This is a genomic window from Gemmatimonadota bacterium, assembly GCA_022560615.1.
Taxonomy (GTDB): domain Bacteria; phylum Gemmatimonadota; class Gemmatimonadetes; order Longimicrobiales; family Gaopeijiaceae; genus UBA1138.
On the sequence record JADFSR010000002.1, the window covers coordinates 1 to 113,765 of the forward strand.

Below are 113,765 nucleotides of genomic sequence, written 5' to 3' on the forward strand. Positions count from 1 at the left end.
GCACGATCTGATGCATGTACGCTTGTTTGACCGGACCCGCGACGCCCACGGCGCCGGTAACCACGAGTAACAACGCCAGGGCCACCCAAAAGGATCCAGCCAGACCGACTCCGATGGCCGCCACCGCCTGGGCCCCGGCCGCCCAGAGCATCAAGGTCGATCGCTTGCCGCAAAACCTGGTCAACCAGTCGGTGAGCGCGTTGCCGACGATCATCGAAGCCGACACGAGTGCGGCGACGACCCCGGCTATCCACACCTCGTCCCGCCCGAGCAGCTCGAGAAAGTACGGCTGCCAGGCGTAGAAGCCCCAACTGAGGAATCCCCCTTGGATGGCGGAGCACAGCATCAACAACCGCATGGACGGCCGCTGCCACCCGAAGGCAATGCTGGCGCGCGCCACGGCCCGCATTTCCCGCGGAAGGGCGGTCAGTTGCAGCGCGCGAGGCGTGAACCCGAGGTCGCGCATGACCATCGCGGCCACGATGAAGACCACAACCAGCATGCCGGCTCTGACCACATAAGGCAGCGCCAAGTCCACGCTGCCCAAGAAGCCGCCGCTCACCGTCCCGACGAGCATCGCCGCGCCCGTCACCATCGCTCCCCTCGCGAACACGCTGTCCAGTCCGCCTGTGAACCCAGTCTCGCGCAGCGCGTCGACCAGCCACGCCTCGACCGCGCCCGAGTAGAAGGTGAACCCGAGGCCCATCACCACGGAGGCGGCGACAAACGCCAGCAAGCTGCCGCCGGAGCGCGCCACCGCCACGTAGGCAACGGTGGTGAAGATCAGAATCCCAACGCTGAGCAAGAACGACACCCGACGGCCGCGAGTGTCGGCGAGCACGCCGGTGGGGATCTCGAAGACCACCATGCCCGCCGTGAACGCGCCGTTGGCCAAGAACACGCCGAAGATGTCGAGCCCCGCGTCCAGCAGGAACAGCGTATTGACGCCCCAGATCATGGACGCCGAGAGCGTGTACAGTCCCGCCACGGCGTAATAGCTGCCGATGACCCGGGCTGGCGTATCACGGCTTCCGCCCTTCACGCTACGGACAGCCTTCGGCCGGAGGCAAAGCGTGGCACCCGTGAAGTCATGAGTATTCCCGCGAACGAGTAGGGCGGAAAGAAGGCCGAGATCTGGTGGAGGCGTGAGGGGTGATCACCACGGAAACCACGCCAGTGTAATGAAATGCCTCCTTCGCCCACTCACTCGCAAGTAACGGAGCCCGGCTGATGGTCTGGCCGGATTTTCGAATCTCAAGAAACCTACTTGACGAGGATATAAAAATGAGCACGAGAGAACTGAAATTGGGCGCCTACGGCGGCTTCGCAGGCGGTTTGGTCTTCGGAGCGATGATGGGATTCACGGGCATGCTTCCGATGATCGGAAGTATGGTCGGCCAACCGACGGCCGGCGCCGGTTTCGTTGTGCACATGGTGAACAGCGTAATCATCGGAGCCGGCTTCGCCCTTGTACTCGGCCGGTTCGTGAGCGGGACCCACAGCGGTGTGGGGCTCGGCCTCGCGTACGGTGGGGCCTGGTGGATCCTTGGACCGCTCACCTTGATGCCGCTCTTCATGGGCATGGGCTTGGGCGTCAACTGGAACGCGGCCGCTGCTGCGGCCATGCTCCCAAGCTTGGTCGGTCACCTGATGTTCGGCGGCGTCCTGGGCCTGGTTTACGCCTGGCTCCGTCACCGCAATGTCGGCTTAGCCCTAGCGACCGCCGGCTGATGCAAAGACGCGGACGGCTTCCACGCGATTCGGGGGGCGCCCGCATTCGGACGTCCCGCGCCCGCGACGGGAGCACCCATGGAAAACCTTGATGCCTTCCTGGGTAGCTACGGCTACTGGGTGTTCTTCGCCGTGGGCTTCGTGGAGTTCGTCGGAGTGCCCATCGTCAGCGTACCGGTGCTCATCGGCGGAGGGGCGATGGTGGCCTCAGGGACACTCGGCTTTTGGCCGGTTGTCCTGTCCGTGGCGTCAGGCGGCTGGCTCGCGGACCTCGGATGGTACTGGGTAGGTCGTCGGCAAGGCTCTTGGTTGATCGATGTAGCCTGCCGTCTTTGGTCCAACCCGAGGGCCTGTGTCTCGACGGTCAAGGATCGCCTTTCCCGCATGGGCACTCCATACATCCTGCTTGCGAAGATGCTTCCCGGGTCAGGAAACCTCATCGCCGTGGCCGCAGGTCTAGCCGGCTTCGGGACCCTTCCCTTTATGCTCGCCGACGCCGCCTCGCTGATCCTGTGGGCGGCGATCTACACGGGTACCGGTTGGATCCTTTCTGATCAGGTGGCAGCAGCGATCGAGTGGGCACTGACGTACAGCTGGGCGGCGATGGTGGTCTTGATATTGCTCGTCCTTGGTGCGTTCTGGCGGCGACGTGAAGTGCAGAGGCCGTCGGTTCGCGACCGTCTCCTAGGCTAGACGGACCAGGTCGCTCTTTGCGAAGAGTGCACCCGGGTCGGGAAGGTCGATCTCGGCGTAGAGTCGCCGAGGAACGCCGATGTCTGCGAGATAGAGCTCACCGACGTGCGCATGCGCCCGGCCCGAAACCAACCCGGTCTTCGGAAGGGCCAACGTCAGCGTGGCCGTGGCCCGTACCGTGGACTCGCTTACGTCTCCGCTAGTGGCGTCCATCCCGGAAGGAACATCCAGAGCGAGGATCGGAGCTCCCCCCGACCCCGACCAGCGGATGAGAGCCTCGGCCCCGCCATGGGGAGCGCCGCGAAGGCTGTAGCCGATCACACCGTCGATGACCAGGTCTGGTGTAGGGCCTTCTAGGGTGGCCACCAGCTGTCCTGAAGAGACGACTTCGACACCGAGGCGGTGCAGGATGGCCAGCTGCTTGGCCGGTACCGGTGCGAAATGCTCCGGCTCCTGGGCCAGGACCGTCCGTATTGTCGCTCCCCATCCGTGAAGCCGGCGCGCCGCGACCAATGCACCGCCTCCGTTACCACCTGATCCGGCTAGAATCACCACGGTCTTTTCTTGGGGATCACCGTCCAGGAACCGATCGCGCGCCAAGGCCGCGAGGGCCCGCCCAGCGTTCTCCATCATCTGGATGAGATCGATCTCGTAGTTCTCAACCATGGCCTGATCCACGGCGGCCATCTCAACGCTGGTGACGGCCGGTACGAGACGCATGGGAATCTCGGGGATTTCTCTCATCCGTTCGGTTACTGTGATCGTTTCTCCGAATACACCCAGTCGGGCCGGCGGGACATGAGGGCTCGCAGATCCATGCGGATCTCTTCGGACGTGGGACGGCCGACGAACCACCAGCCGTTGTAGACCTTATAGATCGTTCGATCCCGATCCAGGATGAACGTGTAAGGGAGGTATACCTCGCCGTGGGCCGGGTCCGTTCGATCCGTCATCTCCAGCTCGTGGAGCAGGCGGCGGTCGGGGTCCATGAGAAACGGCCAATCTGCTGCGAGCGCCGTGCGCGTCTCGGTGGTGTTCACACGGTCATCGACCGAGACAGTGATCATTTTGCAGTAGTTGACTCGAAACTCGGGCTGCAGTTGCTGCACATAGGTCGTCAACTGACGACGATCCTTTGGTCAGTAATATCCGCGGCTGAAAATCAGGACGGTAGGGAAGCCGCGAATTAATTTGGACAACTTCTGCGACTTGCCATCTTGATCGGGGAGTTCGAAGTCGAGAAACGTGTTTCCCACCTTCAAGTCGGGGTGTATCGGATAATCCATGTCTCCTCGCTCGTTCCGCGCCGAGGCGCATCAATTAGATCGAAAGTACCCAGCCCGGAGCCCCGAGGGAGCAGCACCCCCGGGGCCTTCCAACATGCAGCGCAACTAAAACCTCAACCCAGCGGCGGGAAGTCTTCTAGGATCTTCTCCACCGCTTCGCTGACATACATCCGGAGCTTCTCAGGATCCGGATCAAGATCCAGCGATTTTCTGGCCGACCCTCGAAAGACGACTTCGTCCGTTCGCACATCGATTATGTCCAGAACCAAGGTTCCCCGCAGGTATTCGCGCACGCGGCCCGTGCCCGCGTATCCGTATCCGACACTCGGATAGCCGTAATAGCCGTTATACGGCCTAAGGTACCGGCCACCATAAAGCGAAAAGCCAAGGTACCCTCGATTATAGGACCGCGGGTACCAGTACGGCCCTCCAAAGCGGTAGGATCCAAAGCCGTAGGATCCAAAGCCGTAGGATCCATCGATCCTCGACTTCTCCTCTGCCGTCACGCGGTATGCAATCCGGAAGTCAGGAGTGCCAGACGTCGCCTTGCGATAACCCATCCTATCAAGTTCGCCCTCCACGGCATCTCGGATATGCCGTTTCAATAGTGGGCTATCTATGACCGGATCGCCGCTCGCGTCCGCCTCCTGGTCGACCCAGTCGTACGTGCTCAACTGCGTCAACGACACTTCCGGGTCGTAATCCGTCCGTACTTGCAGAGTCCCGGCGCAGCCCGCTAGGGCAAGGACCGCAAAGAAACTCAGGGTGGCATGAGAGGTTTTCATCGTCTGACCTCCTTCCTACAAAGACAAAGATGGGTGTGACGCGTTCGTCAGCGTCTAGCGCGGATCGGTTTGTTCTGCCGGAGGTTCGGGGTCGCGATCGCGCCCGTCCGCAATATTCACATCCGATGCATCCAGGCATCGCTCCAGGATCGAGCTCTGAAGCTGCTCGAAGCCTGCTTTGTCGGCCACGCCCAAGTCCCATCGGTCCCGTGCAGCGGCTCCGATGGCCCGAAGCTGGGCCGCGTAGCCTCTGCAATGGCGGCACATCAGGAGGTGGAGCCGGACAGGGGCCCGGGTCAACCATACGGCGTCGGCCAGCTCATCGCTGGCTATGAGGCGCACAACTTCTTTACAGTTCGGCATGTGACTATGGCTCGATCCCTTTGGCTTCCAGGCATTCGCGCAGGCGATTGCGCGCCCGATGCAGAAGGACTCCTAGGTTAGTGCGCGTGACCTCCAGAATCTTACAGATTTCTTGGGTATCCATTCCCTCGATTTCACGCAGGACAAAGGCCATCCGCTGGTTCGTTGGAACCCGGTCCAGGCAGCCGTCAATTCCCTGGCGCACCTCAGCATCGTAGACCTCCGCGTCCACCGGGAGCGGTGGCCGCGTCCAGCTCCCGGCGTCATCAAACCGCTGCTCGAAGACTTCCTCGATGTCGTCCATCTCGTTGTCTCGCCCCAGATTTCGCCGCGCTGCGGCAATCTTCTTGTACAGGATGCCGAACAGCCAGGTCCGGACATGGGAGCGGCCCTCAAATCGGGGCGCTGTCTCGATGAAGGTGACAAACGTGTCCTGCGCGACGTCCTCGGCGAGTTGAGGGGCGAAGCCGGCACCGCCGGCGGCGCGCAGGATCTGAGGGAGATAACGACGAACGACCTCTTCGAGCGCCTGGGCATCGCGCTCCCTGATCCGCGCCGCGAAGTCAGGATCTTCCACATACGTAGCGATCGCTGCGCCACTCGTTTTCGTGTCCGCCACTCAATCCTCGGCAATCGGGAGTGTACAAGATCGAGCCGCTAAGCGTGTCAACGCCACCGTTCGTCGACGCAAGGCATGGGCACCTCGCCGCGCTCTTGGTCGAGCGAGAGGTAGTCGGTGTAGCCTCTCGCACCGCCGCCGTAGTAGGTCGTCGCGTCATCAGCGTTCAGGTGAGCACCGAGTTGGATGCGCTGCGGTAGGTCGGGATTCGCCAAGAACTTCCGCCCGAACGCGATCAGATCCGCCTTGCCGTTTAATACCCATTCCTCTCCTTCGTCACCATCGAACCCTCCGGCTACTATCAGGGTGCCTTTGTACTTGCCCCGAATCAATTGCATCATCGATTGCGCTTCAGGATCGTCCCAGGATCCGCTCTCAGCTTCCTGGATGCCCGGCCTTACAACGTGGAGATAAGCGAGGTCATACTCGTTGAGCCTCTCGACGATGTAGCCAAACGTGGCTTCCGGATCATCGTCGGCCATGTCGTTAAAGGTGCCGAGGGGTGAAAGGCGGACGCCGACGCGGTCTGAATCCCAGACTTCGTTCACGGCTACGATGATGTCAAGCAGGAGCCTCGCGCGGTTCTCCACCGAGCCCCCATAGTCATCGGTGCGACGGTTATTGGCTGTCTGGAGAAACTGGTCGAGGAGGTACCCGTTCGCCCCGTGGACCTCGACGCCGTCGAAGCCGGCGTCCAAGGCGTTTTTCGCCCCCCGGACGAACTGCCCGACGACGTACGGCATCTCCTCGAGCTGCAAGGCGCGCGGCGTCACAAAGCGTGCGAGCTCGCCTTCGCCGGCCGCCGGCCTTGTTGTACCGCATAGCAGGCATTGAGGGAGGATGGAATGTTGCCCGGCTGCCGCGCGCGTGAGCGCGTGAGCGGCGCCATGACGATTCGGTGGGCCAGCTCGTAGCGTCCAACCTGAACGGGCTGAAACATGACCTCGGTCGTCGCGACCGGTGTGGATGACGACATAACGACCTCCTTCCGTTCGAATGGCCTGCGCCAGAAAGTGCGGAGTGGTACCGACCGTTTCAACTCGAGATCCACTGTTCAAAATGGAACCACGCACAGACCGGACAGGGACGTGACCATGAGGACCATGAAAGCCGCGGTCATTCGTGAACCAGGCGCTCCAGAAGTGCTGAGGATCGAGGAGCTCCCCGTTCCGCGGCCCGCACCCGGGTGGGTCCTAATCCGGGTGAAAGCATTCGGCCTCAATCGCTCGGAGCTCTTCACTCGACAGGGACACTCGCCCGGCGTCGAGTTTCCCCGCGTGCTCGGCATTGAGGCGGTGGGCACGGTCGAGAAGGCACCCGGCGGGGAGTTCCCACGGGGGCAAACCGTGGCAACCGCGATGGGCGGCATGGGCCGGGCATTCGACGGTGGCTACGCCGAATACACCTGTGTGCCCGCCAGCCAAGTGCAGGCGCTCGATACCACGCTCGATTGGCAAACCCTAGCTGCTCTGCCCGAGATGATTCAAACCGCTTGGGGTTCGCTCAACAGCTCACTGAGGTTGGAGAGAGGCCAATCATTGCTGATTCGGGGCGGGACCACTTCTGTGGGCCTGGCGGCTGCCGCTCTCGCCAAGAAACAAGGCGCCACCGTGGCCGCCACGACTCGCAAGAGCGATCGTGAAGCCATGCTGAGAGACAACGGCGCGGATCACGTCTTCATCGACGGCGGTGAGATCGTGGAAGATGTCCGCCGCGTGTTTCCCTCGGGCGTCGACAAGGTGCTCGAGCTCGTTGGGACCACCACGCTGCTCGACTCGCTGCAATGCGCCGCGCGCTTCGGCTCGGTGTGCATGACCGGCATGGTGGGAAACGCATGGGAGCTCGATCGCTTCACTCCAATGGGCGCAATACCGTCGACGGTCAATCTCACGACCTACGCCGGTGAGTCCATCGACTTCATGGAGACACCGCTCCAGATGGTGCTGAAAGAAGTGGAAGAGGGACACATGAAGCTGAAGATCGGGCGCGTCTTCGAGCTGGACGCGATCGTCGAAGCACACCGCTGCATGGAAGACAACGCAGCCGGTGGCAAGATCGTCGTGCTCACCTGACCTCATGACCTGTCGCGAAACTCCGGGTGTTGACAATCGATTCCGTTAGTTGTATATACAACACTATGAATACGATGCCTCCAAAGAACACGCAACCGGTTGACCTCGCCGCCGACCTGATCGCCAAGGATTGCCTCGCGGTCCGGGTTCGCATGCTCAACCGTACGATCACCGCCATCTACGACGAGGCGCTGCGCCCTCTCGGCCTGACCACCGGCCAGCTGAACATTCTAGTGATCGTCACCAAACGTGGGCCGATGTCCCCCGGGGACGTCGCCCGGCGGTTCAACATGGAGAAGTCCACGGTCAGCAGGAACGTGCAACGGATGCGTAAGAATGGCTGGTTGACCGTGACGGAGTCCGGATCGGGTCGCAAGCAGGAGCTGACGCTGACCCGGCAGGGCCAGACGCTGCTCGAGAAGTCGGTCCCCGTGTGGGAAAAGGCGCAGACCCGTGCCAAGGCCGTGCTGGGCCGTGGCGGAGCCGCCTCGATCCACAGTGTGGCCAACACCGTGTGGAGCCGTAACGGGCAAGAGTGATTTTTTTGCTGTACTGAGTTGCATATACAACTAACGGCCTCCAAGAGGAGCTCGATGATGTCGACAAAACCGAGGATTCTAGTAACCTCCGCCGCTGGACGCACCGGAGCCGCGGCCGTTAGCGAACTGCTCGCGCAGGGCTTCCCCGTCCGTGCCTTCGTGCGTCGAGAAGACGCCCGCTCCGACAAATTGAAACAGGCCGGGGCTGAGATCTTCACGGGCGATCTGTTCGACATGCGCGATCTGCGGGAGGCGCTGGTCGACGTGCAGCGGGCCTACCACGTGCCGCCGTTCGCGCCAAACCTGCTGCAGGGGACCATGCTGTTTGCGCTGGCCGCCGAAGAGGCTCGGCTCGAGACGCTGGCGCTCATGAGCGGTTGGAACGGGCACCCCTCCCACCCCTCCGCGCTGACTCGGGAGCACTGGATCACCAACAACATCGTGCAGTGGATGCCGACGGTGGACGTGACCTACATCAACCCGGGCATCTTTGCGTTCTTTTACCTGACGGGCCTGCCTGCGATCAAGCATCTGGGCATGTTGGCGTTGCCCTTCGGTGACGGACTAAACGCACCGCCATCCAATGAGGACATCGGTGCAGTGGCGGCGGGCGTTCTTGCGGATCCGGTGCCCCACATCGGCAAGACCTACCGGCCCACCGGCCCGGAATTGCTGTCGGGGCATGACGTAGCGGAGATTCTCAGCCGCGTGGTCGACCGCAAGGTCAGCCATCGGGACGTGTCCACCAACATGTTCATCAAGGCGGCGACCGCGCTGGGCATGAGTCCATTCGAAGTGTCGCAGATCCGCACGTACGCGGAAGACCTGCGGCGTGGCGCCTTCGCTGTAGGCGCCCCGACGAACCATGTACAGGAGGTCACCGGGCGCCCCCCGGAGGACTTCGAGACGATCGCGCGGCGCTATATCGCCAACCCGAGCCTCATCCTGCCCGGCTTCTCCGCCGGCTCCAAGCTAGGAGCGGTGGCCGGTATGGTGAAGATGATGCTCACCCGGCTGACCGACTTCGATCGCTGGGAAGCCGACCGTGGCCACGCGATGCTGAAGGGTCCACAGTTTGCGACCGACAGCAACGAATGGAAGGTAGCTGCGGAGCAGCAAACGCTTGCCCTGCTCGACTCGAGTGCCACGGCCGCGGCACCGCGGACCCCAGCCGTGGGACGCGGACCCCGTGACAGAGCAAGAACGCGCCCCTCCGGCATCATTTTCGAAACATAAGTTGTATATACAACTCTTTTGGAGGAAGTACTCATGAAGACGAACAAGAACACTCTGATTCTCGTTACGGGCGCCGCCGGCAAGACTGGCGCCGCGGTCGTCGAACAGATGCTCGATCACGGATTCCCCGTTCGAGCTCTCGTCCGTCGACTCGACAACCGCTCGGCGCGACTCGAATCGCTGGGCGCCGAGGTGGTGGTGGGAGACCTTCACGATCTGAAGTCCATGCGCGCGGCGATGAACAAGGTCAAGCGCGTCTACTTCGTGTACCCGCCGCAAGGTGAGCTGCTCGTAGAGGCCACCACCATCGTCGCGGTGGCCGCCAGGGATGTGGGTGTCGAGGCGCTGGTCAACATGTCGCAGATCTCCGCGCGACAAGACGCCAAGAGCCCGCTGGCACGCCAGCACTGGCTGTCCGAGAACATCCTCGACTGGGCCGACATCGGGGCGGTGCACGTGCGGCCGACCTTCTTCGCGGAGAACCTCGTGATGATGGGCGCGCGCACGATCGCCGCCGAGGGCAAGCTCTATCTGCCCTACGGCGCCGAGAAGCACGCCCCCGTGGCGGCCGCCGACATCGCGCGCGTGGTAACGGGCATCCTCGCCGACCCGGTGCTACATGTGGGTGAGCGCTACGTGGTGACGGGCCCCCGGAACCTCACGGTCACCGAGATGGCCGACCTGTTGTCGGAGGAACTGGGCAAGCCGGTCGAGTACGTCGACCTGCCCGTGGACGTCTGGGGTGACGTGCTCGCCGGAGTGGACGGCATGAGCGATTCGCTGGTGATCCACCTCAAGGCGGTCGCTGTCGACCACCAGAACGGGATCTTCCGTGGCGAGAGCGATGTCGTCGAGCGCATCGGCGGTCAGCGGCCGCAGGCTCTGGACGCGTTCATTCGCGAGCACCGGGCGGCTTTCGGTGCCGCCGAGGCGGCCGCGTCATGAAGCAGTACGGTCGATCTCGCGGCGGCCTCCCCGACGGCCACCCGAGAAGTGTAATGAATTCCGCCCTTCGCTCACTCACCAATAAGTGGTAGGAAACGGGTACCGCCAATGAACCGGCGGTTGACCATAGATCTGGTGAGGAGATGACTGCAATGACCAAGCGCACGCTTTACACCGCGATACTAGCGCTATTCGTCGGAGGTTTGGCGGGGGTGCCATTACAGGCACAGACCCAGAAAGAGGGCAGTCCAGTCGGCCAGAACGAACGGGCCCCTGACCGAGTCGGCGAGCCGGTCACCGTCCGCGTGACGAACAACAACTGGTTGGACATGCGGATCTACGTAGTGGAGACCACGACAGGGCGTCGTCGTTGGCCCCTCGGCACTGTCACGTCACTGAGCACGGCCCGCTTCGAGATTCCCGACCACCTGGGGGCTGAGCTAGGTAGCGTGATTCTGGTCGCGGAGGCCATCGGGTCCCGCCAGCGGCTGTTCACCGATCGTCTTCTGACGTGGCCGGGAGCTCACGTGGCTTGGAGTATCGAAGGTAGGTTGGGTCTTTCGTTCGCGACGGTCTTCTAGGCCCGCACGACTCGGTGCTGGTGGCCCGCCGCGCTAAGACGCGGGAGCGGGCTGCCGCACCCTGTGCGCACCTCCAAGGCGAGTTCACGTCCCTCCCTCGCCCTTCTGTATCCAAGCGGCCCTCACCCCGTCCTGTTCCAAAACTCAGCCCAAGCGGAAGGCCTGAGGTGCCAACGTCGGAAGTGGACATCGAAGAAGCCACTCAGGTACCGCCTCGTAATCGCCAGCCCCGTTCGCGGCTTCACACCACCGAGCCCGCTCATCCTTGCGAGCACCGACCGAAGAATCCGGCTCTGCGTCAGCGCCTGATCTCCGAAGCTGAAGTGGTGCGCCCCGAGAACAACCACGATCAGGTTGTTATCGGGGTCAGGCGCTACGGCCGCACGGACCTCGGCAGCGAAGTCAGCGGAATCAGATCTGCGGTTTATGGCGGACAGGGAAGGCACGATGGCAATGGGCAAACTCGTGGGTGTGGGACTCGTGATGGTGGCGGTCGGGATCTTCTGGGGGACCCGGACGGGCGGCCCCGCCGCTCGATGAAACCGGCGGATGGACTCTGGAGGATGTGCTGGCCATATCGCGTGACGAGATCATCGAGTTATGGAGTGTGTCGCCAGCGCCAGAGTTCACCGAGTTCAAAGGGCACTACATGGGGCTCGTACCCAACGCCGGAGACCCGGAGCGCCGCGCGAGCACCAACGCCACCATGTTCGATGAGGGGTCGGAGCGGGGCTACTGGCTGGGGAAGGCCTACATGCCGACGACCGCGACCACGGGGGAGGGATACAATCGTTTAGCGTTTCCCGGGCGGCAAGATCGTGCGCAACTTGCGGTTTGGCACCGAGGCGGGGACTTCGCTCATCGACGGCAAGCCCGCGCTGCTCATGTATTACGGCGCCTACAACGAGGGTAACACGCTCATAGACGAGATCCGCCAGTTGAGCCACGACATCTTTCTCGGGATGGGCACGCGTGAAACCGAAGATGGTGGGTACATTCACACCCGTATGTGGTCCTGGCTCAGACGCGCACCCTCGTCACTGGCTCGACCGTCCGTGAAAACGAGATACTGAGGTTGCCAGCGGCCCGGGAAGAGGGGTCGGAGGGATAAGCGGCGGTGCACGCCCCTCTCGATCAGCCCATACCCGACCGGGACCATCACCCCCCACCCCCCCCTTTAAGGGCACCCTAGTTACCTGGTAGACGTGCTGGGCGCTGGCCCAGCCGGGTGCACGCTTCGTGGTGTGTCGGTATCGAGGAAGCTGCTGCGCCGGGGTCGCCATCGCGGAGCTTGCCCCCAAACTCGGGGCGCTGCATGACACACTCGGTGGGAACGCGCACCGTTTTCAGGTGGCGTCCATCCAGACTGGTGATCCGAAGAGGGGGCCTGCTTTGCCCTGACGTCGATGGATTTTCATGCCCACAGGATAATGGACGCGGCTTCTTGGCGCGAAATCACCACCACCCCGCGGACATCACGGTCTCATTCCGGCGAGTCGATCAGGCCCGGGTGATCCGCTGGCCGTGGCCCCTGCGGCCAGTGATAGCGTCGGTCCGAGGCCTCTATCGGCACGTCGTTGATGCTCGCCTCACGCCGTCGCATCCGCCCCTCCGCATCGAATTCCCACAACTCGTTTCCGTAGGCTCGAAACCACTCGTTCGCTTCGTTGTGCCACTCATATTGAAACCGGACCGCAATCCGGTCGTCGCTGAAGGCCCACATCTCCTTGATGAGCCGGTAATCGAGTTCCTTCTCCCATTTTCCGGTGAGGAAGTCTCGAATCTGATCTCGACCCTCTACAAACTCCGCACGATTCCTCCAATGACTATCCAGGCTGTAGGCCATCGACACACGCTCGGGGTCCCGACTATTCCATGCATCTTCAGCAGCGCGGACCTTCTTGGTGGCTGTTTCTTTCGTGAACGGGGGCACCAGCGCCGTGTTCGACATGCTCATCTCCAGTGGTCAGTGTGTGTGGCCACCTACATGACAAGCCTCATGCCACCGTGGGTTCCGTCGCTCATCCGCCGCAACTCCCTATGCACCTGGGACTTAGGTCGGCGTGCCCAGTAAGGGCCGCTGGCCTGGCGCTGCGAGATGTCAGGAGGGTACGAAATATCGTGGCGTGGCGTGGCCCCGGCGCCATGCGAGGAAGAAATCGTTGTGGAGCCTCGCAGCCAAGTCTAGCTTGGTCCCGAAGTTCAATCGCCCGAGTCCGTATCGATGATCTATCAGATCCTCCAACACGACGAGCACGCTCTAAAGTGACCCATGACGACGGTTGCGGTCCCGAGGAGACCCAACGCGCCCTGGCTGAAATGCAGCGGCGCAACCAATCCATCCTCGATTCGGCGGGGGAAGGGATATACGGGTTGGACACGGAGGGGAACACGACGTTCGTAAACCCTGCCGCCGCGGAGATTCTCGGTTGGACGGTGGAGGAACTGATCGGTAAACCGCAACACGCCATTATCCACCACACTCACGCCAACGGGGATCCCTACACAAGGGAGGAGTGCCCGATTTATGCGGCGTTTACGGACGGCGAGGTCCACCGCAAGGACGACGAAGTGTTCTGGAGACGGGACGGAACCTCACTGCCCGTCGAATACGTGAGCACACCGATCCGCGACGAAGACGGTGAGTTGGCGGGCGCCGTGGTGAGTTTCATCGACATCACCCGCAGGAAGCAGCAGCAGGAGGCCCTGGAGCGTGCGCTCGAGGAGGTCAAGGCCCTGAAGGACAGGCTGGAGCATGAGAACCAGTATCTCCAGGAGGAGATCCGCGTCGAGCACAATTTCGAAGAGATCATCGGCAACAGCGGCGCACTGAAGCGGGTGCTTTCTCGCCTGGAAAAGGTCGCGGATACCGATGCCACCGTTATGGTCACGGGAGAAACCGGTGTCGGCAAGGAGCTCTTCGCCCGGGCCGTGCATCAGTCCAGCCGACGTAGCGAGCGTGCCTTCGTGAAGGTGAACTGCGCTGCACTCCCCCAGAACCTGATCGAGAGCGAGCTGTTCGGACACGAGCGTGGCTCCTTCACCGGGGCCACCGCCAAACGGATCGGTCGGTTCGAGTTGGCGGACGGTGGCACACTCTTTCTCGACGAGATCGGCGAACTCCCTCTCGAACTCCAGGCCAAGCTCCTTCGCGTGCTGCAGGAGGGCGAACTGGAGCGAGTGGGTGGCAACCGCACCATCTCGGTAGACGTGCGGATCATTGCCGCAACGAACCGGGATCTCATGAAGGCTATGGAGGGTGGCACCTTCCGCGACGACCTCTACTACAGGTTGAGCGTCTTCCCCGTGGAGGTCCCGGCCCTGCGGGACCGGCGGGAGGATATTCCTTTGCTCGTTTCATACTTCGTGAAGAAATACGCGACGGCGATGGGCAAGCGCATCGACCACGTGCCCGACGACGCGCAACGGTCGCTCCAGGGTTACGATTGGCCGGGAAATGTGCGCGAACTCGAGAACATCATCGAGCGCGGGGTTATCCTGTCCACGCGAGGTGTTCTCTGTGTCGACGAGGCGATTTCGATACACCCTCCCCAGGAGGTCTCCACCCGCGCGCGACGTACCTTGGAGTCAGTCGAACGGGAGCACATCGTCGAGGTTCTCGACCTGTGCGAATGGATGGTCCAGGGACCCAAGGGCGCAGCCCGAATCCTGGATATGCATCCCAACACGCTGAGGTCCCGGATGAAAAAGCTGGGGATCGAAAAGAAGGTCGGGCTGGCGTAGGCGCGGACCTCCAACGCCCTGAGGCTCACCCGGAGCCATAGCGCCTGCCGTCACGTCGACTCTGGCGCCCACCTTGCGGCGTACCGCGACAGTGATACCGATCCTGGCGCCCACCGTCCTTCGGAGCACTACGATATTTCGGAGTTTCCCTCCTCGGCAGGCTCCTTCGCCGCCGTAGCACGCAACGATTCAAGTTGTTTTCCTCCAACAGGTTACCGGCCTGGTGTCTCTTTCATCGGGTTTGGCACGGGCCTTGTCTCAGCTACCGGGCAAATCACCCCTGATCATATCCGGAAAGGAAGGGAAACAATGTTCGACTCAATCAAGTCATGGTCCCCCGCACCACTCCGAGCCGTACTCGGATTCGGTTTCGTCTACCATGGCGTTCCCAAGCTGTTCAGCGTAGGCGGCCACGACATGTTCGTGGGTATGCTCTCAGCCATTGGCGTGCCTGCTCCCGGCATCACGGCCTACTTCGTAGGTGGCGTGGAACTCGTCGGCGGGCTGGCCCTGATCGCTGGAGCCTTCACTGCGGTGGCCTCTGCAGTGCTGATCGTGAACATGCTGGTTGCGATGTTCACCGTGCATCTCCCGCAGGGCTTCAACTTCATCCACATCACTGGGATGACGGACGCCGGCCCCCAGTTCGGCATGCCTGGCTACGAAGTCACGCTGCTCTACATCGCTGGCCTCGCTTCGATTCTCATTTCTGGCGGTGGCGCCGCCTCTGTCGGGCGAACCACGACCGGCTTCAAGCCCAGCACTGCCGTAGCGGAAATCGTCAACCAGACGGCGGCCTGACAGCCCTGATCTCCAACCCAACCCAAAGAGGAGGAGCATCATGACCCGCCGTTACCCGGAAATCGCGTTCGGCGACAGCGTGAAGGCCGTCCAGGAAGAGAACGGGAGCCGCGGATTCGGCCAGCGTCTCGAGAACATGGAGTGGGATGATCGCGCGCTGGGGGACCGAGAGCGCGAGCACATCGAACGTCTCGATCACTTCTACATGGCGACGGTGAACGAAGCCGGCTGGCCGTACGTGCAGTTCCGTGGTGGACCCAAGGGTTTTCTCAAAGTACTGGGTCCTCACACCCTCGCCTTCGCCGATTTCCGGGGGAACATGCAGTACATCAGTACCGGCAACGTCCGGGCCGACGATCGAGTGGCGCTCTTCCTGCTCGATCAGGCTCGCCGCAAACGACTCAAGATCTACGCTAGGGCCGAAGTCCGAGAGGTGGATGACGCCTTGAGATCAAAGCTGGTGGATCCGGCTTACGACGCCGTGATCGAGCGCGCCTACCTGTTCTACGTCGAGGCGTTCGACTGGAACTGCCAGCAACACATTACTCCCCGCTTCAGCCTCGAAGAAATCAGGGAGGCAGGCCCGGAGGTGTGGGCGGAGATCAGGGGAGACACCTCCCTCGGCCACCCATCAGGCGACTCCCCCGACAACACCACAGGAAACCCAAGAGATACGACCACCACAGTAACCAACACAACCAAAAGGACTCCATCATGAAACGTATAATCTTCACTACCGCCTGGGTCGCAGCCGCATTCTCACTGTCCTTCGGAGCAACCGAAGCGCAGCTCCCCGACCCGGGGATGACAATCGACAGCCGCACAGCACTCGTGATCACAGATCCACAAAACGACTTCCTGTCCCCGGAAGGTGTGACCTGGGGAGTCGTGGGTCAGAGCGTCACGGAGAACAACACCGTCCAAAACCTGGAGACACTCCTGCAGACCGCGAAGTCCGTGGGGATGGAGGTATTCATTTCGCCGCACTACTACTACCCGACCGACCACGGTTGGCAGTTCGAGGGAGCCCTGGAAGCGCTCATGCACAAGATCGGCATGTTCGACCGCGCCGGGCCGACGGACCTGCACGGCTTTGTGGGATCGGGTGCCGATTGGCTTGCCCGCTACAAGCCCTACATCGAGGACGGTGAGACCATCGTCACAAGCCCGCACAAGGTCTTCGGGCCGGAGCAGAACGATCTGGCGTTGCAGCTTCGCAAACGCGGTATCGACCGGGTCATCCTTGCCGGCATGTCCGGAAACCTGTGCGTGGAGTCGCACATGCGCGAGCTGCTGGAGATGGGATTCGAAGTCGCGGTCGTGACGGACGCGACAGCCTCTGCGATTCTTCCCGGGCTCGATGGCAATGCAGCCGCACAGACGAACTTCCGGTTCATCGCGAACGCGACGTGGACGACGGCGGAAGCAGTAGAAAAGATGGGGGCGTACTCGGAGGCTCAGTAGCGACTGCTGTCTACAAGCACTGATTGCTGGGAATGACGAAGCCCCGCTGGAGGAGGTCCTCCGGCGGGGCTTCGGCTCGCGGCTCGCCCACTTTCTTCAACAGGCTCCTACACCTAATCCACCTTGCCCATCAGCTAGCGTAGCTGATGTACGCAGCAGTAACTCCATTGAGCACGGCGTCCCAGGTGTTCTGATCGTCCCCGTCGAAGGGCGGATCACCTGCCCGAGACGCGACGCGCGTCGGTACTCCGCGGCTCGCGCGATGCGCCGGCCGGTCTTGCCGGTCCCGCCGAGAACCAGCGTGAGTCCTTCGGATCGGAAACTGGCCGCCGTGGGGGGGGCTGAGCGCTTCCTCGCGGAGATCAAGACGACTGCTCTACAGCTCCTCTGAACGAATGACCACCAGCTTCCTGATCTGCATGTCCTCCATCGTATAGGGAATCCCGCCGACGCCCATGCCCGACTCCCTCAGGCCCGCGAACGGCATCCAATCCACGCGGAAGGCGGGGTGATCGTTGATCATCACCGCGGAGGCGTCGAGCCGGCGCGAAGCCCGTAGCGCCGTATCGATGTCGCGTGTGAATACCGACGCCTGGAAGGCGTAGGGAAGCGAGTTCGATCGGGCGATCGCGTCATCGATGTCGTCGTACGGATACACACAGACGACCGGGCCAAATATTTCCGAGGTCGAGACCCGGGCGTCGCCGGGCGGGTCGTACAGTACGGTCGGGGCGTAGCACGTCTCGGAAAGGGCTTCGCCTCCGGCGAGCAACTCGGCACCGCGATCGACGGCTTCGCTCACCCACTCGGCTACGCGTTCCACTTCGGCTGGACGGATCAGGGGGCCCACTTCGGTGTCCGGACGGGTCGGGTCTCCGACCTCGAGAGCCGTCGCCGCTTCGGCGAGGCGCTCGGCCAAATCGTGAGCGATGCTCCGGTGGGCAAAGACACGCTGAACCGAAACGCAGACCTGGCCCGCGTGGTAGAATCCCCCCTTGCTGATCAGGGGAAGCGCGCGCTCGAGGTCGGCGTCCTCCGCTACGAGGACCGGTGCCGCGCCTCCGTGTTCCAGGGCGCAGCGGGTGCCGGGCGCGAGCTTGGAGCGCAACATCCAACCTACACGAGCGCTGCCAATGAAGCTGAAGAAGCCCACCCTTTGGTCCGTGGCCAGAGATCCTGCGACGTCCAGGTCGGTGGTCACGAGGCCCTGGCACCACTCCTCCGGTAGACCTGCCTCGCGGAGAATCGCCACGAAACGCATCCCCGACAGGGGCGTTGCCTCGGCCGGTTTGACGATGCACGGACACCCGGTAGCGACAGCCGGTCCTACCTGGTGAACGATCAGGTTCAACGGGTGGTTGAAGGCGCTGAACGCGACGACGACGCCAATGGGCTCGTGGCGGGTGAACGCCAATCGGTTCGCCGACGCGGCATTGAGTCCCATCGGGATTTCCTCGCCGTGCTGAGTGCGCAGAAATTCTACACACTCGTGCACGCCGTCGACGGCCCGGTCCACCTCGACCCGCGAATCGATGAGTGGCTTTCCTCCCTCCCGCGCGGCTTCGACCGCTAGCTCCTCTCGTCGCTCCTGCATGATGGCGGCGGCGCGCCTCAGAATCTCGATCCGGCGGGCCGGGCTGAGCCACGCGTCCCTGTCGCGGAAGAGTCGGTAGGCCGTGTCCAGCGCCTTCTCAACGACCTGGGGTCCCGCGCGCTCTACGGTGGCGATCACGCTCCGATCGTAGGGCGCGTGTACCTCCATGAGCTCTGTGTCCGGCCTAGCGCCCGGAACCATGAGTCGCAAATGCTCAGGCATACTCTTATCTCCGGTTGTTCGGCCAACCCCACCGCTCTACATGGCACAGACCAGATTACCCAGCTTCTCCGTCAGTTTCATGTTCTCTGAGTAGTCCACAGGGCAGTCGATGATCACTACCGTGTCGTCGGCGATGGCCTGTTTCAGCGTGGGCACCAACTCGTCGGCGGCTTCCACCCGATAGCCCTTGGCCCCGAAACTCTCGGCGAACATCACGAAGTCGGGATTGTTGAAGTCGATGTGGCTGGCGCGTCCGAAGTGGCGGAGTTGATGCCAGCGGATCAGACCGTACTCGCTGTCGTTCCAGATGAGGATGATGATGGCGGTCCCAATACGCAGCGCGGTCTCGATCTCCTGGCAGTTCATCAGGAAGCCGGCGTCGCCGGTGATCGTTACCGCTGTGCGCTCCGGATGGGCCAGCTTCGCTGCGATGGCCCCAGGCACGCCGATCCCCATCGAAGCGAAACCGTTCGAGATGATGCAGGTGTTGGGGCGCTCAGCCTGGTAGAGCCGGGCGGTCCACATCTTGTGCGCGCCCACGTCGCTGATGACGATGTCCTCCGGCGCGAGGACCTGCCGGAGGTCCGAGAGGATGCGCTGGGGCACCATGGGGAACGCCGGGTTCTCCGCATGCTCGGAGTGCTCATGGAGGATGAGGTCCCGCAACGCCCCGAGCTTCGGCTCCTCCTGAGGCCGCGCCACCTCGCCGATCCGCTGCAGGGATTCACCGATATCGCCGATGACTCCGGCGGCCAGGATGTAGTGCTCATCCACTTCGGCCGGCGTCTCGTCTATGTGTAGGAGCTGCGCGTGTTTCTCGGGATGCCACAGATAGGGATGGTACTCGATCATGTCGTAGCCTACGCAAATGATCACGTCCGCACGGTCGAATCCGCAGCTGACGTAGTCGTGGGCTTGCAAGCCCACGGTCCCGAGGCTTAGGGCGTGAGAGAACGGTATCGCGCCCTTGGCCATGAAGGTGGTCGCGACCGAGATCTGGAGCTTCTCCGCGAACGCCTGTAGCTGCTCCGTGGCTCCGGAGCGGATGACGCCGTTCCCTGCCATGATGACCGGATGCTCCGCGGTCGAGATGATCTCAGCGGCCTGCTCGATCTTGGCCTCCCGTGCCTCGGGAGCCGTGGCCGCCTGCACCTTGAGCGGCTCCTTTCCTTCTACGTCGGAGCCGGCAACGTTTTCGGGAAACGCTATGAAGCTGGCGCCGGGTTTCTCCGCGATCGCCTGCTTGAACGCCTTGCGAATCACCTCCGGAATGGTCTCCGCCTCCTTGATCTCCGTGCTGTACTTGCATATGGGAGCGAAGAGCCTGACCAGATCGAGGTACTGGTGGCTCTCCTTGTGCATCCGCGTCGTAGCGGCCTGGCCCGCGATGGCCACGAGTGGAGCCCGGTCCATGTTCGCGTCCGCGACACCGGTCACCAGATTCGTAGCACCCGGACCGAGGGTCGACAGGCACACTCCCGCTCTGCCCGTCAGCCGTCCGTAAACGTCGGCCATGAAGGCCGCGCCCTGCTCATGTCGCGTAGTGATGAAACGGATCGGGCTATCGAGCAGAACGTCCATCATGTCGATGTTCTCCTCGCCCGGGATGCCGAAGATGTAGTCTACATCTTCGTTCTCGAGACACCGGACAAGAAGCTCAGCAGCTTTCATGTGTCGCTCCCTTCCTTATGTACTCGTGGTCCACGGAATATAATCCAGGGGCACGCGCGCTCCGCAGGAGGTCCAGATGATCCGAGTTGCTCTCGATTTCGCACGTACGATGCTCCGCTTCCCTGCTGGCTGGCTCATATGGATCGCTGCGCTCATCCTCGTCAATGGCGTCGCGCCGATCGTGTTCCTCCCGGCGCCCGAGGCCGTCATCACGCTGGCGACCTTCATGTTGGCTGCGATGCTGCAGATGGCGCTCTTCGGTCGGCTCGGTTTCGTTCGTCTCCTCGGGATCGGCCACGTTCCGTGGTTGGCCCTCGTCCCCTGGGCCTGGCTACGTAGCGGAGTCCTGCCCGTCGGGTCTCCGATGCGGATCTGGCTGATCGCCCTCGTCCTGCTCAACACCGGCTCGCTCCTCATCGACGCGGCAGACGTCGTACGCTACCTGCGCGGAGAGCGGGAGCCGGTTTTGAGACTAGATGTGGGCCCCGACCTCATGCCATGAACTCGAGGACAAGAACGAGCATTCCCACGCCCCTGAATACGTGGGATACTCGTAGACCAAACCATCACGGGCTCGGACCACCGCGGTTGGTCTCGTTGTGCACATCGTGAACAGTACGATCATCGGCGTGAAACCTGGGATGCCGGCCCAGGGGAGGGCCCACCCCGATCGACCCGTTATGATTGGCTCGTCCCCTCAGACCCGAGGATGAATGAGCGTATCGACGGAACAGCTTCGCGATTGGACCGAGGATGCCCGAGCTCGGACGTTCTCGATGGTGGACGATCTCGACGACGACCAGATGCAGGTGCCGTATCTGCCCACGGTGAACCCGTTCCTCTGGGAGCTCGGGCACGGGATCTGGTTCCAGGAATATTGGGTGTTGCGTCACGCGCTCGGCGGGACGCCGTTGATCGACGACCCGGATCACCTGTTCGACTCGACATACGTCGGACACGAGATGCGTTGGCATATGAAGATGCCCGATCGAGCCGAAGTGATGCGGTATGGGCAGCGAGTGCGGGACGCCGTTCTCGAGAAGCTCGCCGGCGGGGAACCCAGTCCCGAGCTGCGCTATTTTGTCCTTCTGTCCGTGTTCCACGAGGACATGCACCAGGAAGCGTTCTGCTACATGCGGCAGACGCTCGGCTACTCGCGGCCCAGGTGGCTCGGCCCGCCGCCCCCTCCGGCGGAGCACGCCTCGGCTGATGGGGACGTCGAGATCCCCGGTGGCCAGGTCGAAATCGGAGCGAGCAGGGACGAGCCGTTCGTCTTCGATAACGAAAAGTGGGCGCATCCGGTCGACATCGAGCCGTTCCGCATCGCACGCGCGGGGGTGACGCAGGCTCAGTTCGTCCAGTTCGTGGAGGACGGCGGCTACCGGCGGTCCGAGTTGTGGAGCGATCGCGGTTGGCGCTGGAGGCAGGCCTCTGGCGCCGAGTCCCCGGTCTATTGGCAACGCGCAGACGATACCTGGCAACGTCGCGTGTTCGACTCGTGGCGCGATCTCGAGCCGGACCTCGCGGTCAGTCACGTCAACTGGTACGAAGCGGACGCCTGGTGCCGCTGGGCGGGGCGGCGCCTGCCGACCGAGTCCGAGTGGGAAGTCGCCGCGACGGCCGAGGTTGCGTCCGACGCCTTCACTGGCTCCCGACGCGAGTACCCCTGGGGCGACGCGCCCGAGCCGGGCGTCGAGAGGGCGAACCTCGACGGAAGCGGTGGCGGGCCTTGGCCGGTCGCGGCGGCGGCGGCCGGCGATACGCCCGCTGGCTGTCGCCAGATGCTGGGCAACGTCTGGGAGTGGACAGCCAGCGACTTCCTTCCGTACCCGGGCTTCGTGGTCGACCCCTACGAGCAGTACTCGAAGCCCTGGTTCGGATGTCGCAAAGTTCTGCGGGGAGGCTGCTGGATGACACGCACCCGCATGCTGCGCCCGACCTGGCGCAACTACTTCACGCCGAATCGGCGCGACGTGTTCGCGGGCTTCCGCACCTGCGCGATGTCGCGTTGAACGTCACCCTAGTCAGCCCCGCCGGGCCGACATCGCTGGGCGGGAATAAAACGACAGCGGTGCGCTGGCAACGGCTGCTGGAACAGCTCGGTCACACGACGGTCGTGCTTCGGAGTTGGCAGGGCGAGGACGCCGATGTCCTGATCGCGCTGCACGCGCGAAAGAGCTTCGATTCGATTCGCAGGTACCATGAGGAACGACCGGGAGCGCCGCTTGTCGTCGCCCTCACCGGCACCGATCTGTATCGCGACCTGGACCGGGGCGACGAAGTGCCTCGCGCTCTGGAGATGGCGACCCGCGTTGTGGTTCTGCAGCCGGCCGCGCTCGAACGCCTACCGCCGGCTCTGCACGGCAAGGTTCACGTAATCCTACAGTCAGCCGAGCTCAAACGCTCAATCACGAGGACCGCGTCGGACCGGTTCGAAGTCTCGGTGCTGTCGCACCTCCGCGAGATCAAGGATCCACTCCTTGCCGCGGCGGCGACCCGGCACCTACCGGAGACCTCGCGTATCGTCGTCCGGCACGCCGGCGCGGCGCTCAACGAGGAGCTCGGCAGGCAGGCGCGCGCCGAGACCGACGCCAACCTGCGCTATGAATGGCTTGGCCCGCTCCCGTTCGACCGGGCCCGAGAGCTGCTCGCGAGCTCCCGACTGCTGGTACTCAGCTCGCGCGACGAGGGCGGAGCCAACGTGGTCTCGGAAGCGATCGTCGCAGGGGTGCCGGTACTCTCAACCGACATCCCCGGGTCCAGAGGGTTGCTCGGTGACCACTACCCCGGTTACTACGCGGTCGGGGACGATAGAGGCCTCGGGAGCCTCTTGTTGCGAGCCGAGTCGGAGCCCGCGTACCTGGCGGAGCTCAAGGAACACTGTAGGCGGTTGCGGCGGCGTTTCGCTCCAGAGGGCGAGCGGGCTGCGTGGCGTGAGCTCCTCACAGGCGTTCTCTCCACGCGATAGCGATAGATTCTGTCTGGCGCACGCAGGGGGCACGATGAGACACGACCAGCACGCAGGGCCCGGGGCAGGTGACGGCCCGATTCCGGCTGTGGTGTTCCTTTCGGGCAGTCGACGGGGTGAGACGCTGCGTCTCAGGGGTGACACGCTACGAGTGGGGACGGACCCTGACTGCGAGATCCGGATTCCGGCCGACACCGAGCCGATGCCCCTCCCTCACCACGCGACCCTCGAGCGTCGCGGTCATTCCTACGAGATCAGCAGCATGCCTGGAGCTAGGATCTGGATCAACGGGGAGCTCCTGGAGCGCCTCGTTCTGGCCTCGGGCGACGTCCTGGAGATTGGTCGCGACGGGGCGGTTCTTCGGTTCCGGTTGTACGACAGTGACACGCTACCGTACAAGTCTCTCACAGACGTCTTCTCGGACTGCGCGGAATGCGTCCGTGCCGAGCGAGGCGCCCTTCGGAAGGCGGGCGTCCTCGTTACGGTGGTTCCCAGGGAACTGGCAACGCGCACGACGCGCCGTTTTAGGGCCTTGACGGTCCTGGCGCTCGCGGCGATCGCTATCACGACCACCATCACCGCGCGGCGCAGCACGCTGATCGAGGCTCAGCTCCTCAGCCAGATCGAACGCTTCGAGGATATCTCCTCTCTCGCAACGCAGGCTTCGGCGGTGAGCACGGAGGAGTTGGGCGAGGTGCTGGCGGAGCTGCGCACGACCGGCGAGCGGGTCGAGGCTCTCGAGGCACGGAACAGCGCGACCGCCCGCGTGATCGAGAGTGCGGCCGGCGCAACACTCTTCATCCAGGGCAGCTACCGGTTCATCCAGCCCGAGAGCGGCCGGCCGCTGAGAATGATCGCCGGGCCTGATGGACACCCACTGAGGAATGCCCTGGGTCACCCGGCTCTTACCGTGGACGGGGACGGCCCGCCCTTCGAGATCTTTCTGACCGGAACAGGATTCGTCGTATCGTCGGACGGGCTCGCGCTGACGAACCGGCACGTAGTTCTGCCCTGGGAGTTCGATGCGGCCGCCCGCGCGCTCCTCGAGTCCGGTTTCGTCGCTGAGTGGAGCCGCATGGTCGGATTCCTCGCAGACGGATCTGAGGCCCACGACCTCCAGCTACGTGTAGCGTCTGACGACGCCGACCTCGCCGTGGTGCAGGTACTCGGCGTCGAGGGACGCGTGCCCTTCATCGAGCTTGCCTCCGAGCCGCCATCGGCCGGCGACCCGGTGATCGTCATGGGTTATCCGCTCGGGCTCAAAGCGCTCATGGCGCGTAGCGACGCCGACTTCATCGACCGTCTTCGTCGGGAGGGGATCGCGGACTTCTTCGAGCAGGCTCAGCGAATCGCCGCGGCTGGGTTCATGAAACCCTTGGCGACGCGGGGCATCGTCGGACAAGTCACGGCCGCCAGCGTCGTCTACGATGCGGAGACCACGAGCGGTGGCAGCGGTGGGCCGGTGCTGTCACTGGACGGTCGCGTCGTCGCGGTCAACTCGGCGATTCTGCCCGAGTTCGGCGGGTCCAACCTCGGTGTACCTGTCGCCAAAGCCCGGGCCTTGATCGAGCGATTGACGGGCGGCTGACACCGGCCCATGTCGCCATCCAACCGCCCGGTCATCCAGTCCACGTTCTAGGGCCACGCACTCGGAGGGATCGCCCTGACGGATCCCTTGGAGGGGGTTGCGTATATACAAATACATATACGATCTTGGAAATCGAATGGGATCCGGAGAAGAGCGATCGGAACGTGCGGCTGCGCCGCTTCGATTTCGCCTTCGCGTCTCAGATCTTCGAAGGGGAACACCTGAAAGAGGTTGACACCCGCCGGGAGTATGGGGAACGCCGCGTGCGAGCCATCGGGCTCGCTGACGGGCTTCTGCTCACCGTCGTGTACACCGATCGGGACAGCAGCGACGGGGGGACCGTACGGAGAATCATCTCAGCACGACGGAGCAACAAGCGTGAGCGAGAAGAGTTTCGCCGGGCGCGCGGCTAAGAGACGCCCTACTCGGGGCTACGCGGACCTGGACTACCTCGACGCCATGAGCGAAGAGGAAATCATGGCGACCTCCCCACCCGAACTGGCGGACCTCCCCGACGACTTCTGGGACGGCGCGGTACTGGTATCTGCGAAGGAACCGATCTCGCTACGTGTCGACCAGGACGTACTCGCATGGTTTCGCAGCGAGGGGCCGGGCTACCAGACCCGAATGAACGCGGTGCTTCGCAGCTACATGGACCGGATCAAGACCCGCTGAACTCATGATGGGTCACAGCAGGAGCGCAGATCGGGAGCGCCCGTCCTCAAGCTGACGTTCAAACCGGCTCGAGCGTGTCCAGTATCCAGGGCATGAGCTCGGATATGGTCGGGTGGACAAGAACTGATTTCCGGTAGCTCGTGCACGGCAGTCCACTGTACATGTACGCGGCGAACATATTGATGATCTCGTCGCCACCAGGCCCCAAGATCGCCGCCCCAAGAATCCGATCCGTATCGCCGTCGACCAGGAGCTTGGCGAAGCCGAGCGTCTCGCCCATCTCCTTGGCGCGGTTGATTCGAGACATCGGCCGCGTGGCCTTCAGGACGTTGTGCCCCTGCGCTATGGCCTCCTTCTCAGTCATTCCGACTCGACCGAGCGCAGGGTCGATGAACAGTCCGTAGACGGGGATCCGGTCCGACAATCTCCTGTTGCCGCCGCGCATCTGGTCGAGCACGATTTCGGCGTCGTTGACCGAAGTGTGTGTGAACGCACCGTGGCCGTTGATGTCGCCGACAGCGAACACGCCCTCCGCGCTCGTCTGGCAATAGTCGTCGACCACGATGAAGCCCCGGTCGTCGAGCTCGATCCCGGCCGCTTCGGCGTTGAGCAGGTCCGAGTTGGGAACCCGCCCCACCGCCACGAGCAAGTGAGACCCCCTCAGCAAACGCTCCTCGCCACCCTGGATGATCGCGACCGAAACTCCATCACCGTCGGTGGCAACGTTCTCCGCGCTCGAGTCCAGGCAAACTTCGATGCCCTCGAGTTCCAGAATGTCCTTGATGGACGCCGCAACATCGGCATCTTCTCGAAACACGAGTTGAGATCCCCGCTCGATGATGGTCACCTGCGCTCCGAACCGTCGAAAGATCTGACTGAACTCGAGTGCGACGTAACTCCCGCCCAGGATCACCAGATGCTCCGGCACCTCAGTCAATTCCAGGATTCGACCGTTGTCCAGCCAAGGCACGGCATCGAGCCCAGGGATCTCGGGCACGAGCGGGCGGGCTCCGGCATTGATATAGATTCGATCGGCCGTGATGCTCTCATCGCCGACACGAATCTGCCGCGGACCCTCGAATCGACCCCAGTCCTCGAAGAGCGAAACGCTCTCTGCCGAGGAGATCCACGAAACCATCCCTGTGTTGTCCCGAATGGCGTTCATGCGAGCCCGAACGGCAGTGTAGTCGATCTCGACTCCACTCGTCTTGACGCCGTATTCCGATCCTCGTCGCGCCATATGCGCTACCTTGGCGCTGGCCACGAGAGCCTTCGTCGGCGTGCATCCGGTGTTCACGCAGGTGCCGCCAATCCGGTCTCCTTCGATGACGGCGATCGAGTCTCCGGTTGGCAGAAGGTCGCCCAGTAGGGTGCCCGTTGCCTGGCCGGTCCCTAGGAGGACGTGTTGGAAATGGCGCATGACTGAGACTCCAGTGTCGTGGGTTCGTCACGATACCCAACGGCCACGTACGGAGCAAAGGATGAACATCCCGCCGCATGCGCCCGTAGGGCAGACATGATCGATCCCGTCATCCAAGTCACGAACCTTAAGAAACGGTACGGCTCCACCATCGCTGTGGCGGGCGTCTCTCTGGAGGTCCGCCGGGGGGAGATCTTCGGCCTGATCGGGCCCAACGGCGCCGGCAAGACCACGACAATGGAGTGCGTCGAGGGCCTCAGGAAGTGGGACGAAGGCAGCGTTTCAGTGCTCGGTCTGGATCCGCGCAGGGACGCCCGCGCACTCCAGGAGCGCATCGGCGTGCAACATCAGGAGGCGCAACTCCAGAAGCGGATCAAGGTCTGGGAAGCGATCGACCTCTGGTCCACTCTCTATACAAGTGTGGTCGACACGGAGGCCCTCCTGGATCAGCTCGGTCTGACCGAGAAGCGCAACGCGTGGTTCATGACACTCTCGGGTGGACAGAAGCAGCGACTCTTCGTCGCGCTCGCTCTGATCCACGATCCGGAGGTCGTCTTCCTCGACGAGTTGACCACCGGACTCGACCCTCAGGCCCGACGCACCATCTGGGATCTCATCAACGGAATGCGCGATCGTGGCAAGACTGTCTTCCTGACGACCCACCTGATGGAGGAGGCCGAGCGCCTCTGTGATCGCGTGGCGATCATCGAGCACGGCAAGTTGATCGAGATGGGCACGCCTGAGGAGTTGGTGCAGCGGCATTGCCCCCAACTTGGAGTCGTATTCTCCAGCGAGGGCGACGGGGTGCGGGACCGGCTGGAGAGGATCGCCGGAATCGACAACGTTGCCCGTGACGGGGAGACCTACACCCTCCTGGGCACCGGCGACGATTTCGTAACCGACGTCATCCACGCGATCGCGACGGAAGGGATACACGTCACTGGATTCCGCACGGAGCTCCCCAACCTGGAAGACGTGTTCTTGAAGCTCACCGGCCACCGGATTCGAGACTGACCGCCATGCTGACCGGACTCTGGAAGCTGACCTGGGTGGAGATCAAGGTCTTCATGCGCGAGCCGATGGGGGTGATTGGGACGCTGGGGCTCCCCGTCTTCGTCTTCCTGTTCGTCAGCAGAGGGCTCGGCGACTCCCAAGCCTCGAACGCAGCCGAAGCACTGCCCTTCAACGTCGCGATCCTGGCCGCGCTCGTCATCGCGGTCGGAGCCGCGCTCTCGCTCGTCGCGATCATCACGATCTATAGGGAAGGCGGCATCCTGAAGCGGCTGCGCGCCACGCCGTTGTCACCGCTGACGATCCTGGGGGCCCACGTCTTCGTGAAGCTGATCTTCACGGTGGTCGGAATGGGCCTGTTGGTGCTCGCGGGTCGCCAGTTTTTCCCCGGCGCCCTCGACGTGAACCTGTGGAGCTTCACCGTGGCGCTCCTGCTGGGAACGCTGAGCATCCTGTCAGTGGGCTTCGTGATCTCGAGCATCGTGCCGACCGCTCGCTTCGCACAGCCTATTGGCAGCATTCTGCTCTATCCGATGATCGCCCTTTCCGGTCTGTTCTTTTCCATCGACGCGCTCCCGACCGGCTGGCGTGTGTTCGCGAATATACTCCCCACGACACACGCGGTGGCACTGATGCAGGGGATTTGGGATGGCGCGGGTTGGGGGGCGCACTGGGTCAACGTGTTGGGATTAGTAGCCGTCTTCGTGGTGTGCAGCGCGGTGTCGACAAAAACGTTTCGCTGGGAGTGACGCTCGCCAGTGCGTTCCTCGCTAGCCCCCAGACGAAATCGTCAGCAGGAACCCGTCTGGATCCACCAAGTCGAACGTGCGTGCACCCCAGGGCATGTCGGCAGGCTCGCTCGCGATCTCACCACCCCGCGACTTGATCGCCGCGGCCACATCGTCCACGTCCTGGGTGGTGCTCAAGTAGAGCCGTAGCCCCTGCCCCTTCACGCGGTCCCGACCCTTTGCCCAGTCGTCCTGCGAGAGCATCAATCGCGCAACACCCGCAACGAGCGCCGCACCCCGCACCTCCCCCTCGTGCTCGAACTTCTCCGCGATCGTGAAGCCGAGGACGTCGCAGTACCAGGACAAGCTCGCCTGGAGGTCGTTCACGGTAATCCCGGGAGCGATGGAGCTGAGTCGGAGAGTTTCGGGTTGCTGGCGTTCCGGGGCAGAAAGCTGTGTTTCGTCGCTCATGTTCTCTCCAAGCGGTCAGGGTCGTTCTCGACTGGATAGGTGTACCGATCAAGATAGGTCGACCCGACCATCGCCTGCCAGGCTGCGGCACGGCCGTTGTGATGGGACGCAGAGCCCGGAGAGCTGTCTGGAGTCGGGCGCAACTAGCGCGGCATCCGCCCTCGAGCCATGCGGTCGAGCAACCGCTGAGGCAGAAGTCTCAGAACCGCCGCCAGCACGCGTATCAGCGGTGGCGCATAGAGAACCGTCGCTCCGGGGCGGCCCACCGCGCGGGCTACGCGCGCAGCGATCACGTCCGGAGTGCTCGCCAGCGGAGCGGGCGCCATGCCCTCGGTCATGCGCGTGTGCACGAAGCCGAGCCTCACGGTGAGCACACCGACTCCGCGTTCCTCGAGTGCACCCCCGAGTCCGCGAGCGAAGGCGTCGAGGCCCGCCTTACCCGCACCGTACGTGAAGTTGTCTCGGCGGGGCCGGAGCGCGGCAATCGTGGATAGCACTACCAGCGTGCCCTGCCCTCTCTCGGCCATCTGATTGGCGAGCGGGACCATGGCGGAAACGGTGCCCGTCAGGTTGGTCTGAAGCGATCGAGCGGCCTCAGCGCCGGACCGCTCGGACGCGAGCTGGTCCGGCAGAACGCCGTGCGCGAGTATCACGACGTCGAATGGTCCGTGCTCATCGTGAAGCGCCGCCGCCCACGCGTCATGGCTGTCGGTCTCCAGGGCATCGAAGTCGACGACGGAGACGTTCGCCACGTGATCCGAGAGATCACGCGCCGCCTGGTCACGGCTGCCCCCGGGCCTGCCTGCGAGCACCACACCGCTCAGCTCCGGATGTCGGCCCCGGAGCGCGCGCACGATCGCCCGCCCGATCTCGGATCCGCCACCTACGACCAGTACACGCTCGACGGCACCTCGATTCGCCATCTCGGCTACCAGCTCAATCCGAGTCGACGACCCAGGTCCGTGGACAGCCGACCGTCCGGGTCGAGCCGATCGCGCACCGCCCTCCATTCTTCCAATCGCGGATACATCTCGGTGAACACCTCTCTCGGTAGTCGCGCATCCTTTGCCAGGTAGACGCGGCCACCCGCCCTCAGCACCTCCCGATCGCACTCGCCGAGCAGATCGTCCAGCGCACGGCCCACACAGGGCAGGTCGACGGCCAGAGTCCACCCCTCCAAGGGAAAAGACAAGGGCCCCAGGCTCGACGGGCCCATCTTCTTGAGCACCGCCAGGAACGCAGGCACCGGAGACCTCCGGAGCTGCTGGACAACGGTCGCCAACGCCTCTTCGGCTCCCAGCGGGACCACGAACTGGTACTGTTGAAAGCCTCGACTTCCATACAGTCGGTTCCAATTCCGAACGCCATCCAGCGGAAAGAAGTAGCTCTCGAGGGACTCGATGCCTTCTCCGGCCTGCGCGACGGCCCGGCGGTACCACAGCTCGTTGAAGAGCGACCCTGTCAGGCGCGTCAACAGCCCGTCGGGTACGGTCTCAGGGACATCGAAGCCGGCGCGACTCGCGAGCCCGTAGACGGCCCCGTCACGGACGTCTGCGGGCTCAGCGTGTCGGCCCTCCATCAGGATGCCGCGAAGCGGAGCGCGCGGCCGAACGAGCAGGTCCACCCAGGCGACCGAGTACGGGAAACCCGCGCTCGGATCGGCAAGCTGACTCAGGAGCGAGTCCAGGCCACTCGTCGGCGTCCGTTTCACCACGATCGCACCCGTCGACACCCGCACGAGCTGCAACTCGATCTCGGTGAGCAGTCCCGTGAGACCCATCCCCCCTGCTGACGCCCAGAAGTACTCGGGCTCTTGCTCTGGTGTTATCCACCCTTGCCAAGCCGGCGCCACTAGACGCGCGCCCGTGACGTGCGCGGAAAGCGTGCCCACCTCGTGATGGTTCTTCCCATGAATGTCCGCGGCTAAGGCGCCCCCAACCGTGACAGAGGCGGTCCCCGGAACGACGGGACAAAACCAGTCGTCGCTCAACACGGTGGCGAGCAGCGCACGGAGCTCGATGCCCGCGCCCACCCGGATTCGCCCTGTCGAGCAGTCGAAGTCGAAGACGGTGTCGAGTGCCGTGAGATCGATCACGCCGCCACCTTCGTTCCCGGCGGCATCTCCGTACGAACGCCCGAGTCCTCGCGCAGCGACCGTGCCGACCGAGTCGTCGCGGAGTAGCTCGGCGACCTCTTCGGAGGACCTTGGTATTGCCCTGCGGGCCCTGCCGTACGAGTCCCGACCCCATCCACTCAGCCGGACGGGGCGACTCCACGCATCAGCCACCGGAAAAGACGTACACGCCGAGCGTGAACACGACGACCCACGAGATCACGAAGCTCAGCAGCAGGCCGTCCTGCCGTAGGATCTTGTCCGGCTGCTCGCCGGATCCGGACGCTGCCACCTGGGAATAACGGAAGAGGCAAAGCGCGAACGGGATCGCGGACAGGAGCGCCCACGGCTCCGACGCGACTCGTGAATCGCCGGTGAAGGTCCAGAGCAGGTATCCGATCAACGCCACGGAGAGCGTCGACGAACGAATGAGGTCGAGCAGCTCCTTGCTGTACTCGCTCAATACCGGGCGGGAGTGACCCTCACCCGAGTGAGAGAGCTCAGCGGCCCGCTTGGTCGCGACCACGTGGAGCGACACGGTGCTGATCACGATCAAGAACCAGGGGGAGGCCGGCACGCTCGCGGCCTCGGCACCCGCGAGCGCGCGCAGCACGTAACCCGACGACACGCTGAACAGCTCGAAGAGCACGACGTGCTTGAGCGCGAGGCTGTACGCGGCGTTGATCGTCAGATAGGCGGTGATCACGAGTGCGAGGTCGTCGAGCCCGGTCGCGAGCGGCAAAGCGACCGCCCCTGCCAGCAGTAGCGCTGCGACAACCAGGGCCGGCCCGACCCCCAGGGCGCCACTGGCCACCGGGCGGCCGCTCTTCTCTTCATGCTGGCGGTCGCTCTCCCGGTCCCGAACGTCGTTGAACAGGTAGCCGCACGACGATGCGAGCACGAACGCCACCAGCGCGATAAGCGAATCCCGCCAGCCCGAGCCACTCGACAACACTCCCGCGGCACCGGGCGCCGCGAACACCAGCAGGTTACGCGGCCACAGCGACGGGCGAGCGGAGCGAAGCAGAGGTCCAACGAGTCCGTTCTCGCTCATGGAGCTCCGGGCGTTCGGTCAGTCCAGCAGTCCGTGCGTGACCTTGAAAGCTCTCACTCCTCCAACGAGTTGGCCAACGCCCGGATGTCTCCACGGCGTTGTCGTGCCGGACGTCATCGCCCCCGGCGGGCCTCGCGCGCCTGCTCGAGAGCGAGCTCGATCTTCCATCGCCGTCCCTCCTTCCAGATGCCGACAACCTTCCTGGTGTCGTGGATATCGGTCGTCGGATCGCCCTCCACCAGTACGACGTCGGCACGAAGTCCTTGGGCGACGCGGCCTCGTCCACTCAATCGGAACGCGTCGGCAGTAGCCGAGGTCCTGCCTCATGCACGGCACGCACACCGGCAAACGCGTTCGCCATCGACAGCATCGTCCCTTCTCGCACTGGAAAGCCGAGGACCAGGTTGTCGATCTCATGGCGCGCGAGCCGTGGGCCCAACACCGAGTCCGCGATGATCGCCGCTCCCCCCTTGATACCCACCACTCCTTCGAGAACCGTGAGGGTCGGCACCAGAAAGACACCCGCGTCGGCAACGAGCGCGCCGAAGTCCGGGTCGGGCATGCGATCCAGGAACGTGTGCACGAGACCGTCGGCGCCGGCCTCGACCGCCAGCCGTGCGAACTCGTAGTGGCCGACGTGCACGACTGCCAAAACCCCGCGGGCATGGGCAGCATCGATCGCGGCTCGAAGAGTAGCCTCGTCGAGTGTGGGCAGCGGCGTGCCAAACGTGCTGCCGTCCTCGAGCACGAGCTTGATGTAGTCCGCCCCCTCCGCGATCCGCGCGTCGATGAAATCTTGTGCGTCGGCGGGATCGGAGAGCGTCGGGATGGGGACCTCGTATTGGGTCCCGTGCCCGCCCGGCGCGGTCACCAGGATGCCGGCCGAGAACAGATCAGGGCGGTCCGCCGAGCGGCCCGTGGGGCGATCTGCGCCACCAAGCCACTTTCGAGTACGACGGTCGCACTCGGGATGACCTCGTCTCCGTCGAAGAGCCGCACGTTCTCGAAGATCGTCGGTGCCCAGATCTCGAGCGTGTCGGCCGGTTGTGTCTGTTGTCCCGTGCCGGGCGCCACACCGAGCCAGCCACAAAGGACCAAGCGACTAGGGCCGCCCCCTGCATCACTCTCGGCACTCGCGCGCCGCGTCGTCTCACCGCTCCACGGATTGTGCGGACGTGGGCTGCTGGAGCGGTCCTAAGAACGACACGCGGGCGACGGGACATTGGCGAATCACTCTCGGCTGGGGAGGCTAGAAGTAGGTCGCAAACCCCACCTGGAAGCCGGCCGTTCTCACCGTCGCGTTCCCCACGAAGTCGTGAGCCCAGTGATAGCGGTAGTTCGCCCGGAACACAGTGCCCGGCGTGGGCCGGAAGCTTACGCCCGGAACCACGGCGGTCACGTCGTCACGAATCGACAGTCCGGTCGAGCTGAAGGTGCCCCTGTTGTAGTCGACGCGTTCGAGCCTCAGGCCCAGACTCACGGTCGCGTTGTCGTACCCACTCAGAGTCGGCTTCCACACCGGCGCGACGATGTCCAGGTACCCGCCCCACTGGCGGTCCCCAAAGATCTCCGCCATCCCATTGGGCACGTCGATCGTAGCGTACACGAGCTCGCCACGGATGTCGACTTTGCCGACCGAGGCGCCGAAGTCGAACGCGGTGATACCGAGCCAGCGACGCTCGTCGACCTCAACCCCCTCGAAGAGGTACGAGTTGTAGTAACCGCCGTAGTAGGACAGTCCGACCTCGCCGACCCCCGGCCGACGCAGCGCGAAACGTCCTGAGATCGCGGGAGAGCCGTTGTTGTCCTCCTCGAACTGTTCCTCGCTCTTCCCGGACGGGATGTCGGTGCGACCCAGGTCGTTGCCTACAACCGCGTCGGCGATGCCGTTCGTCAGATACAAGTCGTACGAGAGCATCACCCCGCCGGACACGCCCTTCCCATACAGCCCCGCCCCGACCTCCGAGAGCGTCGACGGGATCACGTCGGTCGTGACGAGCGGCCGGTCCACGAAGTCCCACTTGGGACTGTCGTGGTTCTGATTCAGGTATCCGATCGGAGGTAGAATGATGCCCGCCCGCAGGACGAGCGCCGGCGAGATCTGGAAGTCGATGAGCGCGGTCTCGAGCGCGATCTCCTCCGTCCCGTGCTCGAATTCCAGCTCGCTCAGGAAGCGCACGCGCTGAGAGATCGCGGAGTACAAGAAAATGTTGAACCGCCGCAGCTCCATGCTGAAGCCCTCGGTGATCCCGTCCTCGACGAAGTAGTTGGTATTGCCTTCGATGTAGCCGCCGATCGCCGTGTTCGAGACCGAAGCGATGAAGGGCCGGTTGTAGATGCCCTCTTGGGCCAGCGTGCTGTCGACCTGAGCCGCGGCCGGGATCGCGAACGCGGATACCGCGAACGACAAGACCACCACACGCCACCGTCGACTCATCGCCCCTCTCCCTGTAACGTGACCACCACGTCTTCCCCTTCCCGCGCGACGCGATACCGCAGCAAGGACCTCTCCGCCGGTCCCCGAAGCACCGCGCCCTCCAGGTCGAACTCACTGCCGTGGCAAGGGCAGACGAAGCGGTCCCCAACGGGATCCGGCTGGCATCCCCGGTGGGTGCATCGGACCAGAAGCGCGGTGTACCCTCCCTGCTCGGTCGCATGAACAAAGACAGGGTGCTCCATGCCCGGGCGTTGCAGAAGAACACCCGCCTCCGGCACGCGCGCCGCGCTGACGACGAGGCGATTCCCCGACCCACGCGGTGCGAGGTACGGCATGCCGCCGCACGCCGAGAGCGTAAGCGCCGAGGCACCGAGCAAAAGCCCCGCCGGGACGACGGGCAACGACTTAACGAAATCGCGACGGTTCATGCTCATCACAGAGACCGGAGGAAGCGGACGAGCCGCGCCTTGTCCGCATCGGAGAGCGCCTGGAATGCACTCCGGGATGCCGCGCCCTCGCCACCGTGCAAGCCGATCGTCTCTTCGAAGGTCTGCGCGCGACCGTCGTGCAGATAGAAGGCCTGCCCGCCCTGGAAATTTTGCTGGATGCCGATGCCCCAGAGCGGAGGGGTCCTCCACTCGGAGGTGAGCGCGCGTCCCTCGGTATAGCCGTCGTCCAGCTCGGGACCCATGTCGTGAAGCAGAAGGTCGGTGTACGCGTGGAACTCGACCTGGTCGAGGACCGCGATTTCGGAACGGCCCGTGCGCATGGTGGGCGTATGGCACGACGCACACCCGATCGCGTCGAAGAGCTGCTCACCCGCCACGACCTCGGCAACGCCCGCATCCCGACGGGACGGCGCGCGCAACGTCTTCAGATAGAAGACCACGTTGGCGACCGTGCTGCTCGAGACCTCAGGATCCGGCGCCTCGTCCGAGGCCCGGTTTCCAGCCTGCGGATTGAAGAGGTCCTCCACGAGCAGGTCGCTCGTGATGCCCATGTCGTTTAGGTACGCGCCGACCGTCTGGTGCAGCAGGTTCACCGTCAGCGCCTTCTTGCCGAAGCGGCCGATATACTGACCGTCGACGAGCGTGCCGTGGGTGAAAGGCACAGCCGACTGGGCCTCGAGCGCGAGCGCCGCCTCGATGAGCTCCGAGGGCGGATGGAGTTGCAGCCGGCCACTGATGCCGTCCCCGTCGGCGTCGTCAGGGTCGGCGAGCGCGATCAGCGTCGCGTCATCGACCGCATCGAGGAACCCGAGACCGGTCACCGCCGGCGCCGTGAACTCCGTGACCCCCGTGGCCTCCGGGGGAACGACCTCGGGCGGGTAGCCAGGAATGGACCGGTGCTGGAGCTGCGGTCCGCCGAGCCGTGTCAACGGATCGAAGCCGTTCGGGCCGAGGGTGCCGAACCGCGTAAGGTTGAAGACTGGGTGCCCCTTCCCGTCTCCGACGTGACATTGCTCACACGACGTCGCGACGAAAATCGGACCAAGCCCGTCCTCCACGGTGAAACGACGCGCGAAGTCCTCGTCCCCCACGAGGTGCTGCCGCAGCTGGCTGCCAGGCATGCCTTCGATCGTGCCGTCGAGTAGCTGTTCCTCAGGCGGCCCGTCCGGCGCGAAAGTATCGCACGCGGTGGCTGCCAGGAGACAGAAGAGTCCGAGCAGTCGAGCGGTTGGTACAGCCATCGTCATCACTCACTTTTAGTCTCGCCTAAAAATCTACTTTAGCCGAACCTAAACGACGGGCGAAGCGCTGTCAACACCGGCCCCGCAGCGCCGAAAGACGTTGCGGGGCCTCGCTTCACAGAACGAGACAGCTCAGTTGCGGCGGCGGCGCCTCCGGCGCTTGTCCTCCGGGATGTCAACCGTGCCGCGGACGTCGCTGTGGCTGATGCCACCGCTACCGTCGCGCAGCACCACGAAGTCGCCCCCGACACCACGCACCCGGATCGAGCCGGATCCGTCGCCCTCGACGATGACGTCCTGCTCCACCTCCGCGACGTCGATGCCACCGGAACCGTCGCTCAGACGGACGGTGCCCTGCACGTCACGAATGTCGATTTCGCCCGAGCCGTCACGGACGTCGACGTCACCAGACACATCCTCGATCTCGATGCCGCCCGACGAGTCGACGACGTAGACCGAACCGTTGGCGCCGGAGATCTGGATGGAACCAGAGGAATCTTCGACCCGCAGGTTGCCCGAGCCGAACACCTCAATGGAGCCCGACGAGTCGTCGATATCCACGTCCATGCCCAGCGGCATCAAGACCGTCAGATCGATCTTGGCAGTGTTGTCGCCGCGCCAGTTGTTGCGGTTGGGATAGTGCGCCGAGAGGATGACCTCAGAACCGACCGTCTCGACCGATAGCGTGAGCTCCTCGACCCACTCCTCCCGCGAGGCACAGACGCGGCCGACGACCTCGATCTGACCCAAGCCGGGGCGACCCTCCACACTCAGCTCACCAGAGCCCGCGTTGATCACGAGTCGGGTCACGCCGGACACCGGGATTGTGAAAGTGCGATCGAGCTCGTAGGAGCACGAGCCGCCGCGGCGGACCTGGACGTCGACCTGAACCGGGTCGAAGTCGACGTCCACGTCCACGTCCACCTCGACCATCACGTCGGCCACTTCCACCTCGACTACCACCTCTGCCACATCGACCTCGACCGCTAGGTCGTAGTCATACTGGTACTCGTGGACCGCATCGATGTCCTGAGCCAACAGGCCCACCGCGTAGTCGCCGCCAAAGCCGATCAGGCTATAACCTAGAAACAGCGACAGTACTCTAATTCCGCTCATCATCATCCCCCTCCTCGGTGGACTCCTCGTCTTCACGCTCGGTATCGTTTGGACACCGCCAATGCGACGTTGGTTGGACTGCTCGGTGGAGCGATTGCGTTGCTCGAAGTGATGTGCGACTTCGAGCATCGGATTCGTCCTGTCAGCGAGCGGATCCACAGGGACCGTACGACTAGCCGACGCGTGTTCGGGCCTCGACAAGGGAGTCAGGAGAGTTCATGACAACGACGTTCAGCAAGCTCTCGAGCAAGTGGCTGGTGGTTGGCCTGCTCACGTTTATCACACCGCTCGCGACCGAAGGTCAGCGCCGTGGTCCGCGGCAGCCGGCCGCTGCCGCGTGGCCGTCGGTCACCATCGGGGCGAAGGCTGGGTACGACAGCAAAGCGAGGGGGGAAGTGCTCGGCGCACAGCTTCGCATCCCGCTCCTTCGTAACGGCACGGTGGAGCTGATGCCGACCGCCGACGTGACCTTCCTGACCGGCCTCAAGGAATACCAGTATGCGGTCGAGGCGCTCTACCTACTGAGCGGGCGACGCGGCGGACTATACGTCGGAGGCGGACTGGCCTTCCGAAACACGATTTACGCGGTCGACCCCAACCTCCCGGCCGACCCCAACCTCCCGAGGGAGACTCGCCAGGGGTACAGCGTCGTCGTCGGCACCAAGTTCGGTGGATCAGGCGGCTTTGGAGCCCAACTCGAAATCCGATGGGTTTTCATAAAGCAGTCGCCCATCGATCCACAAGTCGTGACGTTCGGGGTCAACATCCCACTGACCGGACGCGGCTCTCGCCGGGGAGGGCCCGTCTCCTGAGCACGCTTCGGGCGTTGGGGATCGTCGGGTCCGTGGCGCTCGCGGCTTGCACCTCGACGATATTCCCGGAACCCAAGGGGACCGATTCCTCGCAGCTCGCGATCAGTTTGGTCGAGCTCGCGAACGGACTCGAGTCACCCGTCTACGCAACGTCGCCGGTCGCCGACCCACGGCTCTTCGTGGTGGAACAGCCCGGGCGGATCCGGATCTTGCGCGGCGGCAGCCTGCTACCGGAACCGTTTCTCGATATCACCGACCGCGTGTCCTTCGACGACGAACGAGGGCTTCTGGGCCTCGCCTTCGACCCGGACTTCAGGGCGAGCGGCCGCTTCTTCGTGAACTATACGGACGTCGACGGCAACACACGTATCGAGGCGTACCTGGACAAAGATGGTGGTGACCGGGCGGACCCGAACAGCGCCATGCTCTTTCTGGAGGTCGAGCAGCCGTTCCCGACCCACAACGGAGGGCAGATCGAGTTCGGCCCGGACAACATGCTCTACATCGCCCTCGGTGACGGCGGGAGCGATGGCGACCCACACGGACACGGCCAGGACGCCACGACACTGCTGGGCACGATCCTGCGTGTCGATGTGCTCGATCAGGTCGGCCCCCCGTACCGGATCCCCGCGGACAACCCCTTCGTCGAGCACCCGACCTGGCGTCCCGAGATCTGGCACTACGGTTTCCGGAACCCGTGGCGGTTTTCGTTCGATGTGAACGGCGGATTCATGTTCATCGCCGACAGGGGGGAGGCCCGTTGGGAGGAGATCAACGCCGTCCCCATCGAGAGAGGAGGGGAGAACTTTGGTTGGAGCGTGCTCGAGGGGACCGAGTGCTTCGGTACCAGTTCGTGTGAAGCGGAAGGCACGCGCTTCCCGGTCGCGGTCTATGGTCGCAGCGACGGATGCTCGGTTGCGGGCGGATACGTGTACCGCGGGGCCGCGGTCCCCGCGCTTCAGGGCCGGTATATCTACTCGGACTACTGCAGTGGATGGCTGCGCACGTTCCAACTTCAACCGAACGGCACTGCCGGGGACCCTGTCGAGCTCCCCGTCGAGCCGCCCGGCAACGTGACGTCTCTGGGCCAGGACTCCGACGGCGAGCTCTACGTACTCACCGACGGTGGGCGTGTTCTACGCATCGCGGCGGCAAACTAGCTCGCAGCGAGACGTCAGTTTCCGCTGCCGTCGGTCCCCGCCTCGGGCTGTCTGGTGTAGACCACGAAGTCGCCGAGCCCCTCGTGTTCTTTCTCGTCCCATGCCGTGATGTCGTCGACCGACACCATGACGATGCTCAGGACTCGAGTGCCCGGACCATAGTCCTCGATGCGCTCTGGGATCCCGGTGCCGCGCTGCACGTGGAAGGACCCCGCCATGTGGATGACGAGCGAGCCCGGGTTGGCGCCGAGTGCCGACGTGACAGCGTGGCCCATGGCGGCATCCCACAGCGCCTGCGAGTAGATGACGTTCGGGCTCATGGTGTCGTGCTCGTCGGCATCCGCATCGGCGGCAGACGAATCCGTCTGCGTATCCGGCACCGCCATGGCTTCGGCCATCAACGCCTCCCACTGGGCCCGGTATTCGATCGAGGGCCCCGGGTACGGCAGCGGCGGCAAGAAGCTCTTGGCGGTCGCAGACAGCGCATCCAACGACTCGGGCCCTTCTCTCGAGACACGGTTCACGTATCTGCGTGGGGCGTTCGCCGCGATCACCGTGAGGCCGTGCGCTTTGGAGAACTCGACCAGCGGACGGTATCGGTCTTCGTAGTCGTCCCAAGGACGGGAGCTGTTGAGGAAGTGAGTCTCCGAAATCGTGCCGTCGAGGTATTCGGCCAAGATGTACTGGACGTCGCGCTCGAACATCTCCAACGACAGGATCACTTCCCGACCGTCCTCCGCATGGAGCCGGCGATAAGCGGCCCCGAGCAACTCCACCTCGAAGCGGTGTCCGACCACGTCGTCGTGCTCCTCTCCGACCAAGACCACGTCGGTGGCTGAAAGCGCGCTCAACACCGCCGCGAAAGACGACGAGTGGCCGCCGATGTCGTAGACCTGGAAGTCCTCGCCCTCCACGGGACGGGAAGACTCGTCGGGATCCTGCCCGTGCACGGGTGAAACGAGCAGCGTCGCGAGCCCGAAAGCGGAAAGCAGAACGGTGGCGGCAAGCCGTCCGATCATGAACGGAGTCGTTGTAGGAGTGGACATTGGTCGGAAAGCTAACAGTCGCTCGGTGCGCACCAACGTACTGCCTGGTACAATTCTCCGCGTCCCGCCCACGACTCGCCACCCGAAGGCTGCTGCCTTCCAGGAGAGGCCACTTGATGACGGAGCTCTGGATCGCGCTCATCGGTCTGCTGTTGGTCGTCGTCCTGTACGACCTACTTCAGACCAAGCACGCCATCCTCAGGAACTTCCCCGTAATTGGACACTTCCGATACCTGCTGGAGTCGATCGGCCCCGAGCTACGCCAGTACATCGTCACGTCGAACGATGAGGAGCTGCCGTTCTCCCGTGACCAGAGGCGCTGGGTGTACGCGTCCGCCAAGAAGGAGAACAATTACTCCGGTTTCGGCACCGACAACGACCTCGAGCGTTCGAACAACTATCTGATCATCAAGCACCACACGCTGGGCCCCTCCCAGGAGCCGCGGCACGACGAGATGTATGCGCTTCCGTGCGCGAAGGTCTTGGGCGGTCCGCGCGGTCGGCGCAACGCGTTCCGGCCCCAGTCGGTCGTGAACATCAGCGGCATGAGCTTCGGCTCGCTCTCGTCCGCGGCGGTTGAGGCGATGAACCGCGGCGCAGCGATCGCGGGCTGCCTGCACAATACAGGTGAGGGCGGCGTCTCCCCGCACCATCTGCACGGGGGCGACCTCATCTGGCAGCTAGGTACCGGCTATTTCGGTGCGCGAGCACCGGACGGGTCCTTCGACCGCGACGCGTGCGTACGGATCGTTCAGGACCACCCCGTGCGGGCGATCGAGATCAAGCTGAGTCAGGGCGCGAAGCCGGGGCTCGGTGGCGTGCTGCCCGGAGAGAAGGTGTCGGGTGAGATCTCCAGGATTCGTGGCGTGCCGATTGGGCAGACCGTGATCAGTCCGCCGGGGCATCGATCGTTCGCCACGGTCGACGAGATGCTGGACTTCGTGGAAGACCTCGCCGACGCGACCGGCGTTCCGGTCGGCATCAAATCCGCAGTGGGTGAGCTCGCTTTTTGGACCGAGTTGGCGGACCGGATGGCGAATGAAGAGCGCGGCATCGACTACATCGCGATCGACGGGGGTGAAGGCGGCACGGGCGCGGCCCCCTTCGCGTTCTCGGACCACGTGGCGCTGCCGTTCAAGGTCGGCTTCAGCCGCGTGTATCGGATCTTCGCCGAGCGCGGCGTCCACCACGACGTGGTGTGGGTCGGGTCGGGCAAGCTCGGCTTCCCCGAAACGGGCCTGCTCGCGTTCTGTCTCGGTGTGGACATGATCGCGGTCGGCCGCGAGGCGATGATGGCGGTCGGGTGCATCCAGGCACAGCGGTGCCACACGGGCCACTGCCCCACCGGCGTGGCGACGCAAAACAAGTGGCTCGTGCGCGGTCTCGACCCGACCCACAAGGCCGCGCGGCTCGCGAACTACCTGGTGACGATGCGAAAGGAGCTGACGCGGCTCAGTAACGCGTGCGGTTGCGTGCACCCCGCCCTGCTCACGGCCGAACACATGGAGATCCTGGATGGCAACTTCGGCAGCCGGCCGCTCAGCGAAGTGTTCCATTATCAGCCCGGATGGGAGCTGGCCTCGGACGCGGACCTGGCGGAGGTGGAGCGGTTGATGGGGGTGGAGTAGTCGACCAAGGGACAGCCGAAACAAAAGCCCTGTGACGGGTCGCGATGACCTGAAGGAGAGGACCAGACCGGCCGACATGAGGTCTCACGCCAGCGCTAGACGATCAAGCGTGCACTGAGACATCGCCATGCTCGAATGGGAAGAGCGCATGCGTAGATGGGCGGCGGTAGGCGAGCGGGATGGAGCCTCAAACCAGAGGGACAAAGGCATGGGGGTATGCTCTCAGTCAGTCAGCGACTGATCGAACTCGAGGGCACCGCGCGAGCGGGAGACAGTGGAGGGGGTCGGGTGGGGAGATCGAGATAGGAGCCGTGACGGTGAATGCGTGGCGGGTGAATGAGCAGAGCGAGCCGCTCGAGGAACTCGAGAGGAGTGAGCGAGAGAGCCGTGGTACCACCCGGTGCGGGATGGGCAAGACGATAGATGATGTGCTCGCCTCCAGACGCACCGTCCCCGGTAGCCTCGAGCCGTTCGAGGGCGAAGGGAGGACGGGCACAGTAACGCAAGAGTCGTTCGAGCCCACCAGCACGGTCACGGGCCGGGATGTGGACCGAGGCATCGATGCTGAACCCGCCGGAGGCCTGCCAGTTGAGCATGTCGTCGGTGACGTGGCGTTCGAGCAGACCGTGGCAGTGGAAGTAACGGAGCACGCGGTGTCGAACGGTCTGCTGTAGCTCGTCCCAGTCGGAGGCCGTGAGGTGGGTGGCCTCGTGGAACTGGACTGAGCCCTCGGGATCCTCGCTGAACACGCCGTCGATGACACAGACGTGGAAATGGAAGTGAGCGTTTAAAGATGAGCCGAAGCGATGAAGGAACGAGATCGCGCCTATCTGGGCACCGGGACCGGCTCCCGGGCTCGCGTGTCGGAGCGTGGTCCGAATGGCGCGTAGAAAGATGCGCAGCACAGCGCCGGCGATCGCGGGGTTGTGGTGCAGGAAGGGCCGGAGGCGCTTCGGAACGGAGAGCACCCATTGCCGCACCGGAAGCGGCGGCAGGACATGATCGACGAGATGGGCTGCGGTCTCGACCATACGGCGGGCATTACACGACGGACATGCTCCCCGACTTCTGCAGGAAAACGCCACCAGAAAGTCGTAGCCACAACCGGCACACCGTGCTCGCGCGAATCCGTGAGCGAGAATGCCGCAACGCAGGGGGCACCGCGCGAAGCGTGGTCCCGGAAGTCGCGCTCGACCCACGAGGGGACGCCGCCGCCCATGGGGTCCGCCTCGGCGGCCTTTGTGAGGAAAGTCTCGATGTGGTGCTGGACCAGCGGATAGAGCGGCGTCTGAGTGGGACGGCGCCGGCGGTAGACGAGCCCACAGTTTGGTGCGATGGGCCGAAGGGCCGGCCCTGATCGAAAGTTGACCCGTGTACGCCGCGAAGTGGGGTGCATCCCGGACAGTGAGCAGAGTCCCGTGGCGGGAACATGGCTCGGCACGCCTAATGCCGTCCTGTTCCAAATCCCAACCTAGGCCTTGGTCGCTAGAGCTTCGCGGTTGTCGGCCCGCTCGCCCTGCTCGACGATGCCTCCTATCCGATTCCTGTTCGTCGGCTCGCGGATGCGCTAGCCCCTTCTTTCAGGTTTTTCACCTGTTTGCGTCCGCGCATCTTAACCGACGAGCTGGAGACGGGTCTCGTGTAGGGCGTAGATCCTGAGGCGGAAGAAGTCTGGATCGCGGAGGCCGTGGGACTGTCTCTGGAGGGGCTTGATCTTGCTGTTCGTGCCCTCCAGAGGTCCGGTGCTGATCGGCACGTCATAGTAAGCCTGAATGCCGGTTCGGTAGAGGCGCAGGGTGTTGGCCATCTGCTGAAGCTGCCGAAGTCCGGTGGCGCGGGCTCGCTCGATCCAGCCGTCGAGGAAGCTGGTGGCGCTCTCCCTGTCGGGCTGACTCCAGAGCTGACGGAGATCCTCCTTCAAGTAGTAAGCCGCAGCCAAGGGTGCGTTCAACTCGACGGCCGCCCGGAGGCGTTGAGCCTCGTCCCTCGTATCGTCCAGCTTCTTGGGGCTCTTCAGCAGGAGCCAGCGGGTGCCCTTGAGTACCTCCTTGTCCTTCTCTTGCGCGTGGCGCTGCAGCTCCCGCCGCAGATCGGAGAGCTTGTCGTTTATCAACTTCACCACGTGGAAGTGGTCGAAGACCAAAGTGGCCTCGGGCAGGTGCGTCCCGACGGCCAAGATGTAGGCCTGCGACGTGTCGATGGCCACGGCCCCGCTTACCCCTCTCGAGTCGTTCTACGCACCGGCCCCTTTTGTTGATACCTGTAACGTGATGGGTTACACTAAGGCGTGATCAGGAGCTTTCGTCATAAGGGGCTGAAACGTCTCTACGAAAAGGGCAGTGCGCGCGGGCTACCACCGCAGATGCTGCCCCGGCTGCGCCTCATCCTCGCCGATCTCGATGCGGCAGAAGACCTGGATGGCTTGTCCCTTCCGGGTTACCAGCTTCATCCGCTGAAGGGCGAGCTGAGGGGCCTCTGGTCCCTGAGGGTCAACGGAAACTTCCGCGTGATCTTCCGCTTTGAGAAAAACGAGCCGTGGGACGTCGATTTGGTCGACTACCACTAGCTAGAAGGAGAGAGAACGATGCCGATGCATCATCCACCCCATCCTGGCGAGCACATCCGCCATCTTTGTTTGGAGCCGCTTGACCTGACCGTAACCGCCGGAGCAAAGGCACTTGGCGTGTCCCGCAAGGCACTTTCGGAGCTTCTGAATGGTCACACCGGGGTTTCCCCGGAGATGGCTGTGCGGCTCAGCAAGGCGTTCGGCTCGACCACCCGCCACTGGATGCAGCTCCAGATGAACTACGATCTATGGCACGCGGAGCAGCGTAGCGCCGACCTCAAGATCAAGCGATTGGTGTCTGCGTAAAGCTACCGCACATCAAGGGCGTGCCCATCCTGTCCTGTTCCAATATTCGATCGACCGATCAAGCGGCTTTTCGATAGTAATGGCTGAGGATCCCTCCCAGCCGTTCTACTGTTCAATATTCCTCAACTCGTCGGTTCCAAAATGCGCCATGTCGACCGAGAATGGCGTGGAGGGGGCAACCTAATCCCGTGCACGCTCACCGATTAACGATCGGCTGGGTTTTGGAATAGGACGGCTTCGCCTCCCTGACGATTGGTATGACCGGGCATCGGTTTGGTCACCTGATGAGGGTGGAACCTCCCCGACCGGCGGTGGCGTTGTGCCGAGGACCGACAACGGTGAACCGAACTCTTGTTTCACCGAGCAGCACGAACAGCATCAGGGCGTCCACCCTCCAGCATCTCCTTCGCGATCTTCTCGAAGAGAGGCGCCTCGAGCTTGCGGTACCCGGCGATCGCCTCCGAGAGGTGAACGCCTCTTCACTTTCGGGCTGCTTTGCTGCTGATCCGAACCGGTAGCGGACGCCACACCCCCATGATGCCTATCCTTTTCAGTCAGCGCCCCTCCCACTCCGCCCGAAGGCGCGCGATTACCTCGCGGGTCTCGGCGATGCGATCCTCAAACCCTGCTCGGTATCTCCAGGCTAGCTGATTGAGCGACATTCGCCATCAGCATCGTCAATGTAGCTACCTACAGCTACATTGCATCATGTGGAGAACCGTGGGAATTCGAGAGCTGAAGAACAAGCTCAGCCAATACCTGCGCTACGTGCAGCAGGGGGACGACGTGGTCGTGACGGATCGTGGCCGCATCGTCGCCGAGATCCGCGCGCCCGGCAGTCCGCGAAACCTGCCGGACTATCCACGGCTGGTTGAGCGAGCCGAGCGCGGAGACGCTCGAATGGGCCAACCCAACCGGCCCGATCTTTACACCTTGATGGGCCCGGTGGCGGGCCCGCCGGGCTTGGCGGCTCGTCTCCTCGCTGAAGAGCGAGGAGAACGCTGAACGTCTACGCGGAGCCGAGCGCGGTCCTGTCTTGGTTGCTCGGCGAAGCTGATGGAGCGAAGACGGCCTCGATACTGGAGCGGGCGGAGCTCGTTTTGACGTCCGATCTCACGCTCATCGAATGTGAGCGAGTGCTCATTCGGACAACCTCTTCCAAGGCGCTCTCGGAGGCGGATGCGGTCGACCGCAGGGCCGCGCTCAGACGCGCCGCAGAGCACTGGGTGCTCTTGCGGCTCGACGACGAGATCAGAAACCGAAGCAAGCTGCCGTTCCCTGCCGAGCCAGTGCGTACGCTGGACGCGATCCATTTAGCGAGTGCGTTGATCGGACGCGGCATGGTACCGGGGCTGCTGATGCTCTCCCTGGACCGCCGAGTGCGCGAGAACGCTGCCGCCCTCGGCTTCGACGTACTTCCCGACTGACGCTTCCGCACTCCCCTTCCTTGCCGCCCGGACGCACCGAGCGGACATTGCCCTCGCGCTGAGTGGGAGTTCGCACTAAGGAGTCCGACAATGCCCGTGCTCAACCAACTCGTCGACGCGCTGCTCGACGGATCGGTCCGCGTCGTGGATCTCACTCAGCCTCTCAGCCCGGACACGCCAGTCATCGACCTGCCAGACATCTTTGCACAGTCCCCCGGCCTAACGGTCGACGTGATCAGCCGCTACAACGACGCTGGGCCGGCGTGGTACTGGAACACGCTCAACCTCGGCGAGCACACGGGCACGCACTTCGACGCGCCGGTACACTGGGTGACGGGCAAGGACCTCCCGAACAACACGACCGACACGATCCCTGTCCACCGCTATGTGGGTCCGGCATGTGTGCTGGACTGCAGCGCCGATGCAGCGGCGGACCCGGACTTCTTGCTCACCCCCTCATGGATTGAGCGATGGGAGTCCGACAACGGTCGGATCCCGGCGCACTCCTGGGTACTCCTGCGCACGGACTGGAGCAAGCGCGAGGGCGCGGAGGCGATCCTGAACGTGGACGAGTCCGGACCTCACTCCCCCGGGTTCCGCGTGGACGCGTCCGAGCTGCTCGCGATCGACCGTGACGTGCTCGGAGTCGGCGTCGAGACGATCGGCACGGACGCGGGTCAGGCTGGCGGCTTCGAACCGCCATTCCCGAACCACACGACGATGCACGGTGCCGGCAAGTTCGGGCTGGCGAGCCTGTGCAATCTCGACCTGCTGCCATCCACGGGAGCGATCGTGATCGCGGCGCCACTCAAGATCGTGGGCGGTAGCGGGAGCCCCCTGAGGGTGTTGGCGCTAGCGCCAGCGTAGCCGCGTGCCCGCTAGCCGTCCGCCTCGTCGGGAAGCTACAGCTCCTTCAGCTCCTTTCGCGCTCGCTCGAGGATGTCACGGATCTTCTCCGTATTCTCGAAGTCGGACTTCGCCGCGGCGGTAAACGCCGCCTTCGTCAGGCGACCCCAACTGCCCCAGATCTCCGCAGACTCGGGGCCCATGTGCACACCCCAGTCCTTCCACCCGTGCGCCCGCTCCCAAATCCTCGCCACGTCCTCTTGGCGCAGTTGCAACTCTTCCCGCCCGGTCTCGGTCACGTGGTACACCTTCTTGCCGTCTTCCTCCTGAACCTTGATCAGGCCCTCGTCCTCCAACTGTTGCAGCACCGGGTACACTGTACCTGCGCTCGCTTTGTACATGCCGCCCGAACGCTCTTCCAGCCGCTTCATCAGCTCATAGCCGTGGGCAGGCTCCTCGTCGATGAGCGAGAGAAGCGCCATGCGCACTTCCCCCTGACGGAAGAACCGACGACGCGGGCCGCCTTTGCGGTGGCGGCCGCGTCTGCGAGGTCCCATTCCCATGTCCCAATCGAAAATCCAGTCCATGTCCATCAACGGACCCCCCACGCAGTATGCTCGTGCCCTCATTCCCCCACTCCTATCTAACGTTGTATCGTTCGATCGTTAGTACAATAGATCGGACTGTGTATCGTACGATATAGCGTCCATACGATTCCGTCAATGGACATGCCTCCTCACCTACCGGCTTTTCAGCTCTTCCAGCTCTTCCAACGTGCGCGGCCAATCGTCCCCCAGCAGGCGCGACATGCCCCGGTCAGCGAGCACCTTCCCTCCCGTTTGGCACGTCGCACAGTAGTTCGTCTCGCGATTGGCGTACTTGATGCGCTGGATCAGTGACCCGCACACCGGGCACGGTTCACCGTACTTGCCGTGCGCGGCCATCGCGGGGTGGAACGCGGTGATCTTCTTCGGGAAGTCGTCTCCGAACTCAGCCCGTAGGCGCTCGGTCCACTCGGTGAGCGAGCTGCGCGTGACCTCGTAGAGCCGCTTCACTTCGGCGTCTGAGAGGTTTCTCGACAGCTGGAGCGGTGAGAGCTTCGCGAAGAGCAGAATCTCGTCCGAGTGCGCGTTGCCGATGCCGCTGAAGACGCGCGGATCGGTGAGCGCACCCTTGAGCGTCCGGTTCTCACGCGTCAGCGCCTCGTGGAAGTCGGGCAACGACACCTGGAGCGCCTCGATTCCCCCCGGGTCGAGCTCGGCCAGCGCGTCCTCGCCCCTCACCACGTGCAGTGACGCGCGCTTCTTGCTCGCCTGTTCCGTGAACAGCACCGTGCCCTTCGGGAAGTCGAAAGCCCCGTGAGCTCGCTTCTTGGGTACCGACGCTCCAGGCTTGGCCCACTTGAAGCGACCGCTGATCATCAGGTGGAAGACGAGGAAGACCTCATCTTCCATTTGCCAGACGACGCGCTTCCCGATACGGCGGAGACCGGTGACCCGCATGCCCTCCGCAGCCGACAGGGGCGGGTCCCACGTGCGCAGAAGCGACGGGGAGCGTATGCGGATCCTCTCCAGCGGCTCGCCGAGGATCACGCGCTCCAGTCCTTCGATGTACGCGTTGATTTCGGGGAGTTCGGGCATACGACGCTCTCGCCGGCGTGAGGCTGCTACCCTGCGACTCTCAGCTCGAGCACCCCCCGGGTGACAGCGTCCCAGTAACTGGTGAAGCCTCCCCCGAGAAGGGTTGCGGCCGGCTGCAACGTCTGCGTGCTGTAGTAGCCGGGCACCATCGAGGGATGCCGGCCTCCCGCGTTCGGGAAATAGCTCCGGATGATCACCGCATCGTCCGCCACCGGCATCGACGCGAAGTTCGCTTCCCACTCGTCGAAAGTGCGGGCGCGCCACAGATAGAACTCGACGTTGGATGTGTAGAACGTCTCGAGCTCGACGCCCATCTCCCGCATGACGACACCCATCTCGCGCAAGGCGTGCGCACCGGCCAGGTCCCCCACGACGGGGATGATCTTGTTCGCGAGCTGAAGCTGGCGAATAACCTCATAGGCCTCGAGGCTCGAGAGATACGAAGCCTGGTCACCGTCGATGTCGGTCTCGAGAACCAACTGACGGTACGTCGGATAGTACGGTTGTGACGCTCTCCCGTAGCTCGTGAAACGCAGTCCGAGACCCGCGCGAACGAAGCTCGCATGGAAGCGCTCGATCGCTGCCAGGTCCTCAGCCGTCAGCGGTACGCCGAACGAGCGGACAGCGGCGGCGATCTCCTGGTACAACGCATCGAGCCCGGCGTCGTCCGCACGCAGCCCGTCGATGTAGTCGACGATCTCGTCGATGCTTCGGTCCCGCCACGACGCAGCGTCGTCGGGCACGAAGCGCCCGTGCAGCCCGGCCAAAAACTCGACCCGCGTTGGAGCGCGCTCGATGAGCGCCTTCAACAGCAGATGGTGCAACATGTTGTCGCGCCGCACGTCCGTGATGAAGACGATATCCGGTCGCGCCTGCGCGATGTATGAGAAGTTCTGATCCGGCCCCACGCCGACGTAGGCGCCACCCTCGATCCCCGTTTGGGCGAGCGCGTCGATCACCTTGAGATACCCAGACTCGTTGGAGATGAGGTTGTCGGTGTCGAAGTAGCCGCCGGGCTCCGAGATCCGCTCGATGAGGGCTGCGAAGTCCGCGTCGGAGAGTGCCTGCTGGGGACGAATCGCAGCGCTGCTCGCCGGCTTCGCATCGCAGCCAGCTAGAGCGAGCGTCAGCAGCAGCAACGGCACTCGCCTGGCGCATGCGACCCGCCGGCGCCCGCCGTGCAGCCGAATAACGGCGGACCCGGTCGTTCGACCCTGTTCGCTCACCTCGTCCCCCTGATCGTCTCAGCGCCCCCCAGGCAGCCGGCGCGTAACGGTGATGTCGTCCTCGGTCCCCTGCTCGCCGTCGCCCGCCGCCGAGCCTACAGTATAGTCGCGCCGTCCGACCTCGAGGTAGTAGACGTTGCCCCAGGGATCTTCGGGCACACCCGTATAGTCACGGCGCAACCAGCCCTCGAAATTCGCGGGGAATCCCTCGGCCTGGCCCAGTCGCACATCGAGTTGGTCGGCCATGGCGTTCAACCGACCCGGAACCAGACGCGCGATGACATTGTCTATGATGGGCTTGTAGACGTCCTGCCGCAGCTTTGCGCGCGAGCTCGGCACAGCCATGGCAATTACCAGAGCGATGAACGCGAGAAGTAACACCTTCTTGATCATGTCAGCTCCGAGTCGGCGATTGCGGCGGCTCGATCGTGCGTGGTGCGAAGCGGGAGCTCAGGGATCCTCATGGCCAGTCCTCCACCGATAGCGATCATGATCGCGGTCAACCAATAGATGCGCTGAGTCGCTTCGCCGAAGGCGTCGCGTACCGACGCCCCGACCCGGACCGCAACGACCTCTCCCTCGGCTCTAATGGCGCGGGCTTCCCGCTCGGACTCAGATGAGGCGGCCCTGGCTTCGAAGCTTGCGAGAATGAGTGCGGGCAGCTCCGCGCCTCCCGTGGAGACGTACTCCCCAACCACGACAGCCCCGTTCGTCAATGGCCCAACCTCGTCTCCGATCTCGGCGAACGAGGAAGCGAGCGTCACACTGAGCACCGTTCCCATGATCGCAGCACCCACGGTCGCTCCCGTCTGCCGGAAGAACTGAGACGCGCTCGTCGCCTGTCCGATAAGGCGGACGTCGGCGGCGTTTTGGATCGCGAGCGTGAAGAGAGGCATGCCGGGTCCCACACCTACACCGCACATCACCATGTACAGAGTAATCTGCCAGTACGCGATGTCGGATTCCATGCCCGCGAGCAGAAGAGCTGCCACAAAGAACAGAACGGCACCGAGCACGATCTGCCTTCGGTACCCGACCTTGGCGACGATCTGACCAGCGAGCGTCGCGCTGAAGACGAGCCCCAACGAGAACGGGATCAGCGCCGCACCGGCCCGCGTGGCGGAGACACCCAGCACGTTCACGAGAAACAGCGGGAGGAAGATCGTCACGGAGATGAACGATGCGCCAAAGAAGAAGGTGGACGCGTTCGCACGGCGAAAGACGGGGTCCTGGAAAAGACGCAGGTCGAGAATGGGCCCTGGCGAAGTCCGCGAGCGCCTGATGAAAAGCGCGAGCAGAACGCAGCCTCCGACGAACAGAGCGAGCGTGACCCACGACGCAAGAGCCGTCGGATCGGCACCGGGACTCACTCCCGGAAGCCAAGGGTAGCTGCGCTTGTCGATCTGCAGCGACAGGACGAGCGGAATAAGTCCACCCAACAGCAGCGCTGCCCCGAGCAGGTCGGGACGCGCCTGTGCCACCGGCGGGTCGAGTCTGGGCATGCGTCTGATGATGAACCATGCGGCGACGCCTCCGAATGGCACGTTCACATAGAAGACCCAGCGCCATCCCTCGATGCCCGGTATCCAGCCACCCGCGTGGTCGGTGAGTAACCCGCCGATCAGAGGTCCGAGCACAGACGCGACGCCGAACACCGCGCCGACGAAGCCTTGGTACTTGCCGCGCTCGGCTGGGGTGAACAGGTCGGCGATCACGATGAACGTCATCGCGAAGATGCCGCCGCCCCCTGCGCCCTGGATCCCCCGGAAGATGACGAGCTGGGTCATTCCGTTGCCGAGCAGCGGAAGGTCCCCGAACTCGCCGGCGAGGCCGCACAGGACCGAACCGAAGAGGAAGAGGCCTACCGCTCCGAGCGTGACGAACTTGCGCGGGTACGTGTCGGCGAGCTTGCCGTAGACGAGCGCGAGGGCGGTCGACATGAGCAGGTATGCGGTCGCGACCCAGGCGTACCGCTCCACACCCTCGAGATCCTCGACCATGCGCGGCAGCGCGGTCGCAACGATGGTCTGATCGAGCGCCGCCAGGAATAGCGCCAGGAGAATCGACAGATAGATCACCGTACGGTCGCGGTCCGAGACCGGCGCCTGCACGGGAGCTGGAGGAGCTATCGTCATGGGCCGGTAAGTCTAGCGCACCCGTCGACCCGAGGCTGGACGCGAGCCATGTTGAGCATCCATGCCGTAACCGAAAGGAGAAATGCGGTGATCGTCGAGAACAGAACCATCGAATGCCGCACTCGCGGCGACGACCACATCGTCGATCTCACGGGTCAGGTCCAGGCCGCCGTGGGCGAAACCGGCGTCAGCCGGGGACAGGCGGCCCTACTCGTGGAAGGCTCTACGGCGTCGCTTACCACGCTCGAGTTCGAACCCGGCCTGGTGAACCACGACATCCGTGCGGCGCTCGAGGGCGTCGCACCGCGGAACGCACGGTACGAGCACGAGGAGACGTGGCATGACGACAACGGACACAGCCACGTCCGTGCGTCGCTGGTAGGACCCTCCTTGGCGCTGCCGATCGTGGACGGCAGAGTGCCACTGGGGACCTGGCAGCAGATCGTGCTCATCGATTCGGACACGCGTCCCAGAAGCCGGACCGTTCACCTGAGCATCGTGGGCGTGGAGGACTGAACGAGCTGCACGCCCACAGCCGTAGACGCCGCTCACGTGAGGGACCCCGGCGTTACCGAGTGAGAGTCAGCGCGCGAGCAGGAAGCCCGTCACCGCCTCGAGCCAGGCGTCCGGTCGCTCGAGATGCACTGCGTGCCCCGCGCCCGCGACCACCAACAAGCGCGCGTCCGGGAGTGCCGCGGCCATGCGCTCGCCCGTCGACACGAACTTGCGGTCGAGCGTACCGACGAGGACCAGCGTCGGCACGTGGATGCCGGGCAGAGCGTCCCACAGTGAAGGAAGCGCGCCGGTGCCCAAACCGCGGAGCGCGCCCGCGAGGCCCTCCACCGAGTTTTGGAGCCGTTCCGCACGCAGGCGCGAGCGCACGGCCTCGTCCACGCCGCTCTGTGTCTCGAAGAGCGGCAAGCGTTCCCAACGATCGATGAACGCCTCGACACCGTCGAGCTCGATCGAGCGCGCGAGATCGTCGTCCGACTCCCGGCGCAGGCGACGCTCGACCTGGGTCTCGAGTCCGGGTGACGCGGACTCGAGCACGAGGCGCCGCACAGCGTCAGGGCGCCGCGCGGCAAAGTGCAACGCGAGCCGCCCTCCCATCGAGTAGCCGACGAGGCCTGCCGGCCAATGTCCCGCGTCCTCCACCGCGGACAGCGCGGAGTCGAGCGAGAAGTGCCTCGCATGCCGAGCCGCCACGTTGCGACCATGACCCGGCAGATCGAGCAAGACCGGTGGACAACCCGCCGACGCGAGCCCGTCCACCAGGTGCTCGCCCCAGGAGTAAGACGACCCTGTGAAGCCGTGCACAAGTACCGGGTAGCACGTCGCCATCACCGCCCCCTCAACAGTGCTCGAATCGGTGGCCACGCTCGAGCAGAGCGAACTCGATCTCGCGGAGGCCCGCGGGCAGACCGTCACGAACAGCCGAGAGAACCGCGGGATCGGCGGTAACGACGAGGCAGCTCCCTCCGCCTCCGGCACCCAGGGGGAAAGCTTCCCCACCAGCTACCCGCACGAAGTCGGCGAGCGCGTCGGCCCCGGCCATGTACGCCGGCACGAGTCGCTCTCGGATCTCCCGAAAGCCGCGTAGGCTCTCGCAAACCCGCGCCCAATCGGTGGTGCGCAGCCCCTCGCGGTATTCGTACGTCCAGCCGGGCAGGCGCGTCAGCGCGGGGAACGCATCCTCGCGTCGGAGCGTGTCCGCCCACTCCTGGTTCACGGTCGCGCTGAAGCGAGTCATGCCGGTGTGCACGATCATCATGTGCGCGCGGACATCCTGGTAGGCTTCGGGGCCCAAGAGCTCGTACTGCAGCGAGGTTCCGAGTCCCTGTCGTGGCTCGCCGGGCATGCCCCACGGCAACCAGACGTAGTCGCGCACGCCACCCCAGACGACGTTGGACTGTTCTTGAGTGCCCGTGAGGGAATTGCCCAGGTCGTTCTCGAGACGCGCCGCGAGAGCGACGACCTGATACCCGTCCATGGGGTCGCCCGCGAGTCGGTTCGCGAGCAGACAGACCGCGGTCATTGCGGTCGCCGACCCGCCCAATCCCGCCGAGAGCAACCCCGGCCTCAGGCTCTCCAGTTCGAACGCGGCACCGCTCAGGCCGAAGGCGTCGAGCGCCTTCAGAAGCCAGTTGTCCTTGTGGGCCGCGATCAGTCCGGCGTCACCGCTGACCTCGGTCGCATGCTCGGCGGACCGGACACAGAGGCGGCCGGGTTCGAAGGCTCGAGCGACCACCCGAGTCCCGGTGTCGATGGTGAGGCAGACGGTACGAGGAAGTCTTCGGGTCCAAGCCGCGCTCTCGTCCACGTACGGATCGCCGGGCCAATCGGGAGCGGACCAGAGCGCCTGTTGGAACTCGCGCATGTCCAGCGTCGCGCCCGGTCCGTCAATACGGTGGTGCGCAACGATGGCCGGCACTTCGCCGGCCACTTCGGCGGCGCGCAGCCGCTCTGATACGTCGATGGACATGACTCGCGCCCTAGCGCATCACCCCGCGCATGGATACTCCTTCGATCTTCTCAGCAACCCTCTCAAGGAGGACTCCGGCATGGCCACCGTATTCATCCGTCACCCCGTGGCCGACTTCGATACTTGGCGACCGCATTACGATGCGGACGCTCACCGCCGTGACGAAGCGGGGCTCACCGAAATAGGCGTCTTCCAGGACGCGTCGGATCCGAATTCGGTACTGCTCGTGTGGAGCACGGACAACGTCGACGGGGTCGAGGCCATGCTAGCCGACGAGGGCCTGAAGCAGAAGATGCAGGACGCAGGTGTGTTGGCACCGCCGGAGGTCTGGATCGCCGACTAGAAGGGTGATCGGAAAGGGGGGCGGGCCGCGTTGGAGTGCCACGGCCCCATATCCTAGGCGGAGGGGCGAAGGCGTAGCCGTAGCTCCTCCGAGGCGCTCCAACGACGGAGATGGGGCCGTGCCACCCCAACCCACAGAGGTGTAAGATCATATCAACCATGATGTTGGGCACATGGCGGTTGCGCGGTTGATCCTGCGTCTCTCCTCGTCGCCGTAGCTCGGCTACGACTCCTCGTCGTTCCTTGCCTGAACGCGCGCAAGCACCATGTGCGCGGCCCACCCCCCTTTCCGATCACCCTTCTAGGCGCCGGCGGAGGCGTGTCTGCAAACGGACCGAGCAGGCCCGGCGAGGCTGAACGATTCCCGCCGGGCCTGGTCGTATCTGGGTCAGCAGCCCGTGGCAGAAGTACAGTGGGCTGCTAGATGCGCTGGTGGTCCGCGCGCCAGTTCTTCACGGCCTGCTTGATCGCCTTCCGGTTCGAGATGCCCTCGTCGAGTACGCGGCGCGCGAGGTCCGGCAGCTCTTCGTCCGGAGCAAACCGCAACCCGACGAGCTGATCGGTCGTGAAATCACCCACGCGGTTCTGCAGCTCTTCAGGAAGCAGCCGCTGCAGGCGCATGCGCTCCTCGAGGCGGATCACCCGGTCCTGAACCCCGAGCGGGAATAGTCTCGCGAAGAATGCCACGACCACCACGCCGAACGCGAAGACCACGAGCATGAGCGCGTTCACGCTGAAGTCCGTCACGGCTTGGTAGGCGAACCACAGCGTGGGGACCATGAGCATCCCGAAGGCGGCGCCGTGGTACGCGGGTACCATTTTGCCGTGGTTCTCGAAGTTCTGCGCAGGTTCGCTCATTGGATCCTCAACCGTAGTTGTTCTTGAAGCAATCCAGGCACCACGCCTCGAGATTCCAAAGCGCGGCCCCAGCCGATTCCGTCCTGTAGTAGATCTTCCACTGCCTCGCGCGCAAGCCGCGCGGGCACCGAGCTCCCTCGCGGTGATGGCGGCACTGCCCACTCACGCACTCGCACCGGCGCCGTGCCCTCTCGAGAATCTCGGCGCGCATCTTATCGGTGATTTCCATTTTCGACCCATTGGGGGGGATCGCTCGTTCGGCAGGCTAATCGGGCACGCGGAAACTGTTTTTGCAAGATCTAATGATCCGGTTCTCGTCTACCGCGCGATAGTGAAGAGGCGCCGCCGTGCCATGGGCGAACTGTTCGAGCAGGTGCTCACCGAGGTGCGGGCGTGTCTAGTCGACGAGGCGCTGCCCGCCGGAGACGACCCGGTAGGCTAATCTTGCGCGCGTCCCATCTTCGGTGTTTATTCGGTGCCCCTGATCGATTCCGATGAAGACTCACACAAGAACGGAAGAGGACAACGATGGTGAACGGTTCCACGCTGCTGCCCGAGTTCGATGCCGAGGTGGCCAACACGCGCCGCATGTTCGCAGCAATCCCCGACGAAAAACTCGACTTCCAGCCGCACGAGAAGTCGTACACGCTACTCAAGCTCGCTGCGCACGTCGCGAACCTGCCCAGCTGGATCAGCCTGACGTTGGCCACGGACGAGCTGGACCTCGCCGCCGGCTTCGATCAGCCGGATCCCAAGAACATGGCGGACATCGTCGCGATCTTCGACGGCGCGGTTGCGGAAGGCCGGACCGCGCTCGAGGGCGCGAGCGCGGACGCGATGACGGCCGACTGGACGCTCAGGACCGGAGACGAGGTGCACTTTCAGATGCCGAAGGGTGTGGTGCTCCGTTCGTTCGTGTTCAACCACCTCGTTCACCACCGCGCGCAAATCTGCGTGTATCTGCGGTTGCTCGACATCCCCGTGCCCGGCATGTACGGACCGTCCGCAGACGAAACGATGTAGCGGCCCTTTCGCGGAGAGGAACTCGTTCCCCCACGGGCTGCTACCTCTCCCGAAGAGCCTCGAGGAAGGCGTTGCCGTACCGATCGAGCTTGGTCGGCCCGACTCCGGATACATCCAGCAATTCACCGGCGGTGCGGGGGCGGCGAGCGACCATCTCGCGTAGAACCTTGTCGCTGAAGACGACGTAGGCGGGGACGCCCTGCCGATCCGCGAGATCCCTCCTCAAGTCGCGCAGCGTCTGGAAGAGCTCTTCCTCTTCAGCCGTGGCCGGACCCGCCGTCGAGTGAACGTGCATGGCGCGCTTGCGGCCAGGCTTTAAGCGGCCACTAGGCATGAACGCCGCGGCCAACTCCTCTACGGAGACTCCGGAGCAGACGTCGCACGAGCTTTCACACGGCGCCATCACCTCGTCGAAGTGCGCGAGGATCGCTTGATGGCGGCACCGCCTTCCCTCCACGAGGCGGAAGAGATCGACCGTAGCTTGCCGTTTGATGCGCCACAGTTCCGGATCGTCGATGTCGTTCAGGAAACGCTCGTGCAGCTTGACGTCGGCCCAGGAATAGAAAAGCACACAGTCGCTCTCGAGCCCGTCCCGCCCGGCGCGCCCGATCTCCTGGTACCACGACTCGACGTCCTTCGGCATATCGCGGTGGATCACGTAGCGCACGTTCGACTTGTCGATGCCCATCCCGAACGCCACGGTCGCGACGATGACGTCAACGTCGTCGTGCTGGAACGCATCCTGGTTGGTCTGGCGCACGTCGGTCGGCAGTCCGGCGTGGTACGGACGCGCGCGCACGCCCTGCTCGCGGAGGAACGCTGCGGTCTGCTCCACGCCCCGTCGGCTGAGGCAGTACACGATGCCGCTCTCACCCTCCCGGCGCCGGATAAGAGCGAGGATCTCTTTGCGCGTATTCCCGATCCCCTTCTTGCGACACCGGACCAGCAGATTGGGTCGGAAGAACGAGCCCTTGAAGCCCGCGGGGTTGGTCATGCCGAGTTGGCGAAGGATGTCTCGAGCCACGGCCTTCGTAGCGGTCGCGGTGAGCGCCAGGACCGGTACGTCGAGGCTGTCCTTCAAGCGTTGCAGCCGCCGATAGGACGGCCGGAAGTCGTGTCCCCATTGGCTGATACAGTGCGCCTCATCGACTACCAAGAGCGAGATCGGACAGCCTTGGATGAAGTCTCGTAGGGTCCCGTCGAGAGCCTCCGGCGCCAGATACACCAGCTCGAATTCCCCACGCCGAAGAGCCGATAAGCGACGTTGCCTCTCATCGAAACCGAGAGTCGAGTTGATCTCGGCGGCGCGGAAGCCCAACGACCGCAACGCGTCGACTTGGTCCTTCATCAGACTGATGAGCGGCGACAGCACGAGCACCGTCCCGTCGAGAATTCGGGCCGGGAGCTGGAAGGTCAGCGACTTACCTGCACCGGTGGGCATCACGGCAATGCAGTCACGGCCGGCGAGTACCGCTTCGACGACCTCGCGCTGGCCGGGTCGGAAGTCCTCGAAGCCGAAGGTGTCTCGAAGGACGGTGAGCGGGTCGAGTCGGGTCACGGACATGGCGTCGAGAGGAGCGCGAACGGCGACCGAAGACTAATCCTGGACCCCGGCCTCGCGTATGGTCGGATGCGAAGTCATGCGCCCCCACCGGCGCGGGCCGTCACCGCCACGACCACCGAGTCGGTCACTGCACCTGACGCCCCGAGTACATGTGGAGCGGTGCCACCAAGGCATCGGCAACCGGCCCTTAGATATTGTATATCCCGTTGACATATCCCACACCCCGAATAGCGTTGATCAACAGCCTGAGTACAGGAGAGTCCAATGTCCACAGCGAGAACCAAGGTCTTCATGAGCAATAGGAGTCAAGCCGTCAGGCTGCCGAAGAGTGTTGCGCTCCCAGAAGGGGTCAAAGACGTGGTGATCGTCGCCATCGACAATAGACGCATCATTACTCCAGTGGGTGAGTCCTGGGACGATTGGTTCGACCAAGGCGGCGTCTCCGACGACTTCATGCGTGTACGTGAACAGCCTCAAGACCAAAACCGAGAACCCATCGAGTGATGAAGTTCATGCTCGACACGAACACTTTAATTTACACGATCAACAACCGACCAGCGAACGTGCGAAAGCGCTTTAGTCGCCATGAGGGTCAACTCTGCATCTCCACGGTCAGTTGGGGAGAGCTCGTGTACGCCTGCGAAAAATCGTCGCGACCGGAGGAAAACTTGGCAGACATAGAGTCGATGGCGAACCGCCTTGAGATCGCCGTATTCGACACGACAGCCGCCGCCCATTTCGGCCAGATTCGGGCTGACCTGGCTCGACTGGGTAAGCCGATCGGTCCCTACGACATGATGATCGCCGGCCATGCACGTTCTTTAGGGTTGGTGCTGATCACCAATAACGTGAAGGAGTTCCGTCGCGTTTCCGGACTTCGTGTTGAGAATTGGACCTGATTTAGGAAAATCACCAAGGACAACAGCGACCCCACCACGTCCATGGTGATCGCGGAGGTAAGACGATGCCGTTCGGCGACCTCTACGTCCCTGTCAACCTCGCTGTAGCGTTCGCCGAGCGTGGCCCTCGTATCACAACGCTGCTCGGATGGATCGTGGGGTGACCCGGGAGCCACGCCCGCCGGTCGACGACACGTCGGCCGGCGGGCTATACTGCAGTCCCCGTCCCGGACCAAAGAGCACATCGGAGCTCGTACACAATGTTGAAGGCCTTCGCGCTCGTCGCGCTGATCCAGGTACCCGCGCCCACTCAGGAACTGTCTCCGGGCACACGGTACGACGCGTCGATCCCCACGCTCGAGCAGGTCGCGGGCCACGACTTCCGCGAGGAGATCACGCCGCCCGATCAGGTGGTCGCATACCTGAAGGCTTTGGCCGAGGCGGCGCCGGACCGCGCTGAGCTGATGTGGACGGGCGAGACGTGGGAAGGGCGACCGACCGTCATGCTGGTGATCGGGTCCGCGGAACGAATGGCCAGCCTCGAGGCGGTCAAGACCGACCTGCGCCGCCTCGCTGACCCGCGCACGCTCGAGGGCGGAGATGCCGAGCGTCTGATCGCGGAGCTGCCGGTCGTCACCGCGCTCGTGCACGGCGTACATGGAAACGAGATCAGTTCGAGCGGAGCGGCGATGGCCGAGGCGTACCACCTGCTCGCGGCCGAGGGCGACGCGACCGTGGAGTTGATCCTGCGTGAATCGCTCGTGCTCATCGACCCGATGCAAAACCCCGACGGCCGCGCGCGCTTCGTCTTCCAGAATACGATGGCGCGCGCGCGCTGGGAGGATGCGGAGCCGGCGTCGGCTGAGCACGACGAGCCGTGGCCGGGCGGACGCGTGAACCACTACTTGTTCGATCTGAACCGGGACTGGTTCGCCCAGACCCAGCCGGAGACGCGCGGCCGCGTGGCCGCACTGCTCGAGTTCATGCCACATGTGGTCGTCGACCTGCACGAGATGGGCGGCAACTCGACGTACTATTTTCCGCCCAATGCCATCCCTGGGAACACGTGGACGACCGACGAGCAGAGGGCGCTCAACGATGTCTTCGGTGCCGCGAATGCCGCCTCGTTCGACGAGCGTGGCTTCGCCTATTTCAACCGCGACACCTACGACGCCTTCTATCCCGGATACGGCGTCTCGTGGCCGATGGCGCAGGGAGCGATCGGCGCCACGTACGAGCAGGCCTCGGCGCGTGGGCTCGTATTCCTGCGCAGTGACGGCGACCGACTGACATACGGCGACGGAGTGCTGCACCACTTCACCGCCGCGATCCAGACCGCCGCGACGGCCGCGACCCACCGGGAGCGCATTCTGCGCACCTTCCTGGAGTTCCGGGCGAGCGCGGTCGCGTTGGGCCGTTCGGGAGCGAGGGAGTACGTGCTCACGTCCGAGCATGACCCGGGAATGGCGCGCCGCCTCGCCGAGACGCTCGTGCGCTCCGGCATCGAGGTGAACAAGGCGCTCGAGCCAGTCTCGGTGGATGGACGCACGCTGCCCGCCGAGGGCACCTACATCGTGCCGATGGATCAGCCGACGCACAGACTCATCCGCAACCTGCTCGATCCGCACACGCCGATGGATGCCGACTTCGTCGCTCGGCAGGTCGAGCGGCGCGCGAACCGGCTACCGGATCAGATCTACGACGTCACGGCGTGGAGCATGCCCTCACTCTGGGACGTCGAGTTGATCATGGCGGACCGCCCGACCGGCGCCGCGACCGTATCGCTCAACTACACGCGCCAGATGCGCGACGTCGCGTCACTCCGGGACGCCGCTGTCGGTTACCTCATGCCGTGGGGCACAAGCGCGGCGGCAGCGGTCGCCGAAGCGTTGAGAGAAGGCATTCGCGTCCGGTCCGCCGGTGGCGAGTTCACCCTCGGCGGGCGGGAATACGCGGTCGGGACGGCGATCATCCGTAACTCGGACAACGGAAGCGATCTCCCGCAGAGGCTGGCGCGCATCGCAACGAAGCACGGCGCCGAAGTCGTGCCGATCGACGACTCGTATGTGAGCGAGGGCATGTCGCTCGGCAGCGGCCGGGTCCGTCACCTCACCGAGCCACGCGTGCTGCTCGTATATGACCGGCCCGGCCAGACATACTCGGTCGGGTGGGCCCGCTATGTGCTGGAGCAGCGATACGGGCAGCGCACGACCGCTGTACGTGCCTCGAGCCTCGGCCGCGTCGACTTCTCGGACTTCGACGTCATCGTCTTCCCGAGTGGCAACTACGCGAGCGCCGTAGGCGACGGAATGCAGGACGAGCTGCGCGCGTGGATGCGCGCCGGCGGCACGATGATCACAATGGCGGAGTCGACGCGCTGGGCGGCAGATACGGGGCTGCTCGCGACGACCGCCGAGCGACGCGGCGGACGCGAGGAGGGAGACGAGCCGCCAGAGTCGGGGACCGCGGACCAGCCGATCGATTTCCTGGAAGCGATCGCCCCGACCGATGAGGCGCCCGAACAGACTCCCGGCGCGATCGTGCGCGGGATCCTGGACACCGGGCACTGGCTCGCGAGTGGCACCGACGGTGAGATCGGCGTGCTGGTCGAAGGCACGCGCATCTTCAGCCCGATCACGCTCGACCGCGGCACCAACGTCGGCCGGTACGCCGGAGTCGACGACCTGGTCATGGGGGGCATCGTCTGGGAGGACGCCAAGCCCCAGCTCGCGAGCAAGCCGTTCCTCATTCATCAGCCGATGGGTGGCGGGCAACTGATCGCCTTTGCGGAGGATCCGAACTACCGCGCGTACGCCGAAGCGACGCAGTTGCTCTTCATCAACGCCGTACTGCTCGGGCCCGGTCGCTAGTCGTCGCGGAGACTTCCCAGCGCCTGCTGCTCGACCTCGATGATTTCAGCCAAGACCTCGCCCAAACGGCCGAACACGTCGGCTGCCTCGACTGGAGTCAGGTCGCAGTTGGCGACCAGGTCCCGTTGCTCGGCGTGGAGCATGGCCATCTGCTCGGCCACCGGCTGTCCATCCATCTGGGCACTGCGGAGATCGGCGAGCTCGGCGTAACGAGTGAGGTCGTCGCTGGCTGCGATCGCGGTTGTGGCCAGTCGAGACCACAACTCGCCACTCCGCCGGAAAGCCGACGCCGCCTCCGAGGTGCGTTCGCCGCCGAGGATCCCCGCGGCCTCCTCCAGGAAGTCCGCGTACAGAAAGCGACCGGCCCCGGGCGCCGTGTAGGCGTGCGTCACGCAATCGTACAGTCGCGTGAGCCCGATGGCGGCGCGGGAGCCGTCCGCGAAGATGCGGTGCCAGCTCTTCTTTTCGCTGGGCCTCGTGAGCAGTCGATGCCACTTCTTCAGCCCAGCCATACCGACATTTGCTGCAAACTGAGGAACAGGCGGCGTGTCGTAACCGCGCACGCCCGCACGCAGCGCGGTGTTCACCGCTCCGACCCAGTCGTGCTCGCCTGGCACCGCCGTGACCGAGATCACTCGGTGCTTGGCCGGGCGGTATGCCGCGCGCGCAGCCGCAAAGGTGTCGGCATCCACCGAAAGCGCCTGGGGCGCACGATCATCGAGCAGCAAGGTCCCGTCCGTGCGACCGATCACGCCGACCACATGCGGGCTCATGGCGGACTCGTCACGCGGCAGACCAAGGTAGTCCAGCCACCCCGCGCCCACCGTGCAAATCGCGGGGGTCTCCTCATCCAGAAGTGCATCCAACTCCCGGCGGCCCTTGGCTGCACTCCCCGTGGTCGAAATTCGAACCTTCGCGCCCGCCCGCTCGAATAGCGGTTCGAGGAAGGAGTCCGGCGTGGAGCTGTTCCGACCCACAATCGTCATCGTCGGCGTGCCCTCGTACTCGAAGACCCCGTACAGGAATCCCACGCCGCCTGCCAAACCAAAGGCCATGGCCTCGGTGAGAGGGGCACCGTCGTGACCCACGACGCCCGCATTGGCCAGCAGGTTGCGTGCAGCGGCCACGTCCGCCTGCTGACCTCCGACCGCATGAACGGAGGGGAAGAGAGGTAGCGTGATCGGGGCCTCCGCTCGGGGTTGGTCAGGACGGGCGGCCAGGATCTGGGCGCGGGCGACAGCATACCGCTCGCCGGTTGAACGTACCCGCTCCTTCGCTCTCAACCCAAACCCCTGTAGATTCGCCGCCTATGAAAAGCTACCAGTTTCGAGACTACGGTCAGCCGCTCGAGGCCATCGAGGCCCCGACACCCGAGCCCGTCGGCACCGAGCTGTTGATGCGCGTCGTCGCGTGCGGTGCGTGCCACAGCGACGTGCACGTCTGGGAGGGCCAATACGACATGGGTGGTGGGCGGAAGCTGGACGTGCGCGTGGGCCGCGACCTGCCCTTCACGCTCGGCCACGAAATCGTCGGTGAGGTCGTCGCGATGGGACCGGAGACGGAAGGCGCGGCCATCGGAGACCGGAGGGTCGTCTTTCCGTGGATCGGATGCGGGACGTGCGAGACCTGCGAGCGGGACGAGGAGCATCTGTGCCTCAAGACGCGGGCGCTCGGCACGTTCGTCCAGGGCGGTTACAGCGACTACGTAATCGTCCCACATGCGCGATACCTCTTCGACTACGGTGACGTGGGTCCCGAGCTTGCGTGCACGTACGCTTGCTCGGGTGTCACCGCCTTCAGCGCGGTCAGAAAGGTCATCGACCAGCGGGGGCGACACATCGTCATCCTCGGAGCCGGCGGCGTCGGCCTGTCAGCGTTGCGCATGGCCAAGGCGCTCACGGACTTCGAAGTGATCGTCGTCGATCTGCGGCAGGACGCGCTCGACGCGGCGACAGAGGGCGGGGCGGACCACGTCGTCGATGCCTCGGACAAGAACGCGCACCGGCAGATCAAGAGCCTGAGCAACGGCGGTACTTGCGCGGCGCTCGACTGCGTGGGCGCGGCGGCCACCGCCAAGCTCGGCATGCGATGCCTCGCCATGAGTGGCATGCTCGTGGTCGTTGGCCTGTTCGGCGGCTCGCTCGAGGTCTCGCTTCCGCTGCTCCCCCTGAAAAACTTGAGCATTCGAGGATCGTTCCTCGGCAGCCTCGCCGAGATGCGTGAGCTCATGACCTTGGTGCGTGCGGGCAGTATCGGCGCGATACCCGTAGAGACCCGCGCGCTCGCCGAGGCGCAACGAACGCTGGACGACCTGGCGGCGGGGAACCTCGTCGGCCGTGTCGTTCTCACTCCTTGACGGACCGAAGTCACATATCACGAACCACTACCTTCGCGATCGGTCTACTCCTGGTCGCGGCCGGGCCCCGTACGCCCCAACTGCCCCTTGGGCGAACCCCTTACTTTGGGGGGGGCAGGGTCAGCTGGTCGGATTTCGCGCCATAAGACGAGCAGGGAAACCGCGTCGAGTTCCGACAGCCCCTCCAACCCCGCCGCAATTCACGGCTAGTACCGACCGCGGAAACGGACGGAGACTGGGAACTACTTCGACCCCGGAACGGGTACGGCGACGACATCGAGCCCATCGATCCCCGTGAAGTCGTCAGGATTACACGTATAGACTGGTAGCTGATGAGCGAGAGCTGTCGCCGCAATCATCGCGTCGTACGCTCGCGCCTGCGTCTTCCGGCCCGAACGCCGCAGCGCAGCGGCCACGCGACCGAACGCGCGCGCGGCGCGGGCGTCGAATGGGAGAGGATCGAAATCCGCCTCGGCCTGCTGCAAGTGTGCCTGGCGAGCGACCCGCTCTTCGTCCGTGGCCGCCACCAAGGGTCCCACGGACAGCTCCGCGAGCGTGACGGCGGTGATGAGGGGTTCCGTCGGCAAGAGCTCGGGGTCCTCGAGCCTGGGTAGCAGGATGACGGCACTCGTGTCCAGCACGCCGCGTTGGTGCCGGACACCGGTGCTCACACCGACGAGTCCAGCACTCCGTCCAGGTCCGCCCGCAGCCTCGAGACGTCGATAGCCGGCAGGCCCCTCCAGCGACGGAGCAGCACGTCAGCGGGAAGCGCACGTGCCGCCAAGGGCCGCAACTCTGCCATCGGATGCCCCGAGCGCGTCACAGTCACTGTCTCACCCCGCGCCACCCGCTCGAGTACTCGCCCGCCGTGGTTGCGCAACTCCCTGATGGTCACTTTACTCATGACTGAATGTATCACGCGTGATACATCCACGCTACCTGGCTCATGTCGCTAACGGCTGGTCGCCACCTTCCGGCGGGCACCCAACGCGATCCGAACCCGTTCCGTCGCCCAGAGGGGTCAGGCGATGACGCAGCCCTCCGGCCGATCGCAGTCGGGATCGAGCGGCATCATCTCCAGCCGCACCAGCTCCGCGTTGACGGCGGCGAGGTCGGTCGCCCAGACCTCCTCGAGCCGGTCCGTGTAGCCCCGCAGCTCGTTCACGAGGATGTCGAAAATCTCGGACATGTTGTTCCCGGGCCTGCCGTCCCCACGCTCCGCCATCGACATCAGGTTCGCGAGTCGGTTGTTGACCTTGATGGGGAAATTGAGCGGGTCCTGGTTGCTCTGATTGCGGACCTGGTAGATGTTCTCCTCCACGGCCGACGCGTTGCTCGTGAGGCTTTGCGCAGCCTCGGCGAGCCCGAGGTCGTCGGACTGCTCCAGCCGGTCTTCCAACTGGGCCTTCACACGGCGAATCGCGATGACTGCCTGGTTGGCCTCTGTCACCTTGTCCCGCACCTGTCGCGAGAACTGATACTGGGCACGTAGATCCGCATCGGTGACCTCGGGAATCCACGGATTCCGCTCGACCATGAGCGGGACGCTCTCGGTCCGCCCGTCGACCGTGAGGCGCACGGTGTACTCCCCGGGAGGTACCGCGGGCCCCATGCGGCGGGCGCCCCAGAAGATCAGGCCCGGGAAGTCGGTCCACGGGTCGGCTCGCAGGTCCCACGTGAGGTGGTTGAGACCCGGGTCGGTCGAGAATCGAGGACCACCGCCGCCGCGACCTCCTCTACCGCCCTCGCTCTCGTCCTGCTCCTCCTCCTCCTCCGGCGAAGCGCGCTCAAAGGTTCGCAACAGCTCGCCATCCGAATCCAGGATATCGAGCTTCGCTTCGTTGGGCGTGTCCCGGAGCCACCACGCGAGCGTGACGCCAGGGGCCGAACGTACCGCGAGCGGCGGATTGAAGAGCTCGACCGCCTGTGCGGTCATGTCCGGCGTCGCCTGACGGAGCGGCCCGAAGTTGTCGAGAATCCAGAAGCCCCGGCCGTGCGTGCCGATGACCAGCTCGTTGTCCTCGACGATCAGGTCGATCACGGGGATGTCCGGAAGACTCGGGTTCAGCTCCTGCCACAACCCGCCGTCGTCGTAGGAGATGTATACCCCGTGCTGCGTTGCCGCGTACAGAAGGCCCTCCCGGTCGGGGTCTTCGCGCACCGCATGCACGTAGGCGTCCTCACGGATACCCTTCACGATCGTGGTCCAGCTCTGGCCGTAGTCGTCGGTCTTGAAGATGTACGGTGAGAAGTCGTCCAGAAGCGGCAGGCGTACAGAGACGTAGGCGCCCCCCCGCTCGAACGCCGAGGCGTCGATCTGGCTCACCCGACCGAAATCGGGCATGTCTGGCGGAGTGACGTTCGACCATGTGGATCCGCCGTCCTGAGTGACGTGCACGAGGCCGTCATCGGATCCCGTCCAAATCACGTTCACGTCCGTCTTGCCGGGTCCGACCGAGAAGATCGTCGCGTAGACCTCGGGGCCGTTCATGTCGCCGGTGATCGGGCCACCCGAATGCTGAAGCGTCGCCGGGTCAGCCCGCGTCAGGTCGCCGCTCAGCGCCGTCCAGCTCGCGCCCGCGTCGAGCGTCATCCACAGTCTCTGCGACGACACATACAGGCGGTCGGGATCGATCGGCGAGAAGATGATCGGGAACGTCCACTGCCAGCGCTCGACGAGATCGATCGCTGGCTCGCCCGAATAGAACCACGGATACGGGTTCACCTCGCGCGAGGTGCCATGCCGCCGATTGAACTTGTCGACGTAGCGGCCGTTGTTCGTGCCCGAGTAGAAGACGTCGACGTCTTTGGGGTCCGGCGCGATGTAGCCGGGCTCACCGCCGCCCGCGCGATAGGCGACATCCATCGAACCCTCGGTGACGCTTCCGCTGTCACCACCGCCGCGCCCGCCGCCGAACCCGCGCCCGCCACCTCCGAATCCGAAGCGCGACGCGTTCCAGTTGAAGGGGAGACAGAGCGTGCTGTTGTCCTGCTGCGAGCCACACACGTGGTAAGGAACGTGCGCCGTCGTCACCACATGGTAGAACTGGGCGGTCGAGTAGTCCTGCTCGGTCCAGCTCCCGCCCGTGTTCGTGGAAACCGCCCCACCCCCGTCGTTCCCGACGACCAGGTGCGTCGGGTCGTCCGGGTCGATCCACAGGTCGTGGAAGTCGCCGTGCGTCCCGTTGTTGATCGTTTCGTACGTTTCTCCGCCGTCGCTCGAGCGGAAGAACGACGTGTTCTGCATGTACACGACGTCTTCGTCCATCGGGTCCGCGAAGACGTGCGTGTAGTAGAAGGCACGCTGGCGTATGGCACGAGCGTCGTTGACCAGAGTCCACGTCTCGCCTGCGTCGTCGCTCGAAAAGAGCCCGCCGTCGTCGTTCTCGAAAAGTGCGTAGACGCGGTCGGAGTTGGCCGGGGACACCGCCAGACCGATCCGGCCCACGAGGCCCTCTTGCGGCATGCCCGGATTGCGGGTCATCTCGGTCCAGGTCTCACCGCCGTCCGTGCTCTTGAACATGCCGCTGCCCGGGCCACCGCTCGACATCTGGTACTCCTTGCGGTACGCCTCCCACAGAGATGCATACAGCACGTCCGGGTTGTTCTGGTCGATCACGATGTCGATCGCGCCGGTCTCGTCATTGCGGTAGAGGACCCGCTCCCACGTGTCTCCCCCGTCGGTGCTCTTGAAGACGCCGCGCTCTTCGCTCGGGGCACCGTATTTGCCGAACGACGCCACGAAGACGATGTCCGGGTTGAGGGGATGGATCCTGATCTTCGAGATCCCATGGGACTGGCTGAATCCGACGTGCTGCCAGGTCTCTCCTCCGTCGCGGCTCCGGTACACGCCGTCGCCGGGGAGGATATTGCCTCGGATGCATGTCTCACCCGTGCCGATGAAGACCAGGTCCGGGTCGGTGTCGCTGACCGCCACCGCACCGACCGACGCCGAGTTGATCTGGAAATCCGTGACCGGCGCCCAGTTCTCACCGGAGTCGGTCGTCTTCCACAGGCCACCACCGACCGCTCCGAAGTACGCCTCGCTCGGGCGCCCCTTCACGCCGGCCACGGCGATCGATCGTCCACCTCGGTCCGGGCCGATGTTGCGCCACCGGTATCCGGCCAGAAACGCCGAATCGAGGACAACCGCGCCGGCGGACGACTGCTGCGCCACGGTTGCGGGAGCTGAGAGTAGAAGCGGCACCAAAGCGATCAGTGGTGCGGAGGCGGAGAGCAGAAGACGGTTCGGGGTCATGGCTCGATACGGAGAGAGGCGCAGTGTGGATGGAGACGGGCAAGGTAGGCCGGGACCAGCGATCTGGCATGGGGCAGCAGCAGCGGACGACCCCTCCCACCCCACCCCCTATCCCCCTACCTTGTTTTTTCCCACAGCCAACGACCCACCGCCGAGACAAAACGCCGCATGGACCTGAAGATCACCGGAATCGTCAAGAAGTTGTTGGAGGAGCAGTCCGGCGAAAGCCAGAAGGGTCCCTGGCGCAAGCAGGAGTTCATCCTCGAGACCGAGGGTAACTATCCGAAGCAAATCTGCATCGTGCAGTGGGGGGACAATATCGATTCGTTCGGAGTGCAGATCGACGAGCGCGTCACGGTATCGATCGATATCGCCAGCCGCGAGTACAACGAGCGCTGGTACACGGACGTCAAGGCCTGGAAGGTCGAGCGGGACGACTCCGGAGGCGCCCCGCCGATGCCCGACGACGAGCCCTTCCCGGACCCGCCGGACTCTGGCGACGGGGACGGGGACGGGGACGGGGACGACGGGCTACCGTTCTGACGCTGGCGCGGTCCGCCGGAACTGTCGGCCAGGCTCGGCTTCCGGAGGCGGCGATTCTCCTCAGCCCGGCACCCTGACGTCGGTTCCCTTGGGGTAACACATCAGCGCACCGGACGGGAAACGCGACAAGTCGAAGGGGATTGTCCGTGATCCGCTGGCCGCGCTTGACCGCCGCGTGAGCGTTCGCATGCGTATGAAGATGGCGTCAGCGCCAGCAGCCCGCGGCTAATCCCCGCTCAGCAGCAGCCGTCCGGTCCGCACACATCGCCCGCGGCCTCGGTCGTGACGTCGTACTCGAGCCCTTTGGTCTCCCGTGCGTGCCGCGGGGCCGTCCTCGCGCAATCGAACGGCTCTGCGTCCACGAGCGCGATGGGCTCGAGCGGCTCGACGAACTCGAAGTGGCTCGCGTACGGCTCGCTTCGATAGATCTGGAAGGTCTTGTCACAGACCGCCGCACGTTCACCCCGACGCAGACGGTGCCCGTCGTCGTCGAGCACTTCCTTGAACGGACCCCGGTAGATCACTGCCTGCTTCCGCTCGAGGCAGGCTCCTTCTTTGCCCTTGAACGCCTCCACGGTAACCGAACGAAACTCGACGCCGAGAACGGTCCGCCACGGCCTCTCCTGGCGCGCGCGAATCTGGATGCCGTAGAAGCCGGCGTCCTCGAAGGCCCTCAGGAAGTCCCCTTCGGTGAACGCGCCAGCCACACATCCGCTCCACAACTCGGGGTCGTTTCGCATTGGCTCTGGCAGGACCTCGTCCGAAACGATGTCGGATATCACGGCGCGGCCACCGCGCCGCAGAACGCGGAAGATCTCGCGGAAGAGCTGCGCCTTGTCCCGCCCCTCGACGAGGTTGAGCACGCAGTTCGAGACGACGACGTCCACGGATTCGTCCTCGACCATCGGCTCGGTGCGGCGAAGGTCGTCCGCAACCGCCTGGGCGGCGAAAAGGCCGTCGACATCGGACACCGGGTCGTTCTCGAGCACGCGTTCGAGCGCATCCAGGTCCAGCGCGAGATCCTGGATGCGTCCCCGTCGGAACTCGACGTTCGAGTACCCGACGCGACTCGCCACTTCCGGGAGATTCCGCCGCGCGATGTCTAGCATCTCCGGCGTCATGTCCACGCCGATCACGCGCCCCTCGCTTCCCACGACTTGCGAGGCGATGAAGCAGATCTTGCCCGTGCCGCTTCCGAGGTCCAGTACGGTCTCGCCCTCTCGCAGGTAGCGGCTCGGGTCTCCGCATCCGTAGTCGCGTTCGACGACCTCGTCGGGAATCGCCTCGAGATAGCGGGGATCGTAGTCGACGGGACAGCAAAGGTCCTCGACGCGATGCTCTGCGCCGACGGCATAGGCGTCCCGTACCGCTGCTTCAACTGACGTACTCGGCATGGTTCTCTCAGGGCTGATGGAGCGCGAGAATGCTGCTCACCAAAGACCTCCCCGGCTGGGGTGGTTCCCGGCATCTCCGAGAATAGGGTCGGTCGGCGGCCGCGGCTAGGAAGCCGCCCGCCGAAGCCGGGCGCCACTCCCCGGGAGGCGCCCAACCCCGCAAACGATCAGTGCAATCCTTCATCTGTGTATTTCTCCTTGAATCCGGCGGCTCATTTCGGGAGATTGTGGACTGACTTCACGCAAGCGAGCCGGTCACGATATGTCCAAGCCGAAAGACGGAAGCTCCACGGCCGAGGCCACCGAAGCGGCCAGACGACCGACGAGTCGCCTCCCTATGGAAGACAGCGCGGTCGATGCGCCGCCCGCGGTCCCGAGCGCGATGGAGTACGACTATACCAACTTCTATTTCGGCTCCGGGAGCGACGCGTTCGCCCTCTTGGAACCGTTCGACGACTGGTGGCGTGAGGTCAAGCCGTCCGGCTACTACCTCTACGAGTTGCCGCTGCACTCCCAGCCGGGGACTCGGGTCGACGTCGAGGACACGCATACGGGCGAAATCCGCCGCGGCCTCGTCAACTTCGCCTCCTACAACTACCTCGGGCTATCGTATCGTCCGGAGGTCAAGCAGGCGATCAAGGACGCCGTGGATATCTACGGCGGTGGCTCGTCGGGCTCGCCCATTCTGAGCGGGACGACCGTCCTACACCAACAGCTCGCCGAGGAAGTCGCCGCGTTCAAAGGCAAGGAGGCGGCCTTGATCTTCCCCACGGGCTACAGCGCCAACGTGGGAACGATCGCCGGGCTGATGCGCTCCGGTGACCTGATCGTGGCTGACCAGTTCGCACACGCCAGCGTGGTCGACGGGATGATCCTGTCAAAGGCAAAGTCGCGCTTCTTCCGCCACAACCGCGTCGACGACCTCGAGAGCAAGCTGAAGGGCTTCGATGGCAAGAAGCTGGTGATCGTCGAAGGTGTGTATTCGATGGACGGTGACGTGCCGCCGCTCGCCGAGATCGTCGAGGTGTGCAGGAAGTACGGTGCCCGCATCATGATCGACGAGGCGCACTCTGCGTTCATCTACGGAGAGACCGGCAAGGGTGTCGTCGAGGACCAAGGCTTCGACGACGAGATCGACATCCATCTCGGCACGTTCTCGAAGAGCCTCGGCGGCCAGGGCGGCTACACCGCCGGCTCGCACAAGCTGATCAACTACCTGCGCGGCTTCTCACGCTCCCGCGTCTTCTCCTGTGCGCTTTCGCCCGTCGTGGTTGCAGGCGTCCTGAAGGCGCTGGAGTTGGCACGTACCGAGCCCGAGCTGCGCGCCAAGCTGTGGGAAAACGTCGCCTACATGCAGAAGCTTCTCGCGGACGCAGAGGTCCCGATCGGGGACTCCACTTCGCAGGTCATCCCGATCATGGTCCGGGACGACGCGCGTGTCCTCCAGATGGGTGAGGACATCTTCCGCGAAGGTGTCTACATCAACCCCGTGAGGTACCCGGCGGTCGGCAAGCACAAGTCGCGCTTCCGCATGTCGATCTCGGCGGCGCACTCGAAGGAAGAATTGGAGGAAGGCGTAGCCGCCATGGTGCGGGTCCTCCGCAGGTACGACGTATGTCCGTAGGAATCTATCGCTTTCGCTCAGGCGTCAGCGCGTTCTTCGAGATGGCGACGGCGGACGCGCGCGCGGTGCTGCCAGAGCACCTCGAACCGATCGAGGTGACCCACCAGCGAAGCGTGCTCTCAGTCACAGCCTTCCTCTTCGACGACAGCGTGGTGGGCCCTTATACCGAGTTGATGTTCTCGGTGATCGTGCCGCCGTTGGTCGCGGAGTGGGGCCAGCACGCGAAAGCGGCCTTCTTCCCGTTCCTCGCCGCCACGAGCTCCGCGGAGGCGCGCCGCATCAAGTCCGAGCGCTTCCACTTCCCGTACCACCCCGAGAACATTGATGCGCAGTTCATCGAGACCAGCGATAAGCTGCGGGTTCGTATCTTCGGCGGCGGTGATCCGATCATGGACCTCAGCGTTACCCAGGGCGCGTGGGAGACCACGACGCATCTACTGCAGGGCTTCATGATGAACGGGGACCAACGGCTCCGCACCACGCTGCAGATCAGCGGGGACTACACCGTGCACGAGAACGAGCAAGGGGAGATGAAGCTCTTCCCTCACTCGATGACCGCGGACCACTTCCTAGGCGACGTCTCCGAGTCTCCGTTCCGCGAGCACTGGTTCAAGAACGGAACCGAGGTCTTCCACAAGCTCGAAGCATTTTAGAACGTCGCGAAGGCCCTCATACCCGGAGCTCCTCATGGCCCACCTCCTGACCCGCCTCGGCGTCATTGCCGTAGCACTGACACTCATCGCGCTTCCGCTAGCCGCGCAAGACGTCGACGTCACAGGCAACTGGGAGCTCTCCTTCCAGGACCCGCAGGGAGGCGGAGCGGTGACCCTCTATTTGGCCCTGGTGCAGGAAGGCACTACGGTGACGGGGACGGTAGAACTGAGCGCGGTGCCAGACGCCCGAATATCCAACGGCATGGTCGACGGGTCGACGCTGTCTTTCGGACTCGATGTACTCTACGAGGGCCAGTGGTACACGCTGGGGGTGGGCGGCGCCGTGGATGGCGACTCCGTCACCGGGTACATCGAGCTGCCCGAAGGCGCCGGCTCCATACCGTTCACAGGGGCGCGGGCGGAAGGGATCGGGTAGGGAGGGCTCGGGCGCTGTAGGACAGGCCGGTCCGCCACCCTATTCTGGTCGGGATGATTCTGCCCGACCTCGACACCCGTCACCGCCGACCGGAGCTCATGGATGCTCCGAGTCTCGCACCCGCGCGACGAGCCAGCGCCCTGCGCGCGCTCGCTCGCGTGAACGCGCTATCGCGCGTGGCTCACAGGATCTGGGCCGAGATCCATGGACTGCACAACGCCGGGGCCCCTCGGACGATCCGCGTTCTGGACATCGCCTGCGGAGGTGGGGACGTCGTGGTCTCGCTCGCCCGCCGGGCGGCTCGCTCCGGTCTCGACCTCGAGGTGCACGGCTGCGACGTGAGCATGGCGGCGCTGGAAGTCGCACGCGAGAACTCTGAGCGTGCCGGCGTCCGGGCGCACTTCTTCGAGCTGGATGCGCTGCAAGGAGGAATTCCCGACAGCTACGACGTCGTGTGCTCGTCGCTCTTTCTCCACCACCTGGACGAGCACGAGGCTGTCGCCCTGCTCAAGGCGATGGCCGAAGGGACACGTCGCACCCTGTTGGTTCAGGACCTGCGGCGAACCGTCGCGGGATACCTTCTCGCCTTCGGCGTGCTCAGGGTGATCTCACGGTCGGAGGTAGCCCACACGGACGGACCCCGCTCGGTGGAGGGGGCCTTCTCGTTGGAGGAGGCGCGCGATCTCGCGCGCCGCGCAGGACTCGACGGTGCGCGCGTCGAGGCGTGCTGGCCCCAGCGCTTCCAGCTGACGTGGCGGCGCGGCGCGTGAGCGCGATCGACACTTCGACCGACGTCGTGTATGACGCCGTTTACGACGCCGTCGTGGTAGGCGCCGGTCCCGCAGGCACGATGACCGCCCTCGAGCTCGCCCGGCGTGATCTCTCGGTGCTGGTGGTCGAACGTCAGCCGATGCCACGCTGGAAGGTTTGCGGTGCCTGTTTGAGCCCGGGGACCCTGGAGCTACTCGGCGAGGCGGGCCTCCCCGAGCCACCGGACGGCGTACCGCTCCGGCGCCTTCGCCTCGCCGCGTGGTCCACTCAGGCGTGCGTGCCGTTGAGCGGCTCGATGGCCGTATCGAGGCGCTCCTTCGACCAAATGCTGCTGAGCGCCGCCCGGAAAGCCGGCGTCGTGGCGATGACACCGGCGCGCGCCCGCCTCGGGCCGATCGACGGCAGCACGCGCATCGTCCGGATAGAGCGGGCGGAGGGCGATCTAGAGGTTGCGGCGCGCGTGGTCATCGATGCAGGTGGACTCGGTGGCGGGCTGTCTGCGGCAAAAGGCGGCGGCGGCGACAGGCTCACGCCCGGCTCGCGCATCGGTGTTGGTGCGGTGTTCGCACCGGACACCGCGGCGTACGCACGCGGCGAGATTCACATGGTCGTGGGTGAAGGCGGATACGTCGGACTCGTCCGGGTCGCGGACGGCAGCCTGACCGTCGCAGCCGCGCTCGATCCCTCATGGCTGAGGGAGCATGCCTCACCCGGTGACGCGGTCGCGGCACTGCTGCGCACCGCAGGCTCTCCCACGTTGCCGGAGCGTCCGTCGGTGGGATGGAAAGGCACGCGCGCGCTGACGAGATCCCCACGGACGCGGGGCCGAGAGCGCGTCTTCGCGGTAGGCGACGCCGCCGGCTACGTGGAGCCGTTCACCGGAGAGGGTATCTCCTGGGCACTCGCGGGAGCCCGCGCGCTCGCCCCACTCGCGGCGCGAGCGGCCCGAGGGTGGGATCCCGCGCTGCTCGTGGCGTGGGATCGAGCCCACTCGCAGTCGATGGCGCGGGCGCAGAGGCTCTGCCGCGCGGTGGCGTGGACGTCCCGCCGGCCACGGCTCGTGCTTTCCACGTTACGCCTCCTGGCGCGTCTGCCGGCCGTGGCGGGTCCGTTCGTACGCCGCGCCGGCGCGGCGCCGGTCGTACGCCTGTCGGTGTCATGAGCCTGCTCCTTACCGGGTTCGGCACTTCGGTACCCGAGCACGCGATCGCGCAGACGGACGCTGCCGAGATCGGTGCCCGCTTCGCCGCGCTGGACCCGAAGCGCGCAGGGACGATCCGAGCGCTCTACCGGAAGACCGGCGTGCGCAAGCGTCACAGCGTACTACTCGAAAGAGCCGAAGGCCCGCCGATGGACCGACAGTCGTTCTACGAGGAGGCTGTCGACAAGGACGACCTCGGCCCGTCCACAGAGCTCCGGATGAGGCGCTACGAGGCCGACGCGCCGGCGCTCGCGGAGGCCGCCGCGCGCGCGGCACTTCGGGACGCCGCACTCGAAGCGAAGGAGCTCACCCACGTCGTGACGGTCTCGTGCACGGGCTTCTTTTCTCCGGGGCTCGACGCGGTGCTCATCGACCGGCTGGGGCTCTCGCCTGGCGTCGAACGCACGCACATCGGCTTCATGGGGTGCCACGGCGCGCTCAACGGGCTGCGTGTGGCGGCATCGTTCACGGGCGCGAACCCGGACGCCCGGGTGCTCGTGTCGGCGGTGGAGTTGTGCACGCTGCACTTCGCCTACGGTCGGGACCCCCAACTCGTGGTGGCCAACGCGCTCTTCGCCGACGGTGCCGCCGCGGTGGTGGGCGTCTCCGACGACGGCGAGAACACGGGCGCGTGGCGGGTGCTCGCAAACGGCACGCTGCTCATGCCCGATTCCGCGGACGCGATGTCGTGGCGCATCGGCGACCACGGCTTCCGCATGACGCTTTCGGCCACTGTACCCGACCTCATCGGGGCACACCTGTCGGGATGGCTCGAGCAGTGGCTCGGTCAGCACGGGCTCGGGTTCGACGACGTGGCATCCTGGGCCGTGCACCCGGGGGGGCCGCGCGTGCTGAGCGCGGTGGTCGACGCCGTCGGGCTGACGAACGGCGCGATGGAGGTCTCACGCGACGTGCTCGCCGAATACGGCAACATGTCCTCGGCCACCGTGCTCTTCATCCTCGACAGACTGCGTCGGCGCGATGCCCCGCGTCCCTGCGTGGCGCTCGCCTTCGGGCCGGGCCTCGTGGTCGAAGCGGTCCTGTTCGGCTGAGCCTCAGCGCCGCATCTTGGCGGCATGATCCAGCGGACTGAAATCCATCGCCTGACGCTGTCGCTCATCGCCCTCTTCTGGGCGGCCCCCATCCTTGCGCAGGACGGTGCGAGGAACGGCGAGTGGCCTGCGTACGCCGCCGACGGCGGGAGCACCAAGTATTCGGCTCTCTCTCAGGTCGATCGCGACAACGTGGGGAGCCTCGAGATCGCCTGGCGCTGGCAGGCCGAGAACTTCGGCCCCGAGCCCGAGTTCAACTACCGCGTCACGCCGATCATGGTCGACGGCGTGCTCTACACCACGGCCGGGTACCGGCGGGCTGTCGTCGCGATCGATGCCGCGAGCGGCGAAACGCTCTGGATGTATCGCATGGACGAGGGCGTCCGCACGGACTATGCGCCCCGGGTCAGTTCGGGGCGGGGCGTGTCGTACTGGAAGGATGGGCCCGACGAGCGGATCTTCGTGATCACCCCCGGCTACCATCTGGTCGCACTGGATGCCAGGACAGGACGCCCTGTGCCAGCGTTCGGGCAGTCCGGCGTGGTCGACTTGAAGAGCGGCCTGGACCGACCGGTGGATCCCATCGAGGCAACGATCGGATCGAGCTCCCCTCCCGTCGTCTCGAACGGCGTGGTCGTGGTCGGTGCGGCGATGCTCACGGGGCTCAACCCGGTGAGCAGGGAGAACACGCCTGGCTTCGTACGCGGCTACGATGCACGGACCGGGGAGCGCCTGTGGATCTTCCACACGATTCCTCTGCCCGGCGAGCTCGGACACGATACGTGGGAGAACGAGTCGTGGCGCTACACCGGCAACGCCGGAGTGTGGGCGCCCTTCTCGGTCGACGAGGAGCTCGGCTTCGTCTACCTGCCCACCGAAGCCGCGACCGGCGACTACTACGGCGGTCATCGACTCGGGGACAACCTCTTCACGCAGAGCCTGGTGTGCCTCGACATCCTGACCGGAGAGCGAGTCTGGCACTTCCAGATGGTCCACCACGGGATCTGGGACTACGACAATCCGGCGCCGCCGATCCTCGTGGACGTCACGGTGGACGGCACACCGATCAAGGCCGTCGTTCAGGTCACGAAACAGGCCTTCGCCTACGTCTTCGATCGCCTGACCGGCGAGCCGATCTGGCCGATCGAGGAGCGGCCCGTACCCAGGAGTGACGTCCCCGGCGAGCGCACCTCACCGACGCAGCCATTCCCGAGCAAGCCCGCGCCCTTCGACCTGCAAGGGATCACGGTCGACGACCTGATCGACTTCACGCCCGAGCTGAGGGCCGAAGCCGTCGAGATCGCCTCGCAGTACCGGATGGGCCCCCTCTTCACACCGCCCTCGCTCGAGGGTGCCGTGGACGGTCCCAAGGGGCTCATCCAGTCCCCCGGGCAGGGCGGTGGCGCGAACTGGGAGGGCGCCGCGGTCGACGTGGAGAGCGGAGTCCTCTACGTAGCGTCGATCACGAGGCCCATCGTGAGGGGCCTGTTCAACGATCCCGAGCAGTCGGACATGAACTACATCGATGCGCGTTGGCGCCTCGAGGGACCGCAGGGCCTGCCGCTCATCAAGCCTCCCTGGGGCAGAGTGACGGCGATCGACTTGAACACCGGCGAGCACTTGTGGATGGTTCCGAACGGCGACACTCCGGACTTCGTACGCGATCATCCCGCGCTGGAGGGCGTCGATGTCCCCAAGACCGGGGAAGCGCGACGCGCCGGCTCGATGGTCACGCCGACGCTGCTCTTCGTCGCCGGTGGGGGCGCGCCATGGTTGAGGGCATACGACAAGCGGACGGGCGATACCGTCGCGGAGATCGAGCTACCAGCCGGAGCCACGGGCACGCCGATGACCTACATGGTCGATGGCCGCCAGTACATCGTCGTAGCGGTGGGTGGGCCCGGTCACCCGGCGGAGCTGGTGGCACTGACAGCGCGCTGAGGGCGGCCGTCGGGGGGGGCAGATCAAGACGGGGGACCCAGCCAGGCTTCACGACCGGCTTCCGGCAGGTATACGTATACTCGCTTCTGATATATACGTATGCTGTTGCGCCCTTCTCTGGGGCTGGCGGTCAAGGCACACGCTCGCTACACGCCGTCGGCTCGTGTCTTGGCCGCCAGCGTCCGCACGAGACCTCGCCCGCTCGCCCATGGTAACGCCCCGGGTTCGGGGGCAAGCTCCGCGATGGCGACCCCGGCGCAGCGCCTCCACCGATACCGACACACCCCGGCCCGTACACCCGACTGGGCCGGCTCCCGGCACGTCTACCGACCGCGCCGGCCTACCACCACGCCGCTCTACCCGGTGGTGCAGCATCATCTAGAGACGTTCCTCGCTCAAGCCACCGAGAGCGATCCCATGGGCTACGGTGTGCCCTCGTGGGTGGAGAAGGATCTAAGGGACCACGCTTCGCGCGGTGCCCCCTCCGCTGCGGCATCCTCGCCCACGGGTTTGCTCGCGTACGGTGTGACGACTGTGGCCACGAGCGGCTGCTCGCGTTCTCATGCGCGACGCGGGGCGTCTGCCCGTCATGTAATACGCGCCGCATGGCCGAGGTCGCGGCCCACGTCACCGATCACGTGCTGCCCCACCTTCCTTGTGCGACAGTGGGTGCTGAGCCTTCCGAAGCGGCTCCGTACCTTCCTGGAGGGCAGCCCCGACATCGCCGGGGCGGTCCTGCGGATCTTCATCCGTGCCATCCGCACGACCCTGTGGCGCACGAGCGTGCCGTGGAGCAGCTTGTTGCGGGGCTTGGCCACCGGATCTCCCTGTTACCTAGTTAGACTGGGTATCCAGGAGTATGCGGCATGGATACCTAGACAGTCAAGGTATAGGACAGTGTGGGGCGCTCGGAGGTTGCGACGGGCTCTCGACGGACTGTTGCGGAGTCCGGCTCAGCCCCGCCCGGCGATCTCCCTCACGCGGTCTTCACCCAGGACCGCGTCGAGCTCCCGAACCAGGCGCTCGGCGTCCGCGAGCGAGAGGGGCCGGGGTGGCTTGATCTTGATGACGTTGTGATCGGGGCCGTCGGCGCTGAGCAGTATACCCAAGTCCTTCATTCGCTCGACGACGTAGGACGCGACCTCCGCAGATGGCGTCTTCGTCTCGCGGTCCGTGACGAACTCGACACCTAGGAAGAGGCCGAGACCGCGGACGTCGCCGATGACTTCGTGCCGCCCCGCGAGCGACGCGAGTCCCTCCGTCAGCCGCTGCGCTGGACGCACCGCGCGGTGACGGGAGTGTCGCACGATGACCGCTTTTGTCTGAACCTGGCGCTTGCCTCACACATTCACGATGCGACATCATTACGTACCGGCTCATGGATGGGGTTGCCGAGCAGGAGAACGGTCGGAGGCATACGATGGAGCGTCGATGGCGTGGGTACTACGTCGTGGTGTTATGGGTTTGCGCAGCCTGTGGGTCCACGGATGTTCGGCCAACCTGCGAGGCGGTCCGGCTCGAGACGACGAGCCTGAATCCCCGGGTAGGGGATGCTGCGCACGTCGGGGCTCGTGGGGTCACGAAGGGCGGGGTCACGACCGAGGGGTCGGCCTTCACGTGGCTGTCGAGCGACCCCACGGTTGCGCTCGTCGATCAACGAGGCCAGGTGACGCCTCTCCGACCGGGGACGACGACGATCACCGTCACGTGCACCAACGCCGCAATCGGCCGACCGAGCGCGGCGGTCCAGATCACCGTGCGTCCCCCGTTGGTCCGGCTTCTGATCCAACGGGCCGGCGCCGGCAATGGGTTCATCACGACAGTCCCCGCGGGCAATGACCACGAGGACGGCACTTCGGTGGTCATCACCGCGACGCCGGCGGAGGGCTCCGTGCTCCAGGGCTTCACCGGGCCCTGCGTGAGGAACGGGAATACCTGCACGGTCGTCATGCGATACCCCGGCCCCATGCAGATTACGGTGGACTTCTCGCTCTGCCCGACGAGCTACTGCGGAGAGATATCGATCACCGGTGGCACGCTGAACTTCCAACGCGCCGGCTTCGGCTTCAACTGGGACGGCCACTTCGAGTATGCGTTCGATCCGGCGCCGAGGGCCGGCATCCGGATCCACAACCGCCTCAACGCGTCGAGCGTGTCGGGCTCGGCGACGACGACGGGCGCGTCGACCCTGAGCATCCCCCTGAGCGGGTCTACGATTGCGTGCCTATTCGTCAACCCGTCGACGATGGTACTGACGGACCTGGACCGGCCCATCCCCGCGTTGAAGATCATCACCTTCACATGGGACAGGTCCGGGTGCTCGACTGCGATGCGAGCCGAGGGCTCCGCACTTCCCGATACCATCGGTGGATGACGTGCTCCGGCTCAATCCCGCCCAGCGATCTCCCTCACGCGGTCTTCACCCAGGACCGCGTCGAGCTCCCGAACCAAGCGCTCGGCGTCCGCGAGCGAGAAGGGCCGGGGTGGCTTGATCTTGATGACGTTGTGATCGGGGCCGTCGGCGCTGAGCAGTATACCCAGGTCCTTCATTCGCTCGACCGCGTAGGACGCGACCTCCGCCGATGGCGTCTTCCCCTCGCGGTCCGTGACGAACTCGACAGCTAGGAAGAGGCCGAGACCGTAATACGCGGCGCATGGCCGAGGTCGCGGCCCACGTCACCGATCACGTGCTGCCCCACCTTCCTGTGCGACGTCGCGGTAGGGACCCCGGTTGCCCGGGGCCCCCCGCACAGAACCGGGCGAGCGGAATTACCGCACCGGGCTCCCACCTTGGGTCCTGGCGTCGAACCGATCTGTCGGCCAGGGATGCTGAATACGAGCCACGGGTAGCCAGCGCTCCACACGAGGTGCCATACAGTTCCAACTCGTACGGTCCTTCTGACTCCGTCGCCGAAGCGCGCGGAACCAATGACGTGCCACTTCTTTGCGGAATTGCTGGAGGGCCTCGATGTTCGTCGGCAGCGCATGGTAGTTGAAGTAGCCTCCCACCACGCGCTACAACCACAGACCCTGCTTCTTGATGGAGAGGTGGCGACGACGCATGAGCTCGTCTCGGACCCATCGCAATTTGGCCGCCATCCGCTTCCGCGACGTGTGACGGACGAGGAGATAGTCTCCCGCTCGAGTCTTGCCACAGATGTGGGTGAGGCCCATAAAGTCGAAGGTCTCCGGTTTGCCCATGCCCCGCACGGCTCGGCGTTCAGCGGCGTACCGACCGAACTCCAGGAGCCGTGTCTTCTCCGGGTTGAGTTCGAGCGCAAACTTTCTTAACCGCGCATCGAGTTCCATCCGGAAGCGAGTGGCGTCGCTCTGATACTGGAATCCGACCACGACATCGTCGGCGTACCGCACGACAATCACGTCGCCTTCGGCGTGCCGCGTCCGCCACTGCTGGATCCACAGATCGAAGACATAGTGGAGGTAGACGTTCGCCAGCAGCGGTGATACTGTCGCCCCCTGCGGTGAGCCCACCTCGTTCGCCTGCCACTCACCCTCCTCCATCACCCCCGCCTTCAACCACTTTCGGATGAGGCGAAGGACCCGCCGGTCCGCGATCCGATGCTCGAGAAACTTTATCAGCCACCCGTGGTCGATGGCGTCGAAAAAACCACGGATGTCTGCTTCGAGCACCCAGTTCACCTTCTTGCGCACGATCCCGACCGCGAGAGCGTCCAGCGCTTGATGCTGGTTGCGCCCGGGACGGAACCCGTACGAGAAGCCGAGGAAGTCCACTTCGTAGATGGCGTTCAAGACCTCGATGACGGCGCGCTGGACAATCTTGTCCTCCAGCGCCGCGATACCGAGCGGTCGCTGCCGCCCATCCGCCTTCGGGATGTACACCCTTCGAGATGGCTTCGCTCGATACGTCCCTCGGTGCACCCGCGCATGCAGGTCCTGAAGATTGCTCTCCAGATCCGTCGCGTAGTGCTGCCACGTCACACCGTCCACGCCTGCGGCTGCCTTCTCTTGATGCTGAGAAACGCCGCACGCAAGCGATCAATCGTGACGTGGTGAAGAAGCGCCGTGAACTTCGCATCCTTCTGCCGAGCTGCCACTCGGCGCACACGGTCCAGCGCACTCGGCGCGTCTGTCCGGCTCTGTGTCCGGGACGCGTTTTGCCGATCCGTGTTCCCCTTGGCCGGACGCCTTCCCTCCACCGACTCCGCGCCGTCGCCACCTCGGGACCGCTCCGCTGTAGGCTCACCCTTGGCTGGTTCCGGGGTTTCCCCCTGCGTGCCCGTGTAGGGTTTGCCATGGCTTCCCGACCTCCGCTGTAACGCCGTAGCGTTCGCCGACTTCGTTGGTACTACGCGTCCGTCCGACTTCCCTCGACCGTGCATCATCGGCTACGGCTCTGCCTCCCCGATGCGGCCCGGCACGCCATCACGTGCGGGCGGTCTTTGAGGGATCTCCCGGTTCTCGCGCATGGAGCTTCCCGTGCATGCAGAGGGTCAGAGTCCAACGACCCCAACAGGGGGAAGGGCTCGAGGATGAGAAAGCGACACAAGCCGGAACAGATCGTGCGGAAGCTACGCGAGGCGGACGCGCTGTTGAGCGGCGGGGCGTCGATCGTCGATGCGTGCCGGCGTCTGGAGGTGAGCGAAGCGACGTACCATCGCTGGCGGAAACAGTACAGCGGGATGGGGATCCAGGCTCTGAAGCGGCTGAAGGCCCTGGAACAGGAGAACACACGCCTGAAGAGGATCGTGGCCGACCAGGTGGTGGACATCAGCATCCTGAAGGAGGTCGCTGAGGGAAACTTCTGAGCCCGGCCCGGAGACGAGCTGCCGTGTGGCACGTGCAGCGAGCATTGGCGGTCTCCGAGCGCCGGGCGTGTCAGGTGTTGGGGCAGGCGCGCTCGACGCAGCGCTACGAGTTCAAACGATGGGACCTGGATCAGCAGCTGGTGCAGCGGCCGCACGCGCTCAGCCGCCACCCACCATGCGCTACTCCGCCGCCAGCGCCTCCATAGGGGTCACCGAAGCGGCCCGCCACGCGGGCACCCAGGCCGCGATGATCGCGACGCCACCCAGCAGCAGGCCCACCGCGACGAACGTCACGGGATCCAGCGCCTGAACTCCGACCAATAGACCCGAAATGAAGCGCGTCATGACCACAGCGACGACGGTCCCCAGGGAGACGCCTAATGCCGCCAGCGTGACTCCTTCCGTAACCACGCCGGACCAGACCTGTTGTCGCCTAGCCCCCAGCGCGCACCTGACACCGAACTCCCGCGTGCGGCTCCCGACCGAAAACGCGAGCACGCCGCCGATCCCTACGGCTGCGATCACCAGCGCGAGCACCGCGAACCCGCCCAGCAGCAGTGCATTGAGCCGCTGCGGTGCAACAGACTCGCTACTCAGCGCCGCAATCGTCATGACGTTGTCGATGGCCTGATTCGAATCGTGTGCCAGAATCGCCTCACGAACGGCGGGTGCGACGGCCACCGGGTCTCCGCTCACGCGGACGACGAGCGCGCCGGCTAGCAACATCTGCTGATACGGCATGTACATCGCGTGGAACACTTCGGCGACGAGGCCGCCGTCCTTGGTATCCGCTGCCACACCGACGACGGTGCGCCACTCGGGCGGCCCGGCAGACGACAACGGGTTGGTCCACGCGATACGCTGACCCAGCGGATCGCGTTCACCGAAGTGGGTCCGCGCCATCGACTCGTTGATGACGACGACCAGCTGAGCGTCCCCGACATCCGTCGACGTGAACTCACGACCGCGAAGCAACTCGATGCCCATCGTCGAGAAGTAGCCCGAGGACACCACACGGAAATCCGCCCTCGGCTGCGGAGCGCCCGGCACGAGTACGTCGCCCTCCACGGCCATCTCCATCGTCATGGTCGTGAAGTTCCCGCTCGAGCTCAGCGGCACCGACATGGCCAGCGCCGCGTCATCCACGCCCGGTAGCGCTCGCACGTCCTCCACGATCGCCAGGTATCGATTCCGCGTCTCCTCATCTGCCCGCATGAGAGCATTGGGCGGAATGTCCATTGAAAGGATCTGCGCCGCGTCGAACCCCGGATCGATCCGGTTCAGATGCATCATCGTGCGCAGGAGCAGCCCGGCGCCGACGAGCAGCACGAACGAAGTTCCGATCTGTGCCACCACTAGCGCTCGTTGTGCGCGCTTCGCTCCAGCCCCCACCGTCGAGCGCGTACCGCCCTTCGTCAGAGCCCTGCTCACGCCGTCGCCATCCGGCAAGGGAGGCACCATCGTGAAAAACACCGAGGCGAAGACCGCGGCGACGAGAGCGAAAGCGAAGACCGACGGGTCGAGTGCGATCTCCGACGCACGCGACGTGAATCGCTCGGCGAAGCTGATGAGCAGGTTCAGGCTGACGGAAGCCAAGAGCAGCCCGAGCGCGGCTCCGGCACTGGCTAGGACGAGGCTCTCGACCAGGAGCTCACGCCGGAGCGCTGCGCGACTCCCACCGAGCGCCACGCGGATAGCCAGCTCGTGATCTCTCCGCAGCACCCGCGTCAACGTGAGGTTCGCCAGGTTGGCACACGCGATGATCAGCACGAAGAACGCGGTGCCGAGAAGAAGCAGGAGCGTGGGCCGTGCGCGGGCCGTGAGCTGTGTCTTCAGCGGCGTGACCGTTACGTCGAATCCCGACGTGGCGGCGTACGCCTCGGGGTATTCCTCGTGAATACGCGCCGTAATCGTGGACACCTCGGTGCGGAGCGACTCGACGGTCGCCGCGGGCGCGAGCCGGGCGAAAACCTCGGTCATCCGGTGGCGCCGGTCATGGCTCATCGACGCATCGAGGTGGTGCGGACTCGTCGCGAGGTTCACGTAGATATCGGTGGCCTCCGGATACGGCGGTGCCGGCTCGGCAACTCCAACGAACGTCGCAATGCGTCCGTTCATCTCGACCGTTGTTCCGATGATGCCCGGATCGGCGCCGAAAGCACTCCGCCAGTATGCGTCCGACAAGACGATGACTGCAGGCGCGCCCTCTCCGGCGTCTTCAATGCCCACCGTCCGGCCGAGTGTCGCCGACAGCCCCATCACCTCGAAGTAGTTCCCAGTCACGATTCCGGCCCGCACGAGACGCGGCGCGTCATAGCCGAGCATCGTGAAGGTGAGAGCGGAGAACTCCGCAACCGCCTCGAGAGAGGGAGCTCCTCGACGGTAGTCATCGATCTCGGGGACCGAGAACAGCGCGTTTTCGGTATCCGCGAGCAGAGCCGACTGACGGAGATACACGAGCCGATCACCATCCGCGTGGGGGAGCGGGCGCAGCAGCACTCCGTTCACGGCGCTGAACATCGCCGTGTTCGCTCCGATGCCGAGGCCCAGGGTTACGATGAAGACGAGAGCGTAGCCAGGGTTCTTCCTCAAGCCGCGCATCGCGTGCCGCACGTCCCTCATGATCGCTTCCAACATCGCCTCTACCCCTCCCCAGTTCGGTCCATTGTCTGCGCCGCCGGCGAACCGGCCATCGCCACTTCCTCGTCGTCCACTCCAGAGGCCCGAGGCGCGCTCGCTCATGCGTCCCAGCCTCAGCTTCACGCCCGTCACCAGCGCATCGAGCCCAGCGTCCCACCAAAAGCGTGCCGTGCCCACTGCTCGCGCTGCGTATCGCGGCTCCGTGCGCTGGCACGCCAGATGTCCAGTCAACTCAGCGCCGAATTCATCCCTGAACCACTGCGGATAGGCCCGGAGCAGTAGCCGATGAGACCTCGGAGAGGGCTCGCCCACAGTCGGCGTCATCTCGTAGCCGGGGGTCGACACTACGCGGGCCTGCGCACAACGGCGCGAGCTGCTGCCAGGTCCGACTCCATCCGCGCAATCTCACGCTCGAGCACCTCGCCTCCCCGCTGCGTGATCGCGTAGAATCGCCAGCGCGGGCCCGGCTCGACGTCCCTGGCATCCCGCGGAGCTTCCGCCTCTTCGATCAGGCCGTCGTTGGTCATCCGCTTGATGCCAGCGTACAGCGTGCCAGCCCCGAGCAGGACCGCGCCGTACGTCCGCTCCTCGACCATCCGCTTGATGTGATAGCCATGGGCGGCCTCGTGCATCAGGCTGAGCAGGATGTGGAACGTAGCCGGCGTGAGCGGGCGAGTGGGTCGTTCGTCGATCTGAGTCTTTGGCATCGGCTGTCCCCGCGTCCTATCGCCGACGTGCGATGAACAATCCACAATTATCGACGAGTGATTATCGACAGGTGATTATCGACAGGTGATTATCGACAGGTGATTATCGACAGGTGATTATCGATGGTCGATGCTACACAGGCGAGTCACGTCCGTCAAGCCTGAAGCGAACTGGTTGGACTCGGGGACTGCCGGTGTGGGGGGCTAGGGCGCGCGCTCCGGCTACGAGCCGCTAATGGAAGAACAAGTAAGCGATGAAGATCCCTGCCACGATCGCCGTCGCGTCCGCGATGAGCCCGCAAGCCACCGCATGCCGCGTCTTCCGAACCGATACAGAGCCAAAGTACAGCGCGATGATGTAGAACGTCGTGTCGGTGGAGCCCTGGAACGTGCTCGTGAGTCGGCCGATGAACTAGAGGCGAGTCCGACGGTCGGCCGTGTCCGCGGTGCCCACCGGGATCATCTCCACGTGGAAAGTGCCCACCCGATCCGCGCGCCACGCCTCGCCCACCGGGTCCCGTTCCAGGAGCCCGAGCAGGCCAAAGCGCTCGAAGCGGCTGAGCTCGAAGCGGGCGGCACTCGCCCGGGCGCGTCCCTCCCTCGGCACAAGCATGTACGCACGCAGCGCTTCGTAGCGCTGCTGGGCACGACCGCCGAGGGCCACGAAGGGGAAGGGCGAGCCCTCTTCTGTCCGGGAGCCAGCGGGGCCGGCCGCCTCCCCTCGCGTGTCTTCAGCGGTTTTTTTTCCGGCCCCCGCCACGAGCCGTTCGATCGTTCTGCGATGTACCGCCACACTGCGTTCGTCGAACAGTTCTTCGGCGAGCTCGCGCCCACTGAGCTCGGGGGCCTCCGCGGCCCGGGCCTCAACCCACGTCACGTCCTCTTCCGTCAACTTCACCCGGCCCCGGCGACCCCGCTTCTCGTCCGTGAGGCCCACGACACCCAGCTCCTCGAAGGCGTGGAGTGTGCCGTAGAACGTCTGCCTCGAGAAGCCGAACGCCTGAGAGACCGCCACAACCGTCTCTCCGTCCACCGCATGGGCCCGCAGCATCTCGTACTTCACCTGCACCTTGTCCAGGGGATCGAAGAAGCGGTGGCGCTCGAAGAGCTGAGCCCGCACACGCTCCGGATGCGGGTGCAGCGCTCCGGCGGCTTCCAGAAACTCACGCTTCGGATGGGGCTCCCTCATGGTCGCTACCTCCTTGTCGAAGGCAGGATAGGTACCGGGGCCCTGACTGTCAATGAATAAGCGTCGCACACGACGGACACGCCTCACCTGCCGGCGATTCCGCATAGCTGCTGATAATCTTTCATACCCCTCGATCTCTAGCCGAGGATAGTGTCAAGTCATGCACTGTATACGACACATATAAGCTGACACTCTCAGGTGCCCTTTTTCTCTAAGCGGTCGGCGGCGAACTCCTTGCGGGTGCGGCGAAGGCGGTGCTGGATCCACCACGCCGTGTAGCGATCGGTCGTCAGCACCAATGGGATTCGGCACTCTGACATCCTAACCAGCATCGGTTCGGCGCATCTCTGAACGCGCACTTCCACTTCCACGTTGTTGTGCTCGATGGCGTGTTCTCCCACGCGTCTGACGGGGAGGTGCGCTTCCATGAGGCCGCCCGACTCATGCCGGAGCACTGGGACGAGCTGCAGCACGTCGTGCAAAGTCGTGTGCTGCGCTACTTCCATCGCCACGACCTGCTCGACGAGGTTGACGCCCACGGCATGCTTTCCTGGCAGGGATCCGGCGGGTTCAGCATCGACGCCTCCGTTCACATCGAGGGTGACGACCGAGCAGGCGTCGAACGGCTGCTCCGATACTGTGCTCGTCCGCCCTTCGCGCTGGAACGGCTCTACGCCCCCGGCGGTATCGTGTCCCTCGGCTCGGGGCACCCACCGGAGGTGGGTCGCCAGGCTCGTCTATCGGCTACCCAAGCCGGCGCCCGACGGCCGCACCGAGCTCCTGCTCTCTCCGATTCAGCTTCTCGAGCGGCTAGCTCGTTTCGTCACACCCCCACGCGTCCACCGCCACCGGTACCACGGGGTTCTGGCCCCGAATGCCAAACTCCGTGCCGCCGTCACCCACATCGGCAGACCCGACGCCGAGACACCCACCGCTCAGCTCCCTAGCCCAACGAGCCCGAGTCCAACGCAACAGCCCTCCACCGATGCAGAGCCAACTCGCACCACCAGCCCTGCTCGCATCCGATGGGCTGTGCTGCTCGCTCGCATCTACGAGGTGCTGCCGCTGCTCTGCCCCGCGTGTGGCGGCCCCATGAGGATCCTCTCCTTCATCACCGACCCGCCCGTGGTCGTCGCCATCCTCGTGCACCTCGAGCTCCCTCACACACCTCCCCCTATCTCACCGGCTCGCGGCCCCCCGCAGGGAGGCTTCCTCCTCGACCAGACCCCAGTCTTCGATCCCACCGAGGCCGAGCCCATCCCAGAATTCGTGTTCGACCAGTCGCTGCCCGACGAGTTCGACGACTGAGGGTCTGCCCCCCGCTGTCTGCCCGGACAAGCTGAGCCATTCGGCCACCTCGACCCGCCCGTCTGAACATCCCCGCGTCCCTTTCCATCATCCGAGCGCCACCCGCGCCTCGCTCGGCAACGGCTCTCCGCCCGACTCGCCCGACCCTTACTCCCCGTCCCGTGCCACACTACGACCTACCGCGCTTCCCCGCCCGATAGGGCGGTTGTATTACCTATCCCTATCCCTTCCCTATCCCTATCCCTTCCCTATCCCTTGTAGCGACTGGCATCCATGGAGGCGCAGTGACGGACGACGACGGGAGACAGCAGGACCGCGCCCGCAGGGAACCGAAGACCGCGGTCGCCCGCTCCGGGCCACCGGGACGGCGATTCGGAGACGACGAAATCAGCCGCATCCTTCAGACGGCTGCCGAGTTGGAGGAGCGCTCCCACGCTCTGACGCTCGATTCGTCGCGCGGCCTGACGCTCGAGGAGCTGAGGCAAGTCGCCCAGGAAGCGGGGATCGATCCACGCTTCGTCGACGTCGCCGCGTCCCATCTCAGCTCGCCGGTCGAGCGCCAGGTGAGCAGACTCGCCGGGGGCGCGTACATGTGGCACTTCCAGTCTCAAGTCGACGGCGAGATTCGCGATGTCGATCGGGACCGAATCCTACAAGCGATCCGCTCGGTGATCGGACAGAAAGGGGAGCTCGCGGACGTCTTCGGGCGCATGGAGTGGAGCCATGACGAGGGTTCTGGGCCCGTCATCATCGGAATCTCCTCTCGTGACGGAAGGACGGAGATCGACGTGTCCGCGACGAAGTCGACGGAGGCGGGTATCATCCACGCCCTGGGGATATCCTTCGGGGGCATTTTCGGAGGTGCCGCGCTCGCCGGTCTTCTCGGCGTCAGCGGGGCGTGGGCGCTTCCTCTGGTCGGCATGATGGGCGCCGTATCGTACGGGGTGACCCGTCTCGGTTGGCGGATGCGCTCGGCGTGGTGGGAGCGCCGATTGAGACTCGTGATTGAGCGAGTTTCCTCGATTGCCCAGGACGTTGGGTGAGGCCATAGTCACTTCACGACTAAGCCAATGGCTATGATCCCAACCAAACGCCGCTCTCGCTTCGGAAGCGGTCGCGTGGTTGCCAGGAAGGCGCATCGGCGCACGGCTGGACCTGGCCGACGTCGCTTGGAGGCGGACGTGTGGGTAACACTCTCAAGACCCTCTGAGACTGGCGCTGAGGGGCTGCATAGATGTCGTCGCATCATTGCTCCGAGGGGAGTCGTCAGTAGATGAGGTATGGACGCCGCAACCGCTCGAACTCCCTCACGCCTTCGTCCCACGCTGCCGTCAGCGCAGCGAAGTCTTGTCCCGCTTCGATACCCAAGCGGAGCGCGTCTGTCCCCGCGAGACGATCGAAATGGGCTTCGCGCCAAGCCCAGTTGTCGCCGGACATCGCATAGGCCTCGAGCAGCATAGCGACCGCGGCCCTCGACGCGTCGTAGCTGGTGGTTTCATGGACCAGGCGAACCGCCTGGATCTCCTGGCCTTCGAACTTCCCGTCGCCCGCGTTCACCGGCGTGAAGGTCGCCGCCTCGAAGCGCACACCCTCCAGCCCGTATGCGTTCAGAGACTCCGCGAGCGCCGGACCCTCGAGCCATGGGGCGCCAACCCACTGGAAAGCGCGGTCGGTGCCACGGCCCACGGAAAGTGGGGTGCCCTCGAACAAGCACGTGCCGGGATATGCGAGCGCACTCTCGAGCGTCGGCATGTTCGGTGACGGAGCCACCCACGGCAGCCCGGTGTCTGAGAACGTCATGTCGCGCCGCCACCCGTCCATCGGCACGACGTGCAGTTCTACGTCGACGCCGAACTCTCCGACGTACATGCGAGCCAGCTCACCCACCGTCATCCCGTGACGCATCGGTACGGGATAGAGCCCGACGAATGTGGAGTACTCCGGGTCGAGCACGTTCCCCTGCACGACATCCCCACGGATCGGGTTCGGCCGATCCAGCACGACGAACGGGATTCCGTGTTCTCCGGCGGCTTCCATCGCGTACGCCATCGTGGAGACGTACGTGTAGTAACGTGCTCCTACGTCCTGCATGTCGAAGACGAGAACCTCCACGCCTTCGAGCATCTCCGGCGTAGGTCGCAGCGTCCGGCCATAGAGCGAGTGAATCGGCACTCCGGTTCGCTCGTCGACTTCGCTGTCGATGCGCGCGCCGGCCTGCTCGACGCCGCGAATCCCGTGTTCGGGCCCGTACAGCGCAACGAGCTCCGCGTCCGCTGCGCCGTGGAGCGCGTCGATCGTGGTGGCGGTCTCGCGCTCGGCGTCGGAGGCTCGTGGCGCGAGAGACCAATAGACGCCGGTATGGTTGGTGACGAGGCCGACTCTGCGACCGCGTATCAGGTGCAGTGAGTCCGACAGCAGCACCTCTATCCCCGCCCGCACTGTCGCCGCTGCCTGGGCTTCGGCACCGACAGAGGCGTCGCTGCCAGGAACGCCGCAAGCGCAGAGGGTAACAGCCAGGAACAGGGCGGGAATACAGGATTGTGACGTTTTCAGGGAGCCGGTACCTTCCCGTCCGTCAGCGCTTCGGCGGAGCGCGCGCGTCCGTCTTGTCCGTGTCATGCGGCAAGCTGCGGGGTCGCGCCCGCCGCCGTCAACGACCCCCTGACCAACTCGTTACACGCGATGCCGCTACCAACCACTCCCAAACACCGAATCGTAGTTCGGACCCTGCCCGCGTGGATTGTCGTAGCGGCGCTGGTCTCGTGTGGATCTCCTCCTGCCGGGACGTCTCCCCCGGCTGTGACGCCTCCTCCACCGGTTCTCGACTCCACGGCTCAGGTGCCGGCCAACGACGAGGGAGGCCGACCGCGGACCCCGCCGCTCGAACCGATGATTCACCCGGAGGCACCCAGGGAGGAAGCGACGGAGACCCGCCGGTGGTCCGAGCGCACGCTCGAGGGCATGACGCTCCGCCAGAAGGTCGGGCAGCTCATCATGCCGTGGGTGCTCGGCGACTTCGCGCCGGACGGTACCACGAGTCACGAGCGCATGCTCGGCTACATCCAGGACCAGCAGATCGGCGGTGTGATCATGTCGGTGGGCTCCCCGACCGAGGTGGCCGCGAAGCTGAACGACTTCCAGGACCACTCGGAGATCCCACTGTTGGTCGCCGCCGACCTCGAGACCGGCGCCGGCTTCCGCTTGCGCGGCGCGGTCCAGATGCCGGGCACCATCGAGCTCGGCGGTGCCACGGACTTCCCGTCGTTGATGGCGCTCGGCGCTTCCGGAGACGCCCGGCTCGCGTACGAGATGGGTCGGGTCACGGCCGTGGAGGCGCGCGCGGTCGGCATCCACGTGCCGTTCGCGCCGGTACTGGACGTGAACAACAATCCGGACAACCCGATCATCAACGTGCGCTCGTTCGGGGCGGATCCGCAAAAGGTCGCAGAACTGGGCGCCGCCTTCGTTCGGGGCATTCAGGAGAACGGCGGAATCGCGACGGGCAAGCATTTTCCCGGTCACGGCGATACGGAGATCGACTCGCACCTGGCGCTGCCCGTCATCCGCCATGACCGGGCTCGCATGGACTCCGTCGAGTTGAGGCCGTTCCGGGCGGCGATCGCAGCCGGCATGGGCGCGGTGATGACGGCGCACATCTCGGTGCCCGGCATCTCGAACGGCGACAGCGCCCCCTCCACACTGAACCACGCGGTTTTGACCGAGCTGTTGCGCGAGGACATGGGGTTCGACGGACTGCTCTTCACCGACGCGATGGACATGAGCGCGATCACGCGCCAACACAGTGCCGAAGAGGCGGCCGTGCGTGCCGTGGAAGCAGGTGCCGACGTGATTCTCATGCCGCCTTCGCCCGCCCAGGCCATCGATGGCATCGTGGCCGCGGTCGAGTCCGGGCGCATCTCGGAGGAGCGTATCGACGCGTCGGTTCGCCGCCTGCTCCAGACCAAGGAAGCGATCGGGCTGCACTTGGACCGGAAGGTCTCGATCGAGCACATACAGGAGTCCGTGGGCATCCCGAGCCACACCGAGCTTGCGGCCGAAGTCGCCCGGCGCTCGATCACGGTGCTGAGGAACGGCCGGAACCTGCTGCCGTTGCTCGGGACCCGCACCGCCCGGGTCATGTCGGTCTCGTTCCGCCGGCCGTCGGACGTGCTCGCCGGCCGGTACTTCAACCGGCGTCTGAGGGCGACGTACCCCCGCCTGTCGACCGCCGACCTCGATCGCGACGTGAGTCCGACCGTGTACCAGGACTTGCTCCGTGCGGCCCGCCGGCAAGCGCTCGTGATCGTCAGCACCTACGTGACCGCGGTCTCGTACCAGGGCTCGCTCGCGTTGCCGGACGAGGTCGTGGAGTTCATCGAAGGACTCGACCGGATCGGGGTCCCGCATATCGTGGTCTCTTTCGGCAATCCCTACCTGATCACCTCTTTCCCGGACGTGCAGGCCTACATGCTGGGCTGGAGCGGCTCGGAGGCGAGCCAAACGGCGGCGGCACAGGCGCTCTTCGGGGAGTTCGCCATCACGGGGCGGACGCCCGCGAGCATTCCTCCGCTCTTCGACATCGGTGCCGGCGTGACGATTCCACAGAGGCGGAGCGCCAGTGGCAGTCGTTGACGTGCTTAGGAAGCGCGTGCTGACGATGGCGGCGCTCGCGCTGATCGCCGCCTGTGGCGCTCCGCCCTCGGTCACCGTGCCGGCGCCGTTCGGTCGCATCAACGGGCTGGACGCGGAAGCCCGCCGCTGGGTCGACGAGACGCTCGAGAGCCTGACGCTGGAAGAGCTCGTGGGTCAGCTCGTCATCGAGTGGATTCCGGGCGGGTACGTGTCGCCCAGCAGCCCGGATTTCGAGCCGCTCGAGCGCTGGGTAGTAGAGGACCGCATCGGCGGTGTGTCCCCCTCGATCGGGACACCTCATGCGTATGTGGCCAAGCTCAACGCCTTACAGGCACGCGCCGAGATCCCGCTGCTGGTGGCCGCCGACTTCGAGAACGGCGGACCGGGCATGCGCATCAACGGCTCGTACGCGTTGCCGTCCATGCTGCCGCAGGGCGGTGGCACCTCGTTCCCGCCGACGATGGCGTTCGGCGCGATCGGTGACGAGCGCTTCGCGTACGAATACGGGCGTATCACAGCCGTCGAGGCACGCGCGAGCGGCGTGCACTTGCTCTTCGCGCCGGTGCTCGACGTGAACAACAACCCCGACAACCCGGTCATCGCGAGCCGATCTTTCGGCGCCGACCCCGAACTGGTCGCGCGCTTGGGTGCGGCGTTCATTCGTGGCGCCAGAGAAGGCGGGGCGTATACGACCGGCAAGCACTTCCCCGGCCACGGGGACACTTCGGTCGACTCGCACATCGGCCTTCCCGTGATCAGTGCGGACCGTGCGCGCCTGGACTCCCTCGAGTTGGTTCCTTTCAAGCGGGCGATCCAGGAAGGCGTCGACGCGATCATGACGGCGCACGTCGCGCTGCCCAACGTGCTCGGTCCCGACGGGCCACCCGCGACGCTCTCGCGAGACATCCTCACCGGTTTGCTGCGGACGGAGCTCGGGTTCGATGGCGTGCTCTTCACGGACGCGCTCACGATGCGCGCGATCACCGACGCGTACGGGATCGGCGAGGCTTCCGTGCGCGCCCTCGAGGCCGGCGCCGACGTGATCCTGTCGCCGAAGGACGTGCCCGCCGCGATCAGCGCGGTCGTGCAGGCCACGCGGAGCGGACGACTCACCCGCACCCGTCTCGAGAACTCGGCGCGCAAGCTGCTGGAGATGAAAGCCGAGCTCGGTCTTCATCGGAACCGCTTCGTGTCGCTCGACGCGGTCGACGAGGTGGTCGGGTCCGGAGCACATCTGGCGCTCGCAGACTCGGCGGCTGTGCGCTCGATCACGCTCGTACGCGATGACGGCGGTCTGGTCCCGCTGCGCGCGGAGGCACCGGTTCAGACCGTACACGTGCGCTATGCGCGCTCGAGCTGGCTATGGGCGAGCCGGGCGTTCTCCCAAGGCCTGTTGGAGCGCGTGCCCGGGGCCCGGGAGGTGCACCTGGACGAGCGCAGCGATGCGGCGGCGTACACTGCCGCGGCCGAGGCGGTGGCGTACGCTGACCGGGTCATCGTGAGCGTGTACGTGCCGCCATCCGTGGGCTCCGGCGAGGAGGCGCTGCCTGAGCCCTTGCGAGCTCTGGTGAACGAAACTGCGACCGGCAAGCCGACCGTGCTTCTTTCGTTCGCGAGCCCGTACTTGGTGAGGGCATTGCCGGACGTGAGCAGCTACCTGGTGGCGTGGGGCGACCGCGAGGTCTCGCAGCGTGCGGCGCTCGGGGCGCTGTTCGGTGAGCAGGCGATCACGGGCCGGCTCCCGATCCCGATTCCGCCGCTGGCCGAGATCGGCGACGGCCTCGACCGCGCGCAGACGACGACGCGGATCGATACCCGCACGGTCGACGACCCGCTGGTCGCCGCCGGGATCGTCGACCGTGGCGATCGCCGGGTGTTCGGGCAGGATCAGTCCGTGGCGGACCCCGCGTCCGTCGGCATGTCCACCGAGGGCCTCGCGCGCGTCGACTCGATCATCGAGGCCGCGCTCGCCGACTCGGCGGCTTCGGGAGCCACCTTGGCGATCGGACGGCACGGCCAGCTCGTATCGCTCAAGGCATTCGGGGAGCTCGCGTACGGTAGCGGCCGGCCCGTCACCACGACGTCGATCTGGGACATGGCGTCGGTCTCCAAGGTCGTCGGGACGACCACCGCGGCGATGATGCTGGTCGGAGACGGTCTGCTCGACCTGGACGCGCCCGTCGTGTCGTATCTGCCGTATTGGTCGAGAGGAGACGATCGAAAGAGCCGAGTCACCGTGCGTCAGCTCCTCCTTCATCGGACCGGGTTGCCTCCGTTCCGGCGTTGGTTTCTCGACCTTGAGGGCGTCGAGGCATACAAGGCTGCCGCAGCCGATGAGCCGCTCGATCTCGAACCCGGTGTCGAGACGATCTACTCGGATATCGGCATCATGACGCTGGCCTGGGTCATCGAAGAGGTCGCGCAACAATCACTGGACGACTTCCTGAATGATCGGCTGTGGCAGCCGCTCGGGATGCGCGAGACCCGGTACAATCCGGCCGCGACCTTGCGGCCGCGCATTGCGGCGACGGAGATGGACAGCACGTGGCGGCACGAGCTGGTGTGGGGACGCGTGCACGACGAGAACGCCGACGCGATGGGGGGCGTCGCTGGGCATGCTGGGCTGTTCAGCACCGCGGTCGACCTATCGGTCTTCGCGCGCATGATGCTCAACGGAGGCGTCTCCCCCGCGTGCAGGCCGGGGGAGATCGCCGGAGAGCCGTGTCCGGTCGCCAGAGCCGGTGCGCAGAGGCTCGTCGAGCCCAGCGTGCTCGAGATGTTCACGACGCGCCACGACGGCACCTCCTCGCGCGCACTCGGTTGGGACACACCGTCGCCTCGTTCGTCCGGTGGTGACTACGTAACGCCGAGCGCGTATGGCCACACCGGCTATACCGGTACGTCGATCTGGCTCGATCCCGAGTTGGACCTCTGGGTCATCCTGCTCACCAACCGCGTGCACCCGACGCGAGAGAACCAAAGGCACATTCCACTGAGGCGGGCCGTCCACGACGCGGCGGTGCTCGCCATCACCGACCAGGCCATCAGAAAGCGAGCTCCGTGACGCGCCTCGACTGGGCGATCATCGCACTCTACTTCGTGTTCGCGGCGGGGATCGGAGTCGCCATGTCGCGAAGCGCCGGCTCCTCGATCACCGAATACATCATCGGTGGGCGCTCGCTGCCCTGGTGGCTGGCGGGGACGTCGATGGTCGCCTCGCTCGTGGTGACGTACTCGTCACCTTTGCCACCCGGCCTGAAGAGGACGCGGTCCTGCGCGCCTTCTATCTGCGCGTGCGATCATTTTCGGCGCCACCGGCCGGGGTGTCCTGATGCTCTTCGTTGCCGTCGTTTGCTTCTGGTGGCTCGGCAGGAACCTGCGACCGTCGCGCGCCTCCATGGGTCGGGTGCCGGGAGTCGCGTCGTGACGAACGCGAAGGCGTTGCTTGGAAGGGGCCTTCCGTGACCGGTTTCACAACGCTCGACGTGGTCGTCCTCGTCGCGTACCTCGTCGGTACGACGGTCTGGGGCGCTTGGCTCGGACGAGGTCAGAAGGGCGGCACCGACTACTTCCTCGGTAGTCGCTCGCTTCCGTGGATCGCGGTTATGCTCTCGATCGTCGCCACGGAGACGAGCACGCTCACGTTCTTGAGCGTCCCTGGCGTGTCGTATGCGGGCAGCCTCGTCTTCCTGCAGCTCACCTTCGGATACCTGGCTGGCCGAATCGCGGTGTCGGCGATCTTCCTGCCGGCCTACTACCGCGGCGAGCTGTCTACCGCGTACGCGCTGCTCGAGGACCGTTTCGGCCTGGGTGCCCGGCGGGTGACGTCCGCGATTTTCATGGTCACGCGGCTGCTCGCCGACTCGGTGCGCCTCTTCGCCACAGCGATCCCGCTGGCGCTGATCACGGGGTGGCCGTACCCGGTCTCGATCGCGGTGATCGGTGTGCTCACCGTCACCTACACGTATTTCGGTGGCATCAAGGCAGTCGTCTGGGTCGATGTGGTGCAGATGGGCCTCTACCTGCTCGGGGCCGTGGTCGCGATCATCGCGCTCCAGCTCGCGCTACCGGACGGCTGGTCGGGCGTCTTCTCGAGCGCCGGCGCGGCCGGGAAGATGCAGGTCGTCGACTTCACGTGGAGCCTCACGACCACGTACACCATCTGGGCAGGCGTCATCGGTGGCGCGGTCTTCACGATGGCGTCGCACGGCACCGATCAACTCATCGTGCAGCGACTGCTCACGTGCACCGATCAGCGTGCCGCGCAGAAAGCGCTCGTCGGCAGCGGCGTAGCGGTCATCTTCCAGTTCCTGCTCTTCTTGATGATCGGACTGGGGCTTTGGGCTTTCTACGGCGGTCGAGAATTCAGCAGCACGGACGAGATCTTCGCGACGTTCATCGTGCAGCAGTTGCCGCCCGGATTGAGGGGGCTCCTCATCGCCGGGGTCTTCGCTGCCGCGATGTCTTCTCTCTCGTCTTCGATCAACTCACTCGCGTCTGCGACGGCGTACGATTTCTGGGCGCCGCTCGTGGGCGCCCGGGACGACGAGTCACGCGTTCTCAAGGCGGGCAAAGCATTCACCCTGGTGTGGGCGGTACTGTTGATCGGCGGCGCGATCCTGTTCATCCCGTTGTCGGAAGGCACCGCGGCGGTCGAGGTCGCGCTTGGCATTGCCGCGCTGGTATACGGCGGGCTGCTGGGGGCGTTCGCGCTCGGTTTGTTCACGAAGCGTCCGGGTCAGGGCGCGGCGATCCTGGGGATCGTCATCGGCATCGGGACCGTCGTCGTGTTGCGGGATCGCATGGCGTGGCCGTGGTACGTACCGGCCGGGGCGACGGTGACGCTGGTGGTGGGTTCTCTCGCGGGCCTGTTCCAGAAGCGAGCCGCGTGAGCCGATTCGTGGTCGGCGTCGATGGGGGCGGCACCAGCATGCGCGCCGTCGTTCTCGACGATACCGGAGCGGAGATCGCTCGGGCCGAGCGCGAGGGCGCGGTCGTGACCGCCGAAGCTCCGGACGAGGCCGCGTCTGCGGTCGCGGCCGCCGTCCGTGCGGCCGCTGAGCAGGGGGGGGTCACGCTGCCGGTCCGTGCGCTGTGGGCCGGGCTCGCGGGGGCAGGTGGAGAAGAGGCCCGTGATGCGGTGACCGTGGCGCTCTCCCGGGTGGGCCTCGCGGAGTCGGTCGAGGTCGGGACCGACGTGGAGGCGGCTTTCCACGACGCTTTCGGCGACGGGCCGGGCGTGATGCTGATCGCGGGCACCGGCTCGATCGCCTGGGCCCGTGACGAAGGTGGTGTCATGCACCGCGTCGGTGGATGGGGTCAGCACGTCGGGGACGAGGGCAGTGGCTATTGGATGGTCATGGAGGCGCTCCGGTGCGTGGCCCGTGCCGAAGACGGTCGGGGTGCCGCGACGCTGCTGCGAGAGTCCGTCTTGGAAAGCCTCGGTTTGCTCGATCCGACCGAGCTGGTCGCCTGGGTCGCTTCGGCCAGCAAGGGGGAGATCGCCGCGCTGGTCCCCGATGTCGCTCACGCCGCCTCTGCCGGAGACGCCGGCGCTGTAGAGATCCTCGAACGCGCAGTCGAGATGCTGGCTCGTCACCTCACCACCGTTGTCGAGCGCTCGGGACCGTGGTCGGAGAAGCCTCGTCTCGCGCTTTGGGGTGGACTGATCTGGGAGGGTGGCCCTTTGCGCGATCCTCTCTTGACGGCAATCGCTGGCCACGACCTCCCCCTCGTCGACGTGGCGCTCGACCCCCCGATGGGTGCGGCTCGCAGGGCGCTCGAGCTCGCCTTGCCTGATCGGCAGTAAACGTCATTGCGCAAGAGCCAATCTGACAGACGATCGACGTTGTAACCTCTTGTCATCGTTCAATTTGGCAGACTTGTCCCCGTATCTTGTGGCACGCCAGTTGCACTCTGGTGGGCGTATGAACCACACACATCAGGAGGCATCATGGCCATCACGAAATATAGGTTCCGGTACCCGAGCTACTCCCCTTGGCGTGAACTCGAGGACGTACAGAACCGGATTGCCGGCTTCTTCGACAACCCGTCGGCGAGTAGGCGGAGCTGGACGCCGTCGGTGAACGTCTCAGAGACCAAGGACGGACTTGCGGTCACCGCCGAGCTGCCCGGGCTCTCGGAGGAGAACCTCTCCATAGAGCTCGAAGAGAACGTGCTCACCATCTCAGGTGAGAAGACCGAGCAGGTCACGGAGGGCGACGAGGAGCGCCGGTACCACGTCTGGGAGCGCAGCTACGGTTCGTTCCGCCGCTCCTTCTCGCTGCCGCGGACTATCAGCGGCGACGACATCACGGCGACGTTCGAGAACGGAGTACTGACCATTCTGCTCCCGAAGGCACCGGAGGCCAAGGGCCGCACGATCGAGATCGCCAAGAACTAAGTGGATCTCCGGCAGCACCAGGACGGCGAGCGGGTCCGGGCTAAGAGCCCGGGCCCGTTCGTTTTCCGGGTCCGATCGAGGGGAGGCCCCCAATAGCAGGGGGCCTCCTGTCGTGGGCGGCGTCCTAATCCGCTCTCAGCGTGTCCGCCGGATCGAAGCGGGTAGCCCTCATGGCCGGAACGAGATTTGCGACGAGCGCCACGCCGGCGAGCACCAGCGGCACGCCGATGAACGTCAACGGATCCGTGGCGCTCATGCCGAATACGAGGTTACCGAGCAGTCGGCTGATCGCGAACGCTGCGAGGAGACCGACGCCGATGCCGACTGCGAGCATGCGGGCACCCTCGGAGACGACCATCCACCGTACGGTGCCGACCTCCGCGCCGAGCGCCAGGCGTAGACCGATTTCCTTTCGGCGCTGCGAGACGGAGTAGGCCATGACCCCGTAGATGCCGATCGCGGCCATGAAGAGTGCGAATACCGCGAAGGTCACGAAGAGCGTAAGTAGCGCGAAGTTGCCCGATGCGCTCAAGTATTGGGCGCGCACCATCGTCTGGATGGCGTCGATCGGCTGATTCGGATCGACCGTCCAGATCGCGTCCCGAATGGGGCCGGCCAAGCGGGCCCGGTCCGCAGTGGTGCGCGTGACCAGGTACATCGAGCTGCGGGCGTCCTGAGTATGCGGCACGTAGATGTCCGGAGATCCCCGGTCGGTGTCACGGGTCCCGCGTACGTCGCTGGCGACGCCGACGACCTGTAGCCAGTCTTCGGCACCGACGATCTGGAAACGACGCCCGACTGGATCCTGGTCGAGCCAATATCTGTCCGCGATCGCCTTGCTGAGAATGGCGACCTTCAGGGACGACGCGTCATCAGCCTGCGTGAACGCTCGACCCTGAACAATGGGTAGCCCGATGAGGCCGAAATACCCCTGGGAAACCGTGACGAAGAGTGCTGTGGCGGCAGCGCGCCCCTCGACCTCCTCGCGCCCTTCGATGGTCAGTGAGCGGCGTGCGCCAAAACCCGCGGCAGGAATGACGCTGGTCATCTCGACCGTGCCGATGCCCGGAACACCGCTCATTTCCTCGCGGGCCTGAGCGAAGAACCGCAGCCGCGACTCCGGTTCCTCGTAACTGTTCTGCGGCAGGTCGAGCTGAACCGTGAGCAGACCGTCGGCGACGAAGCCGAGCGGACGCGTCTGCAGGTTGATCACCGAACGGGTGAGTAACGTGGCCACGATCATCAGTGTGAGCGCCAACGAGACTTGTGCCGTCACGAGCGCGCTGCGCGCGCGCTTGCCCGAGCGTCCACCACCGGCGGAGCGCCCATCGCGCAGCGCGCCGGATGGCCCCGAGGCGGACGCGCGCAGCGCCGGGAAGAGTCCGAAAGCGAGGGGCGCCACGAGCGACACGAGAAGCGTAAAGGCGAGTACCTTGCCATCGAACTCGGCCATGAGAAAGATCTCTTGCGTGCCTGCCGAGATCCAAACCAGGGTCTTGTTCAGCGCATACGCGAAGCCGAGCCCGAGGCCTGCGGCAGCGAGAGAAATGACCAGGCTCTCGGTCAGAAGCTGACGGATCAGCCTCGTCCGCCCCGCTCCCAGCGCCGACCGGACCGCGATCTCCCGAGCCCGCGTGGTAGCCCGAGCGAGCAGCATGTTGGCCACGTTCGCGCAGGCGATCAGGATCACCATGCCTACCGTCAACTGCAGCAGGAGTAAGATCAGACGGCCGTCCTCGTCGATCAGGGATTCCATGACCGGAGCCGACCACAGGCCCCATCCCCGATTCTGAGCCGGAAACTCGTCGGCGAGATCCATCCCGATCTGACGCACTTCCTCGGTGGCCATCTCCTGCGTCACGCCCGGCGCGAGCCGCCCCGATACGAAGAGGTAGCGACGGGCGCGATCGGGATCCCCGCGGTTGAGTATCAAGGGCGTGATGACCTGAGCAGTGGCGAACGATGCGAACTCGAGCTTGGGATGGGTCACCCCGACGATCGTGCGCTCCTGCCCGTCGAGGCTGATCGTCTCACCGATGACGTCGGGACGGCCGCCGTACTGGTCTTGCCAGAACCCGTGCGAGAGCATCGCCACGGGCTCGGCTCCCCTTTGATCTTCTCCCTCGGCGAAGCTACGCCCCAGAACGGGTGGCAGCTTCCATGTCTCGGTCAGTCCAGCCGTGAACCGCAGACCCGTGACGCGGATCGGCTGGTCCAGACCGGTGAGTACCCACTGGCCCTCGGTCAAAGCCGACAGAGACTCGAAGCTGCGCGACCGCTCGACGAGGTCCATGTAGTCCGCGGGCGACACGCTGCCCTGGTCGATCTCGAGCTCGGGATTGACGCCTCGGACGAGCGCGACCGTCTCCGACTCCCGCATGGGCAGGTCCGCGAAGATGATCACGCTCACCAGGCTGAAGATCGAGGTGTTCACGCCGATCGCGAGCGCGAGCGTCACTGTGGATACGACCGCGAAGGCGGGGCTCTTCCAGAGCGAGCGAAGGCCGTAGCGGAGGTCCTGGATCATGGTCTCCATCGACGTTCCGAGTTCGGGTCTGTCGTCGTTGCGGGTCTGGTAGCGGTACTGCGACGGCAGCGGCAGGCCGAGCAGGAGCTCAGCGGAGCGGGGTGGGCGAGGGCGAGCGCGTTCCGGGAGCGGTACAGCGCGACCGCGCCGGCATGCTCGGTCCTACGTGGAGGTCCGGGGGGAGTTTCAGAGGAGGGAGCGCAGCTCGTCCAGTAACTCCACGGAGTTCGCCCCGGTCACCGGGCCCGGCGCGAAATCCAGCGCGCTCCCGTCGGGGCGAGCGAGCACCCCGCCCGCCTCCTGGACGAGTACGATTCCGGCCGCGAAGTCCCAGGGCATGAGGATTTTTTCCCAGAACGCGTCGAGCGAGCCCTGAGCCAGGTAGGCGAGGTCGAGCGCGGCGGAGCCGCCTCGACGCACCCCCGACACCGTGCGCAACACGCGATCGAACTCCCCGAGGTACTCCGGGAGCATGTCGAGCACCTTGAACGGGAAGCCCGTGCCGACCATCGCCCGCGAGAGGGGGCTCACCGAGGACACTCGGATGCGACGACCGCCCTTGAACGCACCCAAGCCCTCAGCCGCCCACCACCGCTCCCCTGTCGACCCGCTCGTCACCGCCCCGGCCACGGCCCGCCCGTCCACCGCGACGGCCACGGAAGCGCAATACTGAGGATGAGAGTGCAGGAAATTCGCCGTCCCGTCCAATGGGTCGACGATCCAGAGTGGGCGACCGTCCCAGCGTGCGAGCTGATCTTCGACCGTCTCGTCGCCCTCCTCCGCAAGCACGACATGGTCCGGATGACTGCGCTCGATCACCGCGAGCGCGGCTTCCTGGGCATCTAGGTCGGTCTTCGAGACGTAGTCGGCTCTCGCCTTCTCTCTCGCATCACCGAGCCCAACTTTGCCCGCGTCACGGCGGTGGATCGAGACGGCCGCCTCGGCCGCCTCGCGCGCAGTCTGGAGAAGTGCGTGCAGCCGGCGCTCAACCCCCACGTTTGGTCCAGATCCCGACCATGCAGAACGACGACGTTGCGTAGTCCACCGGAATACTGCTCGCGCTCGGGAAGACCTCGATGACTTCAACATCGATCGTGCTCATCGCGAGGAACTCGGACAGATCGCCGCCTGAGCGCACCATGCGGATGCCGTCGACCCAGATCTCAGGCGCACATCCTGCTTGGAGGTTTGTCGAGCCACGACGGAAGCTGAGCCTCCAGCTGGAGGCGCCTGAGCCCGTCACTCGCGTGCTAGGAAGCCCCTGGAGCATGTGTGCCACCGGACCGTTGCCGCGCCGTCGGAAATCGTGCGTGGTCAGAAAAATACCCCCAAGGCCCCGCTCCATGCGCTCGAAGACCGGCTCGAGTTTTCTCGCCACCGCACGGGACCGAACCGTGACCTCGATGCCGTCGAGCGTGATCGCCTCTACCTCGATGGGGATCCGTGCGTCGTATGCACTGCCGGGCTCGGCCTCGAGCGCCCAGGTTCGTCCGGCGTAAGCGAGGTGCTCCACCCGCATCCGTTGGAGACCGGGCTGCACGTCACCGAGAACGAAACGGCCGTCCCAGCGCGTGAGCACGGTCTTTCCACTGCCGACCAGCGTGACTGAGGCTCCTTCCACGGGATCGTTCGTGCCCGAGACCACCACGCGGCCGCGAAGGTGCGCGATGCGCTCATCGCCGAGCGTTTCGGACTCCGACGTCGTGCCCATCGCCCGCATCGCGATCGTCACGCTGACCCTTGCCAACGCGATTGGGCCGACCTCGATGACCTGAGGTGCCGAGCCGTATCCGGTGCGCTCTGCGACGATCACATACCGCTCTGGGCCGTTCGCCTGGAAAGCGAAACGGCCGAGGAAGTCGGTGGTGACCGTATCGATCGGTTCGAGAGTCCTGCTCAGGAGTCGAACCAGGACCCCTTCTAACGGCGCGCTACTCTCCTCACCGAACACGAATCCGCGGACGTTTTGCGCATCCGCGGACGCTGAGGCGAGCAGCGAGCTCACGATCACAAGAACGGTGGCGGATAGGCGTGACCTGTTCATGCCAGTTAAGTTAGCGAGCCCGTTCGCCTGCGAAAACGTACGAATCCGCAAACTTCCATTCGGCCTCTCATGAGTGACACCTCAAGCAAGGGTACGAGGAAGCGCATCTTCAGCGGTATGCAGCCCACTGGAGAGGCTCATCTGGGCAACTATCTTGGCGCGCTCCGCCGCTGGGTGGGCATGCAGGATGACTACGACTGCATCTGGTGCATCGTCGACGAGCACGCGATCACCGCGGGCGGCGACCCCGCATCGATGCCTGCGATGGTTTTCGATCTCGCGGTCTCTTACCTCGCCGTCGGGCTCGACCCTGAAAAGGCGATCATCTTCGTTCAGTCCGACGTGCCCGAGCACACCGAGCTGGCATGGCTCCTGAACGCGGTCACGCCCGTTGGCGACCTCGAGCGCATGACTCAGTACAAGGACAAGTCACAGAACCTGGAGTCGATTCCTGCCGGGATTCTGAACTACCCGATCCTGCAGGCAGCGGATATCCTCCTGTACAAGGCGGATGGTGTGCCGGTGGGTGCGGACCAGAAGCAGCACCTAGAGCTGACCCGCGAGATCGCGAGGAAGTTCAACGCTGCGTACGGCGACACTTTCCCGGTGACTGAACCGCTCATCGGTGAAGACGTCGGCCGTATACTCGGGCTCGACGGCAAGACGAAGATGAGCAAGTCGCTCAACAACACCGTGCCGGTCCTCTCCGAGCCTGACGACGTGTGGGCGCGCGTGCGCACCGCGGTCACCGATCCCCAGCGAGTCCGACGGGACGACCCCGGACGTCCGGAGGTCTGTAACGTTTACTCGTTGCACGCCTTCTTCACGGACGATGCGACGCGGGCGGACATCGAGACTCAATGCCGCGCAGCCACCATCGGGTGCGTGGACTGCAAGCGCATCCTCTCCGACAACATCGCCGACGCCTTCGCACCTTACCGTGAGCGCGCGAAGCAGTACTTGGAGAATCCGGACCGGGTGCGCCGTGTCCTCGACGAGGGAGCACAAAAGGCCCGCGCGATCGCCCGCGAAACGCTCGCGGAGGCGAAGCAAAGAATGGGCCTGAACTGGCGGGAGGCGCTGAGGTAGTCTGCCCATTATCTTGCGATAATCACCAAGGAAAGTTCGAGGTCCTGGAGGCGCTTCATGCAGGAGCTGTTCAAAACCGCGGTCGAGCGCGGGGCGAGTGACATCCACATCAAGGCGGGCGACTTCATCCGTGCCCGCATCCACGGTGATCTCCAGCCGCTGACTCAGGAGAGGTTGTCGGTCGAGCAGGTGAAGAAGATCGCGCTGTCGCTGATCCCGCACGAGAAAGACAAGGAGAACTTCGACCGGCTCCTCGACTACGACTGCTCTTGGGGGATTCCGGGCGTGGGCCGTTTCCGCGTCAATATCATGAAGCAGCGTGGCTCGCCGATGATCGTGATGCGGGTCATTCCCATCGAGATTCCGTCTGTCGAGGGTCTCGGGTTGCCACCGATCATCAACAAGCTCGCCGCCCACGAGCGTGGCTTGATCCTGGTGACCGGCGTCACCGGCTCGGGCAAGAGCTCGACGATGGCCGCGATGATCAACTGGATCAACCAGAACAAAAAGGTGCACATCGTCACCCTCGAGAACCCGATCGAGTTCTTGCACCGGGACAACAAGGCGTCGATCACGCAGCGTGACATCGGGACCGATACCGAGTCGTTCGCGACGGGCCTGCGCGCTGTGCTGCGTCAGGATCCGGACGTGATCCTCATCGGTGAGATGCGCGACAAGACGACCATCGAAACAGCGCTCAAGGCGGCGGAAACCGGGCACTTGGTCGTGTCGACCCTGCATACGAGGAACGCGGTCCAGACGATCTCCCGCATCATTGCGGTCTTCCCGGCCGAAGAGCAGGAGATGATCCGCATCCGTGTTTCCGAGTCCCTACAGGCGGTGATCTCGCAGCGCCTCGTTCAGAAGAAGGCCGGTGGCCGGGTGGCGGCGATGGAGATCATGCCCGTGACGGCGACGATCCGCGACTGCATCCGGGACCCCGAGCGCATCGACGACATCGCGGACCTGATCGCAGAGGGCAGGGACCACTACGGATCTCAGACCTTCGATCAGCATCTGATAGACCTCGTGCGAAACGACGTGGTCGACTTTGAGGTCGCCAAGGCCGCCGTGAACAGCCCGGCGGACTTCGACCTGAAGATGCGCATGTTCAGCGACCCGGGCACGAGCGAAGGCGGCAAGCGAGATCTCCCGGACGAAATGACCCAGATGTACAGAGGCTGACAGCCGGGCATGGTCGACTTCAGCGGGACGTTCTTACCGGTAACCACTCCGTTCGACCCGGTGACCGGGGACGTCGATGTCATCGCGTTTCGGGCGAATCTCCGTCATTGGTTCGGGAACCCGATCCGCGGAATCTTGGTGGCCGGATCGACGGGCGAATCGGTCTTCCTCGACGAGGACGAGCGCGTCACGCTGCTCGAGGCAGCGCGCGACGTGGTGCCTGAGGATGCGTTGATCATCGCGGGCACGGGGGCGGAGTCTACGCGCCACACGATCCGCATGACGCAGCGAGCGGCGGACGCGGGCGCCGAGGCCGTGCTCGTGAGCCCGCCGGCCTTTTTCAAAGCGGCGATGTCGGCGGAGATCCTAGCGCGACACTACAGGGCCGTCGCGGATGCATCTCCGGTTCCGGTCCTCATCTACCAGGTGCCACTGCGCCTGAGCACGCTCGAGCTCTCGACCCGACTGATCGCGGAGCTGTCCAGGCATCCCAACATCGTCGGGATCAAGGATTCGCGAGGGGAGCTCGGATTGCTCGCAGAGCTGGTCGAGGCGTGTGTCGATGACTTCCAGGTGCTCGTGGGCAGCGGTGCGTTGCTCTACGGTGCGTTGGAGATCGGAGCGGTCGGGGGCATTGTCGCGGTCGGGTTGATGGCCCCCGCCGAGGCCGCTGAGATCTCAGTGGCGTTCCGAGAAGGACGCAGCGCCGACGCCGGACGCTGGCAGGAGCGGATCGCTCCCGTGCACAGCCAGATCGTGGGCGGCATGGGCGCCCCGGGCATCAAGGCCGCACTCGATCTGTTGGGGCTGCGGGGCGGAGGTCCACGGCCGCCGCTCGCCCCCCTGCCGGAAGCTCGCGTGGAAGAAGTGCGAAGGATTCTCGACGCAGCGAGTCTCCTGACCGTCGCGAGCGTCTGAACGTCATGGCAGGCGTCGTCCGGCTGAGCTCACCCTCCGAAGCGGGTGAAGTAGCCGAGCACCAACTCCTCACCCGCCGGCAAGCTGCGTCCCCTCAGAGGGATCCGAGCTCCGACTTCGAGCTGGCCCGGTCCGACGTTCAGAAGTAGGGAAGGACCGAGGCGCAGCAATTCCCGCTCGGCACCCACGGCTAGCACGTTGTTGAACACGGGTGTCTGCCCGTACCATCCCTCGACCGCGAACTTGAAGTCGAGGAGGGCGGTGCCACCGAGCGCGGCGTAGAAGAATCTCTCGTTGCCGAAATCCGTGCGACCCCCGTCGCGGGCCTCCCGCCACCGGTATCCCGCCCAAGACATGAAGTAGAACGGCGCTGGGTAGAAGGACCATCCCCCTTCGAGCATGATCTCCCAGTCGCGTTGGCCGTCGCCGAGCGGGAGCTGATCGGAGCCGACGTCGAAGTCTCCGACAGGTAGCTTTACCCCTGCTCGGACGGCGACCGGAAGGTCCATGCCGACCAAGAGCAGTGGGTTCAGTCGCACGTAGAAGCGGGTGTCGCCGACCCCCGTCGCCGTGCTCTCGCCCGTGAGGTCACTGAAGCGCAGCCTCAGGAACGAGAACTGTGCCCAGGCGTCGACGCCACGGGTGAGCCCCCTGGCCACCGTGAGGAACGAGGCGGTGGCGATGACGTGGCCTGCTCCGACGAAGGTGTCCTTTCTTCCTTGCAGGTCGTAGACGTCGCGAGTGTCCTGATGGTAGGTAGTGAGTGCGACCCATCCCTGACCGGGCGGCTCGACCCATTGGGCCGCCAGGGGGGACCCTGAAGCGAGGCACGCGGCTAGGACGAGCGCGCCGCTGGAAGGCGATCGAGACATGCGACGAAGGTATCGTATGGTGCCGCACAGCCCACCCTCCGACTCCTTGCCTCGCATGTCCAAGCTTCGTTGACACCCCCTCCCGGCGCGCCTAGCTTTTCCCAAAGGAAAGATCTGTCAACGGGCTGGCCCCCGCGCGGGGAGGCCCGTTCTTCGTGCCTGAATTCCCGCGCTCCACAGCCACTGACCGCGCCGGGGAAAGATGCCACCTCAGGGTTCCTGTACCGTCGTCGTCGGGTGTCAATGGGGAGACGAAGGGAAGGGCAAAATCGTGGACGTGCTCGCCGAGGACGTCGACATCGTAGCTCGCTACCAGGGCGGCGCGAACGCGGGCCACACGGTCCACGTCGGCGAGGAGGAGTTCATCCTCCACCAGATCCCGTCGGGAGTCCTGCACGAAGGCAAGCGCTGCCTTCTCGGCAACGGCGTGGTGCTCGATATCCGTCAGTTCTTCGAGGAGTACGACGGTTTGCTCGAGCGAGGTATCGAGCTCGATGGGCGGGTCGGGGTGAGCAGGCGTGCGCAGCTCCTGCTGCCGTACCACAAACTACTCGACAAGGCGGTCGAGAGTGCCGCCGACACGAAGATCGGCACGACCGGCCGCGGCATTGGGCCCGCGTACGAGGACAAAGTGGGTCGGCGCGGCCTGCGCGTCGCCGACCTGGGCAACCCGGAGCGGCTGCACAAGCGCGTCGCGGCCGCGCAAGAGCGCGTCACGCGCCGTCTCGAACAGCTCGGTGCGGCCGCTACTGACGAGCTCGACGCCGCGATGCAAGAGGCGCTGAGCCTGGGTGAGCGCCTGCTCTCGATCTCCACCGACACCGGGCCCGAAATCACCGACGCGCTGAATGCCGGGAAGCGCGTGCTCCTCGAAGGCGCGCAGGGCACCGCGCTGGATCTCGACCATGGTACGTATCCTTTCGTGACGTCGTCCAATACGACGGCCGCGAGTGCAGCGACCGGGATAGGCATCGGACCGACATCCATCGACGCCGTGGTCGGTGTCGTGAAGGCGTACACGACCCGTGTGGGTGAGGGGCCGCTCCCGAGCGCGTTCTCGCCCGAGATGGACGAGCACGTTCGTACTCTGGGGGGCGAATTCGGCGCGACGACCGGGCGGCCTCGCCGCTGCGGCTGGTTCGACTCCGTCCTGGCGCGGCATGCCGCCCGGGTAAACGGCCTCACAGGTCTCGCGGTGACGAAGCTCGATGTGCTCGACACTCTCTCGACGCTCCAGGTCGCGACTGCCTACCGGATGCCCGATGGCAGCATCACCGAGAACTTCCCGGCCGACACCTGGTCGTTGTCCGGTGTCGAGCCGATCTACGAGTCGCTACCCGGCTGGGAGGCGCCGACGGGGGACGTGCACAGGCTCCAGGATCTGCCTGCCAACGCGCGCGCGTATCTCGACCGCATCCAGGAGCTTTCCGGCGCGCCCGTCCAGTGGGTCTCGGTGGGGACGAAGCGGAGTCAGATCATCCCGGTTGGCTGATCAAGATTGCGCCTACCAGCCGCACCACCCATCCGACCGATATGATCAGCGTTGGCAGCAGGGCGAGCCCAACCGAGAAAGTGAGTCCGATCCGGTACAGCACGGGTCCAGTCGGAAGTAGCTGGTCCCCCCAGATCTTGGTGACGAGGATCTCGGTGACGGGCCCGAACAGGTAGCAGACGTTCGCCATGACCGCGAAGAAGGCTATCGGTGCCCAGAGGAGTGGCACGGCTTCACCAGACGGTGGCAGCGCGACGATGAGGTGGGAGAGCGCGAGCGTCAGCACGCCGGCACTGCCGACGAACAGGTTGTAAGGCAGCCTGCGTCGCTCCCACCACTTGATGATTCCCCCCGGGGTCAGGCGAGCCGGTGCCGGAAATAGGAACTCGCCCAACGCGGTCATCGACTGCCTCCAAGAACTGGACTCATCCGGACTTCCATATTCACAGTACTTTATAGTGCAAAGTGCGTGCCGCGAAAGGGCAGCACCGTCGAACCCGTGGTGCTCTGGCACGCGTACGGACAAAGGGTTGCTGACGCTGCGCCACGGTTAGCTTTTGGCCCTTGCGCGGTCGCTGGAGCGGCGACCCGGTTGGCGGCGGAGATGGGAGGATTCCCGCTCGATGTTCGACGAACTCGGTAAGAAGCTCGATGGGGCTCTGAAGAAGCTCCGTCAACGAGGCGTGCTAACAGAGCCCATGATCAAGGAGGGGCTCAGAGAGGTGCGGCGCGTTCTGCTCGAGGCCGATGTCAACTTCAGGGTCACGCGGGACTTCCTCGCGCGTGTGCAGGAGCGGGCCCTCGGGGAGGCGGTGCTGAAGGCCGTCTCGCCTGGACAGCAGATCGTGAAGATCGTGCACGACGAGCTCGCCCACCTGCTCGGAGAAGGCCGTCCGACACTCGCCACTGCGGCCGAGGACCCTACGGTGATCCTCCTGGTCGGGCTCCAGGGCTCCGGGAAGACCACATCTGCAGCGAAGCTGGCGCGGCGTTTGGGCCGGGAGGGCAAGACCCCCATGCTGGCGGCGTGCGACCTCCAGAGACCCGCTGCGATCGAGCAGCTCCAGGCGTTGGGCAACGAGATCGGGGCGCCTGTCGTCGCGGGCGAGTTCGGGGGCGACCCGGTCGCTGCTGCCGCCGCCGCGGTCGAGAAGGCACGAGAGGGTGGGCACTCGGTGTTGATCGTCGACACCGCCGGTCGTCTGCAAATCGATGAGACGCTCATGGAGGAGCTCGAAAGAATCCGGGACGCGGTCCAGCCCACCGAGATCCTGCTGGTCGCGGACGCGATGACGGGCCAGGAGGCCGTGAAGATCGCGCAGGGCTTCGACGACGCGCTCGGAATCACGGGCATCGTGATGACCAAGATGGATGGTGACGCGCGTGGTGGAGCGGCGCTCTCCATTCGGGGCGTGACCGGCAAGCCGATCAAGTTCGTGGGCGTGGGCGAGGGCATGGACGATCTCGACATCGCCGATCCCGAACGCCTCGCGGGCCGAATCCTCCAGATGGGCGACGTGATCGGCCTCGTCGAACGGGCCCAGGTCGCGTTCGACCAGGAGGAGCAAGAGAAGCTGCAAGAGAAGGTGCTCGGGCAGGGACGCTTCACGCTCGAGGACTTCCTCGTCGCGATGCGTCAGGTCCAAAGGATGGGCCCGCTCGATCAACTGATAAAGCTGATCCCCGGGACCGCCCGCATGAACATTCCGGCGGCGAATCTCGACCCCAAGCGCTTCAAGCACGTGGAGGCGATCATCCTCTCGATGACCCCACAAGAGCGTCGAAAGCCTGAGGTCCTCAACGGTTCGCGGCGTGCCCGCATCGCAAAGGGGAGCGGTCGTCCCGTCTCAGAGGTCAACCGCCTCATGAAACAGTTCAAAGAGATGCAGAAGCTCATGAAACAAATGAAAGGGATGATGGGTGGCGGTGGTTCCCCGAGCGCTGTACAGCCACGCTAGACTCGTATATTCTTCGCGCCTGTCCAAATCTGTGCCTAACTAGGCCGATGGACGCACCTCCGCGCCCCGCGCGGGGCGGATATGTCGTCAGAACCCCAGAGAAGATGCCCGTAAAGATTCGTCTCCGGCGTACGGGCCGGAAGAAAAAGGCCCACTATCGCGTGGTAGTGGCCGATAGCGCCTCGCCCCGAGATGGCCGATTTATCGAGACGCTTGGTTACTACAAACCCTTGTCGCACCCGGCACGTCTCGTGCTCGATCTCGAGCGTGTCGATCATTGGCTAGGGGAAGGCGCGCAGCCTTCCGCCACGATGAAATCGCTGATCGCCAAGGCCCGCCGCGGCGGTGACGCGAAGGTCGCGCTAGGAGAGGTTGATCCTCAGGAGCGCAAGGCGAGTCGCGCGGAGAAACTCGCCGCGCGCCGCGCCGCGGAGCAGAAGGCCGAACAAGAAGTCGCGGCTACACAGAAGGCCGCTGCCGATGCCGCCGCGGCTGAAGCTGCTGCCGCCGAGGCCGACGAGGCCTCCGAAGAGCCCGCAGCCGAGGAAGAGGCTGCTGCCGAAGCAGAGGCTGAGGAAGAACCCGCGGCCGAGGAAAAGACTGCTCCCGAAGCGGAGGCTGAGGAAGAGCCCGTGGCCGAGGAAGAAAGTGCTCCCGAAGCCGAGGCTGAGGAAGAACCCGCGGCCGAGGAAAAGACTGCTCCCGAAGCGGAGGCTGAGGAAGAGCCCGTGGCCGAGGAAGAAAGTGCCGAGGAGGCGACGGGAGAGGCAGCTGGTGATGAGCCGGCGGCCGAGAAGGAGAGTGAGCCTGCCGCGGAGGCGGCGGCTGACGCCAACGCTGAGGAAGCTGACGATGAGGAGAAGTCCGAGTAGGCCTCGGACAGCTCTGAGTCATGGGTCGGGAAGACCCGCGATTTCTCGTCGTGGGGCACATCAACAAGTCCCACGGCACCAAAGGTGAACTCTTCGTGTGGCCGCTGACGGACCACCCCGAGGGCGTATACGCTCCCGGGGTGGTTCTGCGTCTGGGCGAAGCGGACTCCGACGAGCCGGATCCGGACCTGCCACCGCTGCGCATCGAAGCCGTTCGTGCCCACCGCCAAGGCTACCTCGTTGCCTTTGGCGGAATTGAGGACAGGCATCAGTCGGATCTGCTGCGCGGTCGGTACCTCTTCCGGGAGACCGAGGCCCTCGAGCCTCTGGCGGAGGGCGAGGTGTTCTACCACCAACTGCTCGGCATGAGCGTTGAGACGACGGACGGCGCCTACGTCGGCGAGATCACCGAAGTATATGAGCTCAGTCCCGCGCACATGCTCGACGTGCGAGGGCCGGACCGGGA

The 113,765-nt window shown here is 65.0% G+C and carries 109 protein-coding genes and 4 pseudogenes (1 of these 113 running past the window's edge); 61 read left to right on the forward strand and 52 right to left on the reverse strand.

Features of this window, described 5'->3' with window-relative positions:
- On the reverse strand, positions 1 to 1,042 hold a 1,042-nt coding region (locus IIB36_01730; GenBank protein ID MCH7530466.1), incomplete at its 3' end, for an MFS transporter.
- 242 nt (positions 1,043 to 1,284) lie between these two features.
- On the opposite strand from IIB36_01730, the gene IIB36_01735 reads away from it, so the two are divergent.
- Together IIB36_01735 and IIB36_01740 are read left to right on the forward strand one after the other, a co-directional pair.
- Positions 1,285 to 1,731: a hypothetical protein gene (locus tag IIB36_01735; protein MCH7530467.1), complete on the forward strand. Its 447-nt coding sequence runs from the start codon at positions 1,285 to 1,287 to the stop codon at positions 1,729 to 1,731.
- A 78-nt stretch (positions 1,732 to 1,809) separates the two neighbouring features.
- Entirely contained in the window at positions 1,810 to 2,424 is a 615-nt protein-coding gene (locus IIB36_01740; protein MCH7530468.1) for a DedA family protein, read from the forward strand.
- Here IIB36_01740 and IIB36_01745 read toward each other — a convergent pair.
- The 5 genes and pseudogenes from IIB36_01745 to IIB36_01765 form a co-directional block, all read right to left on the reverse strand.
- Positions 2,416 to 3,144 (reverse strand): NAD(P)H-hydrate epimerase, encoded by a 729-nt coding sequence (locus tag IIB36_01745; protein ID MCH7530469.1) that lies wholly within the window; start codon positions 3,142 to 3,144, stop codon positions 2,416 to 2,418. The genes IIB36_01740 and IIB36_01745 overlap by 9 nt on opposite strands.
- A gap of 32 nt (positions 3,145 to 3,176) precedes the next feature.
- A complete protein-coding gene (locus IIB36_01750; protein MCH7530470.1) occupies positions 3,177 to 3,545 on the reverse strand; it encodes a redoxin domain-containing protein in 369 nt (122 codons plus the stop codon).
- Between the two features lie 278 nt (positions 3,546 to 3,823).
- Positions 3,824 to 4,495 carry a DUF4136 domain-containing protein gene (locus tag IIB36_01755; protein MCH7530471.1) on the reverse strand — a complete coding sequence of 224 codons (672 nt, stop codon included), beginning with the start codon at positions 4,493 to 4,495 and terminating at the stop codon, positions 3,824 to 3,826.
- A 367-nt stretch (positions 4,496 to 4,862) separates the two neighbouring features.
- The gene (locus IIB36_01760; GenBank protein ID MCH7530472.1) at positions 4,863 to 5,435 is read right to left on the reverse strand and encodes a sigma-70 family RNA polymerase sigma factor; all 573 of its coding nucleotides are present in this window, start codon (positions 5,433 to 5,435) and stop codon (positions 4,863 to 4,865) included.
- 89 nt (positions 5,436 to 5,524) lie between these two features.
- Positions 5,525 to 6,453 (reverse strand): annotated as a pseudogene (locus IIB36_01765) (hypothetical protein).
- A 127-nt stretch (positions 6,454 to 6,580) separates the two neighbouring features.
- On the opposite strand from IIB36_01765, the gene IIB36_01770 reads away from it, so the two are divergent.
- The 5 genes from IIB36_01770 (at position 6,581) to IIB36_01790 (ending at position 10,850) form a co-directional block, all read left to right on the forward strand.
- On the forward strand, positions 6,581 to 7,549 hold the full coding sequence (locus IIB36_01770; protein MCH7530473.1) for a zinc-binding dehydrogenase: 969 nt from the start codon (positions 6,581 to 6,583) through the stop codon (positions 7,547 to 7,549).
- A gap of 74 nt (positions 7,550 to 7,623) precedes the next feature.
- Positions 7,624 to 8,088: a winged helix-turn-helix transcriptional regulator gene (locus IIB36_01775; GenBank protein MCH7530474.1), complete on the forward strand. Its 465-nt coding sequence runs from the start codon at positions 7,624 to 7,626 to the stop codon at positions 8,086 to 8,088.
- Between the two features lie 57 nt (positions 8,089 to 8,145).
- On the forward strand, positions 8,146 to 9,324 hold the full coding sequence (locus IIB36_01780; GenBank protein MCH7530475.1) for an NmrA family NAD(P)-binding protein: 1,179 nt from the start codon (positions 8,146 to 8,148) through the stop codon (positions 9,322 to 9,324).
- A gap of 33 nt (positions 9,325 to 9,357) precedes the next feature.
- On the forward strand, positions 9,358 to 10,269 hold the full coding sequence (locus IIB36_01785; protein MCH7530476.1) for an NmrA family NAD(P)-binding protein: 912 nt from the start codon (positions 9,358 to 9,360) through the stop codon (positions 10,267 to 10,269).
- A 152-nt stretch (positions 10,270 to 10,421) separates the two neighbouring features.
- Positions 10,422 to 10,850, forward strand: coding sequence for a hypothetical protein (locus IIB36_01790; GenBank protein ID MCH7530477.1), 429 nt, complete (start codon positions 10,422 to 10,424; stop codon positions 10,848 to 10,850).
- Between the two features lie 122 nt (positions 10,851 to 10,972).
- Here IIB36_01790 and IIB36_01795 read toward each other — a convergent pair whose 3' ends face one another.
- Positions 10,973 to 11,311, reverse strand: a complete 339-nt coding sequence (locus IIB36_01795; protein ID MCH7530478.1) for a hypothetical protein — start codon at positions 11,309 to 11,311, stop codon at positions 10,973 to 10,975.
- 357 nt (positions 11,312 to 11,668) lie between these two features.
- Here IIB36_01795 and IIB36_01800 point away from each other — a divergent pair, with 357 nt between their 5' ends.
- A complete protein-coding gene (locus tag IIB36_01800; protein MCH7530479.1) occupies positions 11,669 to 11,923 on the forward strand; it encodes a hypothetical protein in 255 nt (84 codons plus the stop codon).
- 410 nt (positions 11,924 to 12,333) lie between these two features.
- Here the strand turns inward: IIB36_01800 and IIB36_01805 are convergent, their stop codons facing one another.
- On the reverse strand, positions 12,334 to 12,801 hold the full coding sequence (locus IIB36_01805; GenBank protein ID MCH7530480.1) for a nuclear transport factor 2 family protein: 468 nt from the start codon (positions 12,799 to 12,801) through the stop codon (positions 12,334 to 12,336).
- 368 nt (positions 12,802 to 13,169) lie between these two features.
- On the opposite strand from IIB36_01805, the gene IIB36_01810 reads away from it, so the two are divergent.
- The 4 genes from IIB36_01810 to IIB36_01825 all read left to right on the forward strand — a co-directional run bounded on the left by IIB36_01810 (position 13,170) and on the right by IIB36_01825 (position 16,859).
- Complete coding sequence (locus IIB36_01810; GenBank protein MCH7530481.1) at positions 13,170 to 14,594, forward strand: sigma 54-interacting transcriptional regulator; 1,425 nt, start codon at positions 13,170 to 13,172, stop codon at positions 14,592 to 14,594.
- Positions 14,595 to 14,903: 309 nt separating this feature from the next.
- The gene (locus tag IIB36_01815) at positions 14,904 to 15,395 is read left to right on the forward strand and encodes a DoxX family protein (protein MCH7530482.1); all 492 of its coding nucleotides are present in this window, start codon (positions 14,904 to 14,906) and stop codon (positions 15,393 to 15,395) included.
- Between the two features lie 40 nt (positions 15,396 to 15,435).
- A complete protein-coding gene (locus tag IIB36_01820) occupies positions 15,436 to 16,113 on the forward strand; it encodes a pyridoxamine 5'-phosphate oxidase family protein (GenBank protein ID MCH7530483.1) in 678 nt (225 codons plus the stop codon).
- Entirely contained in the window at positions 16,110 to 16,859 is a 750-nt protein-coding gene (locus IIB36_01825; GenBank protein ID MCH7530484.1) for a cysteine hydrolase, read from the forward strand. Before IIB36_01820 ends, IIB36_01825 begins: the two co-directional genes overlap by 4 nt.
- A 376-nt stretch (positions 16,860 to 17,235) precedes the next feature.
- Here the strand turns inward: IIB36_01825 and IIB36_01830 are convergent, their stop codons facing one another.
- Together IIB36_01830 and IIB36_01835 are read right to left on the reverse strand one after the other, a co-directional pair.
- Entirely contained in the window at positions 17,236 to 18,654 is a 1,419-nt protein-coding gene (locus IIB36_01830; protein ID MCH7530485.1) for an aldehyde dehydrogenase family protein, read from the reverse strand.
- Positions 18,655 to 18,711: 57 nt separating this feature from the next.
- Entirely contained in the window at positions 18,712 to 20,346 is a 1,635-nt protein-coding gene (locus IIB36_01835; GenBank protein ID MCH7530486.1) for an acetolactate synthase large subunit, read from the reverse strand.
- A gap of 76 nt (positions 20,347 to 20,422) precedes the next feature.
- On the opposite strand from IIB36_01835, the gene IIB36_01840 reads away from it, so the two are divergent.
- The 6 genes from IIB36_01840 to IIB36_01865 all read left to right on the forward strand — a co-directional run bounded on the left by IIB36_01840 (position 20,423) and on the right by IIB36_01865 (position 25,577).
- The gene (locus IIB36_01840; protein ID MCH7530487.1) at positions 20,423 to 20,848 is read left to right on the forward strand and encodes a hypothetical protein; all 426 of its coding nucleotides are present in this window, start codon (positions 20,423 to 20,425) and stop codon (positions 20,846 to 20,848) included.
- Between the two features lie 211 nt (positions 20,849 to 21,059).
- Positions 21,060 to 22,358, forward strand: coding sequence for an ergothioneine biosynthesis protein EgtB (gene egtB / locus IIB36_01845; protein ID MCH7530488.1), 1,299 nt, complete (start codon positions 21,060 to 21,062; stop codon positions 22,356 to 22,358).
- Positions 22,355 to 23,314, forward strand: coding sequence for a TIGR04348 family glycosyltransferase (locus tag IIB36_01850; protein MCH7530489.1), 960 nt, complete (start codon positions 22,355 to 22,357; stop codon positions 23,312 to 23,314). Before egtB ends, IIB36_01850 begins: the two co-directional genes overlap by 4 nt.
- Before the next feature lie 34 nt (positions 23,315 to 23,348).
- Positions 23,349 to 24,902, forward strand: a complete 1,554-nt coding sequence (locus IIB36_01855; protein MCH7530490.1) for a trypsin-like peptidase domain-containing protein — start codon at positions 23,349 to 23,351, stop codon at positions 24,900 to 24,902.
- A gap of 125 nt (positions 24,903 to 25,027) precedes the next feature.
- Positions 25,028 to 25,315: a BrnT family toxin gene (locus tag IIB36_01860; GenBank protein MCH7530491.1), complete on the forward strand. Its 288-nt coding sequence runs from the start codon at positions 25,028 to 25,030 to the stop codon at positions 25,313 to 25,315.
- Between the two features lie 46 nt (positions 25,316 to 25,361).
- A complete protein-coding gene (locus IIB36_01865; protein ID MCH7530492.1) occupies positions 25,362 to 25,577 on the forward strand; it encodes a BrnA antitoxin family protein in 216 nt (71 codons plus the stop codon).
- A 58-nt stretch (positions 25,578 to 25,635) separates the two neighbouring features.
- Here the strand turns inward: IIB36_01865 and IIB36_01870 are convergent, their stop codons facing one another.
- Positions 25,636 to 26,997, reverse strand: a complete 1,362-nt coding sequence (locus IIB36_01870; GenBank protein ID MCH7530493.1) for a mercuric reductase — start codon at positions 26,995 to 26,997, stop codon at positions 25,636 to 25,638.
- A gap of 96 nt (positions 26,998 to 27,093) precedes the next feature.
- On the opposite strand from IIB36_01870, the gene IIB36_01875 reads away from it, so the two are divergent.
- Both IIB36_01875 and IIB36_01880 read left to right on the forward strand, forming a co-directional pair.
- Positions 27,094 to 28,011 carry an ABC transporter ATP-binding protein gene (locus tag IIB36_01875; protein MCH7530494.1) on the forward strand — a complete coding sequence of 306 codons (918 nt, stop codon included), beginning with the start codon at positions 27,094 to 27,096 and terminating at the stop codon, positions 28,009 to 28,011.
- A gap of 5 nt (positions 28,012 to 28,016) precedes the next feature.
- Entirely contained in the window at positions 28,017 to 28,757 is a 741-nt protein-coding gene (locus IIB36_01880; GenBank protein ID MCH7530495.1) for an ABC transporter permease, read from the forward strand.
- Between the two features lie 21 nt (positions 28,758 to 28,778).
- Here IIB36_01880 and IIB36_01885 read toward each other — a convergent pair whose 3' ends face one another.
- The 11 genes from IIB36_01885 to IIB36_01935 form a co-directional block, all read right to left on the reverse strand.
- Positions 28,779 to 29,207, reverse strand: a complete 429-nt coding sequence (locus IIB36_01885; protein MCH7530496.1) for a VOC family protein — start codon at positions 29,205 to 29,207, stop codon at positions 28,779 to 28,781.
- A gap of 143 nt (positions 29,208 to 29,350) precedes the next feature.
- Positions 29,351 to 30,130, reverse strand: coding sequence for an SDR family NAD(P)-dependent oxidoreductase (locus tag IIB36_01890; GenBank protein MCH7530497.1), 780 nt, complete (start codon positions 30,128 to 30,130; stop codon positions 29,351 to 29,353).
- 5 nt (positions 30,131 to 30,135) lie between these two features.
- Complete coding sequence (locus tag IIB36_01895) at positions 30,136 to 31,494, reverse strand: FAD-binding oxidoreductase (GenBank protein ID MCH7530498.1); 1,359 nt, start codon at positions 31,492 to 31,494, stop codon at positions 30,136 to 30,138.
- Positions 31,487 to 32,374: a decaprenyl-phosphate phosphoribosyltransferase gene (locus IIB36_01900; protein ID MCH7530499.1), complete on the reverse strand. Its 888-nt coding sequence runs from the start codon at positions 32,372 to 32,374 to the stop codon at positions 31,487 to 31,489. Before IIB36_01900 ends, IIB36_01895 begins: the two co-directional genes overlap by 8 nt.
- 113 nt (positions 32,375 to 32,487) lie before the next feature.
- The gene (locus IIB36_01905; GenBank protein MCH7530500.1) at positions 32,488 to 32,664 is read right to left on the reverse strand and encodes a hypothetical protein; all 177 of its coding nucleotides are present in this window, start codon (positions 32,662 to 32,664) and stop codon (positions 32,488 to 32,490) included.
- Entirely contained in the window at positions 32,661 to 33,245 is a 585-nt protein-coding gene (locus IIB36_01910; protein MCH7530501.1) for a hypothetical protein, read from the reverse strand. Before IIB36_01910 ends, IIB36_01905 begins: the two co-directional genes overlap by 4 nt.
- Positions 33,242 to 33,448: a hypothetical protein gene (locus tag IIB36_01915; GenBank protein MCH7530502.1), complete on the reverse strand. Its 207-nt coding sequence runs from the start codon at positions 33,446 to 33,448 to the stop codon at positions 33,242 to 33,244. Before IIB36_01915 ends, IIB36_01910 begins: the two co-directional genes overlap by 4 nt.
- 175 nt (positions 33,449 to 33,623) lie before the next feature.
- Positions 33,624 to 34,811: a hypothetical protein gene (locus IIB36_01920; protein MCH7530503.1), complete on the reverse strand. Its 1,188-nt coding sequence runs from the start codon at positions 34,809 to 34,811 to the stop codon at positions 33,624 to 33,626.
- Positions 34,808 to 35,239 carry a Rieske (2Fe-2S) protein gene (locus IIB36_01925; protein MCH7530504.1) on the reverse strand — a complete coding sequence of 144 codons (432 nt, stop codon included), beginning with the start codon at positions 35,237 to 35,239 and terminating at the stop codon, positions 34,808 to 34,810. Before IIB36_01925 ends, IIB36_01920 begins: the two co-directional genes overlap by 4 nt.
- A gap of 5 nt (positions 35,240 to 35,244) precedes the next feature.
- Complete coding sequence (locus IIB36_01930; GenBank protein ID MCH7530505.1) at positions 35,245 to 36,501, reverse strand: c-type cytochrome; 1,257 nt, start codon at positions 36,499 to 36,501, stop codon at positions 35,245 to 35,247.
- A gap of 132 nt (positions 36,502 to 36,633) precedes the next feature.
- Positions 36,634 to 37,746: a hypothetical protein gene (locus IIB36_01935; GenBank protein MCH7530506.1), complete on the reverse strand. Its 1,113-nt coding sequence runs from the start codon at positions 37,744 to 37,746 to the stop codon at positions 36,634 to 36,636.
- Between the two features lie 89 nt (positions 37,747 to 37,835).
- Here IIB36_01935 and IIB36_01940 point away from each other — a divergent pair, with 89 nt between their 5' ends.
- Positions 37,836 to 38,429 carry a hypothetical protein gene (locus tag IIB36_01940; protein ID MCH7530507.1) on the forward strand — a complete coding sequence of 198 codons (594 nt, stop codon included), beginning with the start codon at positions 37,836 to 37,838 and terminating at the stop codon, positions 38,427 to 38,429.
- Between the two features lie 32 nt (positions 38,430 to 38,461).
- A complete protein-coding gene (locus tag IIB36_01945; GenBank protein ID MCH7530508.1) occupies positions 38,462 to 39,589 on the forward strand; it encodes a PQQ-dependent sugar dehydrogenase in 1,128 nt (375 codons plus the stop codon).
- A gap of 14 nt (positions 39,590 to 39,603) precedes the next feature.
- Here IIB36_01945 and IIB36_01950 read toward each other — a convergent pair whose 3' ends face one another.
- Positions 39,604 to 40,608, reverse strand: coding sequence for a ChaN family lipoprotein (locus IIB36_01950; protein ID MCH7530509.1), 1,005 nt, complete (start codon positions 40,606 to 40,608; stop codon positions 39,604 to 39,606).
- A 143-nt stretch (positions 40,609 to 40,751) separates the two neighbouring features.
- Here IIB36_01950 and IIB36_01955 point away from each other — a divergent pair, with 143 nt between their 5' ends.
- A complete protein-coding gene (locus IIB36_01955; GenBank protein ID MCH7530510.1) occupies positions 40,752 to 42,263 on the forward strand; it encodes an FMN-binding glutamate synthase family protein in 1,512 nt (503 codons plus the stop codon).
- Positions 42,264 to 42,493: 230 nt separating this feature from the next.
- Here the strand turns inward: IIB36_01955 and IIB36_01960 are convergent, their stop codons facing one another.
- Positions 42,494 to 43,462 carry a transposase gene (locus tag IIB36_01960; GenBank protein ID MCH7530511.1) on the reverse strand — a complete coding sequence of 323 codons (969 nt, stop codon included), beginning with the start codon at positions 43,460 to 43,462 and terminating at the stop codon, positions 42,494 to 42,496.
- Positions 43,463 to 43,875: 413 nt separating this feature from the next.
- Complete coding sequence (locus IIB36_01965; protein MCH7530512.1) at positions 43,876 to 44,469, reverse strand: transposase; 594 nt, start codon at positions 44,467 to 44,469, stop codon at positions 43,876 to 43,878.
- 81 nt (positions 44,470 to 44,550) lie between these two features.
- Between IIB36_01965 and IIB36_01970 the strand changes: the two genes are divergently transcribed.
- The 5 genes from IIB36_01970 to IIB36_01990 all read left to right on the forward strand — a co-directional run bounded on the left by IIB36_01970 (position 44,551) and on the right by IIB36_01990 (position 47,429).
- Positions 44,551 to 44,829: a type II toxin-antitoxin system RelE/ParE family toxin gene (locus IIB36_01970; protein MCH7530513.1), complete on the forward strand. Its 279-nt coding sequence runs from the start codon at positions 44,551 to 44,553 to the stop codon at positions 44,827 to 44,829.
- 18 nt (positions 44,830 to 44,847) lie between these two features.
- Positions 44,848 to 45,135 (forward strand): HigA family addiction module antidote protein, encoded by a 288-nt coding sequence (locus tag IIB36_01975; GenBank protein ID MCH7530514.1) that lies wholly within the window; start codon positions 44,848 to 44,850, stop codon positions 45,133 to 45,135.
- A 708-nt stretch (positions 45,136 to 45,843) separates the two neighbouring features.
- Positions 45,844 to 46,140 (forward strand): type II toxin-antitoxin system prevent-host-death family antitoxin, encoded by a 297-nt coding sequence (locus IIB36_01980; GenBank protein ID MCH7530515.1) that lies wholly within the window; start codon positions 45,844 to 45,846, stop codon positions 46,138 to 46,140.
- 35 nt (positions 46,141 to 46,175) lie between these two features.
- A complete protein-coding gene (locus IIB36_01985) occupies positions 46,176 to 46,562 on the forward strand; it encodes a PIN domain-containing protein (GenBank protein MCH7530516.1) in 387 nt (128 codons plus the stop codon).
- Between the two features lie 90 nt (positions 46,563 to 46,652).
- A complete protein-coding gene (locus IIB36_01990) occupies positions 46,653 to 47,429 on the forward strand; it encodes a cyclase family protein (protein ID MCH7530517.1) in 777 nt (258 codons plus the stop codon).
- 35 nt (positions 47,430 to 47,464) lie between these two features.
- On the opposite strand, the gene IIB36_01995 is transcribed toward IIB36_01990, so the two are convergent.
- The 5 genes from IIB36_01995 to IIB36_02015 form a co-directional block, all read right to left on the reverse strand.
- On the reverse strand, positions 47,465 to 48,037 hold the full coding sequence (locus IIB36_01995) for a helix-turn-helix transcriptional regulator (protein ID MCH7530518.1): 573 nt from the start codon (positions 48,035 to 48,037) through the stop codon (positions 47,465 to 47,467).
- 111 nt (positions 48,038 to 48,148) lie between these two features.
- Positions 48,149 to 49,048 (reverse strand): formamidopyrimidine-DNA glycosylase, encoded by a 900-nt coding sequence (locus tag IIB36_02000; protein MCH7530519.1) that lies wholly within the window; start codon positions 49,046 to 49,048, stop codon positions 48,149 to 48,151.
- A gap of 26 nt (positions 49,049 to 49,074) precedes the next feature.
- Positions 49,075 to 50,274: a hypothetical protein gene (locus IIB36_02005; GenBank protein MCH7530520.1), complete on the reverse strand. Its 1,200-nt coding sequence runs from the start codon at positions 50,272 to 50,274 to the stop codon at positions 49,075 to 49,077.
- A gap of 18 nt (positions 50,275 to 50,292) precedes the next feature.
- Positions 50,293 to 50,667 (reverse strand): type II secretion system protein GspG, encoded by a 375-nt coding sequence (locus tag IIB36_02010; protein MCH7530521.1) that lies wholly within the window; start codon positions 50,665 to 50,667, stop codon positions 50,293 to 50,295.
- The gene (locus IIB36_02015; GenBank protein MCH7530522.1) at positions 50,664 to 52,409 is read right to left on the reverse strand and encodes an MFS transporter; all 1,746 of its coding nucleotides are present in this window, start codon (positions 52,407 to 52,409) and stop codon (positions 50,664 to 50,666) included. Before IIB36_02015 ends, IIB36_02010 begins: the two co-directional genes overlap by 4 nt.
- A 48-nt stretch (positions 52,410 to 52,457) precedes the next feature.
- On the opposite strand from IIB36_02015, the gene IIB36_02020 reads away from it, so the two are divergent.
- Positions 52,458 to 52,925, forward strand: a complete 468-nt coding sequence (locus IIB36_02020) for a YjbQ family protein (GenBank protein ID MCH7530523.1) — start codon at positions 52,458 to 52,460, stop codon at positions 52,923 to 52,925.
- Between the two features lie 66 nt (positions 52,926 to 52,991).
- Here the strand turns inward: IIB36_02020 and menH are convergent, their stop codons facing one another.
- Together menH and IIB36_02030 are read right to left on the reverse strand one after the other, a co-directional pair.
- Positions 52,992 to 53,750: a 2-succinyl-6-hydroxy-2,4-cyclohexadiene-1-carboxylate synthase gene (gene menH / locus IIB36_02025; protein ID MCH7530524.1), complete on the reverse strand. Its 759-nt coding sequence runs from the start codon at positions 53,748 to 53,750 to the stop codon at positions 52,992 to 52,994.
- A gap of 10 nt (positions 53,751 to 53,760) precedes the next feature.
- The gene (locus tag IIB36_02030; GenBank protein MCH7530525.1) at positions 53,761 to 54,891 is read right to left on the reverse strand and encodes a GHMP kinase; all 1,131 of its coding nucleotides are present in this window, start codon (positions 54,889 to 54,891) and stop codon (positions 53,761 to 53,763) included.
- Here IIB36_02030 and IIB36_02035 point away from each other — a divergent pair.
- On the forward strand, positions 54,890 to 55,234 hold the full coding sequence (locus tag IIB36_02035) for a hypothetical protein (protein ID MCH7530526.1): 345 nt from the start codon (positions 54,890 to 54,892) through the stop codon (positions 55,232 to 55,234). The two genes, IIB36_02030 and IIB36_02035, sit on opposite strands and share 2 nt — an antisense overlap.
- Positions 55,235 to 55,653: 419 nt before the next feature.
- Here the strand turns inward: IIB36_02035 and IIB36_02040 are convergent, their stop codons facing one another.
- Positions 55,654 to 56,091 (reverse strand): hypothetical protein, encoded by a 438-nt coding sequence (locus IIB36_02040; GenBank protein MCH7530527.1) that lies wholly within the window; start codon positions 56,089 to 56,091, stop codon positions 55,654 to 55,656.
- Positions 56,092 to 56,098: 7 nt separating this feature from the next.
- Positions 56,099 to 56,320 (reverse strand): hypothetical protein, encoded by a 222-nt coding sequence (locus IIB36_02045; protein MCH7530528.1) that lies wholly within the window; start codon positions 56,318 to 56,320, stop codon positions 56,099 to 56,101.
- A gap of 299 nt (positions 56,321 to 56,619) precedes the next feature.
- Here IIB36_02045 and IIB36_02050 point away from each other — a divergent pair, with 299 nt between their 5' ends.
- Entirely contained in the window at positions 56,620 to 57,114 is a 495-nt protein-coding gene (locus IIB36_02050; protein MCH7530529.1) for a DinB family protein, read from the forward strand.
- Positions 57,115 to 57,154: 40 nt separating this feature from the next.
- Here the strand turns inward: IIB36_02050 and IIB36_02055 are convergent, their stop codons facing one another.
- Complete coding sequence (locus IIB36_02055) at positions 57,155 to 58,678, reverse strand: ATP-dependent DNA helicase RecQ (protein MCH7530530.1); 1,524 nt, start codon at positions 58,676 to 58,678, stop codon at positions 57,155 to 57,157.
- A 264-nt stretch (positions 58,679 to 58,942) separates the two neighbouring features.
- Here IIB36_02055 and IIB36_02060 point away from each other — a divergent pair, with 264 nt between their 5' ends.
- The 3 genes from IIB36_02060 to IIB36_02070 all read left to right on the forward strand — a co-directional run bounded on the left by IIB36_02060 (position 58,943) and on the right by IIB36_02070 (position 62,447).
- Positions 58,943 to 59,182, forward strand: a complete 240-nt coding sequence (locus tag IIB36_02060; protein ID MCH7530531.1) for an antitoxin — start codon at positions 58,943 to 58,945, stop codon at positions 59,180 to 59,182.
- The gene (gene vapC / locus IIB36_02065; GenBank protein MCH7530532.1) at positions 59,179 to 59,577 is read left to right on the forward strand and encodes a tRNA(fMet)-specific endonuclease VapC; all 399 of its coding nucleotides are present in this window, start codon (positions 59,179 to 59,181) and stop codon (positions 59,575 to 59,577) included. Before IIB36_02060 ends, vapC begins: the two co-directional genes overlap by 4 nt.
- Positions 59,578 to 59,837: 260 nt before the next feature.
- Positions 59,838 to 62,447 (forward strand): hypothetical protein, encoded by a 2,610-nt coding sequence (locus IIB36_02070; GenBank protein MCH7530533.1) that lies wholly within the window; start codon positions 59,838 to 59,840, stop codon positions 62,445 to 62,447.
- On the opposite strand, the gene IIB36_02075 is transcribed toward IIB36_02070, so the two are convergent.
- Positions 62,444 to 63,730 (reverse strand): DUF4872 domain-containing protein, encoded by a 1,287-nt coding sequence (locus IIB36_02075; GenBank protein ID MCH7530534.1) that lies wholly within the window; start codon positions 63,728 to 63,730, stop codon positions 62,444 to 62,446. The genes IIB36_02070 and IIB36_02075 overlap by 4 nt on opposite strands.
- 26 nt (positions 63,731 to 63,756) lie before the next feature.
- On the opposite strand from IIB36_02075, the gene IIB36_02080 reads away from it, so the two are divergent.
- Positions 63,757 to 64,803 carry an alcohol dehydrogenase catalytic domain-containing protein gene (locus IIB36_02080; GenBank protein MCH7530535.1) on the forward strand — a complete coding sequence of 349 codons (1,047 nt, stop codon included), beginning with the start codon at positions 63,757 to 63,759 and terminating at the stop codon, positions 64,801 to 64,803.
- Between the two features lie 242 nt (positions 64,804 to 65,045).
- Here the strand turns inward: IIB36_02080 and IIB36_02085 are convergent, their stop codons facing one another.
- From IIB36_02085 to IIB36_02095, 3 genes are all read right to left on the reverse strand, one after another.
- Positions 65,046 to 65,444, reverse strand: coding sequence for a type II toxin-antitoxin system VapC family toxin (locus IIB36_02085; protein MCH7530536.1), 399 nt, complete (start codon positions 65,442 to 65,444; stop codon positions 65,046 to 65,048).
- A gap of 26 nt (positions 65,445 to 65,470) precedes the next feature.
- The gene (locus IIB36_02090; GenBank protein MCH7530537.1) at positions 65,471 to 65,707 is read right to left on the reverse strand and encodes a type II toxin-antitoxin system prevent-host-death family antitoxin; all 237 of its coding nucleotides are present in this window, start codon (positions 65,705 to 65,707) and stop codon (positions 65,471 to 65,473) included.
- Between the two features lie 117 nt (positions 65,708 to 65,824).
- Complete coding sequence (locus IIB36_02095) at positions 65,825 to 69,061, reverse strand: glycosyl hydrolase (GenBank protein ID MCH7530538.1); 3,237 nt, start codon at positions 69,059 to 69,061, stop codon at positions 65,825 to 65,827.
- A 174-nt stretch (positions 69,062 to 69,235) separates the two neighbouring features.
- On the opposite strand from IIB36_02095, the gene IIB36_02100 reads away from it, so the two are divergent.
- Positions 69,236 to 69,604 carry a DUF3127 domain-containing protein gene (locus tag IIB36_02100; GenBank protein MCH7530539.1) on the forward strand — a complete coding sequence of 123 codons (369 nt, stop codon included), beginning with the start codon at positions 69,236 to 69,238 and terminating at the stop codon, positions 69,602 to 69,604.
- Positions 69,605 to 69,840: 236 nt separating this feature from the next.
- Here IIB36_02100 and IIB36_02105 read toward each other — a convergent pair whose 3' ends face one another.
- Positions 69,841 to 70,998 (reverse strand): methyltransferase domain-containing protein, encoded by a 1,158-nt coding sequence (locus tag IIB36_02105; GenBank protein ID MCH7530540.1) that lies wholly within the window; start codon positions 70,996 to 70,998, stop codon positions 69,841 to 69,843.
- 337 nt (positions 70,999 to 71,335) lie between these two features.
- Here IIB36_02105 and IIB36_02110 point away from each other — a divergent pair, with 337 nt between their 5' ends.
- From IIB36_02110 to IIB36_02145, 8 genes and pseudogenes are all read left to right on the forward strand, one after another.
- Complete coding sequence (locus IIB36_02110) at positions 71,336 to 72,622, forward strand: aminotransferase class I/II-fold pyridoxal phosphate-dependent enzyme (GenBank protein ID MCH7530541.1); 1,287 nt, start codon at positions 71,336 to 71,338, stop codon at positions 72,620 to 72,622.
- A complete protein-coding gene (locus IIB36_02115) occupies positions 72,613 to 73,275 on the forward strand; it encodes a hypothetical protein (GenBank protein ID MCH7530542.1) in 663 nt (220 codons plus the stop codon). Before IIB36_02110 ends, IIB36_02115 begins: the two co-directional genes overlap by 10 nt.
- A gap of 34 nt (positions 73,276 to 73,309) precedes the next feature.
- The gene (locus IIB36_02120; GenBank protein ID MCH7530543.1) at positions 73,310 to 73,711 is read left to right on the forward strand and encodes a hypothetical protein; all 402 of its coding nucleotides are present in this window, start codon (positions 73,310 to 73,312) and stop codon (positions 73,709 to 73,711) included.
- Positions 73,712 to 73,764: 53 nt separating this feature from the next.
- Entirely contained in the window at positions 73,765 to 74,481 is a 717-nt protein-coding gene (locus IIB36_02125; protein MCH7530544.1) for a methyltransferase domain-containing protein, read from the forward strand.
- Complete coding sequence (locus IIB36_02130; GenBank protein ID MCH7530545.1) at positions 74,478 to 75,644, forward strand: NAD(P)/FAD-dependent oxidoreductase; 1,167 nt, start codon at positions 74,478 to 74,480, stop codon at positions 75,642 to 75,644. Before IIB36_02125 ends, IIB36_02130 begins: the two co-directional genes overlap by 4 nt.
- Positions 75,641 to 76,735: a type III polyketide synthase gene (locus IIB36_02135; GenBank protein MCH7530546.1), complete on the forward strand. Its 1,095-nt coding sequence runs from the start codon at positions 75,641 to 75,643 to the stop codon at positions 76,733 to 76,735. The genes IIB36_02130 and IIB36_02135 overlap by 4 nt, the downstream gene beginning before the upstream one ends.
- Before the next feature lie 24 nt (positions 76,736 to 76,759).
- Positions 76,760 to 78,676 carry a pyrroloquinoline quinone-dependent dehydrogenase gene (locus tag IIB36_02140; GenBank protein ID MCH7530547.1) on the forward strand — a complete coding sequence of 639 codons (1,917 nt, stop codon included), beginning with the start codon at positions 76,760 to 76,762 and terminating at the stop codon, positions 78,674 to 78,676.
- A 482-nt stretch (positions 78,677 to 79,158) separates the two neighbouring features.
- Positions 79,159 to 79,447: pseudogene (locus tag IIB36_02145) on the forward strand (transposase zinc-binding domain-containing protein).
- A gap of 182 nt (positions 79,448 to 79,629) precedes the next feature.
- On the opposite strand, the gene IIB36_02150 reads toward IIB36_02145, so the two are convergent.
- Complete coding sequence (locus IIB36_02150) at positions 79,630 to 79,986, reverse strand: aminotransferase class III-fold pyridoxal phosphate-dependent enzyme (GenBank protein MCH7530548.1); 357 nt, start codon at positions 79,984 to 79,986, stop codon at positions 79,630 to 79,632.
- 68 nt (positions 79,987 to 80,054) lie between these two features.
- Between IIB36_02150 and IIB36_02155 the strand changes: the two genes are divergently transcribed.
- Positions 80,055 to 81,050, forward strand: coding sequence for an Ig-like domain-containing protein (locus IIB36_02155; protein ID MCH7530549.1), 996 nt, complete (start codon positions 80,055 to 80,057; stop codon positions 81,048 to 81,050).
- A gap of 11 nt (positions 81,051 to 81,061) precedes the next feature.
- Here IIB36_02155 and IIB36_02160 read toward each other — a convergent pair whose 3' ends face one another.
- Both IIB36_02160 and ltrA read right to left on the reverse strand, forming a co-directional pair.
- Positions 81,062 to 81,226, reverse strand: coding sequence for a hypothetical protein (locus IIB36_02160; protein MCH7530550.1), 165 nt, complete (start codon positions 81,224 to 81,226; stop codon positions 81,062 to 81,064).
- Between the two features lie 133 nt (positions 81,227 to 81,359).
- Positions 81,360 to 83,037, reverse strand: a pseudogene (gene ltrA / locus IIB36_02165) (group II intron reverse transcriptase/maturase).
- Between the two features lie 150 nt (positions 83,038 to 83,187).
- Between ltrA and IIB36_02170 the strand changes: the two are divergent.
- Complete coding sequence (locus tag IIB36_02170; protein MCH7530551.1) at positions 83,188 to 83,463, forward strand: transposase; 276 nt, start codon at positions 83,188 to 83,190, stop codon at positions 83,461 to 83,463.
- A gap of 180 nt (positions 83,464 to 83,643) precedes the next feature.
- On the opposite strand, the gene IIB36_02175 is transcribed toward IIB36_02170, so the two are convergent.
- The 3 genes from IIB36_02175 to IIB36_02185 all read right to left on the reverse strand — a co-directional run bounded on the left by IIB36_02175 (position 83,644) and on the right by IIB36_02185 (position 87,999).
- Positions 83,644 to 86,448 carry an ABC transporter permease gene (locus tag IIB36_02175; GenBank protein ID MCH7530552.1) on the reverse strand — a complete coding sequence of 935 codons (2,805 nt, stop codon included), beginning with the start codon at positions 86,446 to 86,448 and terminating at the stop codon, positions 83,644 to 83,646.
- Positions 86,448 to 86,810 (reverse strand): PadR family transcriptional regulator, encoded by a 363-nt coding sequence (locus tag IIB36_02180; GenBank protein MCH7530553.1) that lies wholly within the window; start codon positions 86,808 to 86,810, stop codon positions 86,448 to 86,450. Before IIB36_02180 ends, IIB36_02175 begins: the two co-directional genes overlap by 1 nt.
- A 412-nt stretch (positions 86,811 to 87,222) precedes the next feature.
- Positions 87,223 to 87,999 carry a helix-turn-helix domain containing protein gene (locus tag IIB36_02185; protein ID MCH7530554.1) on the reverse strand — a complete coding sequence of 259 codons (777 nt, stop codon included), beginning with the start codon at positions 87,997 to 87,999 and terminating at the stop codon, positions 87,223 to 87,225.
- A 347-nt stretch (positions 88,000 to 88,346) separates the two neighbouring features.
- Between IIB36_02185 and IIB36_02190 the strand changes: the two are divergent.
- The 3 genes and pseudogenes from IIB36_02190 to IIB36_02200 all read left to right on the forward strand — a co-directional run bounded on the left by IIB36_02190 (position 88,347) and on the right by IIB36_02200 (position 90,350).
- Positions 88,347 to 88,676 (forward strand): annotated as a pseudogene (locus tag IIB36_02190) (transposase).
- Positions 88,600 to 89,307 (forward strand): transposase, encoded by a 708-nt coding sequence (locus IIB36_02195; GenBank protein MCH7530555.1) that lies wholly within the window; start codon positions 88,600 to 88,602, stop codon positions 89,305 to 89,307. The pseudogene IIB36_02190 and the gene IIB36_02195 overlap by 77 nt, the downstream one beginning before the upstream one ends.
- A 284-nt stretch (positions 89,308 to 89,591) precedes the next feature.
- Entirely contained in the window at positions 89,592 to 90,350 is a 759-nt protein-coding gene (locus IIB36_02200) for a hypothetical protein (GenBank protein MCH7530556.1), read from the forward strand.
- A 223-nt stretch (positions 90,351 to 90,573) separates the two neighbouring features.
- On the opposite strand, the gene IIB36_02205 is transcribed toward IIB36_02200, so the two are convergent.
- On the reverse strand, positions 90,574 to 91,746 hold the full coding sequence (locus IIB36_02205; GenBank protein MCH7530557.1) for a DUF1343 domain-containing protein: 1,173 nt from the start codon (positions 91,744 to 91,746) through the stop codon (positions 90,574 to 90,576).
- A 360-nt stretch (positions 91,747 to 92,106) separates the two neighbouring features.
- On the opposite strand from IIB36_02205, the gene IIB36_02210 reads away from it, so the two are divergent.
- From IIB36_02210 to IIB36_02230, 5 genes are all read left to right on the forward strand, one after another.
- Positions 92,107 to 93,939, forward strand: coding sequence for a glycoside hydrolase family 3 C-terminal domain-containing protein (locus IIB36_02210; protein MCH7530558.1), 1,833 nt, complete (start codon positions 92,107 to 92,109; stop codon positions 93,937 to 93,939).
- Positions 93,926 to 97,003, forward strand: coding sequence for a serine hydrolase (locus IIB36_02215; GenBank protein MCH7530559.1), 3,078 nt, complete (start codon positions 93,926 to 93,928; stop codon positions 97,001 to 97,003). Before IIB36_02210 ends, IIB36_02215 begins: the two co-directional genes overlap by 14 nt.
- A 397-nt stretch (positions 97,004 to 97,400) precedes the next feature.
- A complete protein-coding gene (locus tag IIB36_02220) occupies positions 97,401 to 98,831 on the forward strand; it encodes a sodium/solute symporter (protein MCH7530560.1) in 1,431 nt (476 codons plus the stop codon).
- Entirely contained in the window at positions 98,828 to 99,748 is a 921-nt protein-coding gene (locus IIB36_02225) for a hypothetical protein (protein MCH7530561.1), read from the forward strand. The genes IIB36_02220 and IIB36_02225 overlap by 4 nt, the downstream gene beginning before the upstream one ends.
- 144 nt (positions 99,749 to 99,892) lie before the next feature.
- Positions 99,893 to 100,342, forward strand: a complete 450-nt coding sequence (locus tag IIB36_02230; protein ID MCH7530562.1) for an Hsp20/alpha crystallin family protein — start codon at positions 99,893 to 99,895, stop codon at positions 100,340 to 100,342.
- Positions 100,343 to 100,466: 124 nt separating this feature from the next.
- Here the strand turns inward: IIB36_02230 and IIB36_02235 are convergent, their stop codons facing one another.
- From IIB36_02235 to IIB36_02245, 3 genes are all read right to left on the reverse strand, one after another.
- Positions 100,467 to 102,878, reverse strand: coding sequence for an ABC transporter permease (locus IIB36_02235; protein MCH7530563.1), 2,412 nt, complete (start codon positions 102,876 to 102,878; stop codon positions 100,467 to 100,469).
- A gap of 177 nt (positions 102,879 to 103,055) precedes the next feature.
- A complete protein-coding gene (locus tag IIB36_02240; protein ID MCH7530564.1) occupies positions 103,056 to 103,865 on the reverse strand; it encodes an inositol monophosphatase in 810 nt (269 codons plus the stop codon).
- Positions 103,855 to 104,913, reverse strand: coding sequence for a carboxypeptidase regulatory-like domain-containing protein (locus tag IIB36_02245; protein ID MCH7530565.1), 1,059 nt, complete (start codon positions 104,911 to 104,913; stop codon positions 103,855 to 103,857). The genes IIB36_02240 and IIB36_02245 overlap by 11 nt, the downstream gene beginning before the upstream one ends.
- A 69-nt stretch (positions 104,914 to 104,982) precedes the next feature.
- Between IIB36_02245 and trpS the strand changes: the two genes are divergently transcribed.
- From trpS to IIB36_02260, 3 genes are read left to right on the forward strand one after another with little or no spacing between them, the layout of a single operon-like run.
- Complete coding sequence (gene trpS, locus IIB36_02250) at positions 104,983 to 106,002, forward strand: tryptophan--tRNA ligase (protein MCH7530566.1); 1,020 nt, start codon at positions 104,983 to 104,985, stop codon at positions 106,000 to 106,002.
- A gap of 57 nt (positions 106,003 to 106,059) precedes the next feature.
- Positions 106,060 to 107,187 carry a type IV pilus twitching motility protein PilT gene (locus tag IIB36_02255; GenBank protein ID MCH7530567.1) on the forward strand — a complete coding sequence of 376 codons (1,128 nt, stop codon included), beginning with the start codon at positions 106,060 to 106,062 and terminating at the stop codon, positions 107,185 to 107,187.
- A gap of 9 nt (positions 107,188 to 107,196) precedes the next feature.
- On the forward strand, positions 107,197 to 108,105 hold the full coding sequence (locus IIB36_02260) for a dihydrodipicolinate synthase family protein (GenBank protein MCH7530568.1): 909 nt from the start codon (positions 107,197 to 107,199) through the stop codon (positions 108,103 to 108,105).
- Positions 108,106 to 108,134: 29 nt separating this feature from the next.
- On the opposite strand, the gene IIB36_02265 is transcribed toward IIB36_02260, so the two are convergent.
- The gene (locus IIB36_02265) at positions 108,135 to 108,977 is read right to left on the reverse strand and encodes a transporter (GenBank protein ID MCH7530569.1); all 843 of its coding nucleotides are present in this window, start codon (positions 108,975 to 108,977) and stop codon (positions 108,135 to 108,137) included.
- A gap of 202 nt (positions 108,978 to 109,179) precedes the next feature.
- On the opposite strand from IIB36_02265, the gene IIB36_02270 reads away from it, so the two are divergent.
- Positions 109,180 to 110,469, forward strand: a complete 1,290-nt coding sequence (locus IIB36_02270) for an adenylosuccinate synthase (GenBank protein ID MCH7530570.1) — start codon at positions 109,180 to 109,182, stop codon at positions 110,467 to 110,469.
- On the opposite strand, the gene IIB36_02275 is transcribed toward IIB36_02270, so the two are convergent.
- Positions 110,453 to 110,872 (reverse strand): hypothetical protein, encoded by a 420-nt coding sequence (locus tag IIB36_02275; GenBank protein MCH7530571.1) that lies wholly within the window; start codon positions 110,870 to 110,872, stop codon positions 110,453 to 110,455. The genes IIB36_02270 and IIB36_02275 overlap by 17 nt on opposite strands.
- Before the next feature lie 220 nt (positions 110,873 to 111,092).
- Here IIB36_02275 and ffh point away from each other — a divergent pair, with 220 nt between their 5' ends.
- The 3 genes from ffh to rimM all read left to right on the forward strand — a co-directional run.
- Positions 111,093 to 112,427 (forward strand): signal recognition particle protein, encoded by a 1,335-nt coding sequence (ffh, locus tag IIB36_02280; protein ID MCH7530572.1) that lies wholly within the window; start codon positions 111,093 to 111,095, stop codon positions 112,425 to 112,427.
- A 104-nt stretch (positions 112,428 to 112,531) separates the two neighbouring features.
- Positions 112,532 to 113,299, forward strand: coding sequence for a 30S ribosomal protein S16 (rpsP, locus tag IIB36_02285; GenBank protein MCH7530573.1), 768 nt, complete (start codon positions 112,532 to 112,534; stop codon positions 113,297 to 113,299).
- Between the two features lie 20 nt (positions 113,300 to 113,319).
- Positions 113,320 to 113,765: the 5' portion of a ribosome maturation factor RimM gene (gene rimM, locus IIB36_02290; protein ID MCH7530574.1), read on the forward strand. 97 nt of this gene lie beyond the right edge of the window; the window shows 446 of its 543 coding nt (coding positions 1–446); it begins with the start codon at positions 113,320 to 113,322; its stop codon lies beyond the right edge, outside the window.

What these genes read in the sequence shown, in the direction of transcription:
- IIB36_01735 (MCH7530467.1), top strand. Translation starts at nt 1,285, where the DNA reads ATGAGCACGAGAGAACTGAAATTGGGCGCCTACGGCGGCTTCGCAGGC.
- IIB36_01740 (MCH7530468.1), top strand. Translation starts at nt 1,810, where the DNA reads ATGGAAAACCTTGATGCCTTCCTGGGTAGCTACGGCTACTGGGTGTTC.
- IIB36_01745 (MCH7530469.1), bottom strand. Translation starts at nt 3,144, where the DNA reads ATGCGTCTCGTACCGGCCGTCACCAGCGTTGAGATGGCCGCCGTGGAT.
- IIB36_01755 (MCH7530471.1), bottom strand. Translation starts at nt 4,495, where the DNA reads ATGAAAACCTCTCATGCCACCCTGAGTTTCTTTGCGGTCCTTGCCCTA.
- IIB36_01770 (MCH7530473.1), top strand. Translation starts at nt 6,581, where the DNA reads ATGAAAGCCGCGGTCATTCGTGAACCAGGCGCTCCAGAAGTGCTGAGG.
- IIB36_01775 (MCH7530474.1), top strand. Translation starts at nt 7,624, where the DNA reads ATGCCTCCAAAGAACACGCAACCGGTTGACCTCGCCGCCGACCTGATC.
- IIB36_01780 (MCH7530475.1), top strand. Translation starts at nt 8,146, where the DNA reads ATGTCGACAAAACCGAGGATTCTAGTAACCTCCGCCGCTGGACGCACC.
- IIB36_01785 (MCH7530476.1), top strand. Translation starts at nt 9,358, where the DNA reads ATGAAGACGAACAAGAACACTCTGATTCTCGTTACGGGCGCCGCCGGC.
- IIB36_01790 (MCH7530477.1), top strand. Translation starts at nt 10,422, where the DNA reads ATGACCAAGCGCACGCTTTACACCGCGATACTAGCGCTATTCGTCGGA.
- IIB36_01805 (MCH7530480.1), bottom strand. Translation starts at nt 12,801, where the DNA reads ATGTCGAACACGGCGCTGGTGCCCCCGTTCACGAAAGAAACAGCCACC.
- IIB36_01810 (MCH7530481.1), top strand. Translation starts at nt 13,170, where the DNA reads ATGCAGCGGCGCAACCAATCCATCCTCGATTCGGCGGGGGAAGGGATA.
- IIB36_01815 (MCH7530482.1), top strand. Translation starts at nt 14,904, where the DNA reads ATGTTCGACTCAATCAAGTCATGGTCCCCCGCACCACTCCGAGCCGTA.
- IIB36_01820 (MCH7530483.1), top strand. Translation starts at nt 15,436, where the DNA reads ATGACCCGCCGTTACCCGGAAATCGCGTTCGGCGACAGCGTGAAGGCC.
- IIB36_01825 (MCH7530484.1), top strand. Translation starts at nt 16,110, where the DNA reads ATGAAACGTATAATCTTCACTACCGCCTGGGTCGCAGCCGCATTCTCA.
- IIB36_01830 (MCH7530485.1), bottom strand. Translation starts at nt 18,654, where the DNA reads ATGGTTCCGGGCGCTAGGCCGGACACAGAGCTCATGGAGGTACACGCG.
- IIB36_01835 (MCH7530486.1), bottom strand. Translation starts at nt 20,346, where the DNA reads ATGAAAGCTGCTGAGCTTCTTGTCCGGTGTCTCGAGAACGAAGATGTA.
- IIB36_01840 (MCH7530487.1), top strand. Translation starts at nt 20,423, where the DNA reads ATGATCCGAGTTGCTCTCGATTTCGCACGTACGATGCTCCGCTTCCCT.
- egtB (MCH7530488.1), top strand. Translation starts at nt 21,060, where the DNA reads ATGAGCGTATCGACGGAACAGCTTCGCGATTGGACCGAGGATGCCCGA.
- IIB36_01855 (MCH7530490.1), top strand. Translation starts at nt 23,349, where the DNA reads ATGAGACACGACCAGCACGCAGGGCCCGGGGCAGGTGACGGCCCGATT.
- IIB36_01865 (MCH7530492.1), top strand. Translation starts at nt 25,362, where the DNA reads ATGAGCGAAGAGGAAATCATGGCGACCTCCCCACCCGAACTGGCGGAC.
- IIB36_01870 (MCH7530493.1), bottom strand. Translation starts at nt 26,997, where the DNA reads ATGCGCCATTTCCAACACGTCCTCCTAGGGACCGGCCAGGCAACGGGC.
- IIB36_01875 (MCH7530494.1), top strand. Translation starts at nt 27,094, where the DNA reads ATGATCGATCCCGTCATCCAAGTCACGAACCTTAAGAAACGGTACGGC.
- IIB36_01880 (MCH7530495.1), top strand. Translation starts at nt 28,017, where the DNA reads ATGCTGACCGGACTCTGGAAGCTGACCTGGGTGGAGATCAAGGTCTTC.
- IIB36_01885 (MCH7530496.1), bottom strand. Translation starts at nt 29,207, where the DNA reads ATGAGCGACGAAACACAGCTTTCTGCCCCGGAACGCCAGCAACCCGAA.
- IIB36_01890 (MCH7530497.1), bottom strand. Translation starts at nt 30,130, where the DNA reads ATGGCGAATCGAGGTGCCGTCGAGCGTGTACTGGTCGTAGGTGGCGGA.
- IIB36_01900 (MCH7530499.1), bottom strand. Translation starts at nt 32,374, where the DNA reads ATGAGCGAGAACGGACTCGTTGGACCTCTGCTTCGCTCCGCTCGCCCG.
- IIB36_01920 (MCH7530503.1), bottom strand. Translation starts at nt 34,811, where the DNA reads ATGAGTCGACGGTGGCGTGTGGTGGTCTTGTCGTTCGCGGTATCCGCG.
- IIB36_01925 (MCH7530504.1), bottom strand. Translation starts at nt 35,239, where the DNA reads ATGAACCGTCGCGATTTCGTTAAGTCGTTGCCCGTCGTCCCGGCGGGG.
- IIB36_01930 (MCH7530505.1), bottom strand. Translation starts at nt 36,501, where the DNA reads ATGGCTGTACCAACCGCTCGACTGCTCGGACTCTTCTGTCTCCTGGCA.
- IIB36_01935 (MCH7530506.1), bottom strand. Translation starts at nt 37,746, where the DNA reads ATGCTCGAAGTCGCACATCACTTCGAGCAACGCAATCGCTCCACCGAG.
- IIB36_01940 (MCH7530507.1), top strand. Translation starts at nt 37,836, where the DNA reads ATGACAACGACGTTCAGCAAGCTCTCGAGCAAGTGGCTGGTGGTTGGC.
- IIB36_01950 (MCH7530509.1), bottom strand. Translation starts at nt 40,608, where the DNA reads ATGATCGGACGGCTTGCCGCCACCGTTCTGCTTTCCGCTTTCGGGCTC.
- IIB36_01955 (MCH7530510.1), top strand. Translation starts at nt 40,752, where the DNA reads ATGACGGAGCTCTGGATCGCGCTCATCGGTCTGCTGTTGGTCGTCGTC.
- IIB36_01975 (MCH7530514.1), top strand. Translation starts at nt 44,848, where the DNA reads ATGCCGATGCATCATCCACCCCATCCTGGCGAGCACATCCGCCATCTT.
- IIB36_01980 (MCH7530515.1), top strand. Translation starts at nt 45,844, where the DNA reads ATGTGGAGAACCGTGGGAATTCGAGAGCTGAAGAACAAGCTCAGCCAA.
- IIB36_01990 (MCH7530517.1), top strand. Translation starts at nt 46,653, where the DNA reads ATGCCCGTGCTCAACCAACTCGTCGACGCGCTGCTCGACGGATCGGTC.
- IIB36_01995 (MCH7530518.1), bottom strand. Translation starts at nt 48,037, where the DNA reads ATGAGGGCACGAGCATACTGCGTGGGGGGTCCGTTGATGGACATGGAC.
- IIB36_02000 (MCH7530519.1), bottom strand. Translation starts at nt 49,048, where the DNA reads ATGCCCGAACTCCCCGAAATCAACGCGTACATCGAAGGACTGGAGCGC.
- IIB36_02010 (MCH7530521.1), bottom strand. Translation starts at nt 50,667, where the DNA reads ATGATCAAGAAGGTGTTACTTCTCGCGTTCATCGCTCTGGTAATTGCC.
- IIB36_02015 (MCH7530522.1), bottom strand. Translation starts at nt 52,409, where the DNA reads ATGACGATAGCTCCTCCAGCTCCCGTGCAGGCGCCGGTCTCGGACCGC.
- IIB36_02020 (MCH7530523.1), top strand. Translation starts at nt 52,458, where the DNA reads ATGTTGAGCATCCATGCCGTAACCGAAAGGAGAAATGCGGTGATCGTC.
- menH (MCH7530524.1), bottom strand. Translation starts at nt 53,750, where the DNA reads ATGGCGACGTGCTACCCGGTACTTGTGCACGGCTTCACAGGGTCGTCT.
- IIB36_02035 (MCH7530526.1), top strand. Translation starts at nt 54,890, where the DNA reads ATGACTCGCGCCCTAGCGCATCACCCCGCGCATGGATACTCCTTCGAT.
- IIB36_02030 (MCH7530525.1), bottom strand. Translation starts at nt 54,891, where the DNA reads ATGTCCATCGACGTATCAGAGCGGCTGCGCGCCGCCGAAGTGGCCGGC.
- IIB36_02040 (MCH7530527.1), bottom strand. Translation starts at nt 56,091, where the DNA reads ATGAGCGAACCTGCGCAGAACTTCGAGAACCACGGCAAAATGGTACCC.
- IIB36_02045 (MCH7530528.1), bottom strand. Translation starts at nt 56,320, where the DNA reads ATGGAAATCACCGATAAGATGCGCGCCGAGATTCTCGAGAGGGCACGG.
- IIB36_02050 (MCH7530529.1), top strand. Translation starts at nt 56,620, where the DNA reads ATGGTGAACGGTTCCACGCTGCTGCCCGAGTTCGATGCCGAGGTGGCC.
- IIB36_02055 (MCH7530530.1), bottom strand. Translation starts at nt 58,678, where the DNA reads ATGTCCGTGACCCGACTCGACCCGCTCACCGTCCTTCGAGACACCTTC.
- IIB36_02060 (MCH7530531.1), top strand. Translation starts at nt 58,943, where the DNA reads ATGTCCACAGCGAGAACCAAGGTCTTCATGAGCAATAGGAGTCAAGCC.
- IIB36_02070 (MCH7530533.1), top strand. Translation starts at nt 59,838, where the DNA reads ATGTTGAAGGCCTTCGCGCTCGTCGCGCTGATCCAGGTACCCGCGCCC.
- IIB36_02080 (MCH7530535.1), top strand. Translation starts at nt 63,757, where the DNA reads ATGAAAAGCTACCAGTTTCGAGACTACGGTCAGCCGCTCGAGGCCATC.
- IIB36_02090 (MCH7530537.1), bottom strand. Translation starts at nt 65,707, where the DNA reads ATGAGTAAAGTGACCATCAGGGAGTTGCGCAACCACGGCGGGCGAGTA.
- IIB36_02095 (MCH7530538.1), bottom strand. Translation starts at nt 69,061, where the DNA reads ATGACCCCGAACCGTCTTCTGCTCTCCGCCTCCGCACCACTGATCGCT.
- IIB36_02105 (MCH7530540.1), bottom strand. Translation starts at nt 70,998, where the DNA reads ATGCCGAGTACGTCAGTTGAAGCAGCGGTACGGGACGCCTATGCCGTC.
- IIB36_02110 (MCH7530541.1), top strand. Translation starts at nt 71,336, where the DNA reads ATGGAAGACAGCGCGGTCGATGCGCCGCCCGCGGTCCCGAGCGCGATG.
- IIB36_02115 (MCH7530542.1), top strand. Translation starts at nt 72,613, where the DNA reads ATGTCCGTAGGAATCTATCGCTTTCGCTCAGGCGTCAGCGCGTTCTTC.
- IIB36_02120 (MCH7530543.1), top strand. Translation starts at nt 73,310, where the DNA reads ATGGCCCACCTCCTGACCCGCCTCGGCGTCATTGCCGTAGCACTGACA.
- IIB36_02125 (MCH7530544.1), top strand. Translation starts at nt 73,765, where the DNA reads ATGATTCTGCCCGACCTCGACACCCGTCACCGCCGACCGGAGCTCATG.
- IIB36_02135 (MCH7530546.1), top strand. Translation starts at nt 75,641, where the DNA reads ATGAGCCTGCTCCTTACCGGGTTCGGCACTTCGGTACCCGAGCACGCG.
- IIB36_02140 (MCH7530547.1), top strand. Translation starts at nt 76,760, where the DNA reads ATGATCCAGCGGACTGAAATCCATCGCCTGACGCTGTCGCTCATCGCC.
- IIB36_02155 (MCH7530549.1), top strand. Translation starts at nt 80,055, where the DNA reads ATGGATGGGGTTGCCGAGCAGGAGAACGGTCGGAGGCATACGATGGAG.
- IIB36_02160 (MCH7530550.1), bottom strand. Translation starts at nt 81,226, where the DNA reads ATGAAGGACCTGGGTATACTGCTCAGCGCCGACGGCCCCGATCACAAC.
- IIB36_02170 (MCH7530551.1), top strand. Translation starts at nt 83,188, where the DNA reads ATGAGAAAGCGACACAAGCCGGAACAGATCGTGCGGAAGCTACGCGAG.
- IIB36_02180 (MCH7530553.1), bottom strand. Translation starts at nt 86,810, where the DNA reads ATGCCAAAGACTCAGATCGACGAACGACCCACTCGCCCGCTCACGCCG.
- IIB36_02185 (MCH7530554.1), bottom strand. Translation starts at nt 87,999, where the DNA reads ATGAGGGAGCCCCATCCGAAGCGTGAGTTTCTGGAAGCCGCCGGAGCG.
- IIB36_02230 (MCH7530562.1), top strand. Translation starts at nt 99,893, where the DNA reads ATGGCCATCACGAAATATAGGTTCCGGTACCCGAGCTACTCCCCTTGG.
- IIB36_02235 (MCH7530563.1), bottom strand. Translation starts at nt 102,878, where the DNA reads ATGGAGACCATGATCCAGGACCTCCGCTACGGCCTTCGCTCGCTCTGG.
- IIB36_02245 (MCH7530565.1), bottom strand. Translation starts at nt 104,913, where the DNA reads ATGAACAGGTCACGCCTATCCGCCACCGTTCTTGTGATCGTGAGCTCG.
- trpS (MCH7530566.1), top strand. Translation starts at nt 104,983, where the DNA reads ATGAGTGACACCTCAAGCAAGGGTACGAGGAAGCGCATCTTCAGCGGT.
- IIB36_02255 (MCH7530567.1), top strand. Translation starts at nt 106,060, where the DNA reads ATGCAGGAGCTGTTCAAAACCGCGGTCGAGCGCGGGGCGAGTGACATC.
- IIB36_02260 (MCH7530568.1), top strand. Translation starts at nt 107,197, where the DNA reads ATGGTCGACTTCAGCGGGACGTTCTTACCGGTAACCACTCCGTTCGAC.
- IIB36_02265 (MCH7530569.1), bottom strand. Translation starts at nt 108,977, where the DNA reads ATGTCTCGATCGCCTTCCAGCGGCGCGCTCGTCCTAGCCGCGTGCCTC.
- IIB36_02270 (MCH7530570.1), top strand. Translation starts at nt 109,180, where the DNA reads ATGCCACCTCAGGGTTCCTGTACCGTCGTCGTCGGGTGTCAATGGGGA.
- IIB36_02275 (MCH7530571.1), bottom strand. Translation starts at nt 110,872, where the DNA reads ATGACCGCGTTGGGCGAGTTCCTATTTCCGGCACCGGCTCGCCTGACC.
- ffh (MCH7530572.1), top strand. Translation starts at nt 111,093, where the DNA reads ATGTTCGACGAACTCGGTAAGAAGCTCGATGGGGCTCTGAAGAAGCTC.
- rpsP (MCH7530573.1), top strand. Translation starts at nt 112,532, where the DNA reads ATGCCCGTAAAGATTCGTCTCCGGCGTACGGGCCGGAAGAAAAAGGCC.